This window comes from Mycoplasma enhydrae, from assembly GCF_017116825.1.
Classification (GTDB): Bacteria; Bacillota_I; Bacilli_A; order Mycoplasmatales; family Metamycoplasmataceae; genus Metamycoplasma; species Metamycoplasma enhydrae.
Genome location: NZ_JAFIRD010000001.1, coordinates 57,672 through 173,014 on the forward strand (window position 1 = coordinate 57,672; position 115,343 = coordinate 173,014).

Sequence of the window (115,343 nt, forward strand, 5' to 3'; positions counted from 1 at the left end):
TTTTTTTAGTATTTTAATTTTTAGTTTTCTGAAAATGAAGATTCATATAATTCTTTATAAAAACCACCGTATTCTAATAATTCTTTGTGAGTTCCACGTTCAATAATTCTATTTTCTTTAACTACCAGAATTTGGTCGGCATTTATAACTGTTGATAATCTATGAGCAATAATGAAAGAAGTTTTTCCTTTCATTAAATTAAGCATAGCTTTTTGAATGATTTTTTCAGTTCTAGTGTCCACATTAGAAGTGGCTTCATCTAGAACTAAAATATTTTTGTTAGCAATAATTGCTCTAGTGATGGCTAGCAGTTGTCTTTCTCCTTGAGAAAGATTTGCTCCGCCTTCTTCAATGATTTCATCATAACCATTTTTAAGTTTCTTAATAAACTCATGTGCATGGCTCAAATGAGCTGCTTCGATAATTTCTTTATCACTTGCTTCTAGGTTACCATATCTTAAGTTTTCCATTATTGTGGTTTGAAATAAGAATGTATCTTGTAAAACAATAGAAATCTGATTTCTTCAGCTTGATTCATTAATTTCTGATGATTTGTAATTATCAATTTTTATTGTGCCACTATTTGGCAAATAAAATTTGCTTAATAAATTAATAATTGTAGTTTTCCCAGCTCCAGTGGGACCAACAATAGCAAACACTTGACCTTTTTTAGTTTGAAAAGAAGCATTAATTAATTGTAATGAATCAGGATCATTAGTATAAGAAAAATTAACATTTTCAAAACTAACATCACCTCTAATATTTTCAATAGTTTTTAGTTTAGATTCATCAATTTCAGGTTTTAGTTTAATAACATTGAAAACTCTGGTTGAAGAAACAATGGCTAATTGCATTATTGATATATTTTCAAGCACTCTTACAAAGTTGTTTAGGATCATTCTAATATAGAATACAAAAGATATAATGACACCAGGACTGAAATTTTTGTTCGATCCTGTGCCAATGTTGGCATTTGCTAAAAGTGCAGCTATAACAACAATTATTAATTGTAAAAAATTAATTGCTGTAGTGGCATATGGTCAAGCTAAATCGGAATATACATTTGCCTTCAAAGAAGATTTGTATAATTTCAAGTTTTTTTTCTTAAATTCTTCATTGCTTTTTGCATTATAATCCAGTGATTTTATTAAATGATGTGCGGCTAAGTTTTCTTCTATATAACCATTTAAGTTTGATATATTCTTTTGTTGACTTTGGTAATGAACCATTATTTTTTTCAAAAAGAAAAACATTACAAAAAATAAAACAGGAAATAAAGCTATGGTGATTAGTGTCAAATAAACTGAATAATATAACATAAAGCCAATTGAAGTAATGGTTATTACAATTGTGGAAATAATGTTATTAAAATTAGTCGATAAACCACTAGAAATATTATCTATGTCGTTTGAAATAATAGACATCAATTTACCAGTATTAGTTGATTCAAAAAATGAAATAGGCATTTTCATAATGGCTTTATAAGCATCTAGCCGCATAATTGCTGAAGCTATTATTCCGGCTCTTATTGATAAATATGAGGAAGTGTACCAAAATATTTCTTTTAAAATTGCAAAAACTATCAATAAACAAATCGAACCAATAAATTTAAGTTCATCAAAATTTGATCCTGATAAAAAATCAAAATTTAAAAACTCATCTGTAATATAACCCAGTAAATAAGTAGATATAGTTAGACATAATGCCGACAGTATTGAAGTTGTTATTATTCAAAATAGCATTCCTTTTCGATAATTTAAATAATGAATTAATTTTTTAAAACTTTGTCACTTCAATTTAGATTGTTTTTTTGCTTCGTCTTTTGTTAGTTTTTTATTATTTTCAAGAGGATCTAAATTATACATTTTCACCCCCTAACTGTGATAGTGCTATTTCACGGTATAAATCACATTTTTGCATTAGTTCATCATGCTTCCCAGAAGATATTATTTTTCCATTGTCCATCACCAAAATATTATCTGCATTCATGATTGAAGATATTTTTTGAGCAATAACAAAAGTTAACATTTCTTTTTGGTTGTAGTTATTTTTGATATTAGCTAAAACTTTAGCTTCTGTTTTAGAATCTAAAGCAGAAGTTGAATCATCTAAAATAAGAATTTTTGGTTTTTTTAATAAACCTTGAGCAATTGAAAGTCTTTGTTTTTGACCACCAGATAAGTTTGCACCTTTTTGTTGGACTTCATGATCAAATTTATTTTCTAAATCTTGAATAAATTCATAAGCACAAGCATTTTTGGTACTATCAATTAAGTCTTTCTCACTTGCATTTTGATTAGCCATTAATAAATTTGTTTTAATTGTTCCGCTTAAAATGCTTGGTTTTTGATAAACAAAAGAAATGTTGTTTCTAATAGATTTTGTAGCAATTTCTGTTATCTCATGACCATCTATTTTTATTGAACCTGATAAGGTTTTAAAATCAAGACTTATTAGTCTAGCTATTGTTGTTTTTCCTGAACCTGTTGGTCCAATTATGCCTATTACTTGCCCAGGAAAAGCACTAAAACTAATGTTATCTAAAACATTATTATTATCTAAAATGCCTGAATAGTTAAATGATACATTTTTAAACTCTACATTACCACTGGTAATTTGGTTCCTAGTTTCTTTATAATCAATATTTGGTTTTTTAGTAAAAATTTTATTAATTTCTTTGCCCGATATAAAAGCTCTAACTAAAGAAAACACAACAAATGCTGATAAAACTATCCCTACAGTTACAAATATTACATAACTAGTAAATGTTACTGCATTTGATATTACTGTTTTAAATTCAGCTTGTGAATAATGACTATTTCTAGCTACATATCCAGTAACTAATAAGACTAAGGCAATAATAATGTTTGAAAATAAATTAATTAAAGAAAAAATAACGCTATTTACATTTCATGTTTTACGTGAAATTTTTTGTCATTTATTGTTGGCTTCATCAAATTTTTCAAATCTTAAATTTTCTAAATTGTAAGATTTAATAACTTTGGCACCTGATATACTTTCACGTGATTCATTGTTAATTTTTTCATTAGCTTTTTGTTCTTTTTTAAATAGTGGCGCAACTACTAAACCACCAATAATAACTGTCATTAAAATCATTGGAATTAAAACACCAAAAACAATAGACAATTTTAAATCAGTTAATAAAGCAAATACTAAACCAAAAATTAAATTTAGTGGTCCAATAATGCTTAGTCTTAAAAAAGAATATAAACCTCATTGTATACGATTAATATCTATTGTAAATCTAGTGATTATTTTTGAATGACTAAGAGTTTCAATGTCAATTTGTGATAAATTACCTAAATGATTTCACAATCTTTGTCTAATTTGAGTTGAACCTGCAACTGAAATATAGGTTGCCAAAAGAGAGGTGCCAAACGAACTTATTATTCCTACTAACAAAGCTATAGCAAAATAAATTGAAAATAGTTTTATTGATTCATTAATTGTGCCCTCAACTGTGAATAATTTCAAAATTTCTACTTTTGAATAATCAGGAATTGATGGATCTGATTGTCTAAAGGCATTAAAAGATATAAGAGATGAAATTTGTCCAACAAAAATAGGAACAAACAAAAATGAAACAACTTGAAAAATAGTTAAAAATATTGATAATGCTGATAATCATCTAAATTTTTTATCCATATATTTATATAGTTTGAACATTATTCACCTCCCCTTGGCTAAATCTTAAAATTATATTTTAAGACCTTAAAAGTCATGTATTTTATTATTTTACAAAATTAAATAATTTAAATTTTGAAAATATTAACAATTATGTATTAAAATATTAAAACTTAAATAGGAGTATATATTTGTATTGCATATTTGTTGATTTGCTATATATATATATATATATATATATTAGGGAGAGAAAAAATATGAATAAAAAACAAAAAGTTATCTTTGGATTGGGACTTATATCAGCTGCACCAATAACAATTGTGCCTTTGGCTAGTAAATGTTCTAATAATAATGAACCAGTAAAGCTATCAACAGATGAATCATTAGAATTTATAAGAAACAATAAAAATAACAAGAATTTTGTTTTACTTGATGTTAGAACTGAAGGTGAAATAAAGGAAAATTACATTGATGGAATGATCAATGTGAATTTAAATGATCCTAATTTTGAACAAAAAATTAATGCATTCGATAAAAACAAAATCTATTTAGTTTATTGTCGTACACAAAATCGTTCACAAGCTGCTGCTAAGATTATGCAAAAGCTTGGTTTTAAAAACATTTATTGAATGGATGGCGGAATAACTAAATGACTAAGAGAAAATAAGCCTCATGTTGATGTTAAATCTTCTCAAAAACTGTTAGAAATTAAATCAAATAAAATTAGTTTTAAGCCAAACGAAGACATTTCATTTAGTTTGGAAACCAAAAACATTGAAGAAAGTAGTATTAATTATAAATTTACTTTGTTAGACTTCAAAACTAAAAATCAAATTAGCACTACTACTAAAATATTATCTAAACCATTTAGCTCAAGCATTAAAGAATTATTTGGAAGTTCAGTTGTTCTTGAAACTAAAAAAACATACCAACTAAAAGTGGAATGTATAGATATTAGCGATGTTAATGAAGCACTTTTTACATTCGATATAATAAGTGCTTTATCAGAAGATAAAAATGATTATGATTCATATAAAACAAATGGTGCTTATGAGCACATTGCTAAAAATCCTTCATTTGAAGTTAACGAAGAATTCATTAAAAATTTCTTCAACCATAATATGTATCAATATAAAACAATGTCATACACAAAGCAAATTAAACAAATTAATGATATTGTTGACACTACCAAAAAAACAATTTTTATTTTTGGCTCACCAACTTGTTTAACATGTTTGGATTACTTAGCAGATTTAAGTAAGTTGGATTTAAATAAATTCAATTATGTTAAGGTTATGACTTCTGTAGATAATGATAGGCTTGATGAATACATCGAATTATCTAAAAAAGCTTTTAAAGAAAAAAACATTTTATCTGAATTAGATGATTCATTATTAGATAATCAAGATTTTATTTGAAAAAATGTTATGCATTTTAGCACTACTCCTAAAATTCTTTTATTAGATGAAAAAGGTACAGTTGTTAATGCTATTGATGGTTTGGAAGGCAATTTTAATGAAGAATTTATTAAAGTTGTTAAAAAGACTTTTGACATAACAATAACAACCAAACAATCTAAACCTAATATAGAAGATGGATTAATTAAAGAAGCTAAAGAAGCTTTAAGTGCTTATATTAAAGAAATTGAAGCTAAAAAAGATACCTTGAGAGCTGATCAAAAAGCAGATTTAGAAAAAGCTCTAGAAAAAGCTAAAACAGTAGAAAACAAAGCTAATGCTACCAAGGAAGAATTAATATCAGCTAAGAATGAACTAAAATCTTCTTATGAAACAATTTTAGCTAAACCTAAACCAGAAGAACAAAATCCTAATGGACCAAAATTCAACAATGAATACCGTACATGGGAACAAAGAAAAAGATCTGAACAAAATAATCCAGAGTTTAGTGATGTTAGACAAGATTTAATTGACAATCTTTATGCTAAAAATGTATCAGAACTAAAAATTAAAAAAGCTGATGATACCGAACATAAATTTAGTGATATTATTGCTAAAAATGGTAAGGCAACCATTGTAATTTGAGGAGATATTGGATGTAAATATTGTTTACAAGCATTATCTTATTTCAAAGATAAACATTTTAATGATTTTAATTTTGTTGATTTGTTAGATGATTATAGAGACAAATCAAAATGAGAAAATACTATTGATATGTATAGTAACAAAAGCGCAATAGACAAACATATTTTTAGACCTACAGATGATTGAAATCAAGTTACTAGTTTTAGTACTTTTAGACCACAAGTATTTATTTTAGATAAAGAACAAAATATAACTTATACACTAGGTTCCACTTATAGAAGAAGTATTGAACTAGCTAGACTTGTAGGTAGCACAATTTCAACACTTGATGTTAATGAAACCGATGAACAAACCAACGATACAAAAACTAAAGATTTTTATAATGGAAAATATGATGAAATTAAAAAAATCTATCCTAATGATAAAAATAATATAACCGACCAAAAACATGATTTATGAGAAAGTAAACCTAAAAAACCTTACACACGTAAATCTAAAATAGGTGACAAAGAAGCTGAAATACAAGAATTAAAAGAAATCTATCATAAATTTGTTACTGGTCTTGAAACAGAAGATTTAAATTTATATGAACATAATTTTAATGCTAGATATTTAGCTGAGGCTGTGTTCAAATGAGCTCAAGAAGATTGAATTGATAATGCTTATGTACATTTTGGAGCATATTCAATCAATGTTGAAACTGAAGAATTTAAATACAATTCTAAAGATAAAAAAATTGATGATGAATTTATTAAATTAGCTATCCTAAAAAAATTCTTATATGGACTTAATAATGGAGTAAACTCAGTTGATAAAAGACTTGTTTTTGATAAAAACATCAAACAAAAATTTGTGGATTTTGTCAAAGATGCATTACTGCTTATCAATGAAGATATGGATGAACAAGAAAAAATCTTTGTTATTATGCAATATGTAGCTGACAGATATTCATATAGAGATGAAACATGAAAACCTGAGTTCAATTTATCTGGAACTATTGATTTAGATTTTTATGGAGTATGTCAACAATATTCTTGAATGACATCACTTTTATTAAATCTAGTTGGAATTCAATCATATCCTAAAAAATCTGAAGCAGGACACCACCAATTTGTTTGAGTTAAAACAAAAACGAAAAATGATACTGAAGCTAAATGGTATTATGTTGATACACTTCACTTTGATAATGAAGTAGATGATAATATTGTTAGATATCCATCTGGATATGTTAATTCTTCACTAAAGGGAAGTTCTAAATTTAAAGATGGTTTTTTACTAAAAATTAACCTAGATGCAGATCGTAGAGATTTACATTACCCTGGTTATAGATTGTTTTATAGAACTCTACCAATTGATCATATGTTTAAAGACTTTGCTCAAAATAGCTATGTTGATAGCACTATGTTATCACATAACAATAAAGGTCAAAGAATGACTAAAAATGGTTGAATTTTAAGTTCTATTCAAAGTAGATTCTTTAAATATCAAAATAATTGATATACATTTGCACTTTATTCAGGAAGAGCAAATGAAAAAGGTATGGGATTATTCAAAACTAATTTCCATGATGGACCAAATAGTTTTGAATTAGTTTCAAATGATGATCCAATTAAAAAACTAATAGATGATTCATTCCTTAATGCTAAAGATAGCACAATTCCAAAAGTATTTATGGTAGGTAATGTTGCTTTTGTATACAAATACTCTTTTGATGAAAAAAATAATAAACATAAACATGACCTATTTGCTATCGATTTAAGAGAAGGCAAAAAAGTCGATTTAAAAACATATTTTGATACCACTACTATTGCTAAAAATATGGAATTAGATATATTTTCATATGACAATTCTATATATCTAATCAAAAGAAACGCTAATAAAATAGCTATTAAGAAAGATCCAAGTTTATTAACTAAAATAAACTTTAATGATATTGCTGAATTACAACAAATACTAAATCCAAGAACCACTAAGTATGATATTTACAAAAGTGTTTTAGCTCAAAGATTTGAAGCAGGGACATATATGTATCGTGATTTAAGTGTAATCACACAACAAGATGGTATAACATTTAAATCAATAGATTTAAGAAATAGTTTTGATGCTAAATTAAAAGAATTTATGACTTTATATAACACTAGTTCAACAACTTTAGCTGAACTAATTAATAAAGAAAAGGAAATTTCTGATGTTTTAGCTTTGATAAAAAAAGATTAATACAAAAAAAGCCTAATTATAAGCAAACTTTAAAAGTTTTGTCCTTATATAGGCTTTTATTTTTTTATTTAGTTTTTTAGCAATATAGCTTCTTTAGCTATAAATAATTCTTCTTCTGCTCTAATTACATAAATAGGAATTAAACTGTCATCTGCCGATATTATTTTATAATCACCAAAGTCTCTTCCTTTGTTTTTAGTTTCATCAACCTTTAAATTAATCAAGTTAATTTTGTTAATTACTTCTTGTCTAATTAAATAATCATTTTCACCAACACCAGCACTAAAAATAATTGCATCAATTTTATTTTTAATTTTATTAATGTATGTAATTAAATAATCAGCTATTCTTTGAGTATATAAATCAAGTGCAAATGCTGCTTGTGGATTTGTAGTTTTGGCTTTTTGAATATCTCTAACATCGGAAGAAACTCCAGAAACTCCAAGCATACCTGATTTTTCATTTAATATCTTAAATATTTCTTCAAGTGACATGCTTTTATGTTTAGCAATATATGGAATAATAGAAGCATCTATATCGCCAGATCTTGTGCCCATCATGATACCTGCTAAAGGAGTAAATCCCATTGATGTATCAATTGATTTATTATCTTCAATTGCACATAAACTGGCTCCATTACCAATATGCATTACAACTATATTAACTTTAGGCTTGTTAAAAATTTCTTGACACTTTTGAGTTATGTAGTTGTAATTTAAACCATGAAACCCATATTTTCTAATATTAAGTTCATTAGTTAGTTCATAATTAATTGGATATGTATATGAAACCTTAGGTAACGAATTATGAAAAGATGTATCGAAGTGCATTGACATTGTAGCACTTGGTAAAAGTGTTCTAAATGCAATAATAGCTTCTAAGGCTCCGGGGTTATGTACAGGAGCTAAATCAATTGATTCTTCTAATCATTTAATAGCTTGGTCATTTACAATAGTTGTTTGTTGTAAATTAGGGCCGCCGTTTACTACTCTAAAAGCAACTTTAGATATATCCTTAAAATCATTAATGATATTTTTCTTCTTTCATTGTTCTACTAAATTTTTAACAGTTTCTAAAAAACTAGGTAAGGCTAATTCCATTTCTTCTGTTTTATTATCATAATTAAAAATTAATTTGCCCTGTGCTAATTTAATTCTTTCAGCTAGGCCTTTTGCTTCAACTTCTAAAGTATTGCTAAATAATGTTCATTTAATTGAGCTTGAACCAGCATTAATTACTAATATTTTATTCATAAATTACTCACTCCATATATTAAAATAAATTTTATAAATTATATTATAAAACTGTGACTAACAAAGCGGTTTTAGAAACTAAAATAAATAAAAAAAGCAATGTCCATCTTTTACTAACAGTCCAAGCTGCTGAATTTAGGTTAGACATTGCATTGAGTGGTATTTATTTTAAATTTTAAATCTAATTTTGATTTATTTTTTAAATGCTGTTAAAAATGAGTCATTTAACTTTGATCAATTTGTAGCTTTTTTTGAGTTTTGCAATATTAAAATGTCAATAAAGTCAAAATAATCTGTTATTTTTGCTAAAACTGTGTCTAATACTATTCCGTGTTTCATATATAAACCAGTTCTAGTATCTTCTAATATGTCAACTATGTCAAAAATGCCATCAAAAATTTGATTGTAAGCTGTATCAGCTGGATATTTAGAAAAATCAAAATTTTTAATTTCTTTAAATGCTTTTTCATATAACTTGTCTTTAGCAAATATTTCTTCATTTATTGCATTACGTAATTTTGTGTAATTTTCATTATTTTTTAGTTCTGAATTTTCATTGTATTTTTTAATAATTAGCTCAACATGTTTTTTGGCTAATTCAATAGTTTTTGAGAAGTGATTTGCTAAACCATATACTTCATCATCGATGAAATTTTTAATGTTTTCAGGTGTGAAATGCTCTTTATATAAATCTCTTGCCAAGTTATTAACTTTTGCTTTATCATCTGGTTTTTCATTGTATTTTTTTACAATTTTAGATATTATTTGTAAATAAAAATTATTTAAATTTTTAGAATTATTTTTAAACAATGTTTCAATTTCTTGGGTTTCTTGTTCACCAATTAGATTTTTTATACCAAGATTACTTAAATTAGAAGTTATTCATAGATCATCTTCTTTTTTTAGCTCATCAAAGAAAACTGACAGTTTGGCTTTAGTTTTTGTTTTTATATCTTGATCTTTAATGGCTTCAAGATTATCATGTAATTCAATTTTGGTTGATAGCGCAGCTATTGCTGAATTAATTTCTTTTTCTTTAACTTCGATTTTTTTAACAAGTACAGCCTCTTTAGATTTTTGTGCTGATTGTTTTAAAGTTTCAAGTTCTTTTTTTGACTCTTCTAAATTTTTTTTAGAAGCAGTTAGTTTAGATTTATCATCTAAACCTTCAGGTACACTTTTAATTTTTAAATCAACATTATTTAAAGCTTCAGTTGTTTTTTGTTCTAACGTTGATTTTTTTTGTTTATTGCTTTTAAGAACTGCATATGGAATTACAGATAAGGCAACTACCCCAACAACAGCTGCTGCTGTAATACCTGATATCATAAGTATTTTTTTTGTTTTTGGTGTCATTTTTTTCTCCTAATAATTAATTATTTTAATATTCATTTTGTAAATAATAATAGCATACATAAATCAAAATGACTTATATATATATATATATATAATATGAAAAATTAGGACAAATATGCCCTAATTCGAGACTATTTTGCGTTTTTCATTGAACGCATAACTTGTCTAATTTGTGCTTCTGAAGCCTTACGTCCCATTTGCTGGAACATTACTCTAATCATTTTTTCATTAATTGGTGGATTTTCTCTTAGTTGCTTTTCAAATTTTTTCTTAGTAATTATAACTGCAACAATACCGCCAATAACACCAAATACTAATGGCAAAATTACTAATAAAACTATTCCTCAAGTAGGCATTATTTTCCTTTCTTAACAAATTTCTTAACAATTAATAAAGTGATAATAGGTATAACTAAGATAACTAATACACTAATAAAAAAAACTTTTGCTCAATATTTATGTGCATTGCTTCTTTCTTTTAATAAATCAGCGTAATTCATTACTTCTTGCCCAAAAAAGTTTTGAATATCAACCATTCGTTTTTTTCGATAGATTGAATTGACAATAAATAATACTACAACTCCTATTAGTATACCACAAAGTATATAAACTACTAAATCTGGATTTACAAAACTATTGTGAATTCATTCCTGAAATTTAAGGGCTTTTCACGATTTATCTTTAAGAGCTCAAAATATTAAAGTAAATAAACCTAAATAAAATAATATTGCTACCACTAATCAGGTTCTACGTACTTGTTTTTTCATCAATTTTTCATAAAGTATTGCTACAAAAGGTGGAGTAAATGATTCACCTTCTGCTATTCTTTCTCGATAATGCAAAATAGATTTTTTTATACCAGATAATTCAATTGATTCAAACGTTAGAACCACTATTGATATTACACCAAGTACTACAGGAATAATATATCATCCTCATGGTACTGAACTCGAAGGGTCTTTCAGTAGTTGGCTAAAACTAGTTGGACTAAAAGCAAATAATAAACAAAAGATGAAAGATAGAAAAAATACTACAGATAATAGTGAAATATTTATTGTTTTAATTGTAATTTCTGATTTAAAAACTTTATAAATACCATTTGGAATTACTTTTAAAGGATCAAGTGTTCTTGATGGTTTAAAAATACTTTTAGTTTTCATATCCATTTGTGCCATGTTATTAGTCATTGTTGCACTTATGGCCATATGAGTACCTGTATTTCCATCAGGTGAACCTGTAATAATTGGTCTTATATCCATTTGTCTAACCTTTCTTTTGAGTGTCTGTTTTTAGAAGTGCTAAAAATGCTTCTTGAGGCACTTCTACACTTCCAATTTGTTTCATTCGCTTCTTACCAGCTTTTTGTTTATTTAGTAGCTTTTGTCTACGAGTGACATCGCCACCATATAACTTAGCGGTAACATCTTTTCGATATGCCTTAATTGTTTCTCTCGCTATTATTTTACCCCCAATTGCAGCTTGAACAGGAATTTCGAAGTTTTTTCTTGGAACCACTTCTTTTAATTTCTCTGTTAGCTCGCGACTTTTTGAATAAGCAAAATCGCGGTGTACAACTAATGCTAAAGCATCTATTTTTTCACCATTAAGCATTATATCAACTTTAACTAGATCACTTTCTTTTAATCCAATATGTTCATAATCAAAAGAGGCATAACCTTTTGAATAACTTTTCATTAAATCAAAAAAATCGAAAATTGTTTCATTTAAAGGTAATTCATAAATCAAGCGTCTGCGCTTTTCATCTAAGTATTCAAGATTAATGTATTTACCTCGTTTTGATTGACACAATTCCATAATTGGACCAATATATTCTTCTGTTAACATAATTGAAGCTCTAATGTAAGGTTCTTCAATTTTTTTAATATAGGTTCGATCTGGAAAAAACGAAGGATTAGTAATATGCTCAACTTCGCCATTAGTTAAACTAATTACAAATTCAACCGAAGGAGCAGTAGCTAAAATATCTAAATGAAATTCACGTTCTAGTCTTTCTTGCAATACATCCATATGCAATAAACCTAAAAAACCAATACGAAAACCAAATCCTAAAGCTTTTGAAGTTTCAGGTTCTCAGACAATAGAAGAATCTGATAAACTAATTTTTTCAAGAGCATCCTTTAGAGCATTATAATCTCGGGTATCTACTGGATAAAAACCAGTGTATACTACAGGTTTCATTTTCTTATAACCAACTAATGGAACAGATACAGGATTGTCTAGTTTTGTAATAGTATCTCCAACTTCAACATCCTTAACATCTCTAATGGAAGCGGCAATTCAACCTACTTCACCTGCAAATAATGAATCACGTTTTACTTCTTTAGGATTTTTTACACCTAATTCAGTAACTGTATATGTTTTCTTGGTTTGCATAAAGTGTATTTTGTCACCAACATTAATTTGACCATTAAAAATACGAGCATAAATAACCACACCTCGATAGTTATCAAAATAACTATCAAATATTAATGCTTCTAGTGGTTTAGAATCATTAGCTTCTTTTGGTGCAGGAATGCGATTGATAATAGCATCAATAACTTGGTCTATATTAATTCCAGATTTGGCTGATATTAAAATAGCATTAGAAGCATCAATACCAATAATATTTTCAATTTCTTCCTTAACCCTTTCAGGGTCTGCTGCAATTAAATCGACTTTATTAATTACAGGAACTATTTCTAAATTATGTTCAATTGCCAAATATACATTTGCTAAAGTCTGCGCTTGAATTCCTTGTGTCGCATCCACTAATAATAATGCTCCTTCACAAGCAGCCAAACTACGACTGACTTCATAAGTAAAATCGACATGCCCAGGTGTATCAATTAAATGAAAAATATAATCCTTATATTTAATTTGGATTGCATTTAGTTTAATTGTAATTCCACGTTCTTGCTCTAGATCCATTGAATCTAAAACTTGAGGTTTTGATTCACGTGCACTAATGGCATTAGTAAATTCTAAAATACGGTCAGCAAGTGTGCTTTTACCGTGATCTATATGAGCAATAATTGCAAAGTTTCTAATATTTTTTTTATTCATAGTTTTGTTAAATTATATTTTAAAAGCTGCTTTTTTTAAATAAAAAACTAACAATTATATAAAAATTTACAAGATTGTATTTATTTTGATTAAATCAATAAATTTTGGGAAAAATTAAGTACTTTTTTAGATATATTTTGAATTTTTTCAAATATAAATGTCTCATTTTATATAATGTTAACATGCTATATGTTTTGTATAATCTATTATCTAAAAGTGGAAAAAATCAAGCTAAAATGTTTAGTATTGTTTCGAGTGCAATTAAGACCTTTAAGAGAAACTCTCTTAAAGTTATTGACATAACTAAGATTGTTGATTATCAAAAAGAAATGAGTTATTTAACCAAAGATGACATTATAGTTATTATAGGTGGTGATGGAACATTAACTTATGTACTAAATGAACTAAGAAAAGCAAAAAACTTGCCTGATGTATATGCATATAAAGCAGGGACTGGAAATGATTTTATAAGAAATATTAAAGCTTCTAAAAAATATGAAGTCATTAATCGGAATTTTTATAAATTAAATAGTTTTATTAAATGTTTGCCCACTATTAAATCTAGTAATTTAGAAAGAAGTTTTTTAAATGGTGTAGGCCTTGGTGTTGATGTAGAAATATCAAAGGCTATGAACACTAAAAAAGCATTACATGCTAATGCATCATTTTTTAGAGTTAGTCTAGAATGCATTAAAAATTTTCAAACAAAAAATAATATTAAAATGACAGTGGATGATAAAGAATATAACTTAAATGATGTAAGTCTAATAGCAATTATGAATGGCCCTTATTTTGGAGGAGGAATGAAAATTGCTCCAAAGGCTAATTTAGCAAGTAATAAATTATCAATAATTGTTATTTCAGGACTTAAGCCTAAAAGAATAATAGGCTTATTTGGTTTAGTATATTTAGGCTTACATATCAAAGTTAAATATGTAAAACAATTTTTTGGCAAGTATGTCAAAATTGAAAACGTTCCAGATAATTTAGTTCAAGTAGATGGCGAAACATTTGAGGTTGATAAAGTTGTGGAAATACAAAAATAATTAAAACATACCAAGAAATTAGACACTGGTATGTTTTTTAAAAATAAAATTTTGAAAGAAAAAACATCAAATTTTGCATTTGATGTTCGAATTAAATTATTTCAAGATCTTTGTAACTGATCCTGCACCAACTGTTCTACCACCTTCACGGATTGAGAATTTTGTTCCTTCTTCAACAGCGATTGGTGAGATTAAAGTAACTTTTAGATCTACTTGATCTCCAGGCATAACCATTTCACGGTCTCCAATAAATGCGATTCCACCTGTTACATCTGTTGTACGGAAGTAGAATTGAGGTTTATAGTTTTGGAAGAATGGTGTGTGACGTCCACCTTCTTCTTTTTTAAGAACATAAACTGTTGCTTCAAATTCTGTGTGAGGAATAATTGTTTTAGGTTTAGCTAAAACTTGACCACGTTCGATTTCTGATCTATCAACACCACGTAGTAATAAACCAGCGTTATCTCCAGCTTGAGCTTCTTTTAAGTTCTTTCTGAACATTTCAATTCCAGTAACAACTGTTTTTTTGGTTGGTTTTAGACCAACAATTTCAACTTCTTCGTTGATTGATAGAACTCCACGTTCTACTCTACCTGTTGCAACAGTTCCACGGCCGGTAATTGTAAATACGTCTTCGATAGCCATTAAGAATGGTTTATCAACTTCACGTTTCGGTTCTTCAATATATGAATCAACTGCATCCATAAGTTGCATAATTTTTTCTTCATATTCTGCTTCACCTTGTAGAGCTTTTAAAGCTGAACCAGGAATAATAGGAGCATTGTCACCATCAAAACCATATTCTGATAATAGACCACGAACGTCCATTTCTACTAATCCAACCATTTCTTCTCTTTCATCAGCTTTAAACATATCAATTTTGTTTAAGAAGATAACGATCTTAGGAACACCAACTTGTTTCGCTAAAAGAATGTGTTCACGAGTTTGAGGCATAGGTCCATCTGTTGCAGCAACAACTAAGATAGCACCATCCATTTGTGCAGCACCAGTAATCATGTTTTTAACATAGTCAGCGTGGCCTGGACAGTCAACGTGTGCATAGTGACGTTTTTCTGTTTGATATTCGATGTGTGAAGTATTAATAGTAATACCACGTGCTTCTTCTTCAGGAGCATTATCTATAGAAGCATAGTCTCTAGCTTCTGATAAACCTTTTTTAGATAAAACTGTAGCAATAGCTGCTGTTAAAGTAGTTTTACCATGGTCAACGTGTCCGATTGTACCAATATTTACGTGTGGTTTCGAACGGTCAAAATCCATTTTTGCCATATTTAATTTCCTTTCAAAAATTTTTGATTAATATTTAATTTTTATTTTTATTTAAGATTAAAAATCTTAGTTAAACGCGTTTAACCACCTAAGCATAGTCTTTCATCTATGTCCTGTCCGATTGCGTTTAGTTTTAAAGTCAATAGAATAAATTTTAACAAAAAAATATAAATATTTACATTAATATTCTTAACGACTTAAATCATAGTATTTTTCGCTTAAAAATTAGCAAGATTAAAATTTCTTGTCATCTTTAATAATTCTTCCTAAAGTATCTTGTAAAGCATCAATAGGAACTTGTTTAAATTCACCTGTTTTAGCAACAGTTACTCCACCATTTTCTTCACTAACAATAATTGTTATTGCATCTGAAGTTTCAGATATACCCATTCCCGCTCTATGTCTTGCTCCATATTTATTATTAATAGATTTTTTAGTAATTTTGTAATATGTTGCAGCATAATGAATTTTATTATTTCTAATCACAACTGCTCCATCATGTAGCGGACTGTTTTTATTAAAAATAGAAATTAGAAGTGCTGCTGAAATATTAGCATCTAAAATGACACCGTCAGTTCTTAAACTATCTAAATTATCATTGTTCTCGATAGTAATTAAAGCACCTGTTTTAGTTTTAGATAAATACTCAATAGCTTCTTTTAGTTGGAATATTATTCTTATTCGTGTTGAATCACCTAAGGCTTTTTTATTTGATTTGTTTCTTTTAATAGCATTGAAAAGTGCTATTGCATAGTTGGTAACTATTACAATTGTTACTAAAATAACTAATGATAATATTGCATATAATATGTTTTTTTCCATAATCTTATTTTCCTATCATCATTTATTTAAGCCAAGAATAATCACAAGCATAATAATAATTAAAGCAATAAAGGCTGAAATGATTGTTATTTTTAGTCATAGTGGCATTGGCTTAGTTTTAGTTGCTAAAGGTGAATCTGACCATTTTTCATATTCAATGTAATTAGCATATTTAAGTTTAATTTTATTTTGGCGTTTTTGAGTTTCTTCAATTTTAGTTGAGTTCTTTTCATCCATTATTTTCATGAATCTTATTTTTTGAAAAAATGAAAAAATCTCCATTTCAGAGTATGGTTTGTAAAAATAAGCTTTTTTCTTATAGTTCTGAAATTCTGCAATTATTTTTGAAATACTATCATTCTCAGGATCATATTTCAAACTACGGGTATCTTTTTGTTTTTGAGCACCTAAAAGTTTTGCCATTTTTTCTCCATTCTTTCAACGAAATTCAATATTTTTATATAAAATAATCTTATTATAATTATTTATATCGTTAAAATTTTATATTAAATTGGGAGATAAAATGAAAAAAACAATTAAAGATATTGAACTTAAAGGTAAGAAAGTAATTTTGAGAGTTGATTTTAATGTACCTTTATTAGATGGAAAAGTAATGGATACTAAAAGAATAGATGCAGCAATACCAACAATAAAATATATTTTGGAAAATGGTGCTTCTTTAATTATGCTTTCACACCTTGGAAGAATTAAAACTCCAGAAGATAAAGCTAATAAAACTTTAAAACCTGTTGTTGCTAAATTCTCAGAAATTTTGGGCAAAGAAGTTAAATTTATTCCTTTTACAAAGGGAAAAGAAGTACAGGAGGCTGCTCAAAATCTAAAACCTGGTGAAATCATTTTTTTAGAAAACACTCGTCACGAGGATTTAAATGACAAAGCAGAATCTGGCAATAGTGAAGAGCTATCTAAATTCTGAGCAAGTTTAGGTGATGTTTATGTTAATGATGCTTTTGGAGCTTCACATCGTTCGCATGCTTCAACAGCAGGAATTGCTAAATTTGTTAAAGAATCAGCTTTAGGTTTTTTAATGAATGATGAAGTTAAACATTTAGAAAAAATTCTAGATGGTTTCGAAAGACCTTTTGTTGCTATTGTGGGTGGAGCTAAAGTTAGCGATAAAATCAAAGTTTTAGAAAAACTATTTAATGTTGCTGATAAAGTACTAGTAGTTGGAGGTATGGCTTATACTTTTCAAAAAGCATTGGGTCACAAAATTGGTACTTCAATATGTGAAGATGACAAATTAGAATTAGCAACTCAATATCTAAAACAATATAAAGACAAAATTGTTTTACCAATTGATAATGCTTATACAGATGAATTTGCAGATAAAACACCTAAATTTACAAATAAAGATAATATTGATATACCTGATGGATATATGGGTCTAGATGTTGGTCCACAATCTGTTGAATTATTTAATGAAGTTATAGCTTCAGCAAAAACTATTTTTTGAAATGGTCCAGCAGGAGTTAGCGAATTTAAGAATTTTGAAAATGGAACAAAAGGTATTGCTATAGCTATAGCTAATAACCAAAAAGCTTATTCAGTTGTTGGTGGCGGAGATTCGGTTACTGCAATTAACAAATTAGGCTATCAATCAAAATTTAGTTTTATTTCAACTGGTGGTGGTGCTTCTATTGAATTTATTCAAGGAAATAAAATGCCAGGATTTGAAGCAATTCAAGATAAATAATATTGATGCAAAAATATCGAGTTTAAACTTAAGCACTCGATATTTTTTAATGCTCTAAATTATAAAATCAAGAAACTAAGTTTATAATGGTTTTTAAAGCAATGTTGTTTATACATTTTTTGCTAAAATTTTAAATTATGAAAAATTCCAAACTAAGTTTAAAAGAAACACAATTAGCAATTGAAATTTTAAAAGACGTTTTTTCACATAAATTAAAAAAATCTTTGAATTTAACTAGAGTTTCTGCTCCTTTATTTGTTAGAAGTTCAAGTGGTTTAAATGATGGTTTATCTGGCGAAAAACCCGTATCATTTCGACCTAAATCAATTAATGAAAAACTTGAAATAGTTCATTCGTTAGCTAAATGAAAAAGAGATGCGCTATATAGATATAATTTTGATTTGTATCATGGAATATATACGGATATGAATGCCATTAGACAAGAAGAAATAATTGATAATACTCATTCATTTTATGTCGACCAATGAGATTGAGAAATGATAATTGCTAAAGAAGATCGCGATTTATCATTTTTAAAGAAAATAGTTAACAAAATATATCAAGCTTTGAAATTTACTGAGAAAAAAATTAATAGCACTTATGTTACTTTAAAATCTAAATTGCCTAAAAAGATCTTTTTTATTGATTCATTGAAACTTTATAATAAATTTCCTAATTTAAGTTCTAAGGAAAGAGAATATGAACTAGTTAAAAAATATGGAGCAATATTTATTTATAAAATAGGCTACAATCTTCCAGATAACATACCTCATTCAAATCGAGCCAAAGATTATGATGACTGAAACTTGAATGGAGATTTAATAGTATATGATGAACTAAATGATATTGCACTAGAATTAAGCAGCATGGGGATTAGAGTTGATGCTAATTCATTACAAAAGCAATATAATTTACCATTAGAAGAAATAGCTAGAATTAGTTCATATCATCAAGCTATTATTGAAAATAAATTTCCTTTAACTATTGGTGGAGGAATTGGACAATCGAGAATCGCTATGTTTTTATTAGAAAAAAAACATATAGGTGAAGTTCAAGTTAGTGTTTGAGATGATAAAACGATCGAAAGTGCAAAAAAATCAGATATTATTTTGCTATAATTAATTAATATTAAAAAGTACATAGAGAGTTGTTTAGCTTGACAAGCGTTTGAAACATGCCAACCTGTTTATAAAATTAATAATCAAGGTGGATAGTCAGGGACATTAAATGTCTAACATGTATCATTACACTAATGCTTTTAAAAAACAGCTTTTCTAATTATTGGCTGTTTTTTATGTTTTTTTAATATTAAAAATATAAGAAAGGATTATTTAAACTATGAAAAGAGTTTTAACTTCAGAAAGCGTGGGTGCTGGTCATCCAGATAAAATTTGTGATCAAATTAGTGATGCTATATTAGATGGTTTATTAAAAAAAGATCCGTACGCCAGAGTAGCATGTGATGTTTTAGCAAATAACAATATCATTTACATTGGAGGGCAAATTACTACTTCTGGATATATTGATACAATAAAAGAAGCCTGAAAAGTGCTAAAACCATTAGGATATAATGAAAATGATTTTAATATAATTAATGGAATTTATCCCCAAAGTCCAGACATAGCCATTGGAATTGCTAAAAAAGGTAGTGATGATTTAGGAGCTGGAGACCAAGGAATTTTATTTGGATATGCAACAGATGAAAATGAATATTACATGCCTTGACCAATTGTTTTAAGTCATGAATTGGTTAAGAGAGCTGAAAAACTAAGACGTGCCAAAAAATTTCCTTATGCTAAAAGTGACATGAAGAGCCAAGTTACAGTTGAGTATGACGATGAAAACAATAGCATTAGAGTTGCAAAAGTTTTAATGTCAGTTCAACATTTATCCAATTTCAACGAAGAAAAATTTAAAAAATTTATTAAAGAAAATATTATTGATTATGTAATGGTGAAACATAATTTCAATCTAGATTATGAAATATTAATTAATCCAACCGGAAGATTTGTAATTGGGGGGCCCGTAGGAGACACTGGTTTAACTGGAAGAAAAATAATTGTTGATACTTATGGTGGCTTTGCTCACCATGGTGGAGGAGCTTTTAGTGGAAAAGATGCTACTAAAATTGATAGAAGTGCAGCTTATATGGCAAGATATATAGCTAAAAATCTAGTAGCTGCAGGCGTAGCTAAAATGTGTGAAATTCAATTATCTTATGCTATTGGTTTACCAAGACCTCAAAGTATTTATGTTAATACATTTGGAACTTCTAGATTTTCTGAAAATGAAATAATTAATTTAATAAATAAATTATTTGACTTAAGTGTTAGAGGAATAATTAAAACGCTAAATCTACTTAAACCAATTTATTTACAAACTGCAACATTTGGTCATTTTGGACGCAACGATTTAAATTTAAGTTGAGAGGCATTGGATAAAATTCAAGTTATTAAATCAGAATTAAACCTTAAATAAGCAAATATTATGGATACCAAAATCAGTTACGGTTTTGGTTTTAATTTTAATTTTTTTTAGCCTTTTAATACGCTAAAATTAATATCATGAAAAATGTAAAACTATATGAAATGTTTGCTGGAATTGGTAGCCAATATAAAGCTCTTAAAAATATTGAAAAATCTTTAAAAATCAATGTTAAATCGCTTGGATCTTGTGATTTTTATATTGATGCAATTATTGCATATATGATAATTCATTATGGCGCCGTTTCTTTTGAAGAAAAATATTCAAAAACTGAAATGATAACAAAACTTAAAGAATACATATGAAGTGCCAACAGTAAAAATGTTGTTAGTGACAATTATTTTCAGAAAATGAATGAACAAAAATTGAGAAGAATTTTTCCCTATTTATATGGATATGTAAATAATGATTATTTTTTTAAGAAATTTAATGTAAACGAGAGAGAGAGAGAGAGAGAGAGAGAGAGTCAAACTGACATTACTCATTTCGAGAAACTACCTAAAGATATTGACATTCTAACTTATTCTTTTCCTTGCCAAGATATTTCGCAACAAGGCAAACAAAAGGGATTAGATAACACTCGAAGTGGTTTGCTTTATGAAATAGAACGTATTCTAAAGAATAATAAAAATTCTTTACCAAAGGTTTTGGTTTTAGAAAATGTAAAAGCATTGATGTCTAAAAAATTTATTGAGCAATTTAAGGATTGAACCAAAAGCTTAGAAAAATTAGGATACAAATCAAAATATAAAATAATTAATTCTATTGATTACGGAAGCGCTCAAAATAGAGAGCGAGTTTTCTGTATTTCTTGATTAGACAAAACTAAAAATTTTGATTTTCCAAAACATATTACTCATGAAAATACACTAGACAAAATAATTTGTAATGATAATATGGAAGAATTTAAATATTCCAATAAATATGCTTTTAATGAGTTTAAAAAAACTAAAAACGGAATTTGAAAATCTAAATTAATTGATTATACTAATTTTAATTCTGAAGCCTATATTTATTTAAATAAAGGCTTTGGACCGACTTTAACAGCAAGTGGTGCAAATAGCAGATTAAAATTTTATTTCAAAGAAACTAATAGCATTAATTATATTAATGCACAGCAATCCTTTTTATATATGGGTTTTGATAATAAAGATTATTTAGCTTTAAAAAATGCTGATTTAATGTCAGAAACAAAAATGATTTATTTATGTGGCAATTCTATTAGTGTTGAAGTTTTAGAACATGTTTTTAAGGAAATCATCGAATGCAAGCTTATTTAGATAAATATAGACTTTATTTCATTACTAGATCTGCTAAAAACAAGCGTTCTAATTCCGCTAAAGCAAAAGGCTACATAGATATTTTCATGCAAGAGGACGATTGACTAATTGAGGGCATTTATATCAATTTCGAATATTTAGAAATTGATGAATATACTACTCCAAGTTGATTCATAAAGCAAAATGCTAATTTTAAAACTAGAAATCATTTATTTAAACTAATTGGTTTAAAGCAAGAACAAAGACCAAATATAAATGCAAATAAAACTATTGTTTTAGATGAGAAACAAATTAAAATTGTTAATGACTTTTTTAACAATTATTATTTTTTACAAAATAAAACTATAAAAAATATCATTTCTATTCTAAAAGGAAACAATGCAGGAGGTTCTTTTGCTAATCCAAAAAATGCTGAAATGATAATTGATTTAGAAAAATACACGATGAAAACAAAAGCATATGATAGTTATATTTATAATTTATTTATGGTTTTAGATTTAATTTTAAAAAATCAAAAAAATAACAAAAATTCTAAAGAAATTGAAGAGATGGCTAAATTTTCTAATAACTACAAGAATTATGATTCCTTTATGGATAAGTTTTTTGATGAAAAAAATGATTCGTTTAATAAAGCATCTGAAAAATTTGGTGAGCTATTAAAATTAGCAAACAAAAACAATAAAAATTCAAAAGAAAAATTTGAATGAACCTTATATCAAAAAAGAATAATTAAAGAAATTGATGGCACAAAGAGAATTAGGGAAAATATTATTGATCCTAAAATAGAAAGTTTTAGAAACAAAGCCAGTTCTTTTGAAATAAACGTATTTGATTTAGAGGATATAAAAGCCAAAAGAAAAAGAAAAATGGAAATTGAGAATGCTCATATATATGATGTTAAATATATTAAAAAAGATTTAGAGAATTATGCTTTTAGTTTACACAACACTATCAAAAATATTGATAATGATATAATAGCGGATTCTCCTAAATTTCAAGAAATTCTTGGATATGTTGCAAGCAAGGAAAATTTACTAAATTTACCAATTGATATTCATAAATGTTTTGATAGAAATGAATTTACATATTCTAAATCTGGCGACATTCAAATTTTAGATAAGAATTTTGAACTTGAAGATTGAGAAAAATGCTTGGAAAAAATTCCCCAATCAAAACTAAGTCAAAATATGATTCAATTTATTATTTGAAGAAATCAAAAAAGAAAATAGAGCGGTTTTGTGCTCTATTTTTTGGTTATTTAAAATAATATGGCAGGGGTTAAAGGAATCGAACCCTTACAAATAGTTTTGGAGACTATAGTACTACCATTATACAAAACCCCCATGTTTATAATGTTTTAATTATAAACTATTTTGCTATCTTGAAGTAGCATATGTCACCGTCTTGCATTATATAATTACGGCCTTCTAATGACATTTTTCCGGCTTCTTTGGCTTGTTTTTCTCCACCTAAATTTAGATAGTCTTCATATTTGATAACTTCAGCTTTAACAAATTTTTTTTCAAAATCAGTATGAATTATGCCAGCGCATTCAGCAGCATTCATTCCGTTTTTAAAAACTCATGCTCTAGCTTCGATTTCACCTGCTGTAAAGTATGTCGATTGATTAAGTAAATAGAAACTTTTAGAAATAATTTCATCTAAACCAGATTTTTCAATATTATATTCATTTAAAAACATTTGTTTTTCTTCAGCGCTAAATTGGCAAACTTCATATTCTAATTTAATGCATATTGGAATTAATATTTCATTTTGAATTTTAAGATGTTTTCTTAGTGTTTGAAAATGAATAGCATTATTTAAATTAGCATATGATTTAGAATCTAAATTAGCTACATAAATTGTAGGCTTCATAGTTAAGTATTGATAATTTTTAATTAATTTAAGCTCTTCTTCATCAAAATCTATATTTTTTAGCATTATTTCTTGTTGTAAATTATTTTTAATTTTCAAAAGCAATTCATATTCTTTTTTAAGTTCTTTATCATTGGTGTTTTGAGCTCTTTTGGCTATTCTATTAATAATATTTTCAGTAGTTTGTAAATCAGCTAATATTAATTCTAAATTTATTATTTTTAAATCATCTAAAGGATTTATTTTATTTTTGACATGAACTATATCTTCATCTTCAAAACATCTAATAACATGAACTATGGCATCTACTTCTCGAATGTTAGCTAGAAATTTATTGCCCAAGCCTTCGCCTTTAGAAGCTCCTTCAACTAGACCGGCGATATCTACAAATTGAAATGTTGCTGGAACTACTTTTTTGGCATTTACCATTTTGGCTAATTGATATAATCTAGTGTCTTCCAAGTTTACAATCGCAACATTAGGCTCAATTGTAGTAAAAGCATAATTTGCTGATTCAGTTTCATTAAGCGTTAAGGCTGAAAATAAGGTACTTTTTCCTACATTTGGTAAACCTACAATACCTGCTTTTAATGACATAATTATTCTCCTTTTTATAACTTAAAAAATATTAGTTTAAATTAGAAAAATTATACTATTAAAATGTATTATTATTACATATCAACAGCACATATGATAAGGAGAAAATTTAAGCTATGAATGAAAAGTATAACAAAGGGTCAATAGAAATCATAACAGGACCTATGTATAGTGGTAAGAGTGAAGAATTATTAAGAAAATTTAAAACTCTATGATATGTAGGTTTTAACAGCTTAATTATTAAACCAAAATTTGATAATAGGTTTTCAGAAACTGAAATAGTAAGTCGAGCAGGAACAAAATGTGATACTTACACACTAGAAGATATTAATGAAATATATTCTTTACTAAAAAAAGAGCATTATGATTCTATTTTGATTGATGAAGCTCATTTTTTTAGTGAAGATATTATCAAAATTGCAGATGATTTAGCTAATAAGGGATATTTAGTTGTTATTGCAGGTTTAGACCAGGATTATTTGCACAAACCTTTTGGTCCAATGCCACAATTAATGGCAATAGCTGAAAGAGTAACCAAACTAAATGCTATATGTGTTATATGTAAAAATTTGGCTTCAATGTCTTATCGAAAAATTGATAGCGAAGAACAAAGACTATTAGGTGATTATAATGAGTATGAACCTAGATGTCGTAGATGTTATAATTTAGGAAAAAATATAAAAAAATAAAGTTGCAATATTTTATTAGACTCTTGAATTTGTCTAATAATTAGCAACTTTTTTCATTTAGTAAAAAAGATAAAAAAATGGGGCGTTCGAAGGGGATCGAACCCTCGTATGCCGGAGCCACAACCCGGAGCGTTAACCACTTCGCCACGAACGCCATTTATTAGCCTTATTATTTTAGCATAAATAGTTAGTTTTTTAAAAAACTTAGAATTTTATTAAGACTAATAAAATAGTTGGCAAAAGCCAACTATAATTATTAGTTTATTAATCTTCAAGAGCTATAAAATGAGGAGTTTTTGTATCATCATCTGCAAAAATGAATACAATGTATATTTTGTTATCTTTTAGAGCAAATTCAAGTGCTTTTCTTTTATTTGATGATTTAGAAGCGTAAATTATTTTTTTAGTATAAAGTGCTTCTATAAATTCTTCATCTCATTTTATTCCTGTGAATTTTGATTTTGCATCTTTGCTTTTTAAACCGTAAGTAATGCTGGTGCTATATGACTTAATGTAACCGAAATATTCATATTCATAATCTTTATGTTTCTTTTTATCTTCTGATAATTTTTTAATATCATCTATGACTGATTGTTCTAATTTTCCACTAAAAATTGTTTTGTTTTTAATTTTTTCAAGAATTGAATCATTTGTTACTTTTGTTGAGCCTTTTTTAAAACCGTCATATTCAACTGTTTTTGAATATTTAATACTATTGTCATAGTTTGAAAAAACAAATTCAATTACTGCTTTACCTTCAGCTGCATTTTCATCTGTTGTAATATTTTTTATTGTATAAAATTTAATGAATTGAGGTTTAGTTGCATCACCTTCATATATAAATCCTTTTTTAGCAAAATCAAAACTTTTATAATTTAGTTTTTTTGCTGTTAATGTTGTTTTGTCAATATCAGCTTTTATTGTAGGATTTAAAACTGTGAAATATTCTTCTACATTTGGAGCATCAAATGCTAGAGTGCCTGAAACTTTAAATTTCTTATTTTCAATAGTTATTTCAGCCTCTAATGTTTTGGTGTCTTTTTTTCATTCAACTGAATATAATTTGTCATTAACTTTATTTAATGATAGCCCAAGGTCTTCTAATATTTTTTCGCTAAATTCAGTTGTTTTATCATTATCTTTAAAGTCTTTTCAAGAACCAGTTGAGCCTTCTGCCATTACATAAAGCAATTGCTCGTTTAGATTGTCATTTGTAATTTCAGAAGCAAATTTATTTGTATTAAATGCTAGCTTATTAACTACTTTTTGAGCTTCTTGTAATTTTAAATTTGGTATCTTGGATTTTATTTCATCAAATTTTTTGGTTAAATTTTGTTTAGCTTCATCAATTTGTTCTTTGGTAGATGCATTGTTTTGTACTATATTTGTTTGGGTTTGAATTTCTTGAGATAATTCAGTTTTTAAAGCTTCTAAGTAAGTATATTTTAAATCACTTTTAATATATTCTTCAATAGCTTGCTTTGAAGCATTAAATGATTCAATAGCAATATCTCTTGGATTATTTGGTTTAGGTTTAGCTAAAATTGTTTCATAAGAAGATTTTAGCTCATTCTTAGCTGATATTAATTCTTCTTTAGTAGCGTCTGCTTTATTTTCTATAGTCTTTGCTTTTTCAATTGCTTTTTCTAAGTCTGCTTTTTGATCAGCTCTTAAGGTATCTTTTTTAGCTTCAATTTCTTTAATATAAGCACTTAAAGCGTTTTTAGCTTCTTGTAATAATTCAGCCTCTGTTTTGGGTGCAGGTTGTTTTTTTATTTCTTCAAATTTTGATTTTAAATTTGTTTTAGCCTTAACTAAATCTTCTTTTGAAGCAGATTTGTTATTCAAAATTTCTTTAGCTTTTTGGATTTCTGTTTTTAGTGCATCTTTTTGATCTTGTCTAAGGTCAGATGCACTTAATTTTTGTTCGAATTCACTAATAGTTTTTTCTAATTCGTTTTTTTCTGTATTCGAACAAGAAATTGCTGCTAATGATACAGGAACCATTGCAGTCATTGCTCCCAATGTTGTTAAAATTTTTAAAGATTTTTTCATTTATTTTCTCCATTTTTTTATCATATCTAATCTATATTTTAACAAAAAACGTAACTAAATATTTTAAGAGTTAATATAAACCTTAGATATAATCTAAGAAAGCTCAAAAAAAACTCACCAATTGATTAAAAAGTGAGTTTTGTAATAAATTAATTTACTTTTTTTGTTCAGCAATTTTTTTCTTAAGAATTAATTCTTCAATGACATCATGTTTTTTTTGAATGTCTTGTTTAAAATTAATTTCTAAATTAATTGGCTTAGTATCAATATGACTAACAATAAGTGATAATAAATTATCTTTAAATTCCACTATTCCTTGGTCAATATAAAAGATTTTATTATCCTTTCCTTGTTCAGTTTTAATAATTATTTGAGAAGGTACTAAAGCTGCTATAAATGGTAAAGCGCCGTTCATTAGTCCTATTTGTCCTTCAGTTGTAGAAAATGTAGCGATCGAAGCTTTAGATTCGAAATAAATCCCTTTGGGTGTTGTTATAACAACATCGATAACTTTATTTGCCATATTTATTCATCAAATTTGTAGCCTAAAGTTTTGGCTTTTTGAATAACTTCTTCAATGGTGCCAACATATAAAAAGGCTTCTTCTGGTAAATCATCATATTTTCCACTTAAAATTTCTTTAAATGATCTTATTGTGTCTTTTAAATTTATGTATTTACCTTGAATTCCACTAAATTTTTCAGCAACAAAAAATGGTTGAGATAGAAAACTTCTAATTCTTCTGGCTCTAGCAACAACTTTTTTATCTTCTTCAGATAATTCATGCATTCCTAGAATTGCAATAATATCTTGAAGTTCTTTAAATCTTTGTAAAATATTTTGAACTTCGCGGGCAGTGTTGTAATGTTCTAAACCTATTATGTTAGGGTCCATCATTCTCGAATTTGAACCAAGTGGGTCAATAGCAGGATATATACCCAAGGCAGCTATATCACGATCTAAAACGGTTTTAGCATCTAAGTGAGTAAATGTAGTTGCAGGCGCAGGGTCAGTTAAGTCATCAGCGGGAACATAAACTGCTTGCACTGATGTAATAGATCCTTTATTGGTTGAAGTAATTCTTTCTTGCAATTGCCCCATTTCAACTGCTAATGTTGGTTGATAACCAACAGCTGATGGCATACGTCCCAATAAGGCAGAAACTTCTGAACCCGCTTGAGTAAACCTAAAAATATTGTCGATAAATAATAAAACATCTTGCCCCAATGAATCTCTAAAGTACTCAGCCATTGTTAGAGCAGTAAATGGTGCTCTCATTCTAGCACCGGGCGGTTCATTCATTTGTCCGAACACCAAAGCAGTTTTATCTAAAACACCACTAGCTTTCATTTCATGATACAAATCATTACCTTCACGAGTTCTTTCACCCACTCCAGCAAACACAGATAAACCGCCATGTTGTTTTGCAATATTATTAATTAATTCTTGAATTAAAACAGTTTTACCAACTCCAGCACCACCAAATAATCCAATTTTTCCACCTTTTATATAAGGTATTAATAAGTCAATAACCTTAATTCCAGTTTCAAATATTTCTAAAGTTGATTTTTGTTCTTCGAAACTAGGGGCAGGACGGTGAATTGGTAAACGATTATTAAATTCTCCACCCATTAAATCAATTGGTTCACCTAAAACATTAAACATTCTAGATAAAATTTCTTTACCAACTGGTGCTGTAATTGGTTTTTGAAGGTCTAAAACTTTCATACCTCTTTTTAGACCAATAGTTAAACTCATAGCTATAGTTCTAACAGTGTCATTTCCAATATGTTGTGCTACTTCCAAGTATTGCTGATTCTTAGGATTTTGTTCATCAATAACAAACAAGGCATTAAGCATTTTAGGCGCTTTACCTTCTTCAAATCTAACGTCGATAACTGCACCTAAAATCTGAGTTATTACACCATAGTTTTTTTGTTCTTCATTTTTTTTAGTTTTTGGCATATATATCCTTTCCTAAGAATCTGAACCATTTACAATTTCTGTAAGTTCTTGGGTTATTTTTGATTGTCTTGAACTGTTATAGCTTATTTTTAGATCATTAATTAAATCTTCAGCATTGTTTGAAGCTTGTTCCATTGCTGTTCTTCTTTGACTAGTTTCTGCTAGTTTAGCATTAGTTAAAGCATTAAAGATAGAAGCTTCAAAAAATATCTTAAATGAGTTTTGTAGGATTATTTCTGGGTTAGGTTCAAATATTGTTTCTTTTTTAATATATTCATTTTCTTTATTATCGAATTTTTGGATAGTTTCTGAAGAAATTGGAAAAATTTCTTTGACTATAGGATCTGCTTTTAAGGGATTTTCATAATATGTATAAATTAGTTTTACAGACTTTAAAAGTGATATTTCTAAAACATCATAAATCTTATTTGAAACCACTTGAGCAACATCAATAGTTGGATTATCTCCAATTTGTGTTAATGTTTGAATAATATGATATTTTTTGTTTTTCTCAATTAAGCTCAGTAACTTTGAACCAATGACAATTAAAATGTCATCGCCACTAACTACTTCACATATTTTTTTATACATTTCAGAATTAAAAGAACCGCAAAGACCTAGATCGCTACCAAAAACAATATATAAGTTTCTTTTAGCAGCAAAAGTTCAGGCGTGTTTATTTAATAATTTATCTATATCTTGATCAGTATTTTTTATTAAATTAATAAAAATTTTTTCAATATTTTCATAATATGACTTAACTTTATTTGTTTTGTTTCTTATTTTAGAAAATTTTGCTGTTGCAACCAATTCCATTGCCTTGGTGATTTTTTTTGTAGAATTAACTGAATTAATTCTTTGTTTTATTTTTTGGAGGTTTTCCATGCTAATTCCGGAACAGGTTGATATAGGTCTTTATTATATAAAGGAATTGTTTTAATAAATAATTCATTAAATTGCAAAATTTTGTTGTAAATATCTTCAATTAATTTATCAGTTCAATCAGAAGCTTCATTTAATTTTCTTAGCACTTTAGATGCTGAAACATTAACTGAAAAATAAGTTAATAATTCTTGGCGATATTTAATTATTCTATCTTTAGGAATTACATTAATTAAACGATATTTAGCACAAAACAGTAAAATAATTTGTTCTGAAGGAGAATATGGTGAATATTGTGATTGTTTTAAAAGCTCATATACTTTTGAACCGTGTTCTAGAATTGTTCTTGTATTTTGGTCCAAATCTGAGCCAAATTGGGCAAAAGCTTGCATTTCGTTGTATTGTGCTAGTTCAAGTTTTAAACTTGATACAACTTTTTTAGTTAATTTTGTTTGCGCAGCTGAACCAACACGACTAACTGAATAACCAACATCGATTGCGGGTCTTTGGCCTGAATTAAATAACGATTCTTTGGTAAATATTTGACCATCGGTAATTGAAATAACATTTGTAGGAATATAAGCTGAAATATCTTCTGCTTGAGTTTCAATAATTGGTAAGGCTGTAATTGAACCACCACCATGATTTTGGTCTAATCTTGCTGATCTTTCTAGTAATTGTGAATGTAAGTAAAATACATCTCCTGGATATGCTTCACGGCCTGGAGGTCTTCTTAATAATAAAGAAAGAGTACGATAAGCCACAGCATGCTTAGATAAGTCATCATAGACTATTAAAACATCTTTTCCTTTAGACATTCATTCTTCTGCTATTGTAATGCCTGTATATGGAGCAATATATTGTAATGGAGCACTTTCAGAAGCTGAGGCTGAAACTATAGTTGTATATTTTAAAGCATTATGTTTTTGTAATTGGTCAACAATTTGACTGATTGTTGAATTTTTTTGACCTATAGCAACATATATACAATACACATTTTTGTTTTTTTGATTCAAAATCGCATCTATTGCTATTGCTGTTTTTCCAGTTTGTCTATCACCAATAATCAATTCACGTTGACCACGACCAATTGGAATTAAGGCATCAATTGCTAAAATTCCAGTATGTAAAGGTTCCGATACTTGTTTTCTTGTCATAACTCCAGGAGCTATTTTGAAAATTGGGCTATCAATTTCGCCCTCTATTTTACCCTTGCCATCAATTGGTTGAGCTAAAGCATTAACTACACGGCCTAAAAGACTGTCACCAGCTTTTACTGATATTACCTTGTGTGTTCTTTTAACATGGGAATTTTCGACAATATTTCTATCATCACCCATAACAACAATTCCGACTAGTTCTTCTTCTAAATTTAGTGCCATACCAACAATGCCACAGTCAAATAAAACTAATTCGCCATATTCAACGCTGTTAAGCCCACTAACCATTGCAATACCATCACCAACAGTAATAACTCGCCCAACTTCTTCATAACTAATAGCTTCATTAAAATCTTTAATTTGGTTTTTAATAATAGCTGATAGATCACTAGGTTTAATTGCCATTAGAGCTCCTTTCTATATTGTTCTTTTGATTTTTTCTAATCTACCTAAAACGGTATTATCAATTAAATATTCATCAACTTTTATTTTGATACCTCCTATTAAAGAAGGGTCAATTTCATTGACTAAAATTATTTTAGAATTTAAGTCCTTAGAAATTTTTAGTTCCAATTTCTTCATTTCTTCAGTCGAAATCTTTTTTGAACTAAAAACTTTTCCATATCTTATTTTTAATTTTTCATTAGATAACTCTATAAATCTATGAAAAATTGAACCTAAATATTTAACAACGTGTTTTTTAGTTGCTAATTTTATTGTATTTAAAATATAAGGATGAAATAATCCAAAAGCCTCATCAATCATCGAGTATTTTTTTTCATCTGACATATCATAAGAATTTAAAATCATTAAATACTCTTTGTTTTGTTTTAAAACCTGAATTATTTTTTCGCAGTCATCAGTAATTTTTTCTAGATCTTCAGAATTTCTAACTAAATCAAATAGAGCAAAAGATCAATTGTTAATTGTTTGTTTTAAATCAAACATGACTATTTATCCAATACTTCTTTAATCATTTTAATGTTGTCAGCATCCTTAATTTCACGACCAATGATTTTTTTAGCTAATTCAACTGCATTATCCATAATAATTTTTTTCTGTTGTTTGCTAAATTCTTCATGCTTTTTGTTAATTAAAACTTCTGCTTGATCTAGCATTATTTCTGTTTTTTTCTTTGCTAATGCCGAACCACTATTAATAATTCTTTCACTTTCAACTTTAGCGTTATTTATAATCATAGTTGCCTGGTTTGTGGCTTCAATAATTTTTTTATCATGTTCTTCTTGAACTCTTAAAGCATCGTCTTTTGCTTTAATTGAAGCATCAATATTTTCTTGAATTAATTGTTGACGCTTTTTAATCATCTTTTTAATGGGTTTGTAAACTAAAAAAGTAATAATAACAGTAACCAACATTAAAACAATTAATGAAAATACAAATAATGGTCAATTAAATGACAAGCCTGAGAAAGTTTTTTGAATTTCATCAGATACACTACCGCTTTTTAATTTAATAAAAGTATTTTGGTACATAATTTACTAAACAAAAATTAATAGTAGTGCAATAATTAAACAATAAATTGAAGCCGATTCAACTATTGCTAAACCAAATATTAATAATGTACGAACTTTAGATAAAGCTTCAGGATTTCTTCCTACAGCTTCACAAGCCTTAGCCACAGCTATACCTTGTCCTAAAGAAACTACACCAGAACCACAAATAGCTAGACCAGCTCCTAGCATTGTTAAACCATAAGCAAATGGGTAATTTACACTTGAAGAACTACCTGCATTATTAGGGTTAAATTTTTGAACAATTTCGTTCAATTTATCTAATTTATCAATCATAATTTTCTCCTACAAAAATTTTTTATATATAGTAATTTATTTTATTTTAAACAGTATTGCTTTCAAGACTGAGTTGTTTGTTTTCAACAACTTTTTTCTTTCAAGCTCGAATTTTTTTCTTGTGTTTTTCTTTAATATCAACCTCTGCTGCCTGGGACCAGTATGATACCGTTAATAACACAAATACAAATGCCTGAATTGCAACACCAAATATGTCAAAATATAAGTTAAATGCTGGCAACAATAACACTCCTAGTGGATTAAATGTTGATGCTGCTGAACTAGGATCAATTCCAATAATTTTAGATCAAATATTATTTAAAAATAATGTTGTTAATGAAACTAAAACTACTCCTCCCATAATATTTCCATATAAACGAAATGTCATTGATATAAGGGGTGAATAATTGGAAGCAAATTCTAATGGATTTATTAATTTAAGTATATATTTAATTTTGTTATATGCTATTCCAACTCCGGCTGTACCTAATCATGTAACTACTGTTGCAGCTAAAATTGCCGATAAACTTGTTCCAATAGGAGCAAGCCCTATTAAAGATAAAATATTGCCAAAGAAAATAAAAACAAATAATGATATTAAATATGGATTTGCTTTATCAAATTTTGATTCATGTTTCTCACTAAAAAATTCATCACTACCTGCAACTACAACTTCAACTAAAACAATAGCAGTATTTGGAGCCACATTCGCTTTTTGTCTTTTTACACCAATGTAAATCAAAATTGATAATGCAAGTGTAATAAAAACTAACACAATCATTGAAAAAATTTGGTTTGAATTAATTTCAGAATCACCAAATCAATTAAGTCTCAGTAATTTGTCCATTATTCTCCTTTCTTTGTCTTATTTTTGAATTTATCCAATTCGCAATTGCTCATATAATTACATAAACAGAAAGTAATACATATGGTGTTGTCATTGTAATAACATTAAATGGAAAAAAAGCTTTTGATTGTTTTCAACCTAATGAATCATTGAAATAAACATTTAGTCAAATAAATAATGCAAAAAGCGAAATATTAAGAATAAATAAAACAAAAAATATTAATATTCCAATTACTTTTTTAGATTTTGTTTTATTTTTTTCCTTAGCAATATCAGCAATTAACTTTTCAATTAATTTCAATGATCCTAAGAATAATAAAAAACTAACTATGCCAACCATAAATCCAAATAACAAAGAATAATTAAAAGGAGTTAAAGCAATAAATATCAGAAATATTGCTACATTTAAAGTGGCATAAGTTATTCAAAATTTTTTTTCATTTATATTTTTCATGCTCAAATGGTTACTAAATAAAATAACCTATTTAATATTATATATCTTTTAATAAAGATACTATTTTAGAAATTCATAAATATGTTGCTGTACAAAATTCTAAACTACTTTATTTTCAAAAAAATTAGCACTCTTTTAGTCTAAGTGCTAATAAAGTGATATAATTAGTTCATTCAAGGAGGATAATTATGCATGCATCATGAACACCAGCTGAAGATGATCAAAAAGATCCATTACTAAAATATGGTAGAGATTTGACAGAATTAGCTAGCAAAGGAAAATTAGAACCGGTAATTAATCGAGATGAAGAAATTCGTTCTTTAGTGCGAATTTTATCTCGTAAAACTAAGAATAATCCAGTCTTAGTAGGAGAACCAGGTGTAGGTAAAACAGCTATTGTTGAAGGACTGGCAAGAAAAATAATTGAAAATCAAGTTCCTGAAAATTTAAAATCTAAAAAAATTTATGAACTAGATTTATCTGCAATTGTTGCAGGAAGTAGCTATCGTGGGCAATTTGAAGAAAGAATGAAATCTATTCTTAAAAGAATTCAAGACTCTGATGGAGAAATTATCTTATTTATAGATGAAATTCATATGCTAATAGGAGCAGGAGTTTCTGGTGACAGCAATATGGATGCTGCTAATATGCTAAAGCCTATGATGGCTAGAGGTCAGTTACATTTAATCGGTGCTACAACATTAAATGAATATCGGAAATATATTGAAAAAGATTCTGCTTTAGAAAGAAGAATGCAAAAAATCTATATTGCAGAACCTTCGATAAATGACACAATAACCATTCTAAGAGGAATTAAAGACAGATTCGAAACTTTCCATGAAGTTAAAATTGAAGATGAAGCTATTGTGGCTGCTGCTAATCTTTCAACTAGATATATTCCTGATCGATTTTTACCTGATAAGGCAATTGATTTAATTGATGAAGCAGCTTCTAATATTAAAACTGAAATGAATTACATTCCAGCACCTATTGAAAAACTAAATTATGAAATTGCGAATTTAGAAATTGAAAAAGTTGCCTTAGAAGATATTAATCAAAAAAATACAACAAAAAATGCGAATCGAATTAAGGAAATTAATGAAAGACTTAGTGAACTAAAAACTAAGCAACAAACACTTCAAAAACAATGAAATGATGAAAAAGAATTAATTGCAAAATTGTCATCATTAAAAGATAGTATTGAAGAAAATAAACGACAATTATCAGTTTTACAATCTGAAGGAAATTATGTTTTAGCTTCAAAAATTATGTATGGATTAATTCCTGAACTAGAGCAAACTAAAAAAGAACTTGAAGATAAATTAAAGAAATTAGATAACCGTTTAATTAAAGAAACTATTGATAGTGAAGAAGTGGCTCAAATAGTAAGTAAATGAACAGGAATTCCTGTGACAAAACTTTTAGAAAATCAAAGAAATAAACTGCTAAATTTAAGCAAGAATTTACAAAAGCGTGTTAGAGGACAAAATCATGCGATTTCTTTAATTTCTGAAGCAATAAAAAGAGCAAAAGCAAACATTAATGATCCAAATAGACCAATTGGTTCGTTTCTGTTTTTAGGACCTACAGGAGTTGGTAAAACTGAACTAGCTAGAGCGCTAGCTGCCAATCTTTTTGATGATGAAAATCATATAATTAGACTCGATATGTCTGAGTATATGGAAAAACATAGTGTTTCAAAATTAATTGGTTCGCCTCCAGGATATATTGGTTACGATGATAATGGTGGGCAATTAACTGAAAAAGTTAGACAAAAGCCTTATTCTATTGTTTTATTTGACGAAATTGAAAAAGCTCATATAGATGTTTTAAATGTTTTATTACAAATTATGGACAATGGAACTCTAAGTGATAGCAAAGGAAGAAAAATTAATTTTAAAAACACAATAATAATAATGACTTCAAATATAGGTTCAGAGGAAATGATGAAAAAAGAATTATCAAATGAAGAAATTAAAACAATTCTTCTAAAACGTCTTAAACCAGAATTTGTAAACCGAATAGACGAAATCATACCTTTTAGTCCCTTGGATATGTTAACAATTGAACAAATTGCCGCCATAGAAATTGAAAAACTAAATCAAAGATTGATTTTAAATCACAATCTAGAATTAATTACAAACCTAGGTGTATATAAATATATAGCTCGAAAATCATATGATGAAAGCTTTGGAGCTAGAGTTATAAAAAGATTTATTCAAAATAATATTGAAAATAGAATTGCTGATTTAATTATTAAAAATGAAACTAAAAATTATTCTTCAATACATGTAAATGTCGAAAAAGATGAACTAAGTATTGAACTTAAATAATTAAAGAAAAAAGACAAGTCACACAAGCTTGTCTTTTTTATATGGTACATCCTGTGGGGCTCGAACCCACGACCCAGGGATTAAGAGTCCCTTGCTCTACCTGCTGAGCTAAGGATGCTCATTTTAAGCACATATAATTATAAACCAATTTTTTAGGCTATTATTTTATTTTTAGAATTTAATTGCGGTGTATTAGATTAAATATAAATTGTTCTAGTATAATTAATAACTATGTTAATAATATGGAGGTTTTTAGATGTTAGATGTATGTGGAATAAGCAAAATTTTTCCCGATAAAAAACTTTTTAGTAATGTAAACTTGAAATTTTTACCAGGTAATGTTTATGGTATTATAGGGGCTAATGGTGTTGGTAAATCAACTTTTTTAAAAATTCTAAGTGGAGAGATTGAAGCTTCAGAAGGACAAATAGTTAAAGAAAAAAATGCCAGAATGAGTGTTTTAAGCCAAAATCATGATGAATACAATGATTTTAATGTTACTGATGTTGTTATTATGGGTAACAAAGAACTATATAAAATTAATTTAGAAAAAAATAAGATTTATGAAAATCCTGAAGCTACAATGGAAGATTACGAAAAAGCTAGTGTTTTAGAACAACAATATGGTGAAATGGGTGGATGAAATGCCGAAAACGATGCCCAAACTCTTTTATCAAATTTAGGCATTGAATCAAGTAAATGAAATCTAAAAATGTCAGAACTTAAAGCTAATGAAAAAGTTAAAGTTTTGTTAGCTAAGGCTTTGTTTGGCAACCCTGATATTTTAATAATGGATGAACCAACAAACAGACTTGATTTAAAAACTATTAAATGGCTAGAAAATTTCTTAATGGATTATTCTAATATAGTTATTGTAGTAAGTCATGATAGTGATTTTTTAGATGCCATTTGCACTCATATTGTTGATATTGATTTTTCTGAAGCAAAACTATTTGTAGGTAATTATTCTTTTTGAAAACAAACAAGTCAATTGCTAATTGAGATGCAACAAAAATCAAATCTAAAAAAAGAAGAACAAGCACAAAAATTAAAAGAATTTATAGCTCGATTTTCTGCCAACGCATCTAAGTCAAGACAGGCTACAAGTAGAAAAAAATTACTTGAAAAGATTGTTATTGATGAAATCAAACCATCTTCAAGAAAATATCCATATATTAAATTTGATCTAAACCGTGCACCAGGAAAACAAATATTAAATGTTAAGAATTTAACTTATGTTAATGATGCTGGAGATACATTATTTGAAAATGTAAGTTTTAGTTTAAAAGCCGGAGATAAAATGGTTGTTGTTGGAAATGATGACATTGCCAAAACAAGACTTTTGGAAATTTTAATGCTAAAAAGAAAACCTACTTCAGGAACTATTGAATGAGGCTCAACAATTAAACCTAATTATTTTCCATCAAATAATTCGGAGTATTTTGAAGAATCAGAATCGATTATTGATTGATTAAGCAAATGACCACTAAATAATACAACACAAGAAACTAAAGATAATAGTGATGCAAGAATGAGAGCATTTTTAGGTAGAATGTTATTTTCTAATGACAGTGTATTTAAAAATGTTAAAGTAACTAGTGGTGGAGAAAAAGTTAGATTAATGATGTCTAAATTAATGCTAGAAGAAAGTAACTTTTTAATTTTTGACCAGCCTTTAGACCATTTAGATTCAGAATCAATTGATAGCTTAATTGAAGGTGTTAAATCATATAAGAGCTCATGTATATTTACAACTTACAACCGTGCTATGATTAAAGAATGCGCTAATGTATTATTAGAAATCAAACCAAAAGAAAGTTATTTATTTTATGGCACTCTAGAAGAATATGAAGAAGCAATGGGATATTAATTAATTTATAGAACTTTTAGTTAAGTTCTATTTTTATTTTAAAAAATAACCCTTTAGGTTTAAAGAGTTATATTTTGGTTTAATTGCTTCAGTTTATTTCAATGTAATCATATTTTTTTTCTTTTGATTTTTTAGATAATACTTTAAAAGTAATAACATCGTTTAAAACATATTTTGAATTTTTACGTAAGGGGTGTTCTAGTTTTTGTTCTAGTCATTCGGACAAACTTAAATTCTTTTCTTTATCAGATAAGCTAAAGTTTTCTAAATGATCTTCTAGTTCTAATTGTTTTCACAATGCTTTCATTAGAACTGTACCTTTAGCTTCAGATCTTTCTAAACTAATTTCATAAATTTGTTCATCATCGTCATATTCATCGTATATTTCACCAACAACTTCTTCTAAAATATCTTCTATAGTGATAATTCCTATGGCTTTATCATCATTATTATTTTCTGTAACAAATGCCATTTGAGCTCGAGCTTGACGCATTTTTTCAAGAGCAACAGATAATAGTGAGTTAGCCGAAATATTAGGAACAGTTTTAATGTAATTCATAATATTGCCACGTTTTAAAAAGAATATATCTTTTAGTAATAATATACCCACTAAATCGCCATCTTTTTCAACAGGTATTCTTGAATAATTAGTTGCTTTAAACATGTCAAGTGCGTCTTGCATTGTTGACTTATAATTTATATAATCTACATTTTTAAGCTTAATAAAGTGTTGTGAAACTTTAGTTGAATCAAGGTCTAAAACATTTTGAGCCATTATTGATTCATTAGTTTCCAAAACACCTTCATCTTGAGCTATGTTTAGTAAACTTTTAACGTCTTCTTCAGTGTTGGTTATATATATTTTTTTACCAATTTTAGAAATTGGATATGTAATTGGAATAAATATTCAATATAACATTTCAATAAATCAATAAAAACTTCTAACAGTTTTTTCAGGTCTGGCTTTAGCAGCTATTTTTGGTATTATTTCAGCAAAGAAAACGATAATAGGTGTCATCACTAGTGTAGAAATAATTGATGAAATTCCTGCTCTTTCAGCGCCTAAAGCAGTAGTTAATAAATAAACCAACAAGGTGGAAGCGGCAATATTAACTAAATTATTTGCAATTAAAATTGTTCCTAGCGTACGGTTAAAAAATTGATGTTGTTTCAGTATTGCTTTTGCACCACGTACTTTTTTATCAACTAAGGTTTCAATTTTTGCCTTAGATAAAGTAGTATATGCTGTTTCACAAGCAGAAAATATACCTGAGCAAACAAGCAAAAATAATAACAATATAGAATAAATTATACTTTGTCAAACTTTTGGGTCATGTATACTGAGCGATTCGTCCATTTTTAAAAATTCTCTCCATTTGTATGTTAGTGCATACTTAAATTATTTAATTATTATAAACTATAAATTTATTATTGATAATTAAATTGACAATAGTAATTAGTTTTAAATTATAGAAAAATCTAAAATTGTCAATATTTTACGTTTAGAACTATAATTTTATTATGTTTAAATTTGAAGATGTGAAATTAGTAGAATTACCTGAGAAAGTCTTGCGTGAAAAATCACTTGATATTGAAATACCATTATCACAAGAAAACATTGATTTGATTGAAAAAATGATTTATCATGTTTCTGATAGTCAAAAAGATAATACCAAATTTAGACCTGCTGTGGGTGTAGCTGCTGTGCAATATGGAATATTAAAAAAAATATTTTATATTTTAATTACAGATAATGAAAACAATGTAATATTTAGTGATGTTTTAATCAATGCTAAAATGTTAGGTCATTCCAATCATAAAATTGCTTTATCAGAAGGTGAGGGTTGTTTAAGTGTTAATGAAAAACACCCCAACCAAGAAGGTTATGTTCCAAGATATTCAAGAGTTATTGCTGAAGCTTATTCCTATTTTGAAAAGAAAATAAAAAGATATGAACTTTCTGGATATCCAGCAATTGTTTTTCAACATGAATATGACCATTTAGGTGGAACACTATTTATTGATAGAATAAATAAAAAAGAACCTTGAAAGAAAGACAAAAACCTAGTTTTATTATAAAAAAAGCCTTGAAATTAGAAAATTTCTGGGCTTTTATATTATTTAAATTAGTTATTAATTTTTGGATACTTTAAATTTTAGAGGTACTGAGAATTCAAATTCTTGGTCTGATGGTTCTATATAAATTCCATACTCAGCTCGATATTTACCTAGTCTTTCAGTGTTTAAAGAAAGAGTCAATAATCTAGCTTTGAATTTTAGCTTCGAATTATCAATTCATTTTTCAGTATCAAAGTTTTCTAAAATTATTTCGGACGTGAGCATTAATGGAAAAAAGAAATTACTATTAGTATCAATATTAGGTAGTAATTTTATACTTTTTGTTCCCCTATTAATTGGTATATCTTTAGTTAAGGTTCACGATAAACTAATTGGATCATATTTATTAGTTTTTTGTTTTTGATTAAATTCATCAATAAATTTTTTAAGTTGACTTTTGTATTCAATAACTTTATCTTTTGGCGGATTTTTGGTTATATCAATAGGCAAAAATAAATTAAATATAATTTTACTTTTAATATCTTCTAAAAATTTTTTACTAAATTCTTGTTTTTTAGATTTTAAGGCTGATTCATTAAATTTAACCGTTTCATATTTAGTCTTGATTGGAAAGTTTTTAATAACAAATTCTACTTTTTGACTTCTATTTTTTCGAAATGCCAAATCAACATATAATATTTTTTTAGATATTGAATCAATTATAAAATTGTTTGCTTGAACTGAATAATTGTGTTTGTCATTACTGAATTTTATGTAATCTTTTAAAACCTTAGATTTTTTTAAATCATCATTTTCATTTGCTAGCTGAGTCATTATTTGTTCTGGATTTCCATCTAGCTCAATATTTTCCTTTTCAATGGCAATTCCATATTTTGAAGCGCCATATTCTTTATATTCTTCATAAATAACCTGAGGGACACTGTTGTATCAATATGTTAGTAAGAAACGTGGTTTCATTGTAATGACAACTATAGTAGTAATTAATACTGCCGACAGTGCTACAGCGGTTGCGCTTCAAAAAGCAATCTTCTTAATCTTTGCTGCTTTAACTACTTTTTTAGCAACTTCTTTATGTTTTAGTTTATCTTCGTCACTTATTTCTTTATCTATTGAATCTTCTCAATCGAAATCTTCATTATTTTTTTTAGACATTATTTCTCTACTTTCACCTCAAATTCAGTTGTTTTTGTGTCCTCATTAATATCTGAAATATCAATGTTATGTGTGTCTTGTTCATCAATATCTGGAAGAACTTCAATTTTAATATTTTTAGTATCTCCTGATACAGAAGTTGTTGGTAATTCTTCAAGATTATTTTCTTTAAGAATTTCATTAAAATCTAATTCAGTAGTTTTTTCCATGTCTAAATTTGAAGGGACAATTTCTTTTGTACTCTCATTAGTATTATTCAATCCATCAAAATTAAAATACTCATATTCACTAGTTTCTTCATTAGATTCTAACTGTTCTTCTTCTAAAATATCTTTAGATAAATTACTATGACTATCATCGTTTTCATCATCTTCTAATTCCACTGAATTTGAATCAGAGATATTTGAGTTTAGTTCTTCAAAATTATTATTAAATGATATCTCTTCTGTTTTAAATTCATCTGATAATACATCCATTTCATCCACTTCACCAGCAGGGTTTTCACCTAAATTTTCATCCTCAAACGAATCTATTTCTTTACTTAGCTCAGCTTTATCTTGAGAATAATCAACTGCATAGTCATCAATTTCTTCAGAATCATCATTATTTTCATCGCTTTCAGAACTAGAATCTATATTTGATTCTTTTTCAGAAATTACATCTTCTATTTTAATATCAGAAACCGGTTCATCTGATTTATAAGCAACATCATTAATAGTTAACGTTTTTGTTACAAACAAAGGTGGGTCAATTGGATTTTTAATTTGTTCATTCGAACGAGTTTCTTCTTCAATAATCATTCTTAGATAATTAAAGATTTTATCTTTATTAATAGGTCATTCAATTTCAGACACATAAATAATTGGATATTCTTTTGATTCTAAGAATTTTATACTATCCATAAATACTAAATATTTTTGATAATCATTTTTGTAAGCAAAATTATCCAAAATAAAGCCCTGAACCATTTTTTTGTTGATTTTATTAATTAACACAATGTCAATTGTTTTAGTACCAACAGAATAATTTAGTTCAAACCTGAAATCCGGTTTATTAACAATTAATTTCTTTAAATCATCTATTACGTCTACTTTGAATTTTAAATCTTCAGGTATTGCTTGAATTCTTGTAGCCAAAAAATCATTAGTTTCATCAAGATAATTTTTTTGTTGTTCTAAAGATAAGTCTAAGAATTTTAGCCAGTCTCTAAACATAATCATATCAGCTGTAGATTTTTCAGAAATCTCAATATCTTCTGCATATATAGATTTAACTACCATTACTTTTTCACGCGCTCTTGAAATGGCGACGTTTAAAGCGTTTTTACCACCATTTCTAGCAACGTATGTATTTTGCAATGAAGTATTTTTGTCATAAACCACTGACATAATAACTAAATCTGCTTCATCTCCTTGAACATTTTCAATGTTTTTGATTATTATTTGTTCATTCATTAAAGCTTCTTCTAAAACAGGTTCTATTCCGAATATATTATTCATTAAATAATCTTGTTGTTTAGAGTTGAATAACAGAATAATGATTTTCTTGTATTTCGATAGATTTTGTCTTACTAATTCGATAACAGTTTTTCCTTCTTGCTCGTTCATACTATTATCTCATTTACCATCAACTTGAATAACTTCTATTGCTTTATCATTTTCTAAAGATAATTCATAATTGTCAATAACATCTAACTTAGATTCATAGAAATGCTTAGAAGAGAAAGTCATTAATGTGGCTTTTTTAGAACGGTAATTTTTGTCTAATAAAACAGAATAAACACCTAGAACCATTGCATAATCTAATAATGATTTTATGTTACCAAAATCATCTTCTTCATCAAAGCTATATGATGCTGAAAACCATCTGGTAGGTTGCATTTGCTGATTATCTCCTGCCAAAATTTTTCTTTTAGCTAAATATAAAATTGGAATTCCTTTTTCTAAGAAAACTTGAGATGATTCATCTAATATAGCATAGTCAAATTCTTCTTTTTGTCACATTGATAAATCAAGTTCAGGGGTTGTTACTATAATTGGAAACAATAACTTAATCATTTCTTTATGTTTATGGAAGAATTTGTAAGGTTTTAGGCTACCTATTCTAATTGCCATTGCAAAAGCTGTGTACTGTCTTTTTTGTTCTTCACTAAAATTGTTAATTTTTTCAAAGGTTTTTTCCAAAAGAATTTTTGTTAATCTTTTATCATCATTTAATTTAACTGTTTTAGAAATCAATATTTTTTTGTATTGTTCTGAGAAATTCATTATTTCTTCATATGTAACTAAATTTACATATTTTAAGGCTTGGTTGATATCAATAGTAAATAAAGATTCATCTTGTAACAAAACATCAGCCATTCTTTTAATATTTCCAGGCACAATGCTAAAAATTCAATGTTTCTTTTTTAAATTTAGTTCATATAACTGTTTAATAATTTCTTTACGGTCACCTATAACATTTGAAAAATTGTATTTTAAACTTGTATCTAGTTGTTTTAAACTATCATAAGTTTTTTCACTAAAGTTACCATTCATTATTGAGGCATAAAAATTAATAATATTATTTAAATTAGGAGTTCGTTTTATTAAATTAACATTATCTACATAATTTTTATCTTCATCTGAAAAAACTGAAAATCCTTCTTCTCGTTCAGTTTTTTGATAATTTTCAATTAAATATATAAATTCTTTTAAAGGTTCATAAAATGTTTCTAGTCTTAGGTGTTTATCATTTAAAGCAAACAAACAAAATATTGATAATTTCTTCATTCTGTTTTTCAAAACATCAAGAGCTGCTTTCTTTTGACTTACTACTAGAGCTGTATAGCCTCTAGCTATAATATTGGTTATTAAATTGGAAATTGTTTGAGATTTACCCGTTCCAGGAGGACCTCAAATAATAGTGTCTTGATATAATGAAGAAACTGTAGCAACATCTTGTGAATAATTGGTTTCTTGAATTTTAAATAACTTAAAATTATCATCAAAAATTACTTTTTGCACTTTTTGACGATAGACATTTTTATTTACATTTGGCTGTAGTATTTTGTCAAACTCGTCATTTTCAATAATTTTTTTCATTTGGTTTCATAAATAACCAGATGATACATTAAAGAATCCTAAAACAATTCCTGAATGGAACATAATTGAAGTGTTTTTAATACTTTCAACATTTAAATTTTTAATTCCTTGTCTTAGGTTATCTGGTAATGAAAATAAAGGAGACCATATTTCTTTCAATTTTTCAAAAACTTCTCTTATAGATAATCCTGAAAAATCAAAAGAATCAACATCAAGTGAAAAACCTTCTTGGTTTAAAAATGTTACTAATTTACTATTAACTCTTATATCTGAATTCGAGCTTATATAAACTAAAGAGTTTTTAATTTCAACCATTATTTCTTTAAAAAATAAAGGAGCATAAATAGTTTTATTTTCAGTTTTAATTGATATGTAAAAAAAGCCAATATGCAATGGTCAGATATTAGTTTCAATATTTATGTTTTGAGCCTTATTTAAAATTTTCTTTCATTTTACAATTGATTTTTGAAACTCTGTTTCTTGTTGAGCAATAATTAAACTTCTAGCCTTTTCTAAATTAGAGGTTAACATTTTAAAAATATGGTCATCAAGTCTTTTATTGTAATCTTTAAAAATATTAATAATTTCAGTTTTGTTTTTAGCTTCATTAACTTTTTCAGCAATGGCACGATTAGCAGCTTCAGCTAAAACGCAGTTAAAATTAAATTTGTTGTATATTTCTTCAAAAGTACTTTCACCAAAATTTTTATAAATATCGAAATATCTTTCATTGTCAATTGTGCTAAAAAGTGAAGAGTCATATGTATCAATGTTTAATAGGTTAGCCATTAAACTTTGATATTTTGTGTTGTTTGAATCCATTATTTTACCTCATTATTAATAAGCTCTTCTACATATTTGGCAGTGTTACCCAATACTAAAGATATGCTTTGGCTTTGTAGCGCAATGCCACTTACACCATCTAATTTTTTCAGTTCTAAAGCATTTACTTTCTGTTTATCATCAAAAAAGATTTTAAGAATTTTTTGAGTAGAAGAAGTGGATTTTATATTTTCTTTTCCTCCTAAACTTCTAATCATATCTTCTAAATCAAAACTTATTTTTGTGCTCTTTGATAAGTAGTCTTTTTGCTTGTTTTGTCTATATTTTTTCTTTCAATAAATTAGTATGAAACCAAAAGTAATTATTATTAAAAAATAGTATAAAAATTTATTTTTTCCATTCACTATTAAACCCCCAATTCACTTTAAGTCTTTATAAAATTATATTTTAATTTATAATTAAAGGCACAAAAACAACTTTATTTAAAAATCAAGGTTTTATTTTGTTGTTTTTATCAAAAAATTAGAGTAATTTTAATTTTTTAAAACTGATACGATAATACTGGTAAAAAATGATATTAATATTTATTAATATTAATTTTTAAACCAAAAAGTAATAAAATTAATAGTGACTTTATTTTTAGTGTATCTTAAAACACAAGCAAGGAGAATAGATGAACAATAAAAAAAGACTATTGAGCGGAATTACAGCAACAGGAAAACTTACATTGGCTAATTACATTGGTGCAATTAAAAACATGGTTAAACTACAAGAACAATATGACAGTTATATTTTTATTGCCGACTTACATGCTCTAACATTGCCAATAGACCCGAATGTTTTAGCTGAAAATCGCAAGAATATTTATGCTTTATTTATGGCATGTGGCATAGATACATCTAAAACAACCCTATTTTTCCAATCTGATGTACTTGAACATGGATTAATGAACTGATTAATTTTAAGCCAAACCACAATAGGTGAACTTTCAAGAATGACCCAATTTAAAGATAAATCTTCTAAGGTAAAATCATCTAATGGTATGGAAACAATCCCTACAGGTTTATTAATGTATCCTACATTAATGGTAGGTGATATATTGCTATATGATGCTGATTTAGTTCCTGTGGGAATTGACCAAAAACAACATGTTGAATTAACAAGAAATCTCGCTCAAAGATTAAATAATAAATTTAAATTAGATTTTAAAGTTCCTGAACCTTTTATTCCTGAAGTAGGGGCAAAAATAATGTCTTTGGTTGAATCTACTAAAAAAATGTCAAAATCAGATATTAATGAAAAAGCTTCAATTTATTTATTGGATGATCCAGATAAAGCTTACAAAAAAATATTAAAAGCTGTGACTGATTCTGAAGGCAAAATTTATTTATCAGATGATAAACCGGGTATTAAGAACTTGTTAACAATATATTCAGCTCTAAAAGATATATCTTTAGAAGAATCAGTTAAATTGTTTGAAAATAATAACTATGGAGAATTCAAACAAGCTGTAGGTTTAGAAGTTAAATCCTTTTTAGAAAATATTCAAGAAAAATATAAACAAACTATACTAAAAGTAAATGAAGAAGCTATAAAGGGTGCTAAAAATGCTTCTAAAATAGCAAATAAAAATCTAATTAAATTAATGAAAGGTTTAGGTTTAAATAATGAAAGCAAATAGTAAATTAAATCATTCAACCAGCCATTTACTGGCTGCTGCTATTTTAAAATTATATCCAAATACTAAACTAGCAATAGGCCCCTCTATTGAAGAAGGTTTTTATTATGATTTTGAATTTGAACAACCTATTTTAGAATCAGACTTGCCAAGAATTGAAAAATTAATGAAAAAAATGGCAGAGCAAGGATATGATACTAAACAAGTAGGAATCGAACATTTTAATTTTGATAACCAACCTTATAAAAAAGAATTATTCGATGAATTTAGTAAAGAAAAAAAACAAATAACTTTTTTTCAGTTTATTCATCCTAAAACAAATGAAATTTTATTTACTGACCTGTGTGCTGGTGGACATGTCGAAAACACAAAAGAAATTAAACACTTCAAATTATTATCAACAGCTGGCGCTTATTGAAGAGGCGATTCAAATAACAAAATGTTAACTCGTATCTATGGTACTTCTTGAGAATCAAAAGAAGACTTAGAAAAATACTTGGAGATTTTGCAAGAAAGAAAAGAAAGAGATCATCGAAAAATTGGTAAAGAATTAAATATATTCACTTTTAATAATTTAAGTGGACAAGGTTTGCCAATTTGATTAGAAGATGGTATGAAAATACATAATTCTATTAGAAATTATGTACTTAAGCTTGATAAAAAGTTTGGTTTCAATGAAGTTTTAACTCCGCATTTTGGTGAAAAGAAATTATATGAAATGAGTGGTCACTGAGACCATTATCAAGATACAATGTTCAAGCCGATTAAAATGGATAATGAGATGTTAGTGGCAAGACCTATGACTTGTCCACATCATATAATTTTATTTAATTCTACAAGAAGATCATATCGTGATTTACCAATTAGATATTCAGAACAATCAAGATTATATCGTTATGAAAAATCAGGTGCTTTAAGCGGACTAGAACGTGTTAGATCAATGGATTTAACTGAAGGACACGTATTTGTTAGAACTGACCAAATTAAAGATGAATTTAAGCATTTATACAAAATGATACTTCAAGCTTTAAAAGATTTTTCAATTGAAATCGACCACGTTTCTTTATCTTTAAGAGACCCTAAAGATGAAACTAAGTTTTTTAAAGATGATAAGATGTGAAATAAGGCTGAAAATGACTTACGTGAGGTTTTAAAAGAGCTTAAAATTGAATACAAGGAATTTATCGGAGAAGCAGCTTTCTATGGTCCTAAGGTGGATTTCCAAGTTAAAACAGTGCTTAATAGAATAATCACAATGTCAACATTACAATTAGACTTTTTATTGCCACAAAAGTTTGATATGAAATACGTTGATGATAAAGAACAATTACAAAGACCTGTATTAATTCATAGAGGTCTAATTGGTACTTATGAAAGATTTATAGCCACTTTGCTAGAGCAAACTAAAGGTGTATTACCATACTGACTAAGTCCTAGACAAGTTACAATATTACCAATAAGCGATAATCAAAATGAGTATTGTCAGAAATTATATGAAGAGTTTATTGATTTAGATATAAATGTAAATGTTGATTTAAGACATGAAAGAATTAATAAAAAAATAAGAGAAGCACAAATTCAAAAAACAAAATTTATTATTGTAATTGGTCAACAAGAAATAGATAATAATTCATTTGCAGTCAGAGAATACGGCAGTGAAAAAACAACAACTTATACAAAAGATGAATTTTTGAAAAAAATCTATGATTTAAAATGTAATCTTAAATAGAAAAAATCAGGTGTAACTATCTACATCTGATTTTTGATTCAATTAAAAAAGATCTCCTTTCTATTAAAGAACTAGAGATCAAAATATATTTTTAGTAAACTTTAGCAATACGTAGAGCAATTAAAATAATGTTAATTACAATTAATACTGCCAAAATTGTAAACATTGTTCAAAATGTTTTTTGTTGTCTTCTTTTAGCATGTGCTTGATTGCAAGATGCTGGTTTAGTTTCTGAAACTGCCACTGGAACTGGAGTTGGTTTTGTTTGAGCAACTACTGGTTGTTCAATTGTTTCTTCTACAATTGTTGTCACTGTTCTTTTTTTAACAGTTGGTTTATCAACCAATTCTTGTTTTTCTAAATATTCAATAACATTTTCGTTAGCTACTTTTTCTTTAGATAGTGTTGCTAAGATAATTTGAGCTTTTTCAATATTAACACTTCCTCGGTATGCTCCATCTCTGTGGAATCAAACACGAGTTTCGTTTTTGGTTTTTTCACTTACTCTGATAAATTCAGAAACTGCATCTTTAAAATCTGGGAAGCTTCCTGAAATTTTTTGATTAGCTTTTTTAAAGTTGAAAGTAATATTTCTATTTTTATCAAATTTTTCAGAGATATAGTATTTTTCTAATGTGCTTTTTGCCATTTTTTTCTCCTAAATAATTAATCTATATGTTTATCAACACGATACATACATAACAATAATTTTAGAATATTAATTGCTTAATTTATTAAAAAAAACGCTAAAAACTTCCGTTTTAGCATTTTTGGGGCTTATTTTTGAATATTTATTCACTTTTTCAATGTTTTTCAATGTCGCTTCAATGTTTTTTCAATATATTAAACAATAAATTATGAACTTCTATACTTCAATAAATCAATTATTTTATCAACGTTTTCAGTACTTAATATAGGCTTCAAATTCTTTTTGATTTGATAAAAAGTTTCATAGAAATTATCAAGTGTTGTGTATGTTAAATGTGAAGGTGAGTTGTGAATTTCAAAATTATTAATTTGATTAAAAACAAGAATACCAACTATTGGCAAATTATTAGGCAAAATAGGTATCAAATCTTTAATGTTTTTGTTTAGTTTTCACAGTGGATTATAAATATAATATTTTGCTCTTGGTCTTGTGATATATCATTCACGATTGCCAAAACTTCCTTCAATCATTTTGCCTTCATAATTAAATTCATTAATTACAAATAAGCCAAAACTATTAACCATAATTAGACCAGATTCAAATGTTTTAGAAGCATTAGAATAATTTGATTTGGATAAATATTTATTATTAGAAACTAAATTTGAAATTTTGGATAATTCAGAAATTAAATCAACTTGATCTGAAGAATCGGGGTTAAGTTTGGCTTTTTTCTTTTGTTTAATTTTTTTAAGGATGAGTAAAGTGGCAACAGTTATTACAAGAGCAGCTACAATAACACACACGCAAATTATAATAATTAGTTGTTTGTCCATAATTTAGAATTCCTTTACTTATCAATAATATAGTTATTTAGCTTAAAAATTTTAATTTTGTAATCTGGAATGAATTTTTTTACAATGTTTCAAAATTTTGGACCATGATTGTGCTCTAATTTGTGTGCAATTTCATGGTATGCAACATATTTAATTAAATCTTCAGAAAAATATTTTAAATCAGAATTAATGTTAATTTTATTATTAGAAGTATTAATTGTTGCTCAAGTATTTTTTTTATTTCTTACGATAAATGTCAGTTTTTCATAAGTTTTCAAAATCAATAAACTAGCTTCATTAGCGTACTTTTCAAAAATCATTTTTAGTTTTTTATCAGTATGATTATTAATTAAAGAGGTTATTTCTAAAACGGTGTTTTTATTTTTGGGTTTTTTGATGTAATCAATTAGTTCGTTCTCACTTGAAAAAATAGATATTGAATAATCATTAATGCTAAAGTTGACTTTTTGACCGAAATAATAAAATGTTTGATTATCAAAATCAATTCCTAATTTTTGTTTTGAACCATAGGTTTTTTTAAAACCTTCTTTTTTAATCTGCTTTTTCATTGAATTAATTAAAAAAGTTTCAAACACAGATCCTGACAAATTATAAAAAGCACCTCTAAGACTAAAAATTCCATTGTCATAAGTTAAATAAACATTTTTAGCTTTAGTATAAAACACTTGAATTTCATACTCTTTTCCATCAACTGTCCTTTTTATGATTTCAGAAACGCTTTTCATAATTATTAATTTTATATAAATTAAAGTTATTTACAAAAAAATAGTAATAATAAGCAAAAAGTGTTTAAAAAGCAAAAAAAATGTGTAAAATTATGTATGCTAATTTATTTTTAGCAAGAAAGGCAAAAAATGGCAAATATTAAATCAAAACAAAAAGCAATATTATCTAATAAAAAGGCAAATGAACGCAACTCAGCTATTAAATCAACAGTTAGAACTGCTATCAAAAAAGCTAAATTAGCTGCACAATCTAAAAATGAAAAGACTGCTGAATTAGTTGCTAAAGCACACCACGAAATTGATAAAGCCGTTTCTAAGGGTGTATTACACCAAAATAATGGTGCAAGAAAAGCTAGCCGTTTAGATGCGTTTATTGCTAAAGAAAATAATTAATTTACTCAATAATGAATTTTAAAATCAAGTAAATTATCTTTTAATTAAAAAACATCAGATCAAATAGTTATCTTTAATAAGATAATTTATTCTAAATCTGATGTTTTTTGTTTATTTTTTAGAGATTCATATTTATTAACTTTTTTGGTTTTTGGTTTTTTGATTAAGAATACCAATACAAATTCACCCTTAAGATTTTGGTCATTTAGCATATTTTTAATTTCAGCTGCTGTACCTTCAAAATCTTGTTCATGAATTTTGGTTAATTCTTTGCATAAATATAACTGTGCTTCTGAGCCAAATACTTCATTAAAATCATCTAATGTTGCCAGTAATTTGTAAGGTGAAATGTATGAAACATAAACTCCTTCTGACAATTTTTTCAATTGATTTTGTCTCTCTCCAGATTTATCTTTTAAAAAACCTAAAAAGCTAAAACTGGAGCCTAAATTTGATTTGATAAAAGCATGAATCATAGCAGTCGGACCGCCAATTACATCAATAAATATATGATGTTTTTTTGCTTCAGATATCAAATTAAATCCTGGGTCAGAAATGCAAGGCATTCCAGCATCAGATATTAAAGCTACATTGCGATCTTTAACTAAATCAATTATTTTAGAAGTAATTTGGCGTTCATTAAATTTATGATATGAAATCAGCTTTTTATTTTTAATATCATAATGGTTTAGTAGTCTTTGGCTTAATCTAGTGTCCTCGCACAAGATCATATCAGCCTCTTTTAAAACTCTAATGGCTCGAAAACTTATATCTTCTAAGTTTCCAATAGGAGTTCCAACTATTGACAGTTTATTAGCCATAGTATTTCTCCAGTTCCACTAATAAATAGCTTTTTTGTAAATTAAAATTAGCTGATTTATTTAAATTTTTTTTCACATTTTCTATCAGCTTAATTATTTTATATATCGGAACATAATCAAAATCCGTTTGAGAAATTTTGTGGTTTTTTAAAATTGTCATTTTTTTTAGACCTTTTTTAATACGATAAATATCATTAAAAACTAAATTCATAAAGTTTAAAAAAACTTCTTTATTGCTATAGTCTAGTGTTTGAACAATTAAATTTAAAAAAGTTTGAGGATTTTTATAAGATTCAGATATTGAGTTAGCTAATTTATCAAATAAACTAATTGATTCTTCATTGTATTCACTATTTGTTTGACTAAAAAAGCTATTATAGGGTTTATGTGAATCAATTTCACTTAAAATTGTATTATAAATTTCAATTATTAAAGCTCTCGATTTAATTGTTTTAAGTACTTGTGATATGTAATTACATGTCATTAAAACAATGGTGTTTTGAGGAGGGTTTTCTAAAAATTTTAGTAAGCCGTTTAATGATTGCAAACTACCATTTTCAACATTGTTAATTATTAAAAATTTTCTTTTATTAGGATTTAAATTACTAGTTTCAGAAACATCATTTATTGCACCCAAAACCGAATCCTTGGTTAATGATGTTTTGTTTTGACCAATAATAAAATATAGTTCACCAAATTTTATGTCTTTTAAAGAAGTAATATTTTCACCATTTATTTTATTAATAAAATAAAGAATATATTCATCAAAAGAATCCATCTCTTTTGATGATAATAAAAACACCTGACTAAGCTTATTTTTACTAATTGAATTATTAATTATTCTCTCAAAATTTTTTGAAACCATAATTACAATACTTTTTCTTCTTTTAAAATATTAATTATTTTTTGGAATAATTCGATTATTGAACAATTAGCATCTACAATACGATATCTTTCAGGATTTTTAGCAATAACTTTTTGATACGCTTTTCTTAAAGAAACATAATATGATATATCTGATGTTTCTAATCTATCCATACCTTCACGCATTTTAGTAATTCTTTCAACTGAAAGCGCTGGCTCTAAGTCAAAGAAAATAATTAAATCAGGTTCAGTTGAACTTGTAGCAATTTTATTAATTATTTCTACATTTTCAAGACCAGCATCACCTAAAATTCCTTGATAAACATATGAGGAAGTTGTATATCTATCTGATATGACATGTTTATTATCTTTTAAAGCTGGCAAAATTCCTTTTTCTAAATTAAGTCTTCTGCTTGTAGCAAATAACAAAGCATCCACCATTGAACTAAAAGAGTTTTCATTATCTAAGATTAATTGCCTGATTTTTTCAGCTTCTTTTGAAAAAGCAGAGCCTGGTTCACGTGTAAAAACGAAATTATCTATTAAGTTTTTGTTAATTAATTCATTTTTTAACATGTCAATAATAGTTGATTTACCAGAACCATCCATTCCTTCAATTGCTATAAATTTTGCTTTGTTCATATCTTCCTCATTCCTTTTATTATTCATTTAGTTTATTTTCTTTTTATTTAAGATTGATTGTTTTAGTGTTATTAAATCAACTGCATCGATTGACATTCCGAATGGTATTCCAATTGATAGTTGATAAACATTGTAATATTTTAGCTCGTCTCTTAATTTCTTTTCAATATAACGCATTGTTATTTGACCATTAAAGTCAGAATTAAGAGCTAGAATAATTTCGTCAAATTGTTTCGATAGTTCAAATAATTTTTTAAGTTTAAGTTCAAATTTTTCACTAACATTTTTTAAATCTACTAATTCATTAAAAATAAAGTATTTTCCCTTAGGGATATCTAATTGTTCAAATTTATTAATATCGTTATTTGTTGAAACAACATATAACTTTTTTTGCCGGCTTTTATCAGAGCAAATATCACATAATTCCTTACTTGTATAAGCTAAGCATTGGATACATTTAGTAGTTTGAGAAGCTAATTCAATTATTTTGTTAAATAATTCTTTTGATTCATCAACGTCATTATCTAAGAAAAAATTTATGATTTTATTAGCCTGGCGAATTGAAATTCCGGGAATTTTTTTTAATAAATCTACAATTTCATCAATTTTTTTATCCATTAAAATGGCATTCCTGTATTTGAGTATTTTTCAGCAATTTTATCATATGCTTCTTGAACCTTATCAATCGCTTCATTAACAGCAATCATAACTAAGTCTTGAACTAATTCAGGATCTTCAGGATCGATTAAAGCTTCATTAATTTCTATCTTAGTGATTTTTCTTTCACCATTCATAGTAACTGTTATACCTTGTTTTTCAACAGTGAAAATTGTTTTTGAAACTTCTTGTTCATCTTTTTCCATTTCACCTTGAATTCTTTTGGCATTTTTTAACATTTCGTTTATATTCATTATTATTTCTCCATTATTCTTTTGGTTCTTTTACAGCATCACCAAATAATTTTTTAGCATATTCAATAGAAGGTGTTGATTTATTTTTATATTTATCTAAATTAGGCAAGTCTAATAGCGGTTGTTGTTCATTGATCTTATCTTTTCAATTTAACTTACAATTTTCAATAGCTTTTTCCAATTGCTCATATGTTACAGCAATAACATTTACATAACGATTGAAAATACTATATAAAACTTCCATTAATTGTGAATCTTTTCTTTTTAAATTCAATTGATGAACTTTAATAATATCAGGCGATTTTAGTACAATCAATTGATCCAAAGAAAGAAAAATTTTAAATCCTAATAAAAGTTCTTTTAGATGACTTAATTCTGGTGATATTTTTGTTTCCAGCATATTGTAGTTAATTTCATCAAACTTAGCTACTTTATCATTGTTGTAGTTGTACATTTTTTTCTTAACATATTGATAAATAAAAGCTAAATTATCAACATCATTTTGAGCAATTTCAGGTGTTAAAATTTCAACATCATTTTTTGATTCAGAAATATCATTAGAAAATTCACTTGTTATTATTTCATTTAGAATATCGTCATTTTCATATTCTTTAGTGGTATCTGCCACCAATATTTCAGAAGTTTTTTCTAGTATTTTGTCCAAATTTTCTTCATTAATACCGAGGTCATCCATTTTTGGTTTATTATTAAATGTTATTTCGCTTTGAGTATTATATGAATTTGATATGCTAGCTAAATTAAAAACTGAATTAAAGTCTTTAGCATTGTTTTTAGTATCTTTAGTTTGTTCTTCTTCCTCTTGTTCATTTAAAATTGCTTCATTAACAATTTTAAAATCATTTTCATTAGGAGTACCTTGATTGCCCAAACTTGAAGAATTATTTTTATAATTAATATTTAAATCATGACTTGAAGTTTTAGATTGATAAGATGCCATTTTTAGAAGGTATATTTCCATTACTTGTTTTGGCAAATCACTATAATTAATTTCTTTAATTGCTTCAGTAATATATTCAATATATTTAAACAAAATATCATCTTTAATATCAAAGCTTAAAAACGACTCTTTGGAAGCATATTCTAATAGTTTTTCATCATTAGTTTTTTTGAAAACCACATAATCTTTTAAAGTCTTAAATATTTGTAAAGCAATCTTTTCAACACTTGCTCCGTTTTCAATTAAATAACTAAATTTTTCAACTAATAATTTATATTCGTTTTCATAAATTAACTTAATCATAGTTCATATATTATTAAAATCAACTATGCCATATAGATTTTCTATTGCTTGCTGACTTATTTCTTCATTAGCACAATAAATAGCCACTTGGTCAGCAATACTTAGAGTATCTCTAAAACTTCCATTACCTAAGTCAACTAACAATTTAATCGCTCCAGAAGAGGCTTTAATGTTTTCCTTATTAAAAATATATTCTAGCTGTTTGTGTAATATTTCACGATCAATTTTTTTGAAATTAAATCTTTGAACACGACTTAATATAGTTAGTGGTATTTTTTGCGGATCTGTAGTTGCTAAAATAAATATTACATGTTTAGGAGGCTCTTCTAAAGTTTTTAATAAGGCATTAAATGCGCCTTTAGATAACATATGAATTTCATCGATAATGTAAATTTTATATTTACTATTTGTAGGTAAATGTTTAATTTTTTCTTTAAGTTGTCTAATATCTTCAATTCCCGTGTTTGAAGCTGCATCTATTTCAATAATATCCATATTTCTATCAATAAACTCAATACATTTTCCACAAGGATTTTCATTTACACGATCAACACAATTTATTGCGTTAGCAAAAATTTTAGCAGTCGATGTTTTACCATTTCCATGCGGACCGCAGAATAAATAGGCGTGCGTTAACTTATTTTCCTTAAGAATATTTTTTAGTGTATTAACAATATGTTCCTGTCCATAGACTTCATCAAAGTTCTTAGGGCGATATTGACGATATAGAGCCTGATATTTATTAGTTAATGACATTAGACCTCCTAAATAATATTTATATTTTACCAAATTAAACTATGGCAAAATTAAAACTTATTTTTTTAGGCATAGCATTAAAATAAAATACAAATAAAGTGCCTAAATTCTAATTAAGTTTATAATAATTTATGTATGAATAAAATAGACAAGGTATTTAGCAAAAAACAGCGTAGAAATTTTTACAATCACTTTACTTTTAGCATTATTGCTTTTATTATTAGTGTTTTTTTAGTTATTGCTATATATTTCATGAAAATTGATTTAACCAATTCAGTATTTTTTGGAATTGTAACTGTTTTGGTTTTGACATGCATAATTTTTGCTTTTGATATTTATAGTTTTTTTAGTGTTTTCAAAGATAGACAACATTATCAAAAAGCAAAACTTTTTAGAATTAATTTTGCTTTAATTATAGTTATTTTGGTATGTATTATTACTTTTATTGCTTTAGTGTTGACCTTAAATTCATTTAGGCAAAGTTTAATTAGTGCTATTGATAAAAAAGATAGCGAACGTGCTCAACAAGTTAGAAATTATTTTGATATTTCAAAAAACTTATTTTACTTTTTTAATTCAATTACTATAGCAGCTTCATTAGTAATATTAACTATTAATATTGTTTTAAAAAAGAAAAACTAAGTCTTTTGATTTAAAGGAGGTTACATAAAATGAGATATGAAAAATCGTGTGGTCTAATTGTGCTTAAAAATATTGAATCTAAATTATATGTACTTTTAGTTCAACAAAAAGCAGGTCATTGAAGTTTTCCTAAAGGACATGTTGAAAAAGATGAAACTGAAATAGAAACTGCAATTCGAGAAACAAAAGAAGAAACTAATATTGATGTAGAAATTCTTGATGGTTTTAGAGAAACTTCTCAATACTCGCCATTTAAGGGAACAAGTAAAAAAGTCGTTTTTTTCCTAGCTAAACCAAAAAGCTTTGATTTAAAAAATCAAATCGAAGAAATTGATGTTGTCGAATGAGTTAATGTTGAAGAAGCTTTAGTTAATCGAATTATTCATGACAACAATCGTGAAATTCTTGAAAAAGCTATTAATCATTACATTAATCATTATTGAAATTACAAAAAATAAAAACTCACTTTTGCAACAAGATTCATTTTAGAATCTAGCACATTAAGTGAGTTTATTTTTATTCTTCTTTTTTAGGATTAGATGTAGCTGAAAGTTGTTCTAATTTTAATTTTAATTCTTGAAAAATTTCATCTTTTTTAGTATTAATTTTTTCAATCACTTCTTGTTCACTTAAACCTTCAGATAATAAATGTCTCGCTTCTGATTCTAATAAATAGTTTATAAAACTATTAACTTTTTCAAGACCATTTGAATTTTCAGAATTTGAAGTTTCTAATCAGTCCAAATCAATTTGACTATTTGAAGAAGGAAGAGCATCATAATTATTTAATAAATTAATACTACATTCTAAAGCAATTCTATCTGTTAGTTCTTTAAATTTCTTAGAACCAAGTTTAGTATAAATTTGATATGGGTTTTTTTGAGCATATTGGACCAAGTGTGTACTACGACGCAATTTATCCATAATATTAATATGGTCTTGTCAACCTGAATCAAAGACATTAAGAATAATATTTCTTTCAGAATTAGCTAATGCTGAAAGTCCATATTTTTCAATGATGTTTTCTCTTAAAATGTCATATTCTTTATATCATATTGAAATTATGTAGCTTATTAACTCTTCACGGTCCATTTTTTTAATTTCATCAACACTAAAAGTGTGTTTTGTTAAAACCATAAAGTTTTCATTTAAATACCTTGTAAAATTTTCAAAATCCATGGTATCGTTTTTTTGAACAAAATATGGGTTATTAACAATTTGTCTAACAGCAACTTGAAATATTTTTCTGATAATTAAGCCTAAATCATCTCTTTCTAAAATAAGATCTCTTTGTTCATAAATTAAATCACGTTGTTGTCTTATAACGTCATCAAAATTTAAAACGCTTTTACGGCTATCATAGTTAAAGCCCTCTATTTTCTTTTGAGCTCTTAAAAATGCTGACCGAATCGATTCTCCGGGAATAGGATGTGAACCATATTCTTTAAAAATTTCTTTTCATTTATCTTGAACTGAGAACCTTAGGATTAATTGGTCATCTAATGAAAGAAAGAACTTAGTATAACCTATATCTCCTTGACGTCCTGAACGTCCTTTTAGTTGATTATCAATTCGACGTGATTCGGCTTTTTCAGTTCCAAGAACATAAAGTCCTCCAACCTCTAAAGCTTCTTTACTTGGTTTAATATCAGTTCCCCGTCCAGCCATGTTGGTAGCTATAGTAACAGCGCCTAATTCTCCAGCATGTGAAATAATATCAGCTTCAGAAGCATCTTGTTTAGCATTTAAAACTGTATGAGGGATTCCTTCTTCTAACAAATATTCATGTAAAACTTCAGAATCTTCAACTTGGGCTGTACCAATTAAAATAGGTTGTTTTCTTTGATATGCTCTTTTTACTTCTTTAACTACCGCTTGCCATTTTGAGTGCATATCTACATATATTTCATCTTTGTCATCTTTTCTAACTATTGGTTTATTAGTTGGGACAACATTAACACGCATATTATAAATATCAATAAATTCTTTTTCCTCGGTTTTGGCTGTACCTGTCATACCACTAATTTTTTTAAATAATCTAAAAAAGTTTTGATATGTTATTGTTGCCAAAGTTTTGGTTTCAGATTCAATTTCAACTCTTTCTTTAGCTTGGATAGCTTGTTGAAGACCTTCTGAATATGCTCTTCCTTCCATGATACGACCAGTAAATGAATCAACTAGTTCAATTTTATCATTACGAACAATATATTCAACATCTAGTTTCATAACTTTATGAGCTCTTAAAGCATTTTGAATACGATGAACTAATTCAGAGTTTTCTAAATCATACAAGTTATTAAAATTAAAGTATTTGTTAGCTTTTTCAATTCCTTTATCAGTTAAATATACTGATTTAGTTTCTTCATCAATAAAATAATCTTCAAAATTTAAAGTACGAACAAATAAATCGGCAATGTTATACATTGAACTTTCTTCTTGTTCACCACCTGAGATAATTAAAGGAGTTTTAGCTTCATCAATTAAAATAGAATCCACTTCATCTAAAAGAATAAAATCAAGTCCTCTTTGAACTTTTTCTTCTTTTGACATTGCCATATTATCACGCAAGTAATCAAATCCAAGTTCTGAATGAATTGAATATACAACATCACAAGCATAAGCTTGACGTTTTAACATTGCTGGCATTTGAGCTTTATTAATACCTACAGTTAAGCCTAAGAAATTAAATACTTGTCCCATTTCTTCAGCATCACGTTGAGCTAAGTATTCATTAACTGTTGAAACAATAACGCTTGAACCATCTAAGGCATTTAAATAAACAGGAGCAATTGAGGTAATTGTTTTACCCTCTCCAGTTTTCATTTCAGCTACTGAACCTAAATCCAAAATAATTCCACCGATCATTTGAACATCATATGGTCTTTTACCTAAAATTCTTTTGGTAGCTTCACGAGATACAGCAAAAACTTCAGGGCGAATATCTTCTCTAGTTTCACCCATCTTTAGTCTTTCTTTAAATTCTATTGTTTTAGCCTGTAGTTCTTCATCACTTAGAACCTTAATGCTGTCTTCTAATTGGTTTATTTTTCGCAAGGTATGCTCAGCAATTCTCATTTCAGTTGTTTTAAATTTAAAAAATTTCATAATTTAATATTTTATATTAAAACTCTTAAAAAAAGACTAAATTAAAAAGGCAGGTCACTTAAACCTGTCTTTTCTTATAAATTTCAAAATTTAATTGTCTTAAAAGTTAAATATGTTTTCTGCAAATACAGAATATACACCTACAAATAATCCATAAATAATGAACCCTAACATAATTAAACCCATTAAAACTACTGAAGAAATTCCAATTATACTCAAAACTCGTTTTGCAATTCTTTTATGTTTATTTTTAGTTATTAATAATTTAAAATCTTTGTTATTCATTTTTTATCCTTTTGTAGCATTTCCTTGTCTTGAAATTGCTGCCATTATTCTTTTTCTTAATAGTAGGTATATTAGCATCATTGGCAATATTGCCAATACAGTGGCTGCCATTCTAATTGATAAGACAATTTTTTGCACTTCACTACTATCTTCAGTTTTTTGTTGAATTCTACCTGTTGTAAATAGTCACAAGTTAATTGGTGATCAATAACCAGCAGTTTCTCCTGGTGTAGAGGTTCATAATACTGCAGGTCATGTATATGAGTTTCATGACGATAAAGCAGTTAGAATAACTACAGTTCATGTTGTTGCTTTAACCATTGGTAATGCTATATTAAAGAAGTACTTAAATCCACTAGCTCCATCAAGCATCGATGATTCTTTAACAGAGTTTGGTATAGCTTCGAATGCATTTTTGTACATATAAGCATTAAATATAGAAGTTGCAAATGGAATGATTAGGGCAACTATAATTACTGGACTATTAGTATTTAGCCAGTTGGCTTTGGAAACAAACGTATATTGCATTGTAATAAGCGTAATTTCAGGAATTACCATCAATGATAATAAGAAACCAAAGAATGCATTTTTGCCCCTTCATTTTCTCATTGCCAGTGCATATCCTAAAGTTATTGCAAAGAATAAACGAACCATTACTGAAATAGTTGTATATGATGCAGTAAATATTAAAGCTTGTCAATATCCTTTTTGGAAAGCATCTTTAATATTTTCAAAATGGAAGCTCGTTTTGAGACCAAATTTAAATTCCTTTCCGTTATCTTCATAAGATTTTCAATCGAAAGGTCACCATGCTATTTTAGAGCTAGCTTCTTCTGTATAAAATCGTCTGTCCACTAAAGATTGTTCAATCATAAAATAGAAAGGAAGAATGATAAGAATACTAAAGAAAGTAAGTATTGATATCTTAAAACCTCATTCAAGAAATTTTCCTAATACATTAGTTGTCGAATAAGGTTTCGACATTAATTCTTGTTTAGATCTTAAAGATAATTTCTCTCGCCATTGCCTGTTCTTTAATTTTATTAGTAACATTTTTTTCTCCTATGTGTCCATATACTTTGTAACTTAATGAAACTGCTTTCTTTAGTGAAAATGAAATTGATACTCCTAATATGAATAAGAATACTGAAGCTGCCATAGATCTTTCGGTTTGACCTGCTTTAACGTTGTTAAAAATATAGATTAATAGTGATCCACCTTCTTGAGCTATAGCTGTATTAGCATCATTATTATATAATGCCAGTGGAAAGACCTTTATACCATTGATTATTCCAATAGTAAATAGGAATGAAATTGTTCTACGAATAGATGGTAAAGTAATTTTGAAAAATTGTTTTAATGGTGAAGCACCATCAATTGCTGATGATTTATATAAGGTTGGATTAACTGATAGCATTGCTGTAGTTAAAATTAATACTTGGAATGCTAACCCTCCTCAAACCCCTCTAATAAATATAACAATAAGTGGTTTTCATCTTGAACCTGTATCATATAGTCATGGAAGTATTGCACCCTCTGTTGATTTACCGAAAATGGCACTAAATGTTAATGAAACAGCAACTGCTCCTGTCATATAAGGTAAGAAGAATACTGTTTGTCAAAAACTACGTGCATATTTTTTAACTATTGTAGCAATAGCAGAACTGATTAATATTGAAAAAAGTAATCCTACTGGTAGCGCTAAAATAGCATAAATAATTGAGTTTACAACAGAATTGATAAACTTAGGGTCATTAAAAATACCAACTCCCGTTACTCCTGGACGATAATAGTTATCAATTGATCAAGTATAATCACGATAGCTATCCCCTTGAGCTCTAAAAGAACCCATAATTGCAAATAAGAAAGGAATTACAACCATAAATATTAGTGCTATTAATGATGGTAATAACAATAAAAATGGTTTTCATGCAGGTGTTCGAGTATTTAAAATACTTAGAGCTTCACCTGATTTTTTAATACGATATTTTTTTCAAAAATATGTTTTCATTAAATTCTATCCTTAGTGTCTACATCAAACATATGGTATAATTCTTCTCTTTTAATTGATAGTTTAACAATTTCACCTAGTTCATAGTGAGTTTTTTCACCTAAAAAAACGTTTGCAATTCTATCTATCTCTTTAATATGGATTTGTGCTTGAATTTCTTTTCCTAAATATTCAACTAATCTAATGTCTCCAACAAAAACTCCGTTTTTATCTTCAACTAAAGATTCACCACGAAATCCTAAATCCACTCTAGGTTTTGTATATGTTTCAGGAGCTTTGGTTAATTTGCTTCCATTATAATAAACATATCCATCTTTAACATCTGTTTCAAATATTGTCATTTCTGGCATACCTAAGAATTTGGCTACAAACTCATTCTTTGGTTTTAGATATAAGTCCATTGGTGCACCTATTTGTTGTACTTGGGCAGTAGACATACAAATAATTTTGTCACTAATTGACATAGCCTCTTCTTGGTCGTGAGTAACAAAAACTGTAGTAATTCCAAGTTCTTGTTGAATTGAACGTATTCATTTTCTTGTAGAAATACGTAATTTAGCATCTAAGTTAGATAACGGTTCATCTAACAATAGAATTTTAGGCTTTTTAACAATTGCTCTGGCTATAGCCACACGTTGTTGTTGCCCTCCAGATAATTGTGTAGGTCTTTTACCTAAATTTTTAGTAATTTCAACTCTTTGAGCAACATCTAAAACGTCACGAACAATAGCTTCGTTTATTGTAAGGACGTCTTTACCGATTACTCTGATTTCATCTTGTAATTTTTTAGGTAATTTTGCTAATAAAACATTAATATCGTGGCTTATATTTTTAGTTTTTTGAATACCTTGTGATTCAAAAATTTGGTCTAAAATTTCACGGACTGACGTTTTGTAAATTAAAGCGGTTTCCGCTGATATTTTCTTTAAACGGTTTTTAATTTGAAGCATTTCAGCAACTAAAGGATCTTGTTTTTGTATCACTTTTTTATCCTTTAGTAGTTTTTTAGCTTCTAAAATTTTCTTTGAATAACTAAGCTTAGTATCTTTGTACTTAAGTTCATAGTCATTTGTAATATTTTTAATTGTTTGCTTATATTCTTGTTTTTTGGCAAGTTTTTTTTCATTAAACAATTTTTGGATTTCTGCATATTTTTGAGCTCTAATTGCAGATTCTTCTTTTGATAAAGCTGCATTGGTCTTAGGATATGCATTTTGTTTTTCAATAGCACATTCTTTATCTAAATTACTTTTTTGGTCTTTAAACTTTTGTTTTGCTTCTTTAATGTCAATTAAAACTTTTTTAGTTAAAGAAGAAAGCAAACCTGTTTTTTTTGTAACTAAAAAGTTTAAGTCATTAACTTCTTTTTCAATAATATTATTGAATTTTGTTGTTAAATGAGTTAGATAACTTCTAGTTTCCTTTGGATTGTCAATATTGTGATACAACTTTGTTCTTGTATCTTCAATTTTGGCTTTTTCAATTCCAAAGTATTCAAAAATTATTTCAAATATTTTTTGTTGTGATAACTTTGTTTTTTCAATAGTTTCTTCTTTTCAGTGTCTATCATTTCTTAAAGGAAATGCAATATTTTCATACACTGTCATATGAGGGTATAATGCATAGTTTTGGAAAACTAGACCCAATTCTCTTTGTTGAGGAGAGAATTTTGTTACATCTACGCCTGAAAAAAATATTTTTCCACTTGTAGGTCTTAGTAATCCTGAAATTGCATTAAGGGTAGTAGTCTTACCAGAACCAGATGGTCCAAGCAAGGTAACTAATTCCCCTTTTTTAATGACAAAAGAAGCATTATCAACAGCTAAAGATTCACCAAAGTCAATAACTAAATCTTCAACTTCAATAGCTGGTATTGATTTTTTAGCTTGGTAACGTTCTTTTGAAAAGCTATGAATATCACTTTGTGTTAATTCATTTTTTGCTTTGTTCATTTTAAAAAATCCTTATTTTATTTTTTGTTTTGATTATTTCTTAAAAATTCATAAATATTATTTTGGGGATCAAAATATTGTTTTGGTATTTGTGAAGGATACATAATCTTATAAGCAGTATTTATTAAAGTTTCACCATGTGAAACATATTCTTTTGCAAGTTCTATAGGGTTATTAATTTTAATATTAACTTTTTTGCCTTCTAATTCAATATCAACACCATTTTTATTATAAAAACCTTTGTTTTCCAAATATCCTTTATTAAAAGCATGAGCTGCAAAAGGTAATAAGTAACTAATTATGTTTTTCTTATCTTTTTTGTTAAAATCACCAATAAAGTCTTTTAGAGCACTATCGTTAAATCTGGGTAGTGTTCAACCATTTGATAGCATATCAATACTAAAGTTTTTTTGGAAATTTTCACCAAAAAATAGATATCCTACGTGACGATCATATGATAAATTAACTCAGCCATCTTCGGAGATTAATCTAACTTTTGTACCATTAGGTAATATCGATCTGGCATAATTACTATCTAAATGGGCTAGATTTTTTTCACGTTCCTTAACATCTTTTGTGTTTTCTTCCAAAGTGTCTATTAATGGTATTCTTACCTTAATAACTTCATCTTTTTTAGGTTTACCATTAGGATTACCTTTTGTAACCTTAATTGAAAGTGTATCACCATCTGAAACCTTTAGAACTTCACCTTCAATAAAAGAAAAATATTCTCACAATGTTTTCGTTACTTCTTTTTCAGTACCGGCAACTTTGTCAAATTCAGAATATGTAATTTGTTGATCAAACATTGTTCCGACTTTGTCAATATCTTGAATTTTAATAGGATATGTGTCGTTTATTTTTAGATCTTTTTCTATTTTTTTTCAATTAACACATGATATAGCCACAAGTGGCATTGCAATCATGGAAACAATTGAAAACAACCCCAATCATTTTTTTTCATTCTTCTTCATTAATAATTCCTAAAACACGACAAAAACAACACATTATGTGCGTTTTTGCTTATTATGTCTATTTAAATTGTTTTCTAATTTCTTCCATTAAATCTTCGAAACTTGGATTTTTGTTTGCAGATACTTGACCTACAATTTTAACAGCTGCTGCTCTAATTGAATCTCTAAGTTGATCTGATAAGTTTGAAGAAACGTCATCAGCTGTTTGATATTCACTTGGACTTTCTTTAACTAATTTAAAGTTTTGGAATGCTAATTTTTCAGCTTCTGAAAGTTTATCTATAACAGTTTTATTTGCATCACTGAAGTATGCTTCTGTTGGAGAAATATAATTACCATGTTGATTGAATGCATCAACTGAGTTTATATTAGCATAGTCTTTTTTGTCAATTGTAACTTTTGTATGTTTATGTTCAAATAGTCATTTAACTAATAATTTTGTAGCTTTGTCTTCTTTTTCATTAGCATGAATTAAAACTAATGATGGACCTTGTACAAATACTGATTTTTTATCACTAGCTGATTTTCTTAATGGTGCACTAATTCAGTCAGCATCTTCTTTATTTACTAATTTTTCTTTTGAAATTTTTTCAGAAGTGTATAGATCTTTTGAAATTAGTATGTATTTTCTTGAATCATTTTCAAATATTTCACCTAAATCAATAATTTTTGAAATTTCATCTGCTGTTAATTTATCCTCTTCACCTTTATATTTTAGTGTAGATTCGTTTTTATTAAATTCAGCATCTAATAAATGATAATCGCCAAATTTATCTTTGTGTTTAATAAATTGGTCTTGGGCTTTTTTGTTAACAAATTTTTTGTCATATTGACCCATTTTTACGTTTGAGTTATATGCAAAAATAGGATTTTGATATTTACCAAATTCAAAAAGAGCTCCTTTATCTTTATTTGGTTGTTTAGTAGGTTCTTTAATTTCATTAGGAGTTCCTAATTCTCTTTTAGCCTTGTTAGTTTTTAAAAAGTATATTGTTTTGTCATTACCTTTAACAAAAGTATGAGTAAAACCAGCTGTTGAACCAATACTAATAGCCATATTATGTCTGGTTAATGATGATGAACCATATGCTCCACCACCACCTATTCAAATAGCTCCTGTTTTAATTCCTTCAAAAACTTTGCCTAACATTGATTCAAAGTGTTTATTTTGATCTGTATTTTTTTTCAAGAATGATTCATAATCATATCCACCAAATCTCTTGTGTTTTTCTGATGGAGGAATATATTGTTTCGATTTGTCACCTTTAGTAATAGCAGCATTCATAACATTAAGTGCTGAAGGTAATGAATCTAAACCAATAATGTATTTATTGTTACTATCTTTACCTGAATATAACTTTTTGGCTGCAATTGCAAAATCAACTAAACTGTCGTATTTTGAAAACATTTCATCTTCTAAAGTAATGTTCAATTTTTTAATAGCTTCTTTAGCTTTATCTAATTCAACAGTTTTAGAAATTTCTCATTCTGTATCAACATATTTTGCATCATTTGGAGTTGCTGCTTTACTTAGATCTTCATAATATTTAACATATTCATCAATTTTTTTAGTCTTAACTGCGTCTTGTGTATAGTTAACACCATCAATTGCTTTAAGTTCTTTTATTAATTTTCCTAAAAGAACTTTGTCAATTGCTGACATTTCTGATGAACGTGAGAATGGAATAACTCATTTTTCTTTTTTGTCATTTCCGGCAATATCATCATTAGCGTTTTTAAAAGTATCTAAAATTTTTAAAGCATTGTAATCTTCATCTGAAATTGATAAGTTCATATCTCTTTTAGAAATGATTGCTGCTGCTGTTGGATAATTAATTATAATGTTTCAGAATTTATTTCTTTCTTTAGCATTTAGTTTACTTTGTAATGGACCTGTGTTGTATCCATTTGGTAAAAATTCAACTTCAACTTTTAAGTATCCATCTTCTTTACGTTTTTTCTTATCTTCTTCAGTTCCTGATTCTAGTCAATCATTATAAGCTTGAACAATACCTTTCATTGCTTTACCTTGAGGGTTATTTTCTCCATAACCAGTAGCAATTTTAATTATGCCGTCGTAATTTTGATCAAATCTACGACCACATGCTGCTGCCATTAAAGGAATAGCCATAGCAGATACTGGAGTTAAAGATAATAAAATCTTATTAATTTTTTTCATGTTTTTACCTTTCCATATTTCTTCAATAAAATAATAAAAATACAATATCAATTAGCTGACCAATTGACATTGTGAAGTTGTGAAAATTGAGTTTTGATTGTATGTATAATTATTCACATATTAATTGTATTACAATTTTTACAAAAACCCGGTTTTTTGTATATAAAACTTATTAATAAATTAATAAGTATTACTAGGCTAATTTTAAGACATATTATCGCTTAACTAAAGATGAATTTAAATATTTATATTCAAAGTTATTAAATGATAGTAAATAAAAGTCATTAAAAGTTGAATAGTTCTTAACTGAATTAAGTATATAAAATTCATAAATAGTGATAGATAAACATAATGAAAAAATAGTTGAAATAAACACTATTATTACTCTTAAAATAGCAGAAGGTTTGGTGCCTTTTTTAATTGTGACTGCTATAGCTAAAAGAATTAATATGGTATCAATTATAAAAGGAATTAATATATCTAAAATTACAATTCTTGTGATAGCATGTTTCTTTTGTTTTTCAAAATTAGGCTCTAAAAATGAATGAATTGCAAAATCACTATCAATTTCATTAACTAGATTTTTATACTGAGGTGAAGTTTCGGTGTATTCTAGTATTGAAGCTACCAAAGAAATAAAATAGCTTTTGGTCATAGCTTTTTGATTTCTTTTATATAACTCTGAAGGTATTTTTGAATTTTTAAAAAATGTATATTTTGATTTATTTTTTAAAGAATTTAAATAACAGTAATAAGCAAAGTAATCCTTAATTCGAGATACTTTGATTAAATCTAGAAATATAAAGGCTAGCAAAATTGCTAGTATTCCTGAAATTAAACCCGCTATGAAGCTGACAATAAAATCGTTTGTTTTTCTAAAAAGGCTATTTGCAGAATAAATATTATTAAATATAGCTGATACATATATAATAAAAAATCAGCTTACAGTTATTGCACATAAAGACAAGATTAAATATCAATTTGAATGCAAATCATGTCTTTTAATTTTCTTAAGTTCATTTTTTCTATTATTCATAATTTAAACCTATTTTATAAATACAATTATAAATTAAAAACCTCTAATTCATAAAAAAGAGGTTTGGGCAATTTTAAATAAATTATATGGTGCTCCAGACTGGACTTGAACCAGCACAGCTCTTAACCGGTTGATTTTGAGTCAACTGCGTCTACCATTCCGCCACTGGAGCTCTTAAATTAATAACAAATAGAATTATAAAATAATAAATCAAAAACTCGAAGAAAATCTTCGAGTAAATTTGATATTTAATTAGCTTCTTTGAAAAATAAGAATAAAAACAACATTTTAAGTTTTAAGCTAGTTTTGCACTCTGCTTTTAGTAAAAATATAAGAAATAATATTAATTTAAAAATGAATATTCCTAAAATTCATATTGGTATTAAAGCAATTAAAAATACTAAAAAGCCTCATCCAAAATTTCATGATTGATTAATTGGAAATAAAATTGAAATAAATGTTAAAGTTCCTAATGTAATTAATGAAGTTAAATAAATTGAAATTAAATTAATTAAATTATTTCTTTTTTGATATTTTAAACTCAAATCAACTTTTGTATTTTTAGCATACATTATATGAAGTGTTGAATTTGAAAAAATGATTTTTAAAACTAAAAATGCTAATAAAAATAAATACGAATTATAGTTTAGGGTTTCATTATTTTTAGTTGAATAATAATAAGTTAATGATATATAAGAAGTTATGACAAATACATTAATAACAATATTTACAACTAGATTAAATATAAAATAATTTCTTAATTCACCGTGTTTTTTTAAGTGATCCAAAATAGGCGAATCAAAATTCTGGTGATTTTCTATAAAATTGTGAATTTTAGTTTTTAAAAAACTGAATGCTCACAATATGTATATAGAATAGAAAACTATCAAAATGATTGGATATACATAAATAACACTTGACATTACATTTAAATACTTAAAGTTGGCCCTAACCGCTCCAAGTATTAAGATTGATATTGCTGACAATAAGAAAAATATTCTATATATAAATAAAAATACAGTTGATTTTGAAATTTTGTTAGCTTTTTTATCAATGTTTAATAATATTTTAGAAGTAATGCAACTGCTTAATAAAAAATTATAATTTTTCATGATATTCTCACAATTCTTTAAAAAATAGTTAATCTTTATTTTTTTAACATTAATTTGATAATTCGTTTTTAGTGTGTGCTTTTTTTATAAAATGTTTTAGTTTAACACATCTTAATTGTAACTGATTGTAAACATTAATCTTTTTGAAATGAATAATACAATGCTAAAATATTTGTTTATTTGAACTAATAAAAATAGAAAAATCTATTGTTGAGGATTTGAACTAACAATTCTAAATATTTTGGATTTTAATAATTTGTATGAAATATATTAAGTGCTATAATTTTGATATTATGGAATTGCACTTGATTTTTGAGGCTCAAAAGACTTTAGATAAGACTTTTATTAATAATATAGAAAAAGAAGATTTGGAATTATTTGACACCAAAAAAGTGATTGCTTTATTAGTTGAATTGGGTGAATTTGCTAATGAAGTAAAAGCATTTAAATACTGAAAAAAAGATAAAAATATTGATCGAAAGAAAATGCTTGAAGAATTTGCCGATGGAATTCATTTTATTACTAGTTTGGCTTATCAAATGGAAGTTCCAAATAAAGTAGAGCCTAAAATTGAATATGATAATTTTAATTTGCAATTGGCTCATACATATAAACTATTTTGTAATTTATTAGAAAATAAAGATAAAAAAAGTGTTCAAGAGGCTTTTGAAGTATATCTAGGTTTAGGACAGTTAGTTGATATTAATGAAAAAGACATAATTGAATCTTATTTATATAAAAACAAAAAAAATTATCAACGTATTAAAGAAAGATATTAAAAACGAGAGACTTGATTCTCTCGTTATTTTAATTCTAAATTATTTAGCGTTCATTTGTTCCGCAACTTCAGAAGCGAAATCCACACTCTTTTTTTCAATACCCTCGCCAACTTCATATCTTTGAACTTCTAGAATTTCTAGATTAGATTCATTTAAGTATTGAGCCACAGTTTTAGTATCTTCCATTACAAACGGTTGATATAATAAAACTCCTCTTTCATTAAATTCTTTTCTTAACAAACCACTCTTAATTGATTGTTGAATTTTTTCAGGTTTATTTTTTAGCGCAGGGCTCGATTCTAATTGTGCATTGATTTCATCTAACACTTCTTTAGATAGACATTTTTCTGTTATATAAGCTGGATTTAAGGCTGCAACATGCATTGAAACATTTCTTAAAGCATCAGCATTTGAACCTTTAGCAATAATTATTGTAGCAACTCTATTATTAGCATGAGTATAACCAGCTACAACCTCGCCATCTTTTGCAACATATTTTTGTGCTCTTCTTAATGAAATTTTTTCACCAATTTTAGCTGTTAATTGGTTTGTGTGTTCTTCAATTGTAAGTCCATCGATTTTTAGACCTAAAATATCTTCAACACTGCTAAAGTTATTTTCAAGCAATGCACTAGCGATTTTTTTAGTTAAATCAACAAACATTTCATTTTTAGCAACAAAGTCTGTTTCTGAATTTAGTTCAAATATAATGGCTGTTTTGTTATCTTTAACAATTGCTCTAACAATACCATCAGCTGCAATTCTTCCAGCTTTTTTAGCAGCTTTGATAATTCCTTTTTCTTGCAATCATTCAATTGCTTTTTCAATATCGTTATTTGTTGCTTCTAAAGCATTTTTTACATCTAAGAAACCAGAATTTGTTATTTCTCTTAGTTCTTTAATTTTTTTCAAATCTACTGACATTTAAACTTCCTATACTATTTTATTTATATTTATTATTCTTCAGGTAAAACTACTTCTTCGTTTGTTTTATATGCAAATAAAGGTTTTTCACCCCTTGCAGAAGCAATAGCATCTGCTAAAATTGTGGTAATTAAAGAAATTGATTTTACTGAATCATCGTTTGCTGGGATTACAAAATCTACTAAATCTGGATTTGAGTTTGTATCTTGAATAGCAAAAACTTTTAAACCTTTGATTTTAGCTTCTTTAATAGCAATTTCATCTTCAATTGGAGAAGCTACTATCATAACTTGAGGCATTTGAGCTTTTCCTGCTAATTTTCTAATTCCGCCTAGGTTTCTTTGTAGTTTAGCAATTTTTTTATCGTTTAATAAACCTTCTTTTTTAGTGTAACCTACGTAACCATTTTTTTGTAATTCTTCTAGTTTTTCTAATTCTCTAACACTTCTAAAGATTGTTTGTGAGTTAGTTAAAGTTCCACCTAATCAACGTTCTGAAACATATACTGAATTCGTTCTATTTGCAGCTGCTTCAATGGCATTTTTAGCTTGTTTTTTGGTTCCTACTCAAATAAATGAAATTGGTTTTTGCGCCATTTTATTTAATAATTTGTAAGCATATTCCAATGTTTTTTGGGTTTTTGAAATATCAATAATATGAATTCCAGCTCTTTTACCATAAATATATTGTTTCATTTTTGGATTTCAATGACTTACTCTATGACCAAAATATACTCCAGCTTCTAAAAGTTTTTCTCTCGAAACTATTGGTTGCTCTGAATTTTGATTTTGTTTTTGTTCAGGTTTTTGGTCTACTTGTTTTTGTTCAACAGTTTTTTGTTCTGACATATTAACTTTCCTTTAAATTTTGTTTTTTTGATTTGTTAAAACTTCCTATTACTTCGAACAATTTGCACCAAATATTTAATATTGGCACTGGCAATTGAATTCATAATAGTGCTTGATAAATTAATTAAATTTGAATAATCTATCGAATACTTTATAAGTACTTTACAATTTTACCACATTAAAATTTAAGGAAGATAAAAAAATATCCTCAAGCCATAGGCAAGAGGATTTTTAAATATATAAAATTAAATAATTTTATAGAAGACTATCACTTAACATCTTTACGTGATAAAGGCATTGACATACAACGTGCATTACCCATACCTAATGATAATTGGTTACCGTGGAATGGAATAACTGTAATTCCTGCAGCTTCTAGTGCAGCATTTGTTTTTTCGTTACGTGAGTAACCAATAACAACACCAGGTGCTACTGCTAAGTAGTTTGTTCCATCAAAGTGAGTTTCTCTTTCAATTTCCATTTGTGATGCACATTTTCCGGCAATAGGAATTAAAATAGGTTTTTTGTTGATGATTGATTGTAGCAATCCTTCTAATGGTAAACCGTTTTCTTTTGGTTGAGGTTCTGCTCCGCCGTTTACTAAATCGTAATCTCAGAATTTGAATACATCGTTAGCGATTGGTGAATATAAGAATTTATCTTTATCCAACATTGTTAGTCATGTGTCTAAGTGCATTAAGTTTGTTCATTTAGGAACGTTAATTGCAACAATACGTTTGAATTCAACTTCTTTATTTACTTTAATGTTTTTAGCTAATAAAGTAATTGTTTCTAAGTCAGTTCTTTCTGAAACACCAACTACTAAAGTATCGTTATTGTAGATGAATACGTCTCCACCTTCAATTGATAATTTCATTGCTGGGTCATAGTATCATGGGGTATTTACTAATTTAGGGTGATTTGAGAAAATAAATCTTGAAAATAGTGTTTCACGTTGTCTAACTTTGTAGCGCATGTAGTGAATTGTAACACCATTTCCTACTGATGCAAATGGGTCACGTGTGAAGTATAAGTTAGGCATTGGGTCTACTATTAATTCGTGATCTGCTTCGATTCCTAAATCATGTTTGGTAATACCAGCCATCATGAATTGAATCATTTCTTTTGTTGTTTTTCTTGATTTTAAGAATTTTCTAACAGCTGTTTTGTGTGCTTCTGTTAAAACAGGTTCTGAATCTTCTAAGAATTCTTCAATTAACTTGTCTTTGTTTTCTTGTGATGCTAAATCATATGTTTCAGTAACTAAATCGGTTAATTCAACTACGTTAATTCCTCTTTCTTTTAATTGTGAAACAAATAATTTGTGTTCTTTTCTTGCATCGTGGCTTTCTAAAATAGCTGAGAATAATAATTCATCTAATCTAGCTGGGGTAATGTAGTCAATTTCACGTCCTGGTTCGTGAACTAGAACTGATTCTAATTCACCAATTTCTGAGTAAACGTGAATTCCTTTAAATTTACTGTCAAATACAGACATTTTTTTCCTTTCAAATAAATGATGTTTTTTGTATAAATACTTTAATTTGTTAACATATTTTAAAAATCTAATTTTTTTAATAAAAATGAAAAACACTTTAACAACTAATTTATACAATTACATTATACTATTTTTTTAGTTTTTAGCGAGCGAATGGACTTTTAAAGACACTTTAAAAATGTTTTACATTGTTTTTTAAAATTTAAAGTCATGATTTATTAATTTTTTCTTAAATTAAACTTAAAAATGCACTGTTACATAATATAATTTGTAAATATAAAATTGAATAAAAAATATTTATGGAGTATAACATGAGAGAAAATGAATATAAGACATTACTAAATATTGCTGAAGATATTTTAAGAGGTCGTAAATCAATAGAATTTAATGCTTTATTTGACGAAATAAAAGAAATTTTATTTGAAAGATGAAGAAATGAAACTGATCCTAATGTTAATGATGAACAATTATTATTAAAAAAACGTGGTGAGTTATATAGACTACTAACAGTTGACGGAAAATTTTTCCACAATGCCGATGGAACATGAACAACAATTAGACCAGATTATAAAGGTTAATTTATTATGCTAGTAAATGCAAAAGAAATGCTAAATAATGCTTATAAACAAAAGAAAGTTGTTTTTCATATTAATATCAATAATTTAGAATGAACTAAACAAGTATTATTAGCTGCACAAGAAACTTCTAAGCCGATTATATTAGGAGTTAGTCCTAGTGCTATAAAGTATTTTGGTGGCTACAAGGTGGTTTATAATCTAGTTGTTGCCTTAATAGAAAACCTAAGTATTAAAGTACCAGTTTGTTTACACTTGGACCATGGAAATTATGAAGATTGTTTACAAGCTATTGAAGCTAATTTTAGCTCCATTATGTTTGATGGAAGCAAACTAGATTTCGAACAAAATCTAGAACTATCAAAAAAAATTATTGCAAAAGCTAGAAAAAAAGATATAACAGTAGAATGTGAAACAGGCACAATAGGAAATGTAAATGATGATCGCATTAGTGATATTGTCTATACCAAATTAGAAGAAGCTTTAAAATTTAAAGAAATTGGTGTTGACATGCTTGCTATTGGAATTGGAAACGTTCATGGTGAATATCCAAAAAACTGGAGCGGTATTAATTTTGAACTATTAAATAAAATTAATGAAAATCTGCAAATTCCATTAGTTTTACATGGTGGATCAGGAATTAGTGAAAATGACCTAAAAAAATGTATTAGTCTTGGAATTACTAAAATAAATATTAATACTGATTTGCAAATTGAAAATGCTAAAGGACTATTAGAATATATAAAAAACAATGATATTTTAAAAAATAAAAACTATAATCCAAGAAAACTATACAAATTATCTAATGAAATGATTTTTAATAAAACAAAGGAATTATTAAATAAGTATTAGTATGAAAAAGATTAAATTTAAATGATTATTAGCAGCCTTAAGCCCAGTTGTTTTAATTAGTCCACTTGTATCAATCAAGTGTCAAGATGACACCAAACAATCAAACGGGAATAATGAAAACACATCTCCTTCACTAGATACCAAAAATAAAAAATTAATTCTTAATAATAAAGAATATGTTATTTCTGATAATTTAAGTCCTAATCATGCAACACAAGTTAAATTGATAGGAGAAAAAGATGGGGATACTACAAATTTTAGAATAATTAACACTAGTATAGAATTTATTTGTCGATATGCAGGAATTGACACACCAGAAACCAGAAAAAGAATAAATGATAATTGAGTTCCCACTGAAGGTGAACAATTTAAATATGGCCAAATGGCAAAGAATTTCGTTTCTAAGCAACTAAAAAATGCTAAATCAATATGAGTTATCCCACAAAGAACTAAAGTTAAAGGAAAAGATAAATTAAGCAATAACTTTCGAGACTTGTATGACAGGGTTATTGGAATTGTAGTTATTGTAACTAAAAATAATGAATTATTATGTTTGAATGAACAGTTAGTTTTTAATGGCTTTGCCAAAATGAATTATATTAGCCTTGATTTAAAAAATAAGTTTTATACAGATAATGAAAATTATTATCATTTTCTTAAAAAAGCACAAGACAAAGCTAGAGAAGATAAAAAAGGTATTTGAAGCGGTAATATTAATAAAATATATCCTAAAAATTAAAAATAAGTTCACTGATTTTTTTGTTAGTGAACTATATTTTTATTTTGAAGATTGTTTTAGTATATAATACTAATTGCTAATGTGTACGGGTAAGTACTCAAGTGGTCGAAGAGGCGGTCCTGCTAAGACTGTAGGGGTGTTAAAGCACCCGCGGAGGTTCAAATCCTCTCTTACCCGCCATTTTTTTATTTCGTTTTACTTCAATCCTTCTATATATATTTTTTGATACGTATTATTTATTTTTAATATTATTTCATAATCTGGGTAATCTTGTATTTTGTTAATTTCAATCATAATTGGAATTTTTTGAGTTTCTTTTCCTTCAAAATAATACTCAGAATTATTTTCTTCAGAATAATATTCATATCCTAGTCCACATTTCAAATGGAAAAAACCATTGTTTTTATATTCATAAAGTTTATCATTGTTTAAAAGATGACAAATTTTTAGTTCTTTATTTTTATATTTTAATTTTTCTTTATATGGAATTAAAAAATAGATTGTTTTTTCTTGGTTTTTTTGACCCTTGAAGTCTTTTATAGTGATAGATTGATAATTAGGATCTTTACTTTTATCTTCCAAACTAAAAATAATGTCATTTTTCTTGTAAGCGGGTTCTATTGGACCATTAGTAATAGTGCCAAATACTGAAGTCACCCTATAACCTTTATATTGGTCTATTTTTTTGTCGAAGCGTATTTTTTCTTTATTCATATTAAATCAATTACAAGAAACTGAAATTATTGTTAATGGTAAAGTTGGTGCAATTAAAGTTGAAAGCAAATTTTTTTTATTCATTAGGTCTCCTTTGGTTCTATTTAATGCTTAAATTTCTTCAACTATTAAAATTTGACTAGTATCATTTAATGTCAAATGTAATTCATTAAACCTATTGCTTATTAAGATTTTAACTTTAAGATTAATTGTGATTTTTTTGTTTTCTTCACCTTCAAAGTAATATTCAGATTCCTTTTCTTTTCCAATATATTTATAGCCTATACACCAAGTAAAACTCAAATGTTTATTTTTTCTATAATTCATTCAGCGACCAGGCATATAAAAATATGTTAGTTCTTTATTTTTATATTTTAATTTTTCTTTATATGGAATTAAAAAATAGATTGTTTTTTCTTGGTTTTTTTGACCTTTGAAATCTTTTATAGTGATAGATTGATAATTAGGATCTTTACTTTTATCTTCCAAACTAAAAATAATGTCATTTTTCTTGTAAGCGGGTTCTATTGGACCTTTTAACAATGGAGCTGAAATAGAAACTATTTTTAGCCCTTTTGTTTTTTCAATTTCTTCATGCAGTTCTTTTTTATTATACTTTGGAAATCGGCAACAAGAAATAGATAAAATAGATATAGGTATAGCAGAAATCATTAATGAATTAAGTAATAAGAATTTCTTCATTATTATATTATCCCCTTCATATTTAAAATTTGTTCAAACTGTGAACCATCAATAAGTTCACCATTATATGAAAAAAATCTATTTTGACCCATTTTTCGTTCTGACTTATCATTTAGTGCATAATTCATTCCATGGCTAAATAACTCCTTGGTGACGAAAACTTGACTATCATTTGCACCCCAGCCCAAGTTAACTAAAAATCTTCCGTCTCTATTTGCTCCATAAGCCACAATTACATGGCCATCTTTACCTGTGGAACCTGGAGAATAAAGCCCAGCTAGGGCTGTTGGAGTTTTATTATAAACTATAGTTGACCATGATTTACCAAAAAATGAATAGTCCCCTCAATGTGAATAATTAATTTTTCCTTGTTGTCATTTATTTTTTAAAAAACTATCAACAATATATTTAAGATTTCATCATTTATCAACACCAGTAGCAAATCATGTTTTTTGATATAAATATTTTGTAAAATCAGGTTTTAATGTAGGTAAATGATTGCTGTCTAAATAATTAGAATGATATATATCTTCTCCTGGTCTAACAAATTCTTCTTTTTCTCAATCGTTAAAATAATTTGAGTTATAAAAAAGCATTCTATACATTATCAATAAATTCATAGCAATATAGCCACACAACCCAGATTCTGGAGATTGACCATAGTATTTTCCCTTATAGTAAGGTTCAATGTTTGAATAATCTTTATAAATTTGATATCCACTGCCGTCCAAATATCCATGATTATTAGAGCCACTTAGTTTAAAATATCAAGAATATGGTACTTCATAATCAGCATATACAAATGGTGCTTTTTCACTTTGACCTTTTGGTCATTCAAATTCTGGTTTTCCACGGTTTTGTGAACTTTTGTAATCTAAATTTTCAATTTTCAAATTTAATGAGTTTTCGTCATTATTGTAAAATATTTCTTTTTTAAAATTTGACTTTAATTCTTTATTATCTTTGTCTAATATTTTAATATCATTTAAATATTTATATAAAAGTTTTTCATTTTGAACTTCTTTATCTAAATTTAAATATTTTTTACTAAAAGGATTCACTTCAATTATTTTCCCATTTGCTAAGCTTATTATTGAATATCCTCTTTTTTCATAAACAACTAATAAAGATCTTAAATTTTTATCAACTTGTAAGTATTTTGTAAATTTAATTTTAACATCTTTCGTTCTAGTAATTTTTTTATAATCTTCTAGAACAATTTTTTTGGCTAATGAAATATTAATCTCATTATTTTTTTCTAATTTTGAACTAATGATAGTAAAAGGTAAACTTAGTATAGTACTTCCTAAAAATAAAAGTTTCTTCATTTTACACCTCCAATTTAGTTTTTTCATATATGAAAAATGCGCTTCATATACCCTAATTCTAACATTGACATAATAATTTCGATATTTTTTTAATCTGTTGAAATTTGATTTTTTAGTTTTATAAATAAAAATTCAAGCCTCCAGCATTAGCTAAGAAAACTTGAATTTTTTTATATAAAATTTATTCTAAATCAGCTTTTAAATATTTTATAAAATGGTTAACTTCATCGGCGTCAAAAAGTAATTTTAAAATTTCTAAAGCAAATTCTAAAGAGGCTGAAGGACATCTACCTGTTACAATTTTTTTATCAACTGTGACATCATTTTTATTCCTTTTTAAGCCTTCTTTAAAATTTGAACTAATTGGATATGAACTATAATTGATAGAATCATCAATAATGTTGTTTTCATACAAAACATTAGGGGCATCGCAAATAGCAAATATATATTTATCACTATTTTTAAATTGTCTAATGATATCTAAAGATTCTTTATCCTTTCTTAGTGTTTGAGCTCCAGAGCCACCAGGAATGAAAATTGCATCATATTCATCTAAATTAACTTGATTTTCACAACTCAATTTTAGTACATTACCTTGACCAATAACTTCTTTAGTATTTAGGTCAGGATTAAAAATTGTAATTTTTTCAAAATGCTTAAAGTAATTAAAGATTGAATATGTTGTTCCTAGTTCAATATCATTAAAACCATTATGTGCCAAAATTAATAATTTCATATTATTATTACATTCTTTCTGGAATATCTAGATCCATTAATCTCATAGCATCAGCTAAAACTGTTTTAACTGCTTTAACTAAAGCTGCATAACTTTGTTCATTATTTGAATCTAGAACCTTAACATTTGAATAAAATGAATTAAACGCTCTAGCTAGTTTTAATAAGTAAGGTGGTAATAAATTAACTTTATAGTTTTTTGCCATTGTTGTGATTAGATCTGGGTATTCTTTTAATTCTGCAACTAATTTTTGTGAATACTCGTCGCTTAAATCTGTAGCTTGAGGATTTTCATAAGATAATTTTTCCAATAATTGAACACAACGTGCATGAGCATATTTAATAATATACATAGAGTTACTTTCATCAGCGCTAGTAACTTTTTTAATATCAAAATCAATTTTTGAATTATATGATCTTTCAATTAAAAAGAATCTTATGGCATCTTTGCCAACTTCATCCATTAATTCTCTTAGAGTTAATGAAGTTCCAAGACGCTTAGACATTTTAATTTCCTTACCATCTTTCATAACTCTAATTAATTGAAATAAGATAACTTCAAATTGATCTCTACGGTATCCTAAGTCTTCAAAAGCAAATTTTACACGCTCCACATATCCGGAGTGGTCTGCTCCTCAAACGTCGATTATGATTCCTTTTTCAGGGTCGTTTAGTTGTTTAAATTTTTGTTCATGATATGCAATATCTGCACATAAATAAGTTGAATCACCATTAGTTTTGATGATTACACGATCCTTATCATCTTTACCACCTTTAGTGGTTTGTAATCAAGTGGCACCATCTTTTTTATATGTTGTTTTAAGTCTTCTAATAGCTGGTCAAACTAAATCATTTTCATATTGAGAAGTTTCAGATGTATAAACATCAAATCAAACTCCAAATTTTGCTAAATCTTTTTCAATGTTTTCTAAAGCAAAATCTCTACCAAATTTTCTAAATAGTTTTTCAATTTCAGCTGTATATTCAACACCTTTATATTTCTCTTTTTCTTTTTCATAAAATGCTTGAGCAAATTCAATAATGTCTCCGCCACGATAAGCATCTTCAGGTAATTCATAATTTTTGTCAAAAATTTGTTGGTATCTTGAATAAATTGAAATAGCCAACTTGTTCATTTGGTTACCATAATCATTAACTACATATTCTCGAATTACTTTATGACCGGCCTTTTCTAAAATTTTTGATAATGTTGCTCCGATTGCTGCATTTCTAGCATGTCCAATATGTAAATATCCTGTTGGATTTGCCGAAACAAATTCAACATTAATTTTGCCTTTATTTTCTTTTGAACCACTTCCATATTCATCGCCTAATTTATTAATCAAATTAACAGTATCAGCAATAACTGAATCTGAAACTCAAAAATTAATAAATCCTGGTTCAGCTATCTTAATTTCTGAAATTTCTTTGTATTTATTTAAGTCAATATTTCTAACAATCTCTTGAGCTATTTCTGTTGCTTTTTTTGCTAAATCCTTTTGCAATGTTAAAGCAATATTTGTAGAATAATCTCCGTAGTTTTTTGCCTCCGTTAAAACTACTGGTTTGTTTATTTTTAGTTTTTCTAAAGCTTCTTTTATTGAGCTTATAATTATATCTTTAGCCGTTTTCATAACATTAATATTATATAATTAAAATCATATATTTAGGGACTTTTGTAATCGTTAAATAATTTAAAAATTGATGCTAAATTTTGAACTAATAAACTAAAAATTAAATTTAAGTATAATTTAATAATATGAAAAATTTAAGAAGATATTATCTATGTGGGCCTACTGTTTATAATTATCCCCATATTGGAAATTTAAGACCTACAGTTACTTTTGATTTAATGATAAGAGCGCAAAGATTTTTAGGTCAAAATATTTATTATTTAACTAACATTACTGACATTGATGACAAAATAATTAAAAAGGCAGCTGCAGAAAATACAACTGAATATGAAATAACACAAAAATATACTGAATATTATTTAGAATTATTTAAAACTTTTAATTTACAAAAGCCAGATAAAATTGTAAAAGTAACCGAATCACTTAATGATATTTATGAATATATTAATAAAATGTTGCAAAATAATTCAGCTTATCAAATAAATGGAAATGTATTTTTTGATTTACACAAATATAAAAGTGAATATGGTTCAATAAGCAATCAAAAAATGGATAATCTTATTAATAATGAAGAAGAACATTTAAACAAAAAAAACAGTGAAGATTTTGCACTATGAAAATCAACAACAAAAGGAATTAAATTTGACAGTCCTTTCGGTCTAGGTAGACCTGGATGACACACTGAATGTAGTTGTTTTATATCTAAATATTTTGGAAATGAAACTATAGATATTCATGGTGGCGGAATCGATTTAATTTTTCCACACCATGAAAATGAAAATATACAGCACTATGCCATATATGGAAAGGCTCTTGCTAAAAAATGAATGCATTTTGGAACACTCAATTATAAAAATCAAAAAATGTCAAAATCAATCGGAAACTTAATTTTTCCACATAATTTTTTAAAAAAGTATGATGCTGATACATATAAATTATTAATGTTAACTACTAATTATTCAAAACCTATTAATTTAACTGATGATTTATTAGTAGCTAATCAAAATATAATTGATAAATTTATTTTGTTAAAAAACAGTTTGGTATTGCAAAATTATCAAGTTACAAAAAATGAAAATTTAATCAAAGAAGTAATTAATTATGTTGCTGATTTGAATTTTTCAGAAGCTTATAAAAATATTATTAAATTATCGAAAAACAAAGATACAGTTGGAAGTTTTATTGAAATTATGAAAATTTTAGGTTTTTCTTTTGCTACTAAAAACCTAAGCCAAGAAGATATAGATTTATATGACAAATGAAACATTTTAGTAAAAAATAAAAACTATGAAGAAGCTGATTTGATTAGAAACACACTAAAAGAAAGAAAAATTATCTAATGAAAAATCTTATTTATGGAAAAAATTCAGTGATTGAGGCTATTAATAATAATTTTCCTATTAAAGAAGTTTATTTATTAAAAAGTAGTGATGCTAAATTAATTAAATTTAAAAATATTAAATTTTTAAGTCTTAATGAAATGAATAGAATGGTAAATGGCAATCACCAAGGCTTTATTGCTAAAATCAGTGATTTTCAATATTATGATATTGGAACTATCATAAAAGATAAACCCGAAGTAGTTTTAATTCTTGATCATATTCAAGACCCACAGAACTTTGGGGCTATTATGAGGTCAGCTAATGTTTTTGGAATTAAACACATAATTATTCCAAAAGATCGCGCTGTAGATGTTAATTCAACCGTACTAAAGATTTCTTCAGGGGGATTTAAAAACATTAAAGTAATAAAAGTAGGAAGTCTATTAGACGCAATTGAGTATTTGAAAAAAAATGAATTTTGAATTTATGCTACTGCTTTAGATAATAAGGCTAAAGATTTAGCTAAGGCTAATTTTAATGCTCCTAGTGCCATAATTATGGGTAATGAAGCCACGGGTGTATCAAAGACATTGCTCAAAAAATCTGATGAAATTATTTTTATTAATCAAAAAAGCGAATCAGTTCAATCACTTAATGTATCAGTTTCCACTGGCATTGTACTTTATGAGCTAACAAAAAACAAACTATAAAAAACACATTCATTTTGCCTTTTGTGCGATGAATGTGTTTTTATTTATATATATAATTTTTGAAATTAATTTAAAGTAACTTTTGTACCGATTTTTTCAGCAATAATGTTTTCTAAATCCTTTAGGTCACCGATGAATGCAGCTTTTCCGCCTTCTTCAACGAATTTAATAGCTGCTTGCACTTTTGGTAACATACTTCCTGGTGCAAATTGATTTTCGCCAATATACTTTTCAATTTCAGCTTTTGTAACATGTTTTAAGTTCTTTTGGTCTGGTTTACCAAAATTTACTTTAACATAGTCAACAGCTGTTAAAACTATAAAATAATCAGCTTTAGCTAATGCAGCCATTTTTGCCAATGCAAAGTCTTTGTCAATAACTCCATCAACACCTTCGATAAAACCATTTTTATCTTCAACTGTTGGTATACCACCGCCACCACCTACGATAACTGTAGCACCTGCATTGATTGAGTTAATCATTTGGTTAATACCTACAAAGTTAATTGGTTTTGGTGAAGCAACAACTTTTCTAAAACCACGACCTGCATCTTCAACTATTACACTGTTAGGGTTTGCAGTTTCAGCTTCAGCTTTTGAAGCAAAGAAAGGACCAATTGGTTTAGTTGGGTTTAAGAAAGCTGGATCTTTAGGATCAACTAATGTTTGAGTTAAAAGATATAAAACTTCCTTATTTTTTAAACCTTCTTCTTTAAATGCATTAGTAATAGCATTAACCATGTGGTAACCAATGTATCCTTGTGACATAGCGCCAGCTTCTGGCAATGGTACTAAAGGTGATTTTGCATTTACTGAAGCAGCACTTACAAAACCATTAAAAATCATACCAACTTGAGGTCCGTTACCATGTCCAACAATGACTTCGTGACCAGCTTTTACTAATTCAGCTATTTTTTTAGCTGGAATTTTAACTAGTTCTTTTTGCTCTGCTGGATTATTTCCTAAGGCATTTCCGCCTAAAGCAATAACTATTCTACTCATAATTAGTATCCTATTGTAGCTAAAATAACTGCTTTAATTGTGTGCATACGGTTTCCAGCTTGTGAAATTGATTTGTTGTATTTTGATTGGAATACTTCATCTGTAACTTCCATAGCTCCGGTTGCAACAACTGGGTATTTTTTACCTAATTTTTCTTTAATTTCAGATGAGAATAAAGTTTTGTCATCGTGGAATGCAGGTAGACAGTGTAAGAAAATTACATTTTCTTTTGCAGCTTTAATCATAGCCATATCAACTTGGAAAGCACCTAATTCTTGAATACGTGATTCAAAAATTTCAAATGGTTCTCCTAGAGATACTCAAACGTCTGTGTAAATTGCATCTGCATTTTTAGCAGCTTCGATTTTGTTATCTGAAAATGATACTGAACCACCGTTACGTTCAAATAATTTTTGAACTGCTTTATAAACTTCTTTGTGGTCTGGTCCATTTTTAACAATTTCTCATTGAGCTTTTGGTCCACATAAAACAATGTGTACACCAAAGAATGCTGCACCAATCATTAATGAACGAGCAACGTTGTTTTTGATGTCACCAGCAAAAACAATTTTCTTTCCTCTTAGGTCTCCAACTTGTTCTTTAAATGTTAAATAGTCAGCTAACATTTGTGTTGGGTGTTCAGCATCTGTTAAGCCGTTTCAAACTGGTACACCTGAATATTTAGCTAAAGCATCAACGTCTGTTTGTTTAAAACCACGGAATTCAATACCGTCATACATTTGTCCTAGAACCATAGCTGTATCTTCAACTGATTCTTTTTTACCAAAGTTTGACCCTGTTGGTCCGATGTAAGTACAACTTGCACCTAAATCAGCAGCAGCAACTTCGAATGCACAACGTGTTCTTGTTGAGTCTTTTTGGAACATAATAACAATGTTTTTTCCTACTAGAGGACGACTGTTTGTATGTAACCCTTGCATTTTAGCTTTTTTAAGATCTCATGAAAGATCTAATAAATAATTAATTTCATCGGTTGTAAAATTTAGAGCTGTGTCTAAACTACGACCTTTTAAATTCATTGGCATGTATTTTCTCCTGTATCTTTAAAATGTTTATCTTGACACTTGCTATAAAACAAGTGGCTTAATTTTATTAATTTAGATAGACTTTTTATAAGTGTTTTCAAAATATTTAAAACACGTCTAAATTATAACAATTTTTTACGATTTAATTTTTATTATCTATAAGATAAAACACCTAATTTTAGATTACAATCATTTGATATTAAAAAATAGAAGGGCTTGAAATTTTTCCCCTCTATTTTTGATTTTTTTTCGAAAGTTCACTGTTAATTTTTTTCAATTCTTCTAAGATCATTTCTTCAGTTGTTGGTGCAGGTTCTGCTTCTGGTTCAATTGGTTGTTTTTTGGCTTTTTTGTATTGAATTAAGTTTCTTATAAAGAATACTAAAAATAAGCCAATAAATATAAATGTTGCCACAATTACAAATGATAATAATGCAGCCAAAAATTTACCTATTAATACAGGGCCTACTTTTCATTCTGCTAAATTGTCAACCTTAAATACATTAGCAATTGCTGCCATAATAACGTCATTAGCCAATGAATTAACAACTGCTCCAAATGCAGCTCCTAGTAATAAACCAATGGCTAACATAAACATGTTGCCACGAACAATTACTGCTTTAGCATCTTTAAAAGATTTCTTACAATAGTGCTTTTTTTCTTCTAGTTCTTTTTTTGTCATAATTTCACCAATATAATTAAAGCACTAAACTTGAATTGTCTTATCTCTTTTTTTAGCAATTATTAAAATGTTACCAATTCAAGAAACAACTCATAGTGGAATTGGCAAGATTGTTGAAACTAATAGTTGAATTTTTCCACTAGCTTGTGAACTCCAGCTTGCGATTGATAAAATAACGATGTCAAATATATAAGTTAAATAAGCTAATATAATTCCGCTAATTGCTAAATAAAAATATTTTTTATTTGTTGCAAAAAGTGATTTTAGGTCTTGAAATAGAATGTCTAAATTTGTTTCATCATATGATTTATTATTCACCTTTATAAAGTTTAAAAAATTTGTAACAAAAAAATATATACCGACAGTGATTAAAATAATTGCTACAAATTTTAGTATTAAATTTACAATAGAAAAGCTTCTTTCGCTTGTCATAAATGCCTCCATATTTTTTTAGTGGATATTGATAATTATAATTATATATTTTGTTAAAATAATTAAGACTATATCTTTTTATATTTTTTATATATAATACACAAAAAACGGAGGAATGATATGAAACCAACGAAAATTTTTGGTTTAGGGGGAATGCAAGAAATTGGTAAAAGTACCTTAATTATTGAATATGATAAACATATTTTTATTATTGATACTGGAATTAAGTTTTGTGATACATTCGTAACAGGAATAAATGGCTCAATTCCTGATTTTAGCTATTTAGCTGAAAATCAAGACAAAATTGAAGGTTTATTTATAACACATGGGCACGAAGACCACATTGGTGGTGTACCTTATTTAGTTCAACAAGTGGACATTAAAAGAATTTATGCACCAAGAATTGCAATTCAATATTTAAAGCTAAAATTTGCTGATATGAAAATTAAAACTAATGTTGAATTTATCGAAATTCATAAAGACTTAGTAGTTAATTTTGACGATTGTTCTGTTGATTGATGAACAGCTCAACATTCAATTCCTGATGCTTTTGGAGTTAGAGTTAAAACTCCTAATGGTAGTCTAATGATGACGGGTGATTTTAGATTTGATTACACTCCGATTGGTAATTTAACAGATTTTTCTAAACTTAAACAAATGGGCGATGAAGGGTTAGATGTACTTTTTTCAGATTCTACTAACTCAATGCGTCCTAATCACTCACCTTCTGAAAGTGATATTTTAAAGGACATTAAAAAATACATGCTTGAAGCTGAAAGAAAAATAATTGTTACTGCTTTTGCTTCAAACTTGACAAGAATTAAGGCAATTATTGAATTAGGAGCAACATTAGGCAAAAAAGTAATTCCTTTTGGAAGATCAATGGTTGATAATGTTGATATTGGTCGAAGACTAGGATATATAAATGCTCCAGATGAAGTTTTTATTGACAAAAAAAACATGTCTAAATATAATGAAAATGAACTATTAATCTTAACAACAGGTTCTCAAGGTGAAGAAATGGCTGGGCTAGCTAAAATGTCATTTGGTAAACATCCTAATGTAACTATCAAACCAAAAGACACAATAATTTTTTCATCCAGTCCTATTCCTGGCAACAGATCTAAGTGTGAATTATTAGTTAATAGATTATACAAATTAGGTGCAATAATCAGAGAAAACGGTGTAGATGGTTATTTACATACCTCTGGACACGCTTATAAAGATGAACACCTTAAGATATTTGAATTAACTAGACCTAAATATTTCATTCCTTATCATGGTGAATATCGTATGAGTGTAGTTCATGGATATACAGCAATAGAAAGCGGTTTGGAACCAAATAATGTTATAGTAGCGAATTTAGGTGATGTTTATTATTTACAAAATCACAAAATTTCTTTAGCTGAAGAAAAAGTATATTTCGGACCCGTTTTTATTGATGGAAACGTTTTATCTAAAACTAATTCTCAAATCATGAAGGAAAGAATGGAATTAGGCCAAAACGGTTTCATTAATGTAATTGTGGCTATAAATAAAGAAAAGAAAATAATTTTAGGCAAGCCAAGAATTATTTCAAGAGGTGCTTTTTTTGTAAAAAATTCATTGCACTTAGTAGAAGAAGCAAAACGTTTGGTTCATGGAGCAATTCTTTATACTATTAAAAATGAAAAAGAATGAACTATTCCGCAATTAAAACAATTAATTATTGACAGATTAGATCCTTTCTTTTATAAAAATAAAAGACGTAATATAGTTATTCTTCCAACTATTTTATTAACCAATGAAATTAATAAAGAATCTAAAAATAATTCGGAAACTAAAAAAGATGATAAAAAACTTAAAACTAGAACTAAATCAATTAAACAAACTAAAAGAACAAATGAGCTAAATAAAAAAACTCAAAGTAAAAGAAAACAAAATAGTATTAAAGTTCAAAAAGAAAATGAAAAATAAGACCCGTCGTTTTATGGCGGGTTTTAAATTATATTTTTTAGAAATTCCAATAGCATAATTTTTATTTTTAGAACTTCCGGTTCTTTAGATTCTATAATAAAAGATTTTAAATCTCTACTTAGTCAGTATAATGACCTTAATAGTTCAATGTTTTTTGAATCTTGTGAATGTTTTGAACACAAAAAACCACCCTTATAAAACTCAAAATCGATAATGTTATCAACATTATTGCATTCTACACATTTATGAAATATAGGTCTGAGTCCATTAATTTCAGTTATTTTTAATAAAAAATAAGAAATACAATGAATTGGACTAGATTCAATGTTGTCTAATATTTGTTTATATGCACTAATCAAAATTTCTAAGTTATTATTTGGAGTTTGTTTTTTTAAAAAATGACCAATAGTTTTAAAATTTTCTTGCAAGTGTTCTGAATATGGAAATGCTTTAATTAGAGTTGCTCTTTTAAGAGTGCTAAGTCCATTAGGATTTTTTGAACTAATTATTTCAAAGTTTATTAATGATAATAACTGAAGATTTAGCCGGTTTTTTGAAGTTCCTTTTTGAATTCCTTTTGCATATAAGCTAATAATGTTTTTGCTAAACAACACTTGAATAATTGCATCATTTTCAAGGTGTGGTTTGATGCTTAATAATATTCCTAAATCCTCATATTCTTTGTGTTCCATAATATTTATAATTATTACAAATTATTGAAAAAGAAAATAAAAAAAGCAACGACCTATCTTCCCTAATGGTATTTTCGGCACTGAAGGTCTTAACTGCTGAGTTCGGAATGGAATCAGGTGGGCCCCTTCGTTATGGTTGCTATGTTTAATATTATATATTAATTTTTTTTATTTGCAAAAAAAAGTTAAAAATTTTTTCGATTATATTTTGCAACAATTTTTTTAAGCTTTATTAATGAATGATTTAGGGAAGATCTTGATTTTACTATATTGTGTTCTTCTAAAATAGAAGCTAAATCGGTTAGGCTTAAATCCAAGTTTTTTTTCTTTATATTAAAAAATTTCATTTCATCAATTCCAAAATATGAAATTAAATTGTTTTGTTCTATAAATTCAAGGTTTTTTAAAAAAACAACATTAGCATTAGCAATTCTTTGTTGATTATAAACATCAAAATTTGTTATTCTATTAATATTATTTAAATAATCTCTTTCAATTTTATATTCTTCTAATTTGAAATAAGAATTAATAGCTTCGATAGCTTTTAAAAAATCGCATATATTCTCGATTTTTTTAATGTAAGTAATGTATTTTTTATCTCGCTTGATTAATTTAAAATTTAAATTATATTTGTTCAAAATTTTGACACATTCACTAGCTATAGAAAAATCATAATATTTAAGTTCCAAGTGATTAGAAAGACTTTTAAAATTTGAAACTGAACCACTAGATAAAAATATTCCTGAAAAATAATCCCTTTCCATTTTTAATTTCGAATTTAAAAAAGTGGCCTTAATTATGCAAAATTCATTTTTATGAGGTTGATAATATTTGACATTTAGTTCATCTAAAATCTTTCTAACAAAAGTATATAAATCTTTATTATTAATAATTAATTTAAATTCGCCTTGTTCAATTTTAGAAGTAGCAAAAATGCCACTAAGCAAATTCATTTTTTCTTGTCTTTTCAGTGGTCGATTCATTATTTCTTCTTTGATAGTTAAACTAAATGTTTTATTTTCCATATTTATTTAAATTATATTAATTTAAGTTAATAAATTAACAAAATTGAAGCTTTATATGTATAACAAAAAAATTCAAGTTTACTAGCACTTAGTTTAAAAGTGTTAAAACTTGAAATTCTAAATTATTTTAAGTCTTTTAATTGTGGGAATAGTAAAATGTCTCTTATTGAGTCATTTTCAGTTAATAGCATTATTAATCTATCAATTCCGATTCCACATCCACCTGTTGGAGGTAAACCATATTCTAAAGCATTAACAAAATCTCAATCAATTTCATTAGCTTCTTCGTTACCGTTTTCTCTTTCATCTAGTTGTGATTCAAATCTTTCAAGTTGGTCAATTGGATCTGAAAGTTCGGTAAACATATTAGCAAATTCTTTTGTTCCAATGAATAATTCAGCTCTTTGAGTAAATCTTTCATCATCTTTTTCCTTGAATGCTAATGGGCTAATTTCAATAGGATGACCATAAACGAAAGTAGGTTGAATTAAAGTATCTTCAATATATTTTTCAAATAGATCATTAATTACGTGACCTAATTTATAGTATTTTTCAGTTTTAATGTTGTGTTTTTTAGCTAGTTCAATTGCTTGTTTATCATCTAATTTTCTAACATCAACTCCAATTTTTTCACTAATAGCATCAACCATGTTGATTTTAGCAAATGGAAATTTAAATTCAATGTCATGTCCGTTAAATTTAACTTTTTTAATACCTAATTTTTCAGTTAAGTGTTTAAAAACGCCTTCGGTACGTTCCATCATACCTCACATATCCGAATATGCTTCATAAAATTCAATTGAAGTAAATTCAGGGTTATGAGTACTATCTACACCCTCATTTCTAAAAATACGCCCAATTTCATAAACTCTTTCAAGTCCACCTACAATACATTTTTTTAATGGTAATTCAGTAGCAATTCTTAAATAAAAATTACTATTTAAAGCATTATAAAATGTTACAAAAGGTTTTGCAGCAGCTCCACCTAAAATCGGTTGTAAAACAGGAGTGTCAACTTCAAGGTAATCTAAATTATCAAAAAACTCTCTAACACCTTTAATAATTTTTGATCTTAAAATAAAAGTGTTTTTTGATTCTTCGTTAACTATGGTATCAACATAACGATGTCTTCTACGTTCTTCAGGATCTACTAAACCATGATATTTATCAGGTAAGGGTTTTAAAGCTTTAGTTAATAAAGTAATTTTTGAAGACTTAACCATCAAAGCATCAGTATTTGTTTTTGATACATAACCTTCAACACTAATAATATCGCCTAAGTCAAGTTGTTTTAAAACCTCTAATGAAATTTCATCTAGAGATTTTTTATCAACATAAACTTGCATACCTCCATAACGGTCTTGTAGCACTAAAAAAGGACCTCTTTGAGTCATTACACGACCATTAAATATAACATTTTGCTTTTTTGCTTCTATTTGGTCTTTAGTTTTTGAGGCATATAAATTGTTAATTTCTTTAGAGCAAATAGTAGGCTTAATTGTTGCATTAAATGCTCTAATATTTTTATTAGCTAATTGTGAAATTTTTGATCTTCTAACTTGTTCTTGTTCTGAGTATTTTCTTTCCATAAAAATAAATTCTAAGTCTTTCTATTAATCGTAATAGGGAATAATATGAATGTGAGTTCTAAACACAGTTTGATCAGCACTTTCATTATTATTAACTGTTAATTTAAAGCCTGAGGCATTTAATTTTTCTGTTTGTTCAACAGCTAATTCTCTTGCTTTTTGGAACAATTTAGCTAGGGTTTCGTTATCAATATCATATAAATTTCGTGAATATTTTTTAGGTATTACTAAAAAATGCCCTTTTTCAACTGGATCTATATCTAAAATTGCAATCACATCTGCATCTTCATAAATAATTGTCGCTGGAATTTCTCTATCAATAATTCTCTGAAATGTGTCTTTTTCCATTAAATTCATCCTTCTGTTTTTAGAATATCTGAAATTGTTTTGTTTTGTGATTCTAATTTAAAGCCTAAGTTACCTGTAATGTATTTATTTACTTCTCTAAATAAAGTATCTCCTTGAGTTAAAACAATGTGGTTAGCTAAAATATCTTGTTGATCTGCATCGTTTCATGGAGTTTCTTCAAGGGTAAAAATACTTTTTTCTTTTGTTTTGCCTTCATTATCCTTAATTGATTTTTTAAGATATGAAGGAGCTATTTTAACAACATAAGCTGCTTCTATTTTCTTGCCATCTTTACTAATCATAGTAACATGCGCAGGTAATTTATCTAGATTATATTTTTTACCTTCAGTTTGATCAATAAATTTATTAGTTTTATATTCTAAGTCAATGTTTAATGAAATTTCATGTCTCTTAGCTAGTTCTTTAATGTTTAAAGTAACTGGAACTCTTAGAACACCATCTTTTTCACCAGTAAATTTAATTGAACTATTAATTTCAAATTGCAATGTATATACAATCGAATTTACAACTACTGTTTTGGTAAATAATTTTTCATTTTTGGAATCTCTAACAAGACCTATAAATTCAACATCTTTAGCACTAAATGAAGTGTCTTTATTAACTTTATCTTGTTTTGCTTTTAATTGAGCACTTGCTAATAAGGCTGGTCATTTGTCCGCTGTTTTTAAAATTTCTCTAAATTTAAAGTGATCTTGGTCATAAACTTTTTGAGTTTTAGGATCTAAGAACCCAAAAATTGGAGATTTATGTCTTTGTATTGTATAAATACTTGTTGATAAATCACCTGATGATTCTTTATTGGTTATTATTCCATTATATGCTCTTAGATTTTTTAGATCATAATTTTCAGATGCACCAGTTTTAAGTATATATTCTGGGTGTTTTGCTGCTGGATTATAATCAAATTTTGGTTTTTCTGATGGATTATAACGAGCTAGATTGTTAAAATCTTCAAATGATTTAACATTAGTTTTACCTTCTCTTAAATCCATGTTTTGGTCATCACTGAAACTTCATTTTTGAATCAATGAATTTTCAACTAAATATTTAATTAAGTATAAGTTTGATGCTGAAAAGTCTAAAGCATTATAAATATCTTTTTTAGTTGAAGAAGTAGAATCTTTTTTCATTTCTTTTTCTAAGCTAACTTGATATTTATCTAAGCCTTTGTCATTTAATGAAAGTTTTTTATACTCTTCTCTTGATTTTAGTAGATATATTTTTGCAACTAGAAGTTTTTCTAATTGAAGTCTGATATTTTTTGCCAAAAACTTTGAATTATTCATTAAGAAAATAAATTCATCTTCACTTGGCAATTTTCCAATTTCAGGATTATATTGAGTTGTATCAATATTTAATTTAACAAAATCATTTTTTATATTTCAAAAGAATTGTGGGTTTGAATCTACTTCTTTATTAGCATAGAATTTAAAAATGTTATATATGTCTTTATGAAATTGTGAAGTTTTATTATTAATTAGCGCAAGAACAGGGTCTTTTTCAGGTGCTCTATTTGCTTCAGGTAAAAGCTTGATTTCTTCTTGATAAAAACTTCCTAAATATGTATTAACAATAGATAAAAGAATTTGATTTTTCGATGTAGCTTCTTTTAAAAATCCACTTTGAAAACCTGGTGTTTCTTTTTTGGTTGAATTATCGGTTTTGCCACAAGATGCAGAAATAGCAGCAATAGGTAATACTGTTGCAGAAGGAGCTAAAACTCATAATATTTTATTTATTTTTTTCATAATATTTTATTCCTTTTCTTACTAGTTACCTAGCACATATTTAACAATTAAATTAAATAAATAATCAGTAATATTAGCATCTATGTTGTGTGGTGAAATAGTGTATTTGTTTTTAGTTTGGTCATATTTATAATCAAGTACTAAACCAAGGTTAATTTGGTTTTTAATATAATCATCAATTTGTTTATATTTGTTTGCTATTGATGTACTTTGATTACTAATTTCTATTGTTTTAATGTAATCCTGTGCTGCTTTAATATCATCATCATTAAACTTCTTAGCTTTATCAGAATCAATTGGTGTATATTCTTGTTCTTTAATGTAATTTTTGAATTTTTCTTGACTTAAAAGTTCATTTAGCTGAAATGAAGTGTTTAAAATGTCTGAAAAAATCTTAGTTAAATCAAATAATTCTGTTGTAAATGTTGGAGAATAGTTTGCTTTTGATTTAATTGTCAGGTCTTTAACAATAAGTTGTTTAATTTCTTCTTCTTTATCAAATTTATGTAAGTTTTGAATTAAAATTCCTTTTTCATTTAAGGTTACAAAATTTTCGCCCACTTTATAAATTGCATCAACTTTATTTTTTTCATTTCCAGAGGTAAACACTGTTTTGAAAGCATTACCAAATGCCTTAGCAAATTTTTTGTCATCTAAGTCATTAATTATTCTTTCAATTTCAGAATTGTGCTTGCCGTATTCTTTATCATATTCAGTACTTTTGTTTTCGGCTTTTGGCTCTTGTTCTAAAGCACCTTTTAATTTAGCTTTATAAGTTGATTCTAAATTAACAAAATCTTCAATAAGGAAAAATTCTTTTAGTAATTCAGTTTTTAGCTTTTTAAATAAATCATCTTTTTGTTTATATTTGAATACACCTTTATTAGCTTTGCCATCTCCTGATATCATTGATAACATATTTAAATATACAGAAGGTTCTGAAGTAGAAATTGTTTGTTTTAAATTAATAAATCCTTTTGAACCAAATTTATCAGCATTTGTTTTATCAGCAGATAAGGCTTTAATTAGTTTTTTATCATTTGTAGCTTGTTTTTCATCAGCACTAGTAATATTTCCAGATTTAATTAATGTACTAAATCCTTTGAATTCGCCTAAACCATCAATTCCTAATTTAATTTTAACTGTTGTATCTGATTCATCATAAGCTGCAAATTTTAAAAGATTAATAATTTCAGCTTTTGTAACTATTCAAGGTTTTTCTGAACCTTTTTGGTCTTGATGAGCACTTAGAGAAAATTCAGACAAAATACCTTGCCCCTTTGAAATTCAAGGAGCAATAAATCTATTAGCATTTTTATATTCTTTAACAAAAGATTTAGTTACAAACATAGGAATTTTAATTGAGGTTTTAGAATCCTTGTTAACTTCTTCAGAGTCATTAGCAGGTAAAACATAATTTTCATTTTCCTTAGCAAAAGGTAAAATAATGCTTTCACCTTTTTTTGCTATATTAACTCTTTTACCTTTGTATTCATAAAAAACATCTTTGTTTGCAATAATTCCATCTTTTAGATCTTTGTATGTTCAGTCATTATTTACTTCAGTTTCGAATCTTCTAAAAGCATGTTTTTTAATTTCTAAGTTTAGTTTATGTTCAATTGCTTCACTCTCGTTCTTAGATTTTCCTCATTCTTCACTATTAAGTCTTTCCTTGAATTTTTCTTCTCATTTTTTTTCTAAACCATATTGCTTTTGAAATTGCTTTTTAAGATCTTCAAGTTCTTTTTTGACTTTTTCTCTAATTTTTTCAACTGAATCTAGTGCAAAAACTTTTTCATCTAATCTTGCCTTGTTTGCATTATAAACAGCTTGATATCATAATGAAGCCTCATATTCTTGTTCATATAGATATTTAGCTGTAAATTTTTCCATTGAATCTGAAATATTTTTATTTTTGTTTGGTTCACTTGGTTTTTTATCAATTTCACCATATTTAGGAGTTACCTTGCCATTTGGTGTTTCGATATTTAAAATTGGACTATTTGAATCAAGTATTTCAGTTGGTGCTGGCAATGCTTTTGAAGCTCTAACTAAAGGAATTGCAATTCCTGCTGCAACTACTGCTGAAATAGCTGTAGTTCAAAAAGTTGCTCATAAAACTTTCTTTCTCTTAGTTTTTTGTTCAGTGGTAGGAGTTTTTTTAACTTTTTCTGCCATCATTAAACCTTTCTTGTAATTTGATTAATGTTAATTACATTCATATTTAATTTATTAAATATAGAATACTATATATTTTACCATTTTTTATACATTTTTAATTTAGTAATGTGAAACATATGTATTTGGTTTATTGCGATAAATAAATGCCTTAAAATAAAGCGAAAAACACTAAAATTTATGATAACAATAAACTAAATATATTCCGTCTTTTAGTTTTTTAGTTTTTAAAAAAATAATTAATTATAATTTTCATATGACTAATATTTTTGAAAATAAAATCAGGATTTTAAAAGAATTTATTGATATATGTAATCAGAATGATATTTGATATAGTTTGGATGAAAATAGCTTATTAGCACTAAAAAATGATCTTTCTTATTGAAATGAAACTGATCATTATGATGTGATGATGACATTTGAATCATATGAAAAATTAAGAAGATTATTTCCTGATAAAATTATTGATTCTGTTAAGCATTCTGATTATTTTTCATTGCAAAATAAATTTGTGCAAGATATAAAAGAAATATATAATGAATGTCCTTTTATTAATATTAATTTGATTATTCCTACAACTACTAAAAAAGCTAAAAAATTTGTTAAATGTCCATTAAAAATTAAAAGTTATATTAATCATTATGCTTCGATGACTAACACTAAAGTTGCTAGTATTAAATCTAAAATAAGATTAGCTAAAACTTTAAAAGGACTAACTAAATCATTTAATTATAAAGATGTTGTAGATTTATTATATGACCAAGAACAAGAAGGTTTTTTAGTTACTTCAGCATTAATTAATAGACATTCATTAAGAAAATGAATTACAAATATTAGTTACAAATTAATAACTATAAATAAGGGTGATTTAGAAATAAAAATTATAAGTGAATACGCTAATTATTTAAGAAATATTTATGGTAAAAATTGAGCTTCAATTGATAATTTAGCCACCAATTATTTACATTGCAACATAATAGATGTAGATAAATATGACACAATTCAAGAACAAAATGAGATATAGAAAACCGAGCAATATGCTCGGTTAATTTTTATTGTTTTTTTTATCTATCGTGTTTGTATTTTTTATTATTAATCATACTTCCGACTAGATATAGAACGCTTGAAGAAATGATAAATAGTAATAATAGTATTGAAAGAGATAATCATAAATAGTTACTAGAATTTGCTGATTTAACTAACAGATATAGTTCAAAAACTGAAACAGGTAATAATGCTGATAAAGCGCAATGCGCCACTCGTTTATGAACTTTTTTAACATTTTTTACAAACAATAAAACTGCGATGATTAAAACGTATATTGAAGCTAAAAAGCCTAATACCATAAAAAATATGTTAATAAATAGTTCCATTTTATTCTCCTTTAAGTTCTATTTCTTTTGCAGCTAATCATTTTCTCTCTTGTTCTATTATATTCTTTATTTGTCCTAATTCTAAATAAATTACTTTATCTGCTAATTGTGCTACATCTGGGTCATGGGAAACAATGATTATTGTTGTGCCATAATCACGGTTAATTTCTTGAAGAATTTTTAGCACAATTAAGCCTGTTTTTTCATCAAGTGCTCCTGTAGGTTCATCGGCAACTAAAATATCTGAGTTTTTAGCTAAAGCCCTTAAAATTGAAACTCTTTGTTGTTGCCCACCAGACATTTGTGATGGATACTTGTACATACATTCTTCTAAGTCAAAATCTTTAAATAATTTTTTAATATTCAAATGTTTTGATTTGTCATCCTGTAAGTATGAGCCGGTTTCAACGTTATCATAACTATTTAAATTTTGTAATAAGTTATAGTTTTGAAAAATGAATGAAATGTTTTTTCTTCTAAATGATGTTTGCTTAGAATCGCTTAAATAAGGTAAATTGACATCGTTAACAATTACAGTTCCAGAAGTTGGTCTATCTAAAGCACTAATAATGTTTAGTAATGTAGATTTTCCTGAACCGGATTTACCATGTAAAACTACCATTTCGCCTTTTTTAATTTTGAACGTGGCACCTTTTAGAACATCAGTTGCAACATTACCTGATAAATAAGTTTTTTTAACATCTTCAACTTCAACAATGTAACCTTCAGTATTTTTTTGTTTTTCTTGACCATCTTTTTTTCTTGGCTTATTATTAGCTAGTTTATATTTTTTTAAAGTACCAGGATCTAGAACCTTAACAGAAATATCTTCATCTTGAATAACAAATGGCTGATCATGTTTTTTTAATTCAATAGGGTTTAAAACATGAATTTCACTAGTTTTAGATAATTTCTTTTTATTTTTAGTTGTTTTTTTATCTTCTGATTGTTTTTTTGCCATTACTTTCCTTTCAGAGCGTCCACCGCTTTAATTTTATTTAAGCTCTTTCATGTAGCTATAGATGTCAATATAAATACTGTTAAACAAATAGTAATTGAAAGTATTATAGTTGAATATTGTAAAGTTATAGGTAATACTATTTGTGAAGTTGCCATAGTAAATGCATTAAATGCTGTAATTAATAAAAATGTTACAGGAATCATCAATAAACAAGCAAATATTATTGCTGGAACAAAGTTAGCAAAGAATAACATTACTCTTTCACGACTTGAATAACCCAAAATTGAAAATGTAGCAATTGATCTTTGATTTGAAGCAATCATAATATTAGTAATAACAATTAAAATGATAATTGAAATTAACATTGACATAATAATGAACGCAACTAATATTGTGTTTACTGTTCCTGATATTTCGCCAATAAAGCCGGCTTCAATGTCCTTGCTATTAACATCAAAAGAAGCTCCAAACATTAGATTTTTGCCATAAATTGTTCCTGGTTGTATACCATAAAAATCAGATACAATTTTACGAGCTATTTGTTTAAATTCTTCATTAGAATTTTCTTCTTTAACTATTTTTTGGAATTGAACTTCATTAATTCCTAACAATTTAAATAATGATTGTTTGTAATCAAGTTTGGCATCAGGGTGTGCTTCATTATATGAATTAATATTATTTTCATAAACTGATTTGTAATTTAGTGCTTGATCACTAATAAATATTTTTTTGAAAAATGTTCATAATGCTTGATCACTTGCCCCTTCTACTTCAAATGTTGCAGCAGCACCTCAAAAACCACTTGAAGAATATGTAGTTAAAGTATCTATAGTTTGAACTGGAGTAATATCATTTGAAAGAATACCATTGAAAGCATCATATTTTCTATCAAATGCTGCTTTAATTTCTTTTTCTTTAGCAGGATTTGCAATTAAAGCATTTTTAAGTTCATTTTGTCTAGAATCTTTTAGACGTTTTGAAAGAGTGTCATATCCTAATAGCTTGTCTAAAATGTCTTTTCTGGTAATAAATTCACTATTAATATATGTTTCAGAAACACCAATAACTTCAAATTTATATTTGGTTTTTGGAGCTTTTAAATTGAAAGCACGATAAGCAAATCTATCCACATGGTTTAATAAATCTAGTTCAATAACTGAACCAATTTTTAGTTTATGTTTCCTTTGTGCTACTTCATTGATAATTAAAGGAATATTTTTTGAATCATCATATTTATATTCAACTAATTTTTGATGTAAATTGTTTTGTGTTTTATCATGAATTGATATAAATTTAGAGTCATTGTAATATCCATAAACTCGATTTTCTTTACCATCTAATAATGTTTTAGCATAAGTGTATTTTTCATTTGTTGTGTCATTTCAATAAATGCCACCAAATGAAACAAAGAAATCAATTGATTGAATATTGCGATAAGCGTTAACTAAGAAATCACGATATTGTTGTCTAAATCTAGCTGTAGACACATTTTTTTCTTTTTGATATATTTCATTAACTGGATCTCATTCAACATATTTAAATTGCTCATCCAGACGCGAGACTTCACCAGTGTAATGTGCGCCAGACTGAGTTAAATAGAAGAAACTTGTTCGATTAGTTAAATCTTCTGGTTTGCCTTCTTTAAGATCTTTTTGAAATTTTTGAAGATCTCTTACGGCAATTACATTTTCTATAAAAGTACCTTCTGTATTTAAATAATCTTCATTTTTGCCAATTTTTGTTATATCAATTAGATATTGAGTATTTTGAACTTCTTTTGCAACTCGTTTGAATATTTGAGCTATTCTAGCCCTTTGAGTTTCAGGAATATTAGCATAAGTTACATCTCAAGGAGTTAGTTCAACTGAAATGTCCATTAGAATGTCTAATGAAGATTTGGTTAGAACTACAGGACTATATGGTTTTTGAATAACATCTGTATTAAATGAACCTCCAGGACGCAAGAAATTAGGATTTTCATAATCTAATTGACTGCCCGCGCTTGAAGAACCGCCTGCTATATCATTAGGAACATACAATAATGAATTAATATCATTTTTATTATATGTCACATAAGGTCCACCTTCAGTGGTAGGACTTTCTAAGTCTAGTTTATATTTATATAATCTATCTTTATATGTTTTGGTTATAACCTTATTGAAAACGTTATTTGAAGATAAGAAAAACATAGATATTAAAGAAGTTGTTGAAAATGCTAAGAATAAAGAAAGCATTTTTCAGAAGTTATTTAGTGTCATTGAAGCTATATATCTTGCTTTAATAGGCAATTTTCTAAACAATGATGAAACACGTTGCGAGAAGTTACCAACACTTACTTCAGTTAAACCGCTCATTAATTCAGTTGGTTTTTTTCTAACAGATAAAGCTGTTATAAGGAATATTATTGAGCTCACAAATAGCAGTGGGACAAATATCGTTAAAATCATGGCTAATGGATGGAATGGAATAATATTATTTTCCAAGGTTCAGTATGATGATAATATTCCCATTGCAGGTCTTTGTAAAGAATATCCTAAAATATAGCCAATTATTCCACCGACGGCAGCTGGAATTCAGCCGAATGCACAAAAGGCAAATGCTATTTTAGTTAATTTATAACCTTGAGCTCTTAGAATACCAACAACTTTGTTTCTTGCCTGTATATAACGTTTAATAACAAAGTAAACAACAAAAGCTACTAAAACTGTTAGAACTAAAATTAGATATATTGTTACGTTTTGAATTGTTTTAACTATTGATCTTATTGTAACAATTCTAATTTGCCTTTCAGGGTTAATGCTATCTAATTCATCTCTTAAATAAACTTTTTTTAATGAATTTGGATTGATTTTTTCAACTTCTCTAGCAAAAAGTTTTTGTAATTCTTGAGGGCTCTTGCCTTCTATGAAACGGTTTTTAGCATCTAAAGGCGCTTTAACTAAAGCATAAGTTTTTAGCGCAAATGTTGGATAAGCAGAATGAATTCTATCAAAACCTTTTGAATTCACATAAATAATTGCTTGTGTGTTTGTGTCAACTTGAATATTTTCTTCATTAACAACAGGATATAAATAATCAGAAGTCGAATCAATTCCAATAATTAAGTATTCTTGGTTATTAACTGTAACCTTGTATTGATCATCAAGGTTAGAAATAAATAATTGCATTGTATAAGGATTACCTAAATATTTGCTTATATCCCCTGTATATGCTCGCTTATTATTCTTTGAAGCATAACCGTAATTAACTTTAGCTAAATATGAACCAGAATCAGAAAATGAAATAAGGTTAGAAATTTCAATTGGTTCAATAATACTTGTTAAAGCTTTTTTAAGTGAATTGGTTATATCAATATTAAATATATTCAATGACTTGCCATCTGAGTCTCTTAAAATTTTGTTGAAAAGATTATTAAATCTTGATAAATCTAGTTCAACAGCACTATCATTTCTACTTTCAATTAATTTAAGTGAATTTTCATAATTGTGAGTTAAAGATTCAATTTGGCTATGAATGTCATTTATGTTAGCAAATTTTAGATTATTTAACATTTTTTTAATGATATGAGCAATATTGCCTTCATTTGGATTAGGACTCAAGGTGTAGTATAAAAGAAATTGTGGAAAGCTTAGTAATGTTAAAGGATTTAGCAAGTTCTTAGGAACATTTAGTAATGATAATCTATTTGATAAATTTGAATTTTCGATAGCCATTTTATAAGCCAAATCAAAATCATAATCATCATTAATTAAAGCTTCAATTTTATTTGATTCATTTGTTTTTAAAAACGAATCTAAAAACATTTCTAATGCTTTATTATAGAAAGTTGGCATTTGTGTAGCATTAGCCACATAACCTAAGTTATAGGTTAGTTCATTTGAATTTCTAATTAATAAGTTTTTAATTTTAGAAATAATGTCAGCAGAAATACCACTAGTTTCAAGATTTGCACTAAATTGATTAATAGCACTTGAGTTTTCTAGCAATTTAGTTATTTCTTGATTGGCTAGAGTTGTATGTGCATGTGAGTAAGCCATTTTTAATAATGTGGCTTTGTAATCGCTATCACTTCCTAAAACACCCATACTTGGTATTGGATTAATTACTTTATCATAATTAGTTAATACCTTAGCAAATTCTGGGTTTTTAGCCAATTTATAAATTTCTTTTAAAATTAGTTTTATTTGGTCAAATGAAAGTATTTTTTCAAATTCTTTTTTAATTAACCTGTTGCCAGTTTTTGGATCAACAATGATTTTTTCCTTTGCATCACCTATTCTATTTAAGAAGTATGCTAATTTAATTCATAGATTATATAAAACAAAATGGTTATTAATAATGTCATATTGCCCATTAGTCATAAATAATGAAGCAAAATTTTGAGCTAATAAAGTATGAATTGTTTTATAAATCTTAATATTAGCAGCATGATCTTGACTTGATTCATCTATTAAGGCTGATAAATAAGCTAAATCTCCATAAGAATTAGGATTTAGATCTTTGGTACTATCAACATTAAAATCATATTTATTGTCTGATTTTTTAAATGATTTTAGTTGAAGTTTTTGGATATATTGATGATATTTAATTAATTTATTTTTTAATAAAGCTAAATCATTAAGCTCAATTTCATTAATTAGTGCTTGATTTTTAATGAAATCATACTCTGAAGAAGTTAATTGAATTTGTTGGTTTTGTTTGATGGCATTATCTACTTTAATAATAAGTTTTTCAACGTCTAACAAATCAAAACGATTAATTGGTTTATTAAATGGATCAGGTTTTGAATTATTATTAATTTGAGGGAACGCTAATTTAGGTAAAATACCTAAATCTAATAAACTAATTTTTCCAGGATCGGCTGAAGGAATAGAAATATTTAGTTCACTTATAATATTTGAAGTTTTGTCTGATAGATTTAGCAACTTAATTAAAGCATTTTGAATTTGATTAATTTTTCCTGATGAAACTTCATTATCTATTGAAGAACTAATTGAAGCCATGAAAGAAGCTAAATAATCAGTGCTTGTTAAAACTTCAGTGTTGTAATTGTTGTAAATTTTGTTATTTGCAGTAATAGAACTTTTAACTTGTTTTATTAGTTTATTTAATGAATCACTAAATTTAGTGATATTTACATTTGAAATAATTTCAAATAAACCTTCTTGCACATTTGAATATGAGCCATCTTTATTGGCATCTAGTGCTTCAAAAAAGTTTTTGGCTTGGTTTTTGGTTTGTTCGTCTAAAGGTCTTGAAGCTGCTTCATATGCTCTAATTCATTTTTGATAATAACTTGAATTTGAATCTGGACTTAAAATTTTAGAAAAATCAACTTGTTTAATTAATTTATTAAGTGTGCTTTTAAATTTGTGCTCATCAAGCGATTGTAATAAAGAAATAATAATTCTATCATTTGATAAATTTCAATACTCAGCATCCACAGCAGTAAACGGTTTATATGGATGTTTTTGATATCAATCTTGAATAATGGCACTAAATTTAATGAAATCAACAGATTCTACAAATTCAGCTAGAATGTCAAATATTTTAGCCTTGTCCTTTATTAAAACAAGCAATTCAGATAAACTTAATTTTAGTTGAGGAATAATATAAACTTTTGAAAAACCTAAAAGTCCACTTAGTTTATTAATTTCAGCTACTAAACGAGCATCTCTTTCGGCTATTGTAGAACCAAACGATTCATACTGCTTTTTGAAGTATCTTAAAATATTGCTAATAAGGTTTTGAATAAACACATTAGCATTCATATTTAAATATTCAAGGTTTTTATTTTTTCCTTGTTCGATTGGTTCAGATAGATATTTAAATATATCTAAAATTGTTTTAGTTAAAATTGATGAATTAATTTTTGTAGCGGCTAAAAATTTTTGTAATTCATTAGCTTCAATTGAATCTGAAATAGCTTTGAAAAAGCGATAAATATCTTGTTTATTAAACAGTTTAGCAAAATCTGTATCCAAAATAATTGATCTTGCTTTATCAATCAATTTTCTAATTGTATTTTGTTGAATAATTTCTTGGGTTAATTCATTAGAAACTGCACCAAAGCTAACAGGTAAGGTAATTTGGTTTTTAAATTTAGGGTTTATTTGTGCTCAACCATTAGGACCAATGTCACCTCTAATGGTATAGTTTTGAATTACTAAATAGTTATAAACTTCATCTAGAGTTAAATAATCTTTATTATTAATTAAAACTTTGTTTCAAACACTTTGTGAACTAAAACCTTTAATAGGACTTTTTTGTAAGAATACATATTGTCCTCGTCTAGGCATAGCCAATGCTCCCACTACTGTTGCACCTTTTGATTTTAGCTCAGGAGTAGCTGTTGTTAAAATTAATAATTTACCATTAGTTAAATAAGGAATTCGTGTATTAATTAAAAAATCATAATAATCTTCAAATCGGATATCAGCATTGAAATAATTAATGATAGGTGTTAATTTTTGATATAGCACTGTATCAATTATTTCTCTTGTATATACTGAAGGGATCTTATTTATTTTATTAGATTTAGGATCTGGCTTTAAAACTATTTTCTCGGCAGCTTCATTAGAAATACTACTATGCAATATACCAGGATTTAATGTTTCATTATACAACTTTCCAATGTTGCTTTCTACGCCGAATATTTTACGGTTTTTATCACCTGTATCAACAAAATGAAAAACATTTTTCTTTCCAGTTTTTTCATCAACAGTTTCAACGGTTATAGTTTTTCTAATTCCTAGATTTTCTTTACCTACATTTTTTTCTACATCATCTAAAATTGATTTTCTTGCAAAATTAATGGCACCATTTCGAATTATTTCTTGAAAATTAGCTAGTTTTTCAACATTTGATACGTCTAAAAATTGTTCATTTGTTAATTCATCTGGACCGAATATTTTGAACTCAACTTGTTTTATATTATGTAAATTAACTTTTTCTTGATTTGTCTTTGCTTCAGGTATATGACTATTACTTTGACCACCTGTTCAAGGTGTTTTAAATATATCATTAACATCTTCTTTTTCTAGTCTTTTAGTGATATTAGAGGTTTGGCTAAATTGAGTGCCATCACCAATAGTATAAATTGTAGTTATAGTTTTATCTCAATATGAAAAATATAAATTGTTTTTATATCCTTCTGGGTTTGTTTTTTTGAAATTATCAATATACTTAAAATAAGAACCTTTTCAGTTCGATTTTTCTTCATCACTTAATTCATTTCAGTTCATTACATAACGGTATCAGTTATAAGTAATTAGTGTTTCTGTCTTACGAATTCAATTATGTGGAATTTTATATGTTTTATTAGCTTCTAAATCAATATATAATGGTGTATTTGTTTCTAAAGAATTTTTAGCTAAGTAACTATTTAATTTAAAAGTTCCTTCTAATAAATCGTCTTTTGATATATTTTTTGTAGTTGTTTTAAAACCTGTTTTCAGCTTCAGTTCGCCTGTATCATGTTTTATCTTATCAAAATATCATTTATTATCGTTGGCATCTTTTTTAAAACCTAATAGGTCTAAAACATCTTCAGATTTAATAATTGCTAAAGTGTTTTGTGATTTTCATTGGTCATAATCAGAAGTTAAAAATGATGCTTCTTTAGTTAAAGTATTAATAAATAACGGTGATGATTCTACAATTGAATCATTTTTTTGTTGTTGACCATATGGACCTTTTGGTGCATATGAAATGCTTAAAATATCACCTAATTTAATCGGTGATTTGAAAGTAATTGTTTCATTAGCAATAATGCTTTGTTTTTGAGTAATAGGGATATATTTTTTATCTTGTTTTTTGTATACTTTAAATTTTCTATTAGAACCTGAAAATCTAAATTCTCTTATTTTAGTAGAATCTGGATTTGGTTTGTTAATTTCAAATTCAACACTAGTAACATTAGATTTTAGTTGTTCATAGTACAAACTCATTAAATCCACTGTTGAAATATAATAATTTTCATCAGCATTTCAATTATCAATATTGCCTTTTATTTTTAAGTATTCTTGTTGGTGTGCTGGCAAATTAATTGAATATGAAATCATAGAGCCGTTTTTAGCACTTTCAAACATTATTGGTTTATTAATATTGGTTTTATTATCAGCTCCAATTTGGTTGTAACCATTTCGCGGAATAATACCGGAAGGATTAATGTCTAAGTCTACAGTTAAATCATGCAATTTTGACACCTTGTCATATGCATTGATTGTTTTAGAGTATGATGTTTTAACATCATTTAATAAAGTAAATAAAAAAGTTGTTAAAAATATTAATATTGTTAAACATATTAAAGTTACTTTATTTTTAGCAAGTGATTTAAAAACTTCTTTAAATAGTCTTCTCATACGTTTCCTCCAAATATTATTAAGGAATTATGGCAGCCTTAATAATTTAAGGTAAATTATATAATTTTTTATTTATATTATTAAATTATTATTTAATAAGGATAAAAGTGTTTAATTAATATAAGCCCTAAAAAAGTAAAAAATCTTTCCATATTATTAGGAAAGAAATAATTATTTTATCTATTTTTAAGATTGTTTTTGATTATTGTAGACCACTTGCGTGGAATGTCAACAGGAGTTTTTGATTTTTTTTGATAATGAACTAAAATATTATTAATACTAAAGAATTTACCAACATTTAAAATGTTAAAATCTATCTTTAATAAATTAGATATTCATTTAGCATTATCAATTTCATTTTGATAATTTGAAGATTTTAAGAAACAAAATGTTGCTGATATTTTTGCTAATCTGTGTGATATTTCTACAAGATTTTTTAGTTCAGATACAGCTCGAGCACTAATAAAATCATATATTTCAAATTCTGATGATTCTTCTGCTCTTTGTTTAGCAATTTTTATGTTTTTTAGGTTGCATTTTTTAATTACTTGTCCTAAAAAATTCACCCTCTTGTCTAGGGGTTCATAAATAGTTAAATCAAAATTAGGATTGTAAATAAAATAAGGAATAATAGGAAAACCAGCACCAGAGCCAATATCTAGTATTTTTAGGTTATTTAAATTGATAATTTCTTGGTTAATTTTTTTGAATATTAAAATTGATTCAATTATGCCTTCTTTAACTAGTTTTTCTTCATAAAAACCAGTCAAGTTATACTTGGCATTTTCTGTTTCTAATAAATAATAATAATCATAAAGTTTAGTGATTGTTTGTTCATCAATTTCATTTATGTATTCTTTGATAATTTTTTTAAAATTATCTATCGCTATAATCTTCATATATGTCACTAATTGAAGTGTTATTTATGTTAGCTTCAATTACCATTCCTAAAAATTCAGCCATTGATAATTGTCTAAGCTTTTTAAAATGTGCTAAATTAGAATGGTCAATTGAATTAGTTACAATAACTTCACTAATTATTTCGTTATTTTCAAACATTTCAAAGCCACGTGAAAATAAACCATGAGTAGCAGCAATAATTATTTTTTTAGCACCTTGTTTTTTTAGTGTTTCAGCAGCATGAATTATGGTTCCTCCGGTATCAATAATATCATCATAAATAATTACATTTTTATTCTTAACATCACCTAAAACACCCATAATTTCAGATACATTTGGAGCTGTTCTTCTTTTATCTATAATTGCTATTTGTTCATCATCATTAAGTAATTCTGATAATTGTCTAGCTCTAACCGCACCACCATGATCTGGTGAAACAATAACAAATTTTTCCTTTCTTTTACGCATTTCGGAAGCAAATATAAAATGTCCCCTTAAATCATCAACTGGAATATTAAAAAAACCTTGGATTGAAGCATTATGTAAATCAACAGTTATAACTTTTGTAACACCTGCTTTTTCTAATAAATCAGCAACTAATTTTGCTGTTATTGGCTGACGACCTTTGGCTTTTCTGTCTTGTCTTGCATAGCCATAATATGTCAATACGCAAACTATGCTTTTAGCGCTAGCTCTTTTTAGAGCATCAACAAATATTAATAAATCCATTAAATTATCATTAACAGGTTTACTTGTGTTACATATTACAAATACATGACGGTTTCTAACTGTTATATTAGTTGATAAAATTCTTTCTCCATCAGCAAAAACTGTTTTGTCAACTGGTTCTATTTTTTGATGAATGTATTGACCAATTTGTGAGGCTAATTCAACAGAATTTTCCATTCCAAAAATAACAACATTTTTATCATTTTTCATTATAAAAAACTCTCCTATTTAAATTGTTTATTCAAATATTAATTTTACTTCATTTGAAATTATATTTAACAAAAAGTGCCGCTCTGCGCAGCACTTATTGTTCTATTTAAACAAAGCCATCAATTGTTATTTCAACTTCTCATTTAACAGTAGGTCTATATTTTAATTTTAAAGTTAGTTTTACTTTGACTGATTTTGTAGTTTCATCTGCTACTAATTCTTTATTTACTTCCTCAATAACTACATCACTAATTTTAACCTTGAAATTTTCTGGTTTTTGAATTGCAGCTGTTGCAGAATTCGAAGTCTTATCATTTTCATAATCTACTGTAATTTTATTTTTAACTTCATCTGCTGTTCATTTAGATGGTTGACCTCTTTTAAGGTTTTGAATTTGAACTGTTATTTCACCTAATTCTTTACCATATGCTTTTTGATTTAATTTGATAGTAATTATTCCACTATCATGATCATAAGCTGTTTCCTTAAATTCATAATCATAGTCACCACTTTTTGAAATAGATCTTAATGGTTCACCACTTAGTTGAATTTCTTCAAGATAAATTTTTTCATTTTCTTCTTTAGAATTTTCGCTTATTTCTTTATCTCTTCATTGAACTTTTACATCATTTTTATCTTTAGGAAATTGTTTTTTAAATCCTGTAATTTCTATTGAAAAATAACCAATACGAGTATTATCCGAAGCGTTAAATTGATTAACATTTACTTTAAGTGTTCCTGGCATATTAGCTTCTAAACCAAGTATTTGATATTTGTATTTTCCACTTTTACTATTAATTTCAACATCTTCTTCTTTGATTGATCTAGCTGATCTTGTTGAATATTGAGAAGCACTTAAACCTTTAATTGTAATTACTGCATCATTTTTATCTTCAGGTAGTTGTTTTTTGAAACCAGTTAATTTCATTTCAGCTGAAAAGCCAGTACGTGTACCTGATAGATCTTGTTCATAAATTAACAATCCTAATGTTCCTTTTTCAGGGTCCTTACCATTGTCTTCAACTTCATATTTATTTTTATTACTTTTACTTTTAACTACAAGTTTAAAAGGGAAGTCCGAATAATAATCTTTATATTTATCTTGAGTAACTTGTTCTTTTTTTACATCATCTCATAATTCTACTATTACATCAGCCAATATTCTTTGTTGGTGTTCTTCTGCTGAAGGAGGTGTTTTAAAACCTTCTAAATCATGCTCAAATTCATATGTTGTAGTTGCTTTTTTAGCTTCAATAGTAACAGTGATACTTGAATCTGTTTTTTTAACTCATGATTTAACTTTTGTATCTCAGCCATCACGTTTAGATATCACTTCGAAATTGTCTAATGAAATATCAGCTACAAGAGTATTTTCTTTGTTTTTATAACCTATAAGAGTAGAACTTGATACAAGATCTTTAGATTCGATTACAGGTGGAGTAGCACTTTCTTCTTTAAAACCTTCTAATTCTTTAGTTATAGTATATGTTTTAGTTCCTTTAGAAACTTTTAAAGTAATGGTAATGCTTGTTTTGGTTTTTTCAGCAAATGATTCAACAGTTGCACTTCAGCCACTAGGAGTCTTAACTGTTATTTTTGTTTTATCTATATCTTTAACAAGCACTGTGTTTTTGTTTGGATAATCTACTGTGGTTTGATCTTTTACTTGTTGCTCTGTTAATTCTACTTCAGAAGTTGTATTTTCTTTAAAACCGGTCAATTCTTTGGTTATAGTATATGTTTTAGTTCCTTTAGAAACTTTTAAAGTAACTGTGATACTGGTTTTAGTTTTTTCAGCAAATGATTCAACAGTTGCACTTCAGCCACTAGGAGTCTTAACTGTTATTTTTGTTTTATCTATATCTTTAACAAACACTGTGTTTTTGTTTGGATAATCTACTGTGGTTTGATCTTTTACCTGTTGCTCTGTTAATTCTACTTCAGGGGTTGTAGTTTCTTTAAAACCTTTTATTTCTTTTTTAATTTCATATTCAGTTTTATCTTTAGAAGCAATTATAGTTAAGATTACTTTTTTATTTGCTTTATCAACTGAGTGGTCTTTAACTTTAAATGTTCATCCCGATTGATTTTCAAGAGAAATTTTACTTACATCAAATTTATCAATTTCAGTATTTGAAATGTCTGGGTATACAGGCTTAGCTATTTGTTCCACTTTTTCTTTTGATTCAATTTTTTGGCAACCTGCGGAAATAATTGTTGGTGCAATTGCTAAGCTTGGTAAAATTCCAAGCATAATCAAAATTTTTTTGTTTTTGGTCATTTATATCCTTTCAAAATATATGTCTTTTACATTATTAATTGTAACACGTTTTGATTATTATAATCAAAGTGTCAAAATGGTGGCTATAATAAAAAATTGCCGCACTTTTAGTTTCATGCAACAATTTAGTGATTATTTTAATAAACCTCAATTACATTTTTGATAATTTACGCATGAGGTCTTCAAAAGCTTTTAAACTTTCAGGATGATTTTCTTTTTCTCACTTTAACATTTTTTCTCATTGTTCATCTGATATAAATGAAGATTCATTATACATAGAAACATTAAAACTTACATTATTTTTGGTTTTATTCATCTTGACCTCCTTTTTCATAAACATATTTTACCACTATAATCATATTTTGAATTTGAATTCATTTTTAAATATCCTGTCTGCTTTAGCTTTTCTTTCAATAATATCTCTACTATCTTTTGAAAGAATATCAAAACAGCGCGGACTATTTTTCTTAATGATTTCAGCATGCTCATCATTTGAATTTGGATCAATTGTTCTGTTTGACAATCTAATTTCAAAACATGCTATTTGTTCTTCTATATCAGCATCATTTGACTGAATTTGTCCTCAAATAGGATTAGTTTCATTTCACTGGAAATAAAAGCCAAAGTGAAACAAAAGCGTTTTTAAAAAACTAATAGCAAATCTTTTATTACCATTAAAAAAATGGTGATCTGACAAGAAACAGATAAACAGTTCAGTTGCTAAGTCTATTATTGACCAATCTTGACTATAATAAAATTTATTTAATCTTCTTATTAAAATATCAATAACACTTTCTTTTGGATTAACAAGAAGAAAATCATGTGTATCTTCTGATAATTTATCAATTTTCTTAGCAGTTTCAAATGCTCTGGGGATAAGTTGATTTTCTAAAGAATATAAAAACTTATCCATTATTTCTTCATTAGATAAATCTAAAATAGATAGATTAAAATCTTTGCTGATTTTTTCAATATCAATTTCACTAATACTTTTGAAAGTCTTTTTGTTTTTTTCATCTAATTTCTCTTGAACTACATATCTACAAATAAAATCATTTAAATTCTCAGAATCTAATTTACTTAAAATAATATTTGTCTTTTTCATTCTCTAAAATACTCCTCTTTTCTGTATTTTTATGCTTATTTTTAATACATTTATATTATCTCATAATAGATTTTATACCATGTTGTAATGAGAAAAAACTAAGAAAAATTCGAGAAAAATATTAAGGTTTAAAAATTGTTTTTTTGCCATGAAAATTTTTATAAAAATTCACGATATATTTTTCTATAAATTACTTTAGTTATTTGAATAAGTGTTATATATATACCTAAAAACATAGCTAACCATGCATAAAATACTGGTGGCAAGGGTGCTAATTTTAGTGACTCATTAACTTTAGGAATGTATGGCATGGCACTTATAATTCCAATGCCTAATAGTGTAGATATAATGACTGGTGTTGAAGCATTAGATTTAATAATAGGTATCTTATTTGTTCTCAGAAAATGAATTACTAATGTTTGTGTTCACATCGAAGTAACCAATCAACCCGCTCAAAATAAATGCTTGAAGTTTTCTTTATCTGCTGAATTAACTAAACTACTTCATTGATTTCCAACTTGTTTTGGTACAAAAACATAAAACAATACAACAAATGTGATTATGTCAACAATAGATGAAACTGGACCAAATCACAACATAAATTTAAGCGTGGATTTGTGATTCCATTGCCGTGGACTTTTAATAAATTCTTTATCAACATTATCTCAAGGTATTGCTCCACAACAAAAGTCATAGATTAAGTTTAAAAATATAATTTGAACTGGTGCCATAGGTATAAATGGCAGCATAATTGAAGCAATTACAACACTAAAAATATTTCCAAAATTAGATGAAACTGTCATTTTTATATATTTATTAATGTTAGCATGAGTTTTTCTGCCTTCTACAATTCCTGTAGCTAAGACATTTAAATCCTTTTCTAATAATATAATGTTTGCTGATTCTTTGGCGATATCTACAGCTGTATCAACTGAAATTGAAACATCAGCAACTTTCATAGCAGGTGCATCATTTATACCATCACCCATGTAGCCCACTACGTGACCATTTTTTCTTAAGATGTTAATAATTCTCGCTTTTTGATCTGGACTCAATTTAGCAAATATCTGGGTTTTTTCTACTTCAAACTTTAGTTCTACATCTGTCATTTTTTCAATGTCTTTACCCAATAAAATTTTTTCATAAGGAATACCAACTTTAGAACACACAGCTTGAGTTACTAGAGGATTATCACCAGTTAAGATTTTAACTTCAACTCCAAGGTTGTGTAATTGTTTAATGGCATCTTCAGCTGAATCCTTAGGAGGGTCTAAGAAGGTTAAATAACCTATTAATGTCATTTCTTTTTCATCATCAACTGATAGTTTACCAACAGCCTCGATATTTGATTTTTTAGAAGCAATTGCAACAACTCTCATTCCTTCTTCACTAAATTCTTCAACTTTATTTAGCACTTTACGCACTATTTTTTTATCTAGTGGTACAACTTTACCATCTAAATATATTTTGTTGCATACATTAATAATTTCTTCAACAGCCCCTTTAGTGATTAGGGTTACTTTTTGATTTTTTAATGATTTAACTAATACTGACATTCTTTTACGATTAAAATCAAATGGTACTTCATCAATTTTTAGATAATGTAATTCAAGATTATCTAGTGACTTTTGTTCATCAGCCAGATCTAGTGTACGATTAATAATTGATTTATCTAATAGATTTTTTAGACCGGTTTGATAATAGGAATTTAAAAAAGCGTATTTTAAAACGTGTGGATCTTCTTTGCCGTTTACATCAAGATGACGTTCTAAAATAATTTCATCTTGAGTAATGGTACCAGTTTTATCGGTGCACAAAATATCCATAGCTCCAAAGTTTTGGATTGAATTAATATTTTTTACTATTGTTTTGGCTTTTCCCATTGCTATAGAGCCTTTAGACAAACAGCCAGTAACAATCATTGGTAGCATTTCGGGAGTTAATCCTACAGCGATTGAAATACCAAATAACAAGGCATTAATTCATGCTGCAGATCCTTCATTTTTATAATGCATTAACCCAACAATTAAAAATACAATAGGAATAACTGTTGCAATAATGATGGTTAACATTATTGAAATTTTTTTAATTCCTTTTTCAAAATTAGAAGGTACTTGTTTTTCATTTAATTTAGAAGCTACTTTACCAATAAAAGTATCATTTCCTACCACAATGACAACAGCTTTTGCTGAACCTGAAATAATGTTTGAGCCCATAAAAGCTAAATTGTGACGATCTGTAATACTTTCATATTTGCCAAGTTTATCAATTTGAGCATATTTTTCAATTGCATCACTTTCACCAGTTAAAGAAGATTGAGAAACGAATAAGTCCTTAGCACTAATAATTCTAATATCACCTGGAATAATGTCTCCTGCTGCTAGGTGAATAATATCACCTACAACAATTTCATCCATAGGAATTTCTTTTAAGATTCCTTTTCGTTCTACTAAGCATGTGGTTTCAATTATTTCAATTAATTTATTTGCACTTGAAGAGGATTTTTGCTCTTGAATAAAATGAATAATACTGCTTGTAAATACAATAACTAAAATTATAATTACTGTTGCATAATTAGCTTGTTCTTTTGGGTTTTTAGTTAAAGGAATAATAATATCAACTACAGCACTAACAGCAACTAAAACTAATAAAATAATATTAAACAAATTGAAAAACGATCTCATCAGTCTTTTAGCAGTACTATCAGCACCTTTTTTAGAAATTTTGTTTTGACCGTATTTATCACGATTAATTTCAATTTGTTCTTCTTCCATAAAACCGTTTTCAGAAGAATTGTAGTGTGCTAAAATTTCATCCACATTTTTTTCAGAAGCTTCAATTAATCTTTGGTTAACTGTATTTCTTCTAGCTTCTGTTTTTAGATGTTTTTGATTTTTTTTCATGCTACCTCCTTTTTT

93 protein-coding genes, 5 tRNA genes and 1 rRNA gene are annotated in these 115,343 nt (G+C 27.0%); 25 read left to right on the forward strand and 74 right to left on the reverse strand.

Annotated features, from left to right (window positions below; genetic code table 4):
* Positions 1-20 precede the first annotated feature (20 nt).
* Positions 21-1,865 carry an ABC transporter ATP-binding protein gene (locus JXZ91_RS00260; protein ID WP_205851017.1) on the reverse strand — a complete coding sequence of 615 codons (1,845 nt, stop codon included), beginning with the start codon at positions 1,863-1,865 and terminating at the stop codon, positions 21-23.
* Complete coding sequence (locus JXZ91_RS03530; RefSeq protein ID WP_205851018.1) at positions 1,858-3,687, reverse strand: ABC transporter ATP-binding protein; 1,830 nt, start codon at positions 3,685-3,687, stop codon at positions 1,858-1,860. The genes JXZ91_RS00260 and JXZ91_RS03530 overlap by 8 nt, the downstream gene beginning before the upstream one ends.
* 215 nt (positions 3,688-3,902) lie before the next feature.
* Here JXZ91_RS03530 and JXZ91_RS03535 point away from each other — a divergent pair, with 215 nt between their 5' ends.
* On the forward strand, positions 3,903-7,904 hold the full coding sequence (locus JXZ91_RS03535; RefSeq protein WP_205851019.1) for a rhodanese-like domain-containing protein: 4,002 nt from the start codon (positions 3,903-3,905) through the stop codon (positions 7,902-7,904).
* Between the two features lie 68 nt (positions 7,905-7,972).
* Here JXZ91_RS03535 and JXZ91_RS00275 read toward each other — a convergent pair whose 3' ends face one another.
* From JXZ91_RS00275 to lepA, 5 genes are all read right to left on the reverse strand, one after another.
* The gene (locus JXZ91_RS00275) at positions 7,973-9,157 is read right to left on the reverse strand and encodes an acetate/propionate family kinase (protein WP_205851020.1); all 1,185 of its coding nucleotides are present in this window, start codon (positions 9,155-9,157) and stop codon (positions 7,973-7,975) included.
* Positions 9,158-9,349: 192 nt separating this feature from the next.
* On the reverse strand, positions 9,350-10,513 hold the full coding sequence (locus JXZ91_RS00280; protein ID WP_205851021.1) for a hypothetical protein: 1,164 nt from the start codon (positions 10,511-10,513) through the stop codon (positions 9,350-9,352).
* Positions 10,514-10,644: 131 nt separating this feature from the next.
* Positions 10,645-10,869 (reverse strand): YneF family protein, encoded by a 225-nt coding sequence (locus JXZ91_RS00285; RefSeq protein ID WP_205851022.1) that lies wholly within the window; start codon positions 10,867-10,869, stop codon positions 10,645-10,647.
* Positions 10,869-11,771, reverse strand: a complete 903-nt coding sequence (locus JXZ91_RS00290; protein WP_205851023.1) for an MSC_0882 family membrane protein — start codon at positions 11,769-11,771, stop codon at positions 10,869-10,871. The genes JXZ91_RS00285 and JXZ91_RS00290 overlap by 1 nt, the downstream gene beginning before the upstream one ends.
* A gap of 4 nt (positions 11,772-11,775) precedes the next feature.
* Positions 11,776-13,575 carry a translation elongation factor 4 gene (gene lepA / locus JXZ91_RS00295; protein ID WP_205851024.1) on the reverse strand — a complete coding sequence of 600 codons (1,800 nt, stop codon included), beginning with the start codon at positions 13,573-13,575 and terminating at the stop codon, positions 11,776-11,778.
* A 182-nt stretch (positions 13,576-13,757) separates the two neighbouring features.
* On the opposite strand from lepA, the gene JXZ91_RS00300 reads away from it, so the two are divergent.
* Entirely contained in the window at positions 13,758-14,621 is an 864-nt protein-coding gene (locus tag JXZ91_RS00300; protein WP_205851025.1) for a diacylglycerol/lipid kinase family protein, read from the forward strand.
* Between the two features lie 96 nt (positions 14,622-14,717).
* Here JXZ91_RS00300 and tuf read toward each other — a convergent pair whose 3' ends face one another.
* The 3 genes from tuf to JXZ91_RS00315 all read right to left on the reverse strand — a co-directional run bounded on the left by tuf (position 14,718) and on the right by JXZ91_RS00315 (position 17,156).
* Positions 14,718-15,911 carry an elongation factor Tu gene (tuf, locus tag JXZ91_RS00305; protein WP_205851026.1) on the reverse strand — a complete coding sequence of 398 codons (1,194 nt, stop codon included), beginning with the start codon at positions 15,909-15,911 and terminating at the stop codon, positions 14,718-14,720.
* A gap of 234 nt (positions 15,912-16,145) precedes the next feature.
* Positions 16,146-16,733: a diadenylate cyclase gene (locus JXZ91_RS00310; RefSeq protein ID WP_205851027.1), complete on the reverse strand. Its 588-nt coding sequence runs from the start codon at positions 16,731-16,733 to the stop codon at positions 16,146-16,148.
* 12 nt (positions 16,734-16,745) lie between these two features.
* Positions 16,746-17,156: a hypothetical protein gene (locus tag JXZ91_RS00315; RefSeq protein WP_205851028.1), complete on the reverse strand. Its 411-nt coding sequence runs from the start codon at positions 17,154-17,156 to the stop codon at positions 16,746-16,748.
* A gap of 100 nt (positions 17,157-17,256) precedes the next feature.
* Here JXZ91_RS00315 and JXZ91_RS00320 point away from each other — a divergent pair, with 100 nt between their 5' ends.
* From JXZ91_RS00320 to JXZ91_RS00340, 5 genes are all read left to right on the forward strand, one after another.
* Positions 17,257-18,450: a phosphoglycerate kinase gene (locus tag JXZ91_RS00320; protein WP_205851029.1), complete on the forward strand. Its 1,194-nt coding sequence runs from the start codon at positions 17,257-17,259 to the stop codon at positions 18,448-18,450.
* A gap of 137 nt (positions 18,451-18,587) precedes the next feature.
* The gene (asnA, locus tag JXZ91_RS00325; RefSeq protein ID WP_205851030.1) at positions 18,588-19,568 is read left to right on the forward strand and encodes an aspartate--ammonia ligase; all 981 of its coding nucleotides are present in this window, start codon (positions 18,588-18,590) and stop codon (positions 19,566-19,568) included.
* Between the two features lie 220 nt (positions 19,569-19,788).
* Entirely contained in the window at positions 19,789-20,928 is a 1,140-nt protein-coding gene (gene metK / locus JXZ91_RS00330; protein WP_205851031.1) for a methionine adenosyltransferase, read from the forward strand.
* Between the two features lie 86 nt (positions 20,929-21,014).
* Positions 21,015-22,214 (forward strand): DNA (cytosine-5-)-methyltransferase N-terminal subunit, encoded by a 1,200-nt coding sequence (dcm_N, locus tag JXZ91_RS00335; RefSeq protein WP_308700622.1) that lies wholly within the window; start codon positions 21,015-21,017, stop codon positions 22,212-22,214.
* Complete coding sequence (locus JXZ91_RS00340) at positions 22,199-23,443, forward strand: MAG4270 family putative restriction endonuclease (protein ID WP_205851032.1); 1,245 nt, start codon at positions 22,199-22,201, stop codon at positions 23,441-23,443. Before dcm_N ends, JXZ91_RS00340 begins: the two co-directional genes overlap by 16 nt.
* A 40-nt stretch (positions 23,444-23,483) precedes the next feature.
* On the opposite strand, the gene JXZ91_RS00345 is transcribed toward JXZ91_RS00340, so the two are convergent.
* Both JXZ91_RS00345 and ychF read right to left on the reverse strand, forming a co-directional pair.
* Positions 23,484-23,557, reverse strand: a tRNA-Trp gene (locus JXZ91_RS00345).
* Positions 23,558-23,582: 25 nt separating this feature from the next.
* Positions 23,583-24,686: a redox-regulated ATPase YchF gene (ychF, locus tag JXZ91_RS00350; protein WP_205851033.1), complete on the reverse strand. Its 1,104-nt coding sequence runs from the start codon at positions 24,684-24,686 to the stop codon at positions 23,583-23,585.
* Positions 24,687-24,802: 116 nt separating this feature from the next.
* Between ychF and JXZ91_RS00355 the strand changes: the two genes are divergently transcribed.
* On the forward strand, positions 24,803-25,375 hold the full coding sequence (locus JXZ91_RS00355; protein WP_205851034.1) for a thymidine kinase: 573 nt from the start codon (positions 24,803-24,805) through the stop codon (positions 25,373-25,375).
* Between the two features lie 78 nt (positions 25,376-25,453).
* Here the strand turns inward: JXZ91_RS00355 and JXZ91_RS00360 are convergent.
* The 11 genes from JXZ91_RS00360 to JXZ91_RS00410 form a co-directional block, all read right to left on the reverse strand.
* Positions 25,454-25,529: transfer RNA gene (locus tag JXZ91_RS00360), tRNA-His, on the reverse strand.
* 110 nt (positions 25,530-25,639) lie between these two features.
* Positions 25,640-27,430 (reverse strand): coiled-coil domain-containing protein, encoded by a 1,791-nt coding sequence (locus JXZ91_RS00365; RefSeq protein ID WP_205851035.1) that lies wholly within the window; start codon positions 27,428-27,430, stop codon positions 25,640-25,642.
* A 154-nt stretch (positions 27,431-27,584) separates the two neighbouring features.
* Entirely contained in the window at positions 27,585-27,953 is a 369-nt protein-coding gene (locus JXZ91_RS00370) for a F0F1 ATP synthase subunit epsilon (protein WP_205851036.1), read from the reverse strand.
* 2 nt (positions 27,954-27,955) lie between these two features.
* The gene (gene atpD, locus JXZ91_RS00375; protein WP_205851037.1) at positions 27,956-29,395 is read right to left on the reverse strand and encodes a F0F1 ATP synthase subunit beta; all 1,440 of its coding nucleotides are present in this window, start codon (positions 29,393-29,395) and stop codon (positions 27,956-27,958) included.
* A gap of 12 nt (positions 29,396-29,407) precedes the next feature.
* Entirely contained in the window at positions 29,408-30,280 is an 873-nt protein-coding gene (atpG, locus tag JXZ91_RS00380; protein ID WP_205851038.1) for an ATP synthase F1 subunit gamma, read from the reverse strand.
* Positions 30,259-31,842 (reverse strand): F0F1 ATP synthase subunit alpha, encoded by a 1,584-nt coding sequence (gene atpA, locus JXZ91_RS00385; protein WP_205851039.1) that lies wholly within the window; start codon positions 31,840-31,842, stop codon positions 30,259-30,261. Before atpA ends, atpG begins: the two co-directional genes overlap by 22 nt.
* A gap of 12 nt (positions 31,843-31,854) precedes the next feature.
* Positions 31,855-32,385, reverse strand: coding sequence for a F0F1 ATP synthase subunit delta (locus tag JXZ91_RS00390; protein ID WP_205851040.1), 531 nt, complete (start codon positions 32,383-32,385; stop codon positions 31,855-31,857).
* Between the two features lie 2 nt (positions 32,386-32,387).
* Positions 32,388-32,930 carry a F0F1 ATP synthase subunit B gene (locus tag JXZ91_RS00395; protein WP_205851041.1) on the reverse strand — a complete coding sequence of 181 codons (543 nt, stop codon included), beginning with the start codon at positions 32,928-32,930 and terminating at the stop codon, positions 32,388-32,390.
* A gap of 6 nt (positions 32,931-32,936) precedes the next feature.
* Positions 32,937-33,245, reverse strand: a complete 309-nt coding sequence (gene atpE, locus JXZ91_RS00400; protein ID WP_205851042.1) for an ATP synthase F0 subunit C — start codon at positions 33,243-33,245, stop codon at positions 32,937-32,939.
* A 46-nt stretch (positions 33,246-33,291) separates the two neighbouring features.
* On the reverse strand, positions 33,292-34,092 hold the full coding sequence (locus tag JXZ91_RS00405; protein WP_205851043.1) for a F0F1 ATP synthase subunit A: 801 nt from the start codon (positions 34,090-34,092) through the stop codon (positions 33,292-33,294).
* A complete protein-coding gene (locus tag JXZ91_RS00410; protein WP_205851044.1) occupies positions 34,070-34,546 on the reverse strand; it encodes a hypothetical protein in 477 nt (158 codons plus the stop codon). The genes JXZ91_RS00405 and JXZ91_RS00410 overlap by 23 nt, the downstream gene beginning before the upstream one ends.
* Positions 34,547-34,734: 188 nt before the next feature.
* Here JXZ91_RS00410 and JXZ91_RS03540 point away from each other — a divergent pair, with 188 nt between their 5' ends.
* Positions 34,735-36,879, forward strand: a complete 2,145-nt coding sequence (locus JXZ91_RS03540; RefSeq protein WP_205851045.1) for an ATP-dependent Clp protease ATP-binding subunit — start codon at positions 34,735-34,737, stop codon at positions 36,877-36,879.
* A 42-nt stretch (positions 36,880-36,921) separates the two neighbouring features.
* Here the strand turns inward: JXZ91_RS03540 and JXZ91_RS00420 are convergent.
* Positions 36,922-36,997: transfer RNA gene (locus JXZ91_RS00420), tRNA-Lys, on the reverse strand.
* A 138-nt stretch (positions 36,998-37,135) separates the two neighbouring features.
* Here JXZ91_RS00420 and JXZ91_RS00425 point away from each other — a divergent pair.
* The gene (locus JXZ91_RS00425) at positions 37,136-38,749 is read left to right on the forward strand and encodes an ABC-F family ATP-binding cassette domain-containing protein (RefSeq protein WP_205851046.1); all 1,614 of its coding nucleotides are present in this window, start codon (positions 37,136-37,138) and stop codon (positions 38,747-38,749) included.
* Between the two features lie 79 nt (positions 38,750-38,828).
* Here JXZ91_RS00425 and JXZ91_RS03545 read toward each other — a convergent pair whose 3' ends face one another.
* Positions 38,829-40,106: a hemolysin family protein gene (locus JXZ91_RS03545; protein WP_205851047.1), complete on the reverse strand. Its 1,278-nt coding sequence runs from the start codon at positions 40,104-40,106 to the stop codon at positions 38,829-38,831.
* Between the two features lie 164 nt (positions 40,107-40,270).
* Between JXZ91_RS03545 and def the strand changes: the two genes are divergently transcribed.
* Positions 40,271-40,828, forward strand: coding sequence for a peptide deformylase (gene def / locus JXZ91_RS00435; RefSeq protein ID WP_205851048.1), 558 nt, complete (start codon positions 40,271-40,273; stop codon positions 40,826-40,828).
* Positions 40,829-40,882: 54 nt separating this feature from the next.
* Here the strand turns inward: def and JXZ91_RS00440 are convergent, their stop codons facing one another.
* From JXZ91_RS00440 to JXZ91_RS00450, 3 genes are read right to left on the reverse strand one after another with little or no spacing between them, the layout of a single operon-like run.
* Positions 40,883-41,980, reverse strand: a complete 1,098-nt coding sequence (locus tag JXZ91_RS00440; protein WP_205851049.1) for a hypothetical protein — start codon at positions 41,978-41,980, stop codon at positions 40,883-40,885.
* Entirely contained in the window at positions 41,980-45,885 is a 3,906-nt protein-coding gene (locus JXZ91_RS03550) for a DEAD/DEAH box helicase (protein ID WP_205851050.1), read from the reverse strand. Before JXZ91_RS03550 ends, JXZ91_RS00440 begins: the two co-directional genes overlap by 1 nt.
* Complete coding sequence (locus tag JXZ91_RS00450; protein WP_205851051.1) at positions 45,885-46,250, reverse strand: PTS glucose transporter subunit IIB; 366 nt, start codon at positions 46,248-46,250, stop codon at positions 45,885-45,887. Before JXZ91_RS00450 ends, JXZ91_RS03550 begins: the two co-directional genes overlap by 1 nt.
* Positions 46,251-46,519: 269 nt before the next feature.
* Here JXZ91_RS00450 and trpS point away from each other — a divergent pair, with 269 nt between their 5' ends.
* Complete coding sequence (trpS, locus tag JXZ91_RS00455) at positions 46,520-47,527, forward strand: tryptophan--tRNA ligase (protein WP_205851052.1); 1,008 nt, start codon at positions 46,520-46,522, stop codon at positions 47,525-47,527.
* Entirely contained in the window at positions 47,514-49,253 is a 1,740-nt protein-coding gene (gene thrS / locus JXZ91_RS00460; RefSeq protein ID WP_205851053.1) for a threonine--tRNA ligase, read from the forward strand. The genes trpS and thrS overlap by 14 nt, the downstream gene beginning before the upstream one ends.
* A 91-nt stretch (positions 49,254-49,344) precedes the next feature.
* Here thrS and JXZ91_RS00465 read toward each other — a convergent pair whose 3' ends face one another.
* The 3 genes from JXZ91_RS00465 to JXZ91_RS00475 form a co-directional block, all read right to left on the reverse strand.
* Positions 49,345-49,902 carry a hypothetical protein gene (locus JXZ91_RS00465; RefSeq protein WP_205851054.1) on the reverse strand — a complete coding sequence of 186 codons (558 nt, stop codon included), beginning with the start codon at positions 49,900-49,902 and terminating at the stop codon, positions 49,345-49,347.
* Positions 49,903-50,108: 206 nt separating this feature from the next.
* Positions 50,109-50,735 (reverse strand): NERD domain-containing protein, encoded by a 627-nt coding sequence (locus JXZ91_RS00470; protein ID WP_205851055.1) that lies wholly within the window; start codon positions 50,733-50,735, stop codon positions 50,109-50,111.
* A 14-nt stretch (positions 50,736-50,749) separates the two neighbouring features.
* On the reverse strand, positions 50,750-51,481 hold the full coding sequence (locus JXZ91_RS00475; protein ID WP_205851056.1) for a M48 metallopeptidase family protein: 732 nt from the start codon (positions 51,479-51,481) through the stop codon (positions 50,750-50,752).
* A gap of 129 nt (positions 51,482-51,610) precedes the next feature.
* Here JXZ91_RS00475 and rpsT point away from each other — a divergent pair, with 129 nt between their 5' ends.
* Positions 51,611-51,874, forward strand: a complete 264-nt coding sequence (gene rpsT, locus JXZ91_RS00480; protein WP_205851057.1) for a 30S ribosomal protein S20 — start codon at positions 51,611-51,613, stop codon at positions 51,872-51,874.
* Between the two features lie 86 nt (positions 51,875-51,960).
* Here the strand turns inward: rpsT and rsmI are convergent, their stop codons facing one another.
* From rsmI to dnaX, 6 genes are read right to left on the reverse strand one after another with little or no spacing between them, the layout of a single operon-like run.
* A complete protein-coding gene (gene rsmI / locus JXZ91_RS00485; protein WP_205851058.1) occupies positions 51,961-52,695 on the reverse strand; it encodes a 16S rRNA (cytidine(1402)-2'-O)-methyltransferase in 735 nt (244 codons plus the stop codon).
* Positions 52,688-53,560: a DNA polymerase III delta subunit-related protein gene (locus JXZ91_RS00490; protein WP_205851059.1), complete on the reverse strand. Its 873-nt coding sequence runs from the start codon at positions 53,558-53,560 to the stop codon at positions 52,688-52,690. Before JXZ91_RS00490 ends, rsmI begins: the two co-directional genes overlap by 8 nt.
* A gap of 2 nt (positions 53,561-53,562) precedes the next feature.
* Positions 53,563-54,228, reverse strand: coding sequence for a dTMP kinase (gene tmk, locus JXZ91_RS00495; RefSeq protein WP_241006045.1), 666 nt, complete (start codon positions 54,226-54,228; stop codon positions 53,563-53,565).
* Positions 54,229-54,819, reverse strand: a complete 591-nt coding sequence (locus JXZ91_RS00500) for a toprim domain-containing protein (protein ID WP_205851060.1) — start codon at positions 54,817-54,819, stop codon at positions 54,229-54,231. It lies immediately after the preceding gene.
* Positions 54,819-55,112, reverse strand: a complete 294-nt coding sequence (locus tag JXZ91_RS00505) for a YbaB/EbfC family nucleoid-associated protein (RefSeq protein ID WP_205851061.1) — start codon at positions 55,110-55,112, stop codon at positions 54,819-54,821. Before JXZ91_RS00505 ends, JXZ91_RS00500 begins: the two co-directional genes overlap by 1 nt.
* Positions 55,113-55,125: 13 nt before the next feature.
* Positions 55,126-57,129: a DNA polymerase III subunit gamma/tau gene (dnaX, locus tag JXZ91_RS00510; protein ID WP_205851062.1), complete on the reverse strand. Its 2,004-nt coding sequence runs from the start codon at positions 57,127-57,129 to the stop codon at positions 55,126-55,128.
* A 135-nt stretch (positions 57,130-57,264) separates the two neighbouring features.
* On the opposite strand from dnaX, the gene JXZ91_RS00515 reads away from it, so the two are divergent.
* Together JXZ91_RS00515 and JXZ91_RS03100 are read left to right on the forward strand one after the other, a co-directional pair.
* Positions 57,265-57,771 (forward strand): hypothetical protein, encoded by a 507-nt coding sequence (locus JXZ91_RS00515; protein ID WP_205851063.1) that lies wholly within the window; start codon positions 57,265-57,267, stop codon positions 57,769-57,771.
* Between the two features lie 29 nt (positions 57,772-57,800).
* Entirely contained in the window at positions 57,801-58,229 is a 429-nt protein-coding gene (locus tag JXZ91_RS03100) for a bis(5'-nucleosyl)-tetraphosphatase (protein WP_205851064.1), read from the forward strand.
* Between the two features lie 58 nt (positions 58,230-58,287).
* On the opposite strand, the gene secA is transcribed toward JXZ91_RS03100, so the two are convergent.
* From secA to JXZ91_RS00570, 10 genes are all read right to left on the reverse strand, one after another.
* Complete coding sequence (secA, locus tag JXZ91_RS00525; RefSeq protein WP_205851065.1) at positions 58,288-60,876, reverse strand: preprotein translocase subunit SecA; 2,589 nt, start codon at positions 60,874-60,876, stop codon at positions 58,288-58,290.
* A 99-nt stretch (positions 60,877-60,975) separates the two neighbouring features.
* Positions 60,976-61,161: a hypothetical protein gene (locus JXZ91_RS00530; protein ID WP_205851066.1), complete on the reverse strand. Its 186-nt coding sequence runs from the start codon at positions 61,159-61,161 to the stop codon at positions 60,976-60,978.
* A 3-nt stretch (positions 61,162-61,164) separates the two neighbouring features.
* On the reverse strand, positions 61,165-62,214 hold the full coding sequence (locus JXZ91_RS03555; protein WP_205851067.1) for a carbohydrate ABC transporter permease: 1,050 nt from the start codon (positions 62,212-62,214) through the stop codon (positions 61,165-61,167).
* Positions 62,156-63,172 carry a carbohydrate ABC transporter permease gene (locus JXZ91_RS00540; protein WP_205851068.1) on the reverse strand — a complete coding sequence of 339 codons (1,017 nt, stop codon included), beginning with the start codon at positions 63,170-63,172 and terminating at the stop codon, positions 62,156-62,158. Before JXZ91_RS00540 ends, JXZ91_RS03555 begins: the two co-directional genes overlap by 59 nt.
* Positions 63,172-65,124, reverse strand: a complete 1,953-nt coding sequence (locus JXZ91_RS03560; protein ID WP_205851069.1) for an ATP-binding cassette domain-containing protein — start codon at positions 65,122-65,124, stop codon at positions 63,172-63,174. The genes JXZ91_RS00540 and JXZ91_RS03560 overlap by 1 nt, the downstream gene beginning before the upstream one ends.
* A 17-nt stretch (positions 65,125-65,141) precedes the next feature.
* On the reverse strand, positions 65,142-66,098 hold the full coding sequence (locus JXZ91_RS00550) for a hypothetical protein (protein ID WP_205851070.1): 957 nt from the start codon (positions 66,096-66,098) through the stop codon (positions 65,142-65,144).
* A 58-nt stretch (positions 66,099-66,156) separates the two neighbouring features.
* Positions 66,157-68,277, reverse strand: coding sequence for a P68 family surface lipoprotein (locus JXZ91_RS03565; protein ID WP_205851071.1), 2,121 nt, complete (start codon positions 68,275-68,277; stop codon positions 66,157-66,159).
* A gap of 214 nt (positions 68,278-68,491) precedes the next feature.
* Positions 68,492-69,313 carry a hypothetical protein gene (locus JXZ91_RS00560; protein WP_205851072.1) on the reverse strand — a complete coding sequence of 274 codons (822 nt, stop codon included), beginning with the start codon at positions 69,311-69,313 and terminating at the stop codon, positions 68,492-68,494.
* An 87-nt stretch (positions 69,314-69,400) separates the two neighbouring features.
* Positions 69,401-69,485 (reverse strand) — tRNA-Leu (locus tag JXZ91_RS00565).
* A 76-nt stretch (positions 69,486-69,561) separates the two neighbouring features.
* The gene (locus JXZ91_RS00570; RefSeq protein WP_205851073.1) at positions 69,562-70,425 is read right to left on the reverse strand and encodes a hypothetical protein; all 864 of its coding nucleotides are present in this window, start codon (positions 70,423-70,425) and stop codon (positions 69,562-69,564) included.
* A 260-nt stretch (positions 70,426-70,685) separates the two neighbouring features.
* Between JXZ91_RS00570 and JXZ91_RS00575 the strand changes: the two genes are divergently transcribed.
* Complete coding sequence (locus JXZ91_RS00575; RefSeq protein WP_308700623.1) at positions 70,686-71,204, forward strand: dUTP diphosphatase; 519 nt, start codon at positions 70,686-70,688, stop codon at positions 71,202-71,204.
* A 39-nt stretch (positions 71,205-71,243) separates the two neighbouring features.
* On the opposite strand, the gene tsf is transcribed toward JXZ91_RS00575, so the two are convergent.
* The 3 genes from tsf to arcA form a co-directional block, all read right to left on the reverse strand.
* The gene (gene tsf, locus JXZ91_RS00580) at positions 71,244-72,128 is read right to left on the reverse strand and encodes a translation elongation factor Ts (RefSeq protein WP_205851074.1); all 885 of its coding nucleotides are present in this window, start codon (positions 72,126-72,128) and stop codon (positions 71,244-71,246) included.
* Positions 72,129-72,160: 32 nt separating this feature from the next.
* Positions 72,161-72,976 carry a 30S ribosomal protein S2 gene (gene rpsB, locus JXZ91_RS00585; protein ID WP_205851075.1) on the reverse strand — a complete coding sequence of 272 codons (816 nt, stop codon included), beginning with the start codon at positions 72,974-72,976 and terminating at the stop codon, positions 72,161-72,163.
* A 265-nt stretch (positions 72,977-73,241) separates the two neighbouring features.
* Positions 73,242-74,474, reverse strand: coding sequence for an arginine deiminase (gene arcA / locus JXZ91_RS00590; RefSeq protein WP_205851076.1), 1,233 nt, complete (start codon positions 74,472-74,474; stop codon positions 73,242-73,244).
* A 311-nt stretch (positions 74,475-74,785) separates the two neighbouring features.
* Between arcA and rpoE the strand changes: the two genes are divergently transcribed.
* The 4 genes from rpoE to JXZ91_RS00610 all read left to right on the forward strand — a co-directional run bounded on the left by rpoE (position 74,786) and on the right by JXZ91_RS00610 (position 76,820).
* Positions 74,786-75,052, forward strand: coding sequence for a DNA-directed RNA polymerase subunit delta (gene rpoE, locus JXZ91_RS00595; protein ID WP_205851077.1), 267 nt, complete (start codon positions 74,786-74,788; stop codon positions 75,050-75,052).
* A 6-nt stretch (positions 75,053-75,058) separates the two neighbouring features.
* Positions 75,059-75,901, forward strand: coding sequence for a class II fructose-bisphosphate aldolase (locus JXZ91_RS00600; RefSeq protein ID WP_205851078.1), 843 nt, complete (start codon positions 75,059-75,061; stop codon positions 75,899-75,901).
* Between the two features lies 1 nt (position 75,902).
* The gene (locus tag JXZ91_RS00605) at positions 75,903-76,640 is read left to right on the forward strand and encodes a thermonuclease family protein (protein ID WP_205851079.1); all 738 of its coding nucleotides are present in this window, start codon (positions 75,903-75,905) and stop codon (positions 76,638-76,640) included.
* An 87-nt stretch (positions 76,641-76,727) separates the two neighbouring features.
* Positions 76,728-76,820: transfer RNA gene (locus JXZ91_RS00610), tRNA-Ser, on the forward strand.
* 15 nt (positions 76,821-76,835) lie between these two features.
* On the opposite strand, the gene JXZ91_RS00615 is transcribed toward JXZ91_RS00610, so the two are convergent.
* The 5 genes from JXZ91_RS00615 to argS all read right to left on the reverse strand — a co-directional run bounded on the left by JXZ91_RS00615 (position 76,836) and on the right by argS (position 81,753).
* Positions 76,836-77,438 (reverse strand): hypothetical protein, encoded by a 603-nt coding sequence (locus JXZ91_RS00615; RefSeq protein ID WP_205851080.1) that lies wholly within the window; start codon positions 77,436-77,438, stop codon positions 76,836-76,838.
* A 27-nt stretch (positions 77,439-77,465) separates the two neighbouring features.
* A complete protein-coding gene (locus JXZ91_RS00620) occupies positions 77,466-78,056 on the reverse strand; it encodes a hypothetical protein (RefSeq protein ID WP_205851081.1) in 591 nt (196 codons plus the stop codon).
* A 2-nt stretch (positions 78,057-78,058) separates the two neighbouring features.
* The gene (locus JXZ91_RS00625; protein WP_205851082.1) at positions 78,059-79,384 is read right to left on the reverse strand and encodes a putative cysteine peptidase; all 1,326 of its coding nucleotides are present in this window, start codon (positions 79,382-79,384) and stop codon (positions 78,059-78,061) included.
* Between the two features lie 181 nt (positions 79,385-79,565).
* Positions 79,566-80,120 carry a DJ-1/PfpI family protein gene (locus JXZ91_RS00630; RefSeq protein WP_205851083.1) on the reverse strand — a complete coding sequence of 185 codons (555 nt, stop codon included), beginning with the start codon at positions 80,118-80,120 and terminating at the stop codon, positions 79,566-79,568.
* Between the two features lie 7 nt (positions 80,121-80,127).
* Positions 80,128-81,753, reverse strand: coding sequence for an arginine--tRNA ligase (argS, locus tag JXZ91_RS00635; protein ID WP_205851084.1), 1,626 nt, complete (start codon positions 81,751-81,753; stop codon positions 80,128-80,130).
* A 125-nt stretch (positions 81,754-81,878) separates the two neighbouring features.
* Here argS and cysS point away from each other — a divergent pair, with 125 nt between their 5' ends.
* Entirely contained in the window at positions 81,879-83,093 is a 1,215-nt protein-coding gene (gene cysS, locus JXZ91_RS00640) for a cysteine--tRNA ligase (RefSeq protein WP_308700624.1), read from the forward strand.
* Positions 83,093-83,785: a 23S rRNA (guanosine(2251)-2'-O)-methyltransferase RlmB gene (gene rlmB, locus JXZ91_RS00645; RefSeq protein ID WP_205851085.1), complete on the forward strand. Its 693-nt coding sequence runs from the start codon at positions 83,093-83,095 to the stop codon at positions 83,783-83,785. Before cysS ends, rlmB begins: the two co-directional genes overlap by 1 nt.
* 65 nt (positions 83,786-83,850) lie before the next feature.
* Here rlmB and arcC read toward each other — a convergent pair whose 3' ends face one another.
* The 4 genes from arcC to JXZ91_RS00665 form a co-directional block, all read right to left on the reverse strand.
* Positions 83,851-84,786 (reverse strand): carbamate kinase, encoded by a 936-nt coding sequence (gene arcC / locus JXZ91_RS00650; protein WP_205851086.1) that lies wholly within the window; start codon positions 84,784-84,786, stop codon positions 83,851-83,853.
* Between the two features lie 2 nt (positions 84,787-84,788).
* Positions 84,789-85,832 carry an ornithine carbamoyltransferase gene (gene argF / locus JXZ91_RS00655; RefSeq protein ID WP_205851087.1) on the reverse strand — a complete coding sequence of 348 codons (1,044 nt, stop codon included), beginning with the start codon at positions 85,830-85,832 and terminating at the stop codon, positions 84,789-84,791.
* 232 nt (positions 85,833-86,064) lie between these two features.
* Positions 86,065-86,514, reverse strand: a complete 450-nt coding sequence (locus JXZ91_RS00660) for a large conductance mechanosensitive channel protein MscL (RefSeq protein WP_205851088.1) — start codon at positions 86,512-86,514, stop codon at positions 86,065-86,067.
* A 24-nt stretch (positions 86,515-86,538) separates the two neighbouring features.
* Positions 86,539-86,946, reverse strand: a complete 408-nt coding sequence (locus JXZ91_RS00665; protein ID WP_205851089.1) for a hypothetical protein — start codon at positions 86,944-86,946, stop codon at positions 86,539-86,541.
* A 120-nt stretch (positions 86,947-87,066) separates the two neighbouring features.
* On the opposite strand from JXZ91_RS00665, the gene JXZ91_RS00670 reads away from it, so the two are divergent.
* Positions 87,067-88,902 carry a ribonuclease J gene (locus JXZ91_RS00670; protein ID WP_205851090.1) on the forward strand — a complete coding sequence of 612 codons (1,836 nt, stop codon included), beginning with the start codon at positions 87,067-87,069 and terminating at the stop codon, positions 88,900-88,902.
* Between the two features lie 23 nt (positions 88,903-88,925).
* Here the strand turns inward: JXZ91_RS00670 and recO are convergent, their stop codons facing one another.
* The 7 genes from recO to JXZ91_RS00705 all read right to left on the reverse strand — a co-directional run bounded on the left by recO (position 88,926) and on the right by JXZ91_RS00705 (position 96,506).
* On the reverse strand, positions 88,926-89,594 hold the full coding sequence (recO, locus tag JXZ91_RS00675; protein ID WP_205851091.1) for a DNA repair protein RecO: 669 nt from the start codon (positions 89,592-89,594) through the stop codon (positions 88,926-88,928).
* A gap of 40 nt (positions 89,595-89,634) precedes the next feature.
* A 5S ribosomal RNA gene (gene rrf / locus JXZ91_RS00680) occupies positions 89,635-89,738 on the reverse strand.
* A 41-nt stretch (positions 89,739-89,779) separates the two neighbouring features.
* Positions 89,780-90,619 carry a DNA-binding protein WhiA gene (gene whiA / locus JXZ91_RS00685; RefSeq protein ID WP_205851092.1) on the reverse strand — a complete coding sequence of 280 codons (840 nt, stop codon included), beginning with the start codon at positions 90,617-90,619 and terminating at the stop codon, positions 89,780-89,782.
* Positions 90,620-90,741: 122 nt separating this feature from the next.
* Positions 90,742-92,208 (reverse strand): lysine--tRNA ligase, encoded by a 1,467-nt coding sequence (gene lysS, locus JXZ91_RS00690; protein WP_205851093.1) that lies wholly within the window; start codon positions 92,206-92,208, stop codon positions 90,742-90,744.
* Positions 92,209-92,232: 24 nt separating this feature from the next.
* Complete coding sequence (hinT, locus tag JXZ91_RS00695; protein WP_373422506.1) at positions 92,233-92,556, reverse strand: histidine triad protein HinT; 324 nt, start codon at positions 92,554-92,556, stop codon at positions 92,233-92,235.
* Positions 92,556-94,325 carry a HinT-interacting membrane complex lipoprotein P60 gene (locus JXZ91_RS00700; RefSeq protein ID WP_205851095.1) on the reverse strand — a complete coding sequence of 590 codons (1,770 nt, stop codon included), beginning with the start codon at positions 94,323-94,325 and terminating at the stop codon, positions 92,556-92,558. The genes hinT and JXZ91_RS00700 overlap by 1 nt, the downstream gene beginning before the upstream one ends.
* Before the next feature lie 21 nt (positions 94,326-94,346).
* Positions 94,347-96,506: a HinT-interacting membrane complex protein P80 gene (locus JXZ91_RS00705; RefSeq protein ID WP_241006047.1), complete on the reverse strand. Its 2,160-nt coding sequence runs from the start codon at positions 96,504-96,506 to the stop codon at positions 94,347-94,349.
* A gap of 253 nt (positions 96,507-96,759) precedes the next feature.
* Between JXZ91_RS00705 and JXZ91_RS00710 the strand changes: the two genes are divergently transcribed.
* Entirely contained in the window at positions 96,760-97,527 is a 768-nt protein-coding gene (locus JXZ91_RS00710) for a hypothetical protein (protein ID WP_205851096.1), read from the forward strand.
* Between the two features lie 350 nt (positions 97,528-97,877).
* Here the strand turns inward: JXZ91_RS00710 and JXZ91_RS00715 are convergent, their stop codons facing one another.
* From JXZ91_RS00715 to mgtA, 8 genes are all read right to left on the reverse strand, one after another.
* Entirely contained in the window at positions 97,878-98,837 is a 960-nt protein-coding gene (locus tag JXZ91_RS00715) for an ABC transporter ATP-binding protein (protein ID WP_205851097.1), read from the reverse strand.
* Positions 98,837-107,200: an ABC transporter permease gene (locus JXZ91_RS00720; protein ID WP_205851098.1), complete on the reverse strand. Its 8,364-nt coding sequence runs from the start codon at positions 107,198-107,200 to the stop codon at positions 98,837-98,839. The genes JXZ91_RS00715 and JXZ91_RS00720 overlap by 1 nt, the downstream gene beginning before the upstream one ends.
* Positions 107,201-107,376: 176 nt before the next feature.
* Entirely contained in the window at positions 107,377-108,099 is a 723-nt protein-coding gene (gene rsmG / locus JXZ91_RS00725) for a 16S rRNA (guanine(527)-N(7))-methyltransferase RsmG (protein WP_205851099.1), read from the reverse strand.
* Positions 108,077-109,039 (reverse strand): ribose-phosphate pyrophosphokinase, encoded by a 963-nt coding sequence (locus tag JXZ91_RS00730; RefSeq protein WP_205851100.1) that lies wholly within the window; start codon positions 109,037-109,039, stop codon positions 108,077-108,079. The genes rsmG and JXZ91_RS00730 overlap by 23 nt, the downstream gene beginning before the upstream one ends.
* A gap of 106 nt (positions 109,040-109,145) precedes the next feature.
* Positions 109,146-111,320, reverse strand: a complete 2,175-nt coding sequence (locus JXZ91_RS00735) for a lipoprotein 17-related variable surface protein (protein ID WP_205851101.1) — start codon at positions 111,318-111,320, stop codon at positions 109,146-109,148.
* A 151-nt stretch (positions 111,321-111,471) separates the two neighbouring features.
* Complete coding sequence (locus tag JXZ91_RS00740; protein WP_205851102.1) at positions 111,472-111,636, reverse strand: hypothetical protein; 165 nt, start codon at positions 111,634-111,636, stop codon at positions 111,472-111,474.
* Between the two features lie 33 nt (positions 111,637-111,669).
* Positions 111,670-112,425: a type II toxin-antitoxin system death-on-curing family toxin gene (locus JXZ91_RS00745; RefSeq protein ID WP_205851103.1), complete on the reverse strand. Its 756-nt coding sequence runs from the start codon at positions 112,423-112,425 to the stop codon at positions 111,670-111,672.
* Positions 112,426-112,583: 158 nt separating this feature from the next.
* Positions 112,584-115,328: a magnesium-translocating P-type ATPase gene (gene mgtA / locus JXZ91_RS00750; protein ID WP_205851104.1), complete on the reverse strand. Its 2,745-nt coding sequence runs from the start codon at positions 115,326-115,328 to the stop codon at positions 112,584-112,586.
* Positions 115,329-115,343: the final 15 nt, after the last annotated feature.